Origin of the sequence: Tardiphaga sp. 20_F10_N6_6 (assembly GCF_052076045.1) — a bacterium.
In the GTDB taxonomy this organism is placed as follows: domain Bacteria; phylum Pseudomonadota; class Alphaproteobacteria; order Rhizobiales; family Xanthobacteraceae; genus Tardiphaga; species Tardiphaga robiniae.
In genome coordinates this window covers 4152212-4264945 of the sequence record NZ_CP197239.1, presented here as the reverse complement: position 1 = coordinate 4264945, position 112734 = coordinate 4152212, and the positions used below count along the sequence as shown (strand labels likewise).

Below are 112734 nucleotides of genomic sequence, written 5' to 3'. Positions count from 1 at the left end.
ATCGACGGCGACTTGCGCAGTCTCTGGATGTTGAACTCTTCGAGCAGCCCGTCGAGCTCGCGCTCGCGCTTCTTGCGGCTGGGCTCGACGACCTCCAGCACCGCACGGATGTTCTGCTCGACCGTGAGGCCGCGAAAAATCGAGGCTTCCTGCGGCAGATAGCCGATGCCGAGGCGCGCACGTTGATACATCGGCAGCTGGGTGACGTCGTGGCCGTCAAGCTCAATGGCGCCGCTGTCGGGCTTGATCAGGCCGGTGATCATGTAGAACACCGTGGTCTTGCCGGCACCGTTCGGTCCGAGCAGGCCGACGGCCTCACCACGACGGACATAAATGCTGACGCCGCGGGTGACCTGGCGTGAGCCGAAGCTCTTTTTCACATTATGGACGGCCAGATAGCCCGCACGCGGGGCAGCTTTTGGTGCGGCGGCGCCGTTGGTCCGGGGCCGCGGCGGCGCCTTGTCCGGACGGCGGGCCGGTGCAGGCTGTGGGGCACGCGGCGCCTCACCCCGGGCCTGCGGAACCTGGGGCGTATCGGCCGGGGCGGTGCGCGCCAGTGGCGGCGCCTCACGGCTGGGATTGCCCAGCATGTCGCCCATGCTGTCGCCGAGCGCCGTGATGTCGACCGGCGACCGCGCAAAACCCTGCGGACCGCGTTTTGGAGCGCGCCGACGGAACATGCCGAGGAAATCAACCATTCGCGCTTCGATCAGCCTCTAAACGTCATCCGCGCCAAGTCGCGGCATGTTCGATCACTGGGAACAGCATGGCGAACTAGATGTCCCTTGCCCAGCCGAACGCCAAGCCTTCCATGTCGATTAAAACAATGGCGATAACGGGTTACGCAGCCAGATTCAACCGGATCCGGCTCGCCCCTATCGATAAACCCTTCGAGTTACTTGGGTTTTCCGCCTCCAGGCCCGGGTATGATCGAGGTCGGGCCACCGCCACCCTTCTGGCCGGACGACTCGAACATGCCCTGGACCCTGCCGCTGTTGGATTCGACGCGTGAGGTGCCCGTGGTCATATCCACGGTCAGACGATCGCCGCGCAGCACATTCTTGCCCTGGGTGAGCACAACATTGCCCTGCATAGTGACGAGATTGGTTCGGGTGTCGAACACCGCCGTCTCGCCGGTGACAACCTGGTCTTTCTGGGTGACGATGACCCCGCCGCGCGCTTCAAGTCGCTTGATCGCCGACGAGCCACCCGGGCCCGGCTGCGCAGCCTTGATCGGTGCCTTGGGCGCAGCCTTGGCCGCCGGCTCGTTCGCGGAGCCACCGCCGTCATAGAAGACCACGAGAGTCTTCGATTTCATCGTGGTGTCGCCCTGCACGACCTTTACATCGCCTGCGAAGGTCGCTTCCTTTTTCTTGTCACGCATTTCCAGCGATGCGGCCTCGATCTGAATGGGCTGATCGCGATTCTGCGAGAAGCCCTGCATGGCATTCGGCACACCCTGCACCGCGCTCTGCGCATGTGCATCGGCTGTCAAAGCCAGCAGGAGCACGGCGATCGCAGCGCCGGTCACCCCGCAGAATCGGACATTACTGACGGGAAAAATCATCACATTCATTTCGCGTTGGCGCGCTTGCCGTTGGCGGCCCGCGGTTTCGCGGGCTCCGGCGCGACTTCGGGCTCTGCCGCGGTCTCAGGCTGAGCCGAAGCATCCGGCGAAGGCGGGTCCATCTTCAGGTTCATCGACACACCGCCCTCGAACCGAACCAGCTCACCGTGTTCCGTGATGCGCATCCGTTGCCCGAGCAAAGTGCCGTTAAGAAGTTTGACATCGACCGGTTCGTCCGACGTGACCGTGCCATTGGCAATATCAATGTTCGCCTGTGTCAGCTTGGCTTCGTAGCCGGTCGTCGTTTGCAGGAAAATATCCTGATACAGATAGAGCATCTGCGATTTCGAATTGAACTTCCCGGTGCGGGCATCCATCGTCATCGTCGACTTGTCTTCCATCATCACCTTGGCGCGCAAGGTCGTTAGTTCGACATTGTCGGGATCTGTCAGATCCTGCGTCGCGGCCTTGGCCCATAACTCATAGGGCCGTCCGTCCGGCGAGAAACCGGCCAGATGCGGCGTCTCCATGGTGATCTTGGTCCCCGAAACGACCAGATTGCCCATATCGAGCGGCAATTTGGCGAGGATCCGGAACGGATTGAAGATCGACACGCCGACAATCGCCGCCATCGACAGGATCACAACGGCAGGGACAGCAATCCGCAGCAGACGCACCAGACGGCTGTGGCGTGCTGCGGCCCTGAACCGCGCATCCATGCCCGCCTGATAGCTGGGAATCTGAACTGAACTCACCGTCGCTCCAACGGGCCATGCCGAAAAGGGCCACACCGAAAGGCCTGCCAAACCGGCGCCAGTCTACGCTGAAATGCACCGGTTTGCAGCCCCGCCCCACCAGAACGAGGAGTATGACCGAAACGCGGCGGGAGGGACCCTGAACTGTTTCAGAAAGTCACTTCGCCGCAGGCTAGTCACGAATGAGCGAAAATGTCCTCGTTTTCCCAGCCCGAGAGGTCGAGTTTGGCCTGGGTCGGAAGGAAGTCGAAACAAGCCTGCGCCAACTCGGTGCGTCCTTCGCGCGCCAGCATGACGTTGAGGCGCTCGCGCAGCCCATGCAGATGCAGCACGTCCGACGCGGCGTAGGACAGCTGCGCCTCGCTGAGTGTCTGGCTGCCCCAGTCGCTCGACTGCTGCTGCTTCGACAGATCGACGCCGAGGACTTCGCGGACCAGATCCTTGAGACCATGCCTGTCGGTATAGGTGCGGCACAGGCGGGAAGCGATCTTGGTGCAATAGACCGGCTCAGGCATGACGCCGAGCGCATTGTAGAGAGCGGCGAGATCGAACCGCGCAAAGTGAAAGATCTTCGTCACCTTGGGATCGCCGAGCAGCTTCTTCAGGTTCGGCGCGTCCGTGTGGCCCATCGGGATCTGCACGACATCGGCACTTCCATCGCCGGGCGAGAGCTGCACCACGCATAGCCGGTCGCGATGCGGATTGAGACCCATGGTCTCGGTGTCGATCGCAACCGAATCGGTGTAGCGGCTCAAATCCGGCAGATCGCCGCGATGCAGGCGGATGGTCATGGTCTCAATTGCCTCTTTCAGCGCCCGCGATTCGCGGGATTTGGGTGACTTTACCGCGCAATGGCCGGGCTGACGAGAGATACGCTCCCCCAGGGATGTTTCGCCTGCAGCAAAAAACTGACAGACTGAGAGAGCCATTCATCCAGCGGGCAGAGGTTGCAGATGAACGTCGCACAGCAGCGTTTGCCCCGTTTCGCGGTCCTGATCGATGCCGACAACACGTCCCCGCAGATTGCTGGCGGCTTGTTCGAGGAAATCTCCAAATTCGGCGAAGCCAGCGTTCGCCGGATCTACGGCGACTTCTCAAGTCCGCAGCTCAGATCCTGGGCCGACATCCTGCAAAAGCACGCCATCGATCCTTATCAGCAGTTCGCCTACACTAAGGGCAAGAACTCGTCCGACATCGCGCTGGTGATCGACGCGATGGACCTGCTGCATAGCGGGCGGTTCGACGGCTTTTGCCTGGTGTCCTCCGATAGCGACTTCACACGTCTCGCCTCACGGCTGCGCGAGCAGGGCGCTGACGTCTATGGCTTCGGCACGCGGAAAACACCCGAGAGTTTTCGGCAGGCGTGCCGACGTTTCATCTATACGGAGAACCTGAGATCCGAGCGCGCGACGGCAAGCACGGAGCAACCGTCAAAGCCGGCAGCCTTGCAAAGCCCCGCTGCCGCAGTTCCCATTCTGGAAAAAGTGGTATCCCAACTGAGCAACGAAGACGGCTGGGTCAATCTGGACCGAGTCGGAGAACAACTTCCGAACACCGTGTCTGACTTCGACGTTCGCACCTACGGCTTCAAGAAGCTGAGCGACCTGGTGCGCAAAATGGAGACATTCGAGGTCGGAGAGGGCTCGACCGGACGTTTGCGACTTCGGGTCAAACCGAAGACGGCCACGCCGGCCGAGGAAAAACCTTCCGAAGAAGCAGCAGTCGCGCCACGAAGAAAGCGCGCCGCCATCAGGAGGAGACGCGAAACGGCTCAGGCCGGGTCGAAATAGTGGATTTCCATCAACACGCAGCCGCCGACCGACTTGAACGGACCGTGATAGGCGCCGGGCGGACGGCAGGCGTAGGTATTCGGCTTGAAGGACTCGCCGCCATTGCCCTGCTTGTCATTGCCGACGATCAGGTCGCCGGTGAACAGGAACACTTCTTCCCAATATTCGTGCACGAACGGCTCGGTGGTGTAGACTCCCGGCTCGAAGCGCAGCAGGCGGGTGCGGCTGCCACGCTTGTTCACTTCGTCGAGCGCCCCCGACAGGATCTTCTGCTGGATGCCTGCCGGATAGCCCGCGGGCGTCTCCCATCCCGAAGACATATCGACGGTGCGGAATTCATCGTGAAGTTTATTGATGGCCATGGTCAGTGTTCCTGAGGGGACAGATCAAGCGACAGCGCGCGGCGAGGCAGCCGGCGCCGTTGAGGTGGAGACTTCATCGGCAAGGTCATAGCTGGACAGCATCTTGTCGAGCAACGCCGCCGACCTCATCCAATCATAGGTGCGGAAGGCATGGCCCTTGGTGACGAAGGTCGCGCCGGCGAAAAACATCTCGTATTGCGAGTGACGCGAGGCGAATTCGGAGCCGACCGCGTCCCAGGCCAGCTTGTAAAACTTGACCTTCTCGGTCGCGCTGGCCGCGGGGGACTGCTGGGTCTTGCCGATCAGACGCGCCAATTCCGGATTGGCAAAATCCTTCACCGAGGACGGCAGCATGATCATGCCGCCGCCGGCGAGCTCGCGCAGCGTGTTGATGACCTTGGAATAGAGCTGCTGGGTGAGGACCTGTGCCGAATACAGCATCGCCCGGTCCGGCACGTAATAGGCGCCGCGCTGCGTGCCCTTGGTCTCCATCGCGACGACGAAGGCTTCGACCATCGACACTTCGGCTGCGAGCTGGCCTAGCATTTCCCTGACCTGCGGGAAGCCGGCGATACCATTGGTCTCGGCGGTCCGGTGCGCAATCCCGATCAGGAAACGCAGCTTCACCGAGAGCCGGATCATGGCCTGATAGTTCTGATACACATGCGCCGGGGTCGCGTGGAACTGCTTCTGGCACATCGCGATGTCATCGACGATGAACACGCGATCCCAAGGCACCTTCACGTCGTCGAAATACAGCACGGCATCGTTTTCATCGAAGCGGCTCGACAGCGGATTGTCGAACACGGATGGCGACGCGGCTTCATAAGACTTGCGCGACAGGACCTTCAGACCCTTGGTGTTCATCGGAACCGCGAAAGACACCGCATATTTCTCGTCGCCGGGCTGCAGCGGCTGGATACAGGTGACGAACACCTCGTTCGCCATGATGCCGCCGGTGGCCAACATCTTGGCGCCACGGATCGTCAGGCCCTCGGCATCGCGCGACACTACGCCCGCCGACAGGAACGGATCGGCCTGCTCGGCCGCGCTCTTGGAGCGGTCGGCCTGCGGGTTGATGATCACATAAGTGAGGTAAAGATCGTTGTCGCGGGCGTAGCGATAGTAATCCGCCAGCGCCTTCGCGCGATCCTTGTCGTAGGCCTCGAATACCTCGACGCCCATATACATGCCGGCGATGCAGGAAGCGACGTGATCCGGCGCGCGGCCCATAAAGCCGGCATGCAGCTCGGTCCAGGCCTCCAGGCCACGGCGGCGATTGACCAGCGCATCATAGCTGCCGGGCAATTCCCAGATCCGGTTGGCTCGGGTGCCAGTCTCGGTCTCGAAAGTCATCAGCTCGCGATTTTCCGGCGCGCTCTGGAAATCGAACATCCGCCCAATCGAGGCCACCGCACCCCGGAACGCCGGATGGGTGGTCACGTCATCCACCAGCTCGCCATCGAGATAGATTTCACGGCCATCGCGCAGGCTCGCGATATGCTGTTCGCCGGTCTTGATCATGGGTTGCCTCGATCACTTTCAGTCATGGATAGCATTTTCAGGTGCGTTATTTCAGTAGTGCATCGGCAGCGGCCATTCCGGGCTGCGCTCGGTGCTTGCAAGGCTGCGATAGGCCCCACGGAAGAAGACCAACGGCTCGTTGGCCGGATAGGCGCTGAACTTCACCACCCGGCCGACGAAGATCACATGGTCCCCGCCGTCATATTGCGCGTATGGCGCACATTCGAAGTGTGCGAGCGCGCCGGCGATCAGGGGCGCCGCCTCATGGCCCAGCGTATGCTCGACCGCCGCCCACTTGTCGCCGAGCGCCCTGGCGAACTTGTTCGACAGATGCTCTTGGTCGCGGCCGAGGATGTTCACGGCATAACCCTTGGCCTCGGTCATCGCCTTGAGGCTGAAGGCCTTGCGGTCGATCGAGAACAGGATCAGCGGTGGGTCCACCGAGACCGAGTTGAACGAACTCATGGTCAAGCCGATCGCCTGGCCATCGGCCGCTTCGGCCGTGATCACGGCGACGCCGGTGGCAAACTGTCCGAGCGCCTGTCGGAAGGCGCGAGGATCCACGTCCGCAGTGGCGCCCATGGTCATCTCCTGATCGCGAAACCTGAACGACGCGCATTAGCTTTATAACAAAGCTATATTATCGAACGAAAGTGCGCGCTGTCAAGCATGGCTGGCCTGCTATCAAAACGCACTGGTTCCAACTTGTTTGTGCGTAACGCCGCCGCTATACGACTCATAGGTGTGCGGGGACCTGATGGCGATTAAGAGCAAATCACGTAAAATGAAGGTAGAACCGACGATTTCGCGGCCACAATTGATGGTCGACGGATCGGATCGGGCTTTCCGTCAATTTGTCCATGACACATTGGCGTTTTCGGCGCGGCTTCAGGCTGTGCGCGGGCAACTCGGCGCAGTGATCGGCCTGTCCGGCACGCAATACACTGTGCTGATCGCCATTGCTCATTTGAGCGGCACGGATGAGAAGATCGGCGTCAATCAGGTCGCCGAGCATCTGCACTTCAGCGGCGCGTTCATTACAATCGAGATCAACAAGCTGGTATCAAACGGCCTTGTTGAAAAAGAGACCGATGAGGAAGATCGCCGCCGTGTCATTCTGACCATCACGCCGAAAGCGCGCGCGCTGCTCAATGAATTGGCACCCGTTCAGCGTCCGGTGAACGATATGCTGTTTCGCAGCATGTCGGCTGCGGATTTCGAGCGAACGCGCAAGCTGATGTCGGAGATGGTGGACGCCGCCGACGAGGCGATCCGGCTGCTGGACTACAACGCACCGGCATCGGTCGCCCGGCAGACCAAATAACCTGCTGTTTGACGGCTTTGTCGTTAGCTATTCTCCGGCGCGCAGCCGGTAGCCGATACCCGTTTCGGTCAGGACGAATTGCGGGCGCTCCGGATCGAGCTCGATCTTTTGACGCAGCTGGCGGACATAAACGCGCAGATATTGCGCGTCGGTGAGCTCGTCCCACAATTCCTTCAGCAGAAACCGATGGGTCAGCACCTTGCCGGCATGCTGCACCAGGACCCGCAGCAACTCATATTCCTTTGGTGACAGTTTCACCTCACGGTCACCCACCTTGACGATGCGGCGCACCAGATCGACCGACAATTCCCCGGAGCGGAATACCGGCCGCTCGCCATGAACCTGTAGCTGATGCCTGAGCGCAGCCCGCATGCGCGCAAGTAACTCATCCATGCCGAACGGCTTGGTGAGATAGTCGTCGGCACCGAGATCGAGCGCCTGTACCTTGCCAGCCTCGTCCCCGCGGCTCGACAGCACCACGATCGGCACGCTGTCATCGCGGGCACGAATCATCTGCAGCAGATCGTGGCCCTGGATGTCCGGCAGGCCGAGATCAAGGATGATCACGGCCGGTTTCTCCGCCAGTTTCTCCAGCGCGATCTTGCCGTTGCTGGCCTCAAGGATGTCATAGCCCTGGGTGCTGAGGCCCATGCGCAGCAATTTGCGGATCGGCGGCTCATCATCGATAACCAGGACCTTGATGGCGGCGGTGTTCATGCGGCGGTGTCCAGAGCTTCAGAGGCCGGCGGGATGGGAAGGCGGATGGTCAGCACGGCGCCTGATCGGTCGGCGCGATTGGTGGCCGAAATGGTGCCATGCATTGCCTCAACAAAGCCCCGGGAGATCGCAAGGCCGAGGCCGGTGCCCGCCCGAACGTGATCGCCCTTGTTGGCGCGATAGAATTTATCGAACACCTGCTCGAGATCGGCGGGTGGAATGCCTGCCCCCTCGTCCGTCACCTGCAGCGAGACTGAGTCCGCATCGCGTATGGCCCTGATCGTGATGGTGGTGTCATCCGGGGCATATTTCGCGGCATTATCAAGCAAATTGAACAGCACCTGCTCGAACAGGACCGCATCGAGCTCCAGCATGGGCAGGTTTGGCGCCAGATCGAGCGCGACGCGATGCCTGCTGAGGATCTTGCCGGCCCGGCGCAGCGCGCTGCCGACGATCTCCGCGAGATCCTGCAGCGTTGCATTCGGCACCACGGCACCGGACTCCAGTTTGGTCATATCCAGCAGATTAGCGATGAAACGGTTCAGCCGCTCGGATTCGTCGATCACCGTGCCGAGCAGATCGGCCTTCTCGGCCTCGCTGAGCTTCGACGATAGATCGCGCAGCGTGGAAGCCGCACCGAGCACGGAGGCCAGCGGCGTCTTCAGATCATGCGAGATCGAGGTCAGCAGAGCCTGACGCAGCCGGTCAGATTCGACGTTGCGCTCGGCGCGGTCCATGTCTTCGACGAGCTGTACGCGCTCGATGGCGAGTGCGCTCTGATCCACAAGCGCATCCAGCAACCGGCGCTGGTCGGGTGTCAGCAATGGCCCCGTGCGATCATCGTCGATGCCGATCACACCGATCGGTCCACGACCGGTCCGCATCGGCAGAAACAGCCGCTTCGCACCGGGCAATGTTTCAGAGCCACGACCGGCGGGGCGATCATTGCTCCAGGCCCAGTTGGCAGCGGCCAGATCCGCCTTGTCCAATTCGTCCTCAGGCGGATATCCGGCCTTGACGGTGATCACACCCTGCTCCGGCAACAGCAACACAACCCGCACCTTCAGCATCAATGCGATCTGATACGCGCTCGCCCACAGCACGTCGTCAAGCGCCGCCGTACCCGCGAGTTTGCGGCTGAACGCATAGAGCGACTCGGTTGTGCGCACACGGCCAAAGGCCGAGACGGCCTGGGTGCGCACCCGCGCCGCGACATTGGACACGAGAATGGCGATCAGCATGAAGAAGAAGAAGGCCGCCACATTGGTCGGATCGGTGATGGTAAGCGTATAGACCGGTGGCAGGAAGAAAAAATTATAGCTCAGCGATGCCACGACGCTCGCCAGCAGCGATGGCCAGAGACCAAAGCGCACGGCGACGCCGACCACGGCGGTGAGAAACATCAGATCGACATTCTCGATCCCGAAGATCGGACGCAGCAGCGTTGCGGCCCCAAGAGCCAGCGCCACGACTGCCAGCGCCGCAATATAGGGCTTTGCATCGAACGGCTCGACGCGATCGGTCATCTGCGCACGTTTCGCAGCCGGCTCCGTTGGCAACGCATCGCCGGCGATCACATGCACACTGATATTGCCGGCGCGCCGCACGAGATCATGCACCACCGAACCGCGCACCAGCTCGAACCACCACGACCGTGATGCCTTGCCAATCACAATCTGGGTAACGTTGTTGGCATGGGCATAACCGAGCAGATCGTCGGCGATGCGCCGGCCTGCGCCCGGAATCGTCAGCGCGTCGGCGCCAAGTGCCTCGGCAAGCCGCAGCGTATCGGCCAGCCGGTCGCGCTGTTCTTCGGTGAGTTGAAGGCTGCGTCGCGTCTCGATGCTGACCGCCGTCCACGGCGCGTGAAGCCGATCCGCGAGACGCTTGGTGTAGCGCACCAGCCCGGCTGAGCGCGGGTCCTCACTGATACAGACCAGAATGCGTTCGCCGGCAGCCCACGGGCCGGCAATGGCATTGGCCTGCATATGCGTGAGCAATTGCTCATCGACCCGGTCGGCCGTGCGGCGCAACGCCAGCTCGCGCAACGCCGTGAGATTGCCGGGCGAGAAATAATGTTCCAGCGCACGCTCGGCCTGTTTGGGAACGTAGACCTTGCCTTCCTTCAGGCGCTGGATCAGATCGTCCGGGGTGAGGTCGATCAGCTCGATGGCGTCGGCACGATCGAACACCGAATCCGGCACGGTCTCGCGCACCCGCACATGGGTGATCTGGGCGACCACATCATTCAGGCTTTCGATGTGCTGGATATTGACTGCCGTGTAGACGTCGATCCCTGCGGCCAATAATTCCGCGACGTCGAGATAACGTTTTGGATGCCGGCTGCCGGGCGCATTGGTATGGGCGAGTTCATCGACCAATGCGATCTGCGGGCGCCGCGCGATCAGCGCATCGAGGTCCATCTCCTCGAGGACCTGACCCTTGTGATCGATCCGGCGCCGGGGAATGACTTCAAGACCCGTGAGCAGCGCCTCGGTCTCCGCGCGGCCGTGAGTCTCGACGACACCGACCACCACATCGACACCCGCCTTGCGCCTGGCATGGGCGCTTTGCAGCATCTCGTAAGTCTTGCCGACGCCGGGAGCGGCGCCGACAAAAATCTTCAACCGCCCGGCCGCACCTTCCTCGCGCCTCGCTGTTTCCAGCAAGGCTTCAGGCGAAGGTCGTTGATCGGGATCGCGGCGCTGATTTGCCATAAGGCAATATAGTCTCCGCTACGGCTGCGGCCTAGACGGCCTACTTCAGTGCGGCGTCCAGCGCGAGATTCAAGGCAAGAACGTTAACGCGTGGTTCGCCTAGCAGACCGCCGAGGCGGCCTTCGACCTTATCTGTCACCAGCTGGCGAACGCGGTCCTCCGGCAGCTTGCGCGCCTTGGCGACGCGAGGCACCTGAAACAGCGCACCCTCCGGCGAAATGTTCGGGTCGAGACCGCTGCCCGAGGTGGTCACGAGATCGATCGGCACCGGCATCGACGGGTTCTCTGCCTTCAGTTTCTCGACGTCCTCCTTCACGCGGTCGATCAGCGCCTTGCTGGTCGGGCCGAGATTGGAGCCCATCGAGTTGATGGCATTGTAAGGCTGCGGCACCGTCTTTGTGGAATCCTGCGGGTCGGGACCCAGGGTCGCCGACGGGCGGCCGTGGAAGTATTCCTCACCCTTGAATTCCTGACCGATCAGGGACGAGCCGACAACCTTGCCGTCCCGTTCGATGAGGCTGCCTTGCGCCTGGTTCGGCATGATCGCTTCAGCGACGCCCGTCATCGCGAGCGGGTAGCCGAGACCGGTGATGGCCGTGAGGCCGAGCAGCAGAACGATGGCTGGGCGAATTTCTCTCAACATAATGTAGCTCCTCAAACCAGGTGCAGGGCGGTGACGACGAGGTCAATCGCCTTGATGCCGATGAACGGAACGATGATGCCGCCGAGGCCGTAGATCAGTAGGTTGCGGCCGAGCAGTGCGCCGGCGCCGATCGGGCGATAGGCGACGCCTTTCAGGGCGAGCGGGATCAGCGCAATGATGATGATCGCGTTGAAGATGATGGCCGACAGGATGGCGCTCTGCGGGCTCGCCAGCTTCATGATGTTAAGCGCTTCAAGCTGCGGATAGAAGGCGAGGAAGATCGCCGGGATAATGGCGAAGTATTTCGCCACGTCATTGGCGATCGAGAACGTGGTCAGCGCACCTCGCGTCATCAGGAGCTGCTTGCCGATTTCGACGACCTCGATGAGCTTGGTCGGATTGGAGTCCAGATCGACCATGTTGCCCGCCTCGCGCGCCGCCTGCGTGCCGGTGTTCATCGCGACGCCCACATCGGCCTGCGCCAGTGCCGGCGCGTCGTTGGTGCCGTCGCCGCACATCGCCACCAACTTGCCCTTGGCCTGCTCGTCGCGGATAAGCTGCAGCTTGTCCTCGGGTGTCGCCTGCGCCAGGAAATCATCGACGCCGGCTTCGGCTGCGATGGCTGCAGCGGTCATCGGATTGTCGCCGGTGATCATGATGGTGCGGATGCCCATGCGGCGCAGTTCGGCGAAACGCTCACGGATGCCGCCCTTGACGATATCCTTCAGATGGATGACGCCGAGCAGCTTGCCATCGCGCGCAACCGCCAACGGGGTGCCGCCGCCCTTTGCAATCTCGTCGGAGATCGCCTGGATTTCACGTGCCGTGTCCGACGACATCGCGGCCGGCTGCATCGCACGCACGGTGTTGCCGGACGCCACGGCGAACGACGCGCCACCGTTGACGTAAGCGAGTATCGAATCCACCGCTCCCTTGCGGACCGACGAGCCACCGGCATCGACACCGCTCATTCGGGTCTGTGCGGTGAACGGCACGAAAGTCGCTGACAGTTCGGCCATGTCGCGGCCGCGGATGCCGTATTTCTCCTTGACCAGCACGACGATGGAGCGGCCTTCCGGGGTTTCGTCCGCGAGCGATGCAAGCTGCGCCGCATCGGCGAGTTCCTGTTCGGTCACGCCGCGCACCGGACGGAAGGCTGTCGCCTGACGATTGCCGAGCGTGATGGTGCCGGTCTTGTCGAGCAGCAGCGTATCGACGTCGCCGGCAGCTTCCACCGCACGACCGGACATCGCCAGCACGTTGAAGCGCACCAGACGATCCATGCCGGCAATGCCGATCGCCGACAACAGCGCGCCGATGGTGGTCGGGATCAGGGTCACGAACAAAGCCACCAACACCACCACCGAGATCGAACCACCAGCATAAGCCGCATAGCTCGGGATCGTCACCGTGGCGAAGACGAAAATGATGGTGAGGCCGACCAGCAGGATGTTCAGTGCGATCTCGTTCGGTGTCTTCTGCCGCTCGGCGCCTTCGACCAGCTTGATCATGCGGTCGATAAAAGTCGAGCCTTGCGCCGCGGTGATGCGGACGCGAATCCAGTCGGACAGCACCTGCGTGCCGCCGGTCACCGCCGAGCGATCGCCGCCGGATTCACGAATGACAGGTGCAGACTCGCCGGTGATCGCCGCCTCATTAACTGAAGCCACGCCTTCGATCACTTCACCGTCGGACGGGATGTTGTCGCCGGCTTCCACCAGCACGACATCGCCGACCTTCAGGCTGGTGCCCGAGACCATGCGGTAGCTCTTGTCGCCGCTGTCGCTGCCGGTGAGCAGCTTGGCCTGGCTTTCGGTGCGGGTCTTCTTCAGCGATTCCGCCTGCGCCTTGCCGCGCCCTTCGGCGACGGCTTCGGCAAAGTTGGCGAACAGCACCGTGAACCAGAGCCAGAGGATGATCTGGAACGCAAATCCCAGATCGCTTCCGCCGGTGATGACGTTCTTGATGAAGATCACCGTGGTGAGTGCGGCGACGACCTCGACCACGAACATCACGGGATTCTTGATCATCAGCCGCGGATCAAGCTTTTTGAAAGCCGAGCCGATGGCTGGGATGACAATTTCCGAATCGAGCATGGCCGAGACCGGCACCCGCTTCTGCAGTTTCAACGTTTCCATGGACATAACTCCAAATCCGATCAGAACAGGGTGCTGGCGGTCATCGCGAGGTGCTCGACGATCGGCCCGAGCGCGAGTGCCGGGAAGAAGGTGAGACCGCCGATGATCAGGATCACGCCGATGACGAGGCCGACGAACAATCCGCCGGTGGTCGGCAAGGTACCGGCCGAAGCCGGAATCGACTTCTTCGCGGCCAATGATCCGGCCAGCGCCATGGCGGGCACGATCATGAAGAAGCGACCGACGAACATCGAACTCGCCAGTGTGAGGTTGTAAAAGAAGGTGTTGCCGGTGAGCCCGCCGAAGGCCGAGCCGTTATTGCCGGTGGCTGAGGTGAAGGCGTAGAGCACTTCGGTGAAGCCATGCGGCCCAGCATTGGCCATGGAGGCCACGGCCGAGGGCAGCACCACCGCCACCGCGGTCCAACCGAGATACATCAGCGGCAGGACGAGAATGGCAAGCATCGCCATCTTTACTTCGCGCGCCTCGATCTTCTTGCCGACATATTCCGGTGTGCGACCGACCATCAGACCAGCGACGAAGATCGCCAGTACGACGAACAGCAGCATGCCATAGAGACCGGCACCGACGCCGCCAACGATGATCTCGCCGAGCTGCATATTGATCAGCGGAATCATGCCGCCAATCGCTGTAAACGAGTCATGCATCGCATTGACCGCACCGCAGGACGCCGCCGTGGTGATGACCGCGAACAGGCTGGAGGCGACGATGCCGAAGCGCAGCTCCTTGCCTTCCATATTGCCGCCGGTGAGGCCGAGTGCATTCAGGCCTGTGGTGCCCGAGGCTTCGGCGCCATAGGTGACGGCAACGCCGGTAATGAACAGCACACCCATCACGGCCAGAATCGCCCAGCCTTGCCTGGGGTTGCCGACCATGCGGCCGAACACATTGGTCATCGCCGCACCCAGCGCGAAGATCGAGATCATCTGGATGAAGTTCGACAGCGCCGTCGGGTTCTCGAACGGATGCGCCGCATTGGCGTTGAAGAAGCCGCCGCCATTGGTGCCGAGCATCTTGATGGCAACCTGCGACGCAACGGGGCCAACCGCGATGGTCTGCTTCGCACCTTCAAGCGTCGTCGCATCGACATAGGCGCCGAGCGTCTGCGGCATGCCCTGCCAGACCAGGAACAGCGTGTAGACGATGCAGATCGGCAGCAGCACATAGAGCGTGCAACGGGTAATATCGACCCAGAAATTACCGATGGTGCGCATCGACGACCGTGCGAAGCCGCGGATCAGTGCCACGGCCAATGCGATGCCGGCCGCCGCCGACAGGAAGTTATGTACCGTCAGACCCAGCATCTGGGTCAGATACGACATGGTGCTTTCGCCGCCGTAGTTCTGCCAGTTGGTGTTGGTGATGAAGGAGATCGCGGTGTTGAAGGAGAGATCTTCGGCGACCGCGGACTGCCCGGCAGGATTGAACGGCAGCACGGCCTGCAGCCGCATGATCGCGTAGAGACCGAGGAAGCCAACCACATGAAACAGCAGCATGGCAACCGTATAGGTCAGCCATTGCTGCTCACGTTTCTCGTCGACGCCACCGATCCAGTACAGACCGGCTTCGACCGGCCGCAGAATCGGAGAGAGGAACGTACGCTCGCCGTTGAAGACTGATGTCATGTAGCCGCCGAGCGGCTTCACCAGCGCGAGAACCACCGCGCAGTACAGAGCAATTTGAATCCAGCCAATCATTGTCATGTCAGTTGACCTTTTGAGGTGCGCGCGCTCAGAACCGCTCGGGTCGCAGCAGCGCGTAAGTGAGGTAGATCAGCAATGCCGCGGACACGAAGCCGGCGAGCGTGTAATCGAAAATCATGATGCGCTCCTCACAGCCGCTCGCAGGCATAGGCGTAGCCCAGGGTGAGAATGAAAAAGCCGAGCCCGAGGGCCAGCATGACGACGTCCAGCATGGAATGCTCCTGATGCAATGACTGCGGCGACACGGAGCAAACGGCTCGCGCGCCCGATGCACGATCAGGTGCCATTCAGGACGTAGGTTTTCGAGATGAGGCCAGCAGCGAACTTATAGGAATCTCATAAAGACGCAGGGGAGCGCATGCGCGTGCGCCGTTAGTCCTCGGGTGCTTATGCAGCCTTTATATCTTCGTGCCCGAAGCTGCCTCGTATTCAAATGACGGACTACGGATATTGCATGATGCGGTCTTCCGAAGATCGCGCTGTTCATGGAGACCCGTCATGTCGTTCATCTCGATTCAGCGAACGCCCCTTTCCGATGCGCCCTCCGAAACGGCTCCGCTTGACGCTACGAGTTTCACCGCGATCTGCCTCGCCGCCTGCAAGCGCCTGCCGGCAATGCGCCGCACAGCGGAGGCCCAGCGCCTCGATCGCCTGGTCGCTGCCGGCGCCTGGACCGATGCCGCGCTTGCCCTGATCGCGATCGAACTGCCGCGGTGGCAACTGCGTCGGCTCGCTTATGACGAAGGTGAATGGCATTGCGCTCTCTCGAACCAGCGTGACCTTCCTGACTGGTTGGACAGCACCGTCGAGACGCATCACCCAGACATGGCGATGGCGATCCTGGATGCATTTCGCGCTGTTGCTAGCCGCGGAGGCACGCCGCATCTGACGCAAGCGCCCGTGCGCGCGATCCAACCCACCGATTCCGAGCCGATGCTGTGTGAGAATTACTCTTGAGCGAAGAGGGGCGGTGCTAAATGCTGTAGCCCGACCGCCGCGAACAGCCTTCCAAGAGTGAAGCTTTCGGCTATGCTCGGCACAAATTCGTGCCATGACAAGCCAGAGCAAAACGTGACAGCAGACAAACCGGCTTTCGTCGCGGTCGATTGGGGCACCAGCAGCTTTCGAGGCTGGTTGATGACCGCCGATGGCAGCGTGCTTGCGGAGACGCGCGGGCCTGAAGGCATGCTGCATTGCGCGGCCGCAGGCTTCGCTCCGGTGCTCGCTGATCATCTTGCCAAACTTGGCGGAATGCAGAACCTGCCCGTGTTGATCTGCGGTATGGCCGGCGCACGACAGGGCTGGATCGAGGCGCCCTATCTGCACACACCGACACGCCTCGACGCCTTGCACGACGGTGCGCAGCGTGTCGACACGCAAGGCGACGTGCGTATCCTGCCCGGTATTGCCCAGGCCGACGCCGCGGTGCCCGATGTCATGCGGGGTGAGGAGACGCAACTGCTCGGCGTGACCGAGCCCGGCTTCACCGGTCTGGTCTGCATTCCCGGCACCCACAGCAAATGGGTATGGATCGAGTCCGGCAGCGTGGTGTCATTCACGACCTATATGACCGGCGAGCTCTTTTCGGTCATCACTCAACACAGCATCCTGAAACACGCGGTGGATCACGACGCACCGTCGCCCGCCGCGAATGACGCGTTCCGCGATGGCCTGCAATGCGCGCTCGATGCGCCGACGGGCCTCACCGCCTCGCTCTTCAGCCTGCGCGCGGCGCAACTGCTCGGCTTCCAGCAACAGACCGACGGCGCGGCGCGCCTGTCGGGCCTCCTGATCGGCACGGAAATCGCCGATGCCGGATCGCGCTATGGCACGCGGCATCCGGTACGCCTGATCGGCGCCGGCGCGCTCAAGGATCTCTATGCGTCGGCGCTTGCAGCTGCCGGCTTCGAGGTCGCCATCGTTGATGCCGAACGCGCGTCGCAACACGGCCTGACCAAGGCCGCAATCCATCTGTGGGGAGCTCAGTTCACATGAACCAGCCAATCCGTTGGCCCTCCGTGAAGCGTCCGCTCGTCGCCATCCTGCGCGGCGTGCAGCCCGACGAGGTGGAGAGCATCGTCGAGACGTTGATCGATACCGGCTTCGAGCTGATCGAAGTGCCGCTGAACTCGCCCGATCCGTTCGAATCCATCGCACGGATCTGCAAACGATTTGGCAACGACACCCTGATCGGCGCCGGCACCGTCCTCACCGCGAATGACTGCGCCCGCGTCGCCGATGTCGGCGGGCGTCTGATGGTGAGCCCGAATGTCGATGTCGATGTGCTGGCGATGGCGGTGAGCCGCGGCATGGTCACGATGCCCGGCGTGTTCTCGCCGACCGAAGCTTTCCTCGCGCTCCGCGCCGGCGCATCCGCCCTGAAATTCTTTCCGGCATCGATCCTCGGCCCGTCCGGCATCGCCGCCATTCGCGCGGTTCTGCCCAGGGATGTCGTGATCGGGGCTGTTGGTGGTGTTTCCGATCGGAATTTCGCGGACTATGTCGCCGCCGGCATACAGGCCTTCGGTCTTGGCAGCAGCCTGTATCGGCCCGGAATGAGCGCTATCGAAGTGAAGGCGACCGCACAGGCTTCTGTCGCGGCCTATGATCAGGCGATGGCCCGTTAGAAACAGGGTGCAATGTCTGCTCGCGGTTGGCGCGCGCTTCGCGGCGGCGGCAAGGCAGAAACACCTCCGCGCCCGCACGCATTGACCGCGCAGCCTCAAACTGTCAAATTCATTGAATTGCTCTGAATATCAGAGACTTAGGAGCACCGTGGTGCCCAGGAAAGGACTCGAACCTTCACGGCCGTTAAGCCACTGGCACCTGAAGCCAGCGCGTCTACCAATTCCGCCACCTGGGCACGTGCGAGGCACGTGGCGCGGTTAGTAGGGGGCCGTTACGCGCTTGTCAAATTGCTTCGTTCAATTCCAAATCCGCTGTACAGGCCTCGCGCGTTGGCGTATCGCGAATTGGTCTAAATTCCCCCGTTTTGCCCTTGCATGACTGACTCAAGGAACTGATCCATGGCTGCCCCCATCGACACCCTCGTTACGGTTTTCGGCGGATCCGGCTTCGTGGGACGCCATGTGGTCCGCGCGCTGGCCAAGCGCGAATACCGGATCAGGGTCGCCGTGCGTCGGCCGGAACTGGCCGGCCATCTGCAACCGCTTGGCCGTGTCGGACAGATCAATATCGTTCAGGCCAATTTGCGCCACCCCGCCTCGATCAAGGCCGCGATGCGCGACGCCAGCATCGTCGTCAATCTGGTGGGTATCCTGACCGAAAGCGGCGCGCAGACCTTTGATGCCGTGCAGGCGCGGGGCGCCGGCGCGGTGGCGCAGGCCGCCGCCGAGATCGGCGCGCGGATGGTGCAATTTTCAGCCATCGGCGCCGATGCCGATTCCGAATCGGCCTATGCCCGTGCCAAGGCAGCCGGCGAGCAGGCCGTGCTGGCGGCTGTGCCTTCCGCGACCATCCTGCGCCCATCGATCGTGTTCGGCCCCGAGGATCAGTTCACCAATCGATTTGCCAATCTCGCCCGGATGGCCCCAGTGATGCCGGTGTTCGGCGCCACGACCAAGATGCAGCCGGTCTATGTGGGCGATGTCGCCCAGGCTGCGGCCGATGCCGTCGACGGCAAGACCAAGCCGGGCGCCACCTATGAACTCGGCGGTCCGGAAGTGCTGACGATGAGTGAAATCATCGACATCATCCTCGCGACCATCGAGCGCAAGCGCATGACGCTGCCGGTGCCGACGGCCATCGCCAAGCTACAGTCCTATTTCCTGCAATTCGCCCCGGGCGACTTCAAACTGACGCCGGATCAGGTCGCCATGCTTGGTGTCGACAATGTGGTGTCGGAAGCCGCCAAGATCGCTGGTCTGACGCTGGATGGCCTGGGTATTGCCGCTGATTCGCTAGAAGCGATTGCGCCACAATATCTCTGGCGCTTCCGAGCCACCGGTCAGTTCGCACATAACGGCATAAACTGACGATATCGTCCCCGCCTGGCACGCCGAGGGCGTGCGCGGCGGGGATGACAGCAGGATGTTTGGCAAAATTCAGTAGCCCAGCGCCAGCGCGATCAGGCCGAGCGTACCGACGATCACGCGCCACCATGCGAACAACGCGAAGCCGTGGCGGGTCACGTAGCCGAGAAAGCTTTTCACCACGATGATCGCGGTGATGAACGACACCACGAAACCGATAACGATGATCACGCCGTGATCTACCGAGAGATCGGCCCGGCTCTTGTAGAGATCGTAGACGAAGGCACCGACCATGGTCGGGATCGCCAGGAAGAACGAGAACTCCGCCGCTGCGCGCTTTTCAGCACCGAGCAGCATAGCGCCGACGATGGTCGCGCCGGAGCGCGACACGCCGGGAATCATCGCCACGCACTGCGCCAGACCGATCTTGAGATACATCGGCAACGGGAACGTCGTGGCATCGTGATGCACAGGCTCAAGATCGAGCTGATCGACCCAGAGCAGGATCGCGCCGCCAACGATCAGCGAGAAACACACGACCCACGGATTGAACAAATAGCTTTTGACATAGCCGCCGGCAGCGGCGCCGATGATGGCAGCAGGCAGGAACGCGATCAGTACGCCGATCACGAAACGGCGCGCCGCAGCGTCGCCTTTGAACAGGTTCAGCGCGATATGCCACAACTTGCCGAAGTAAAGTGCAAGGATCGCCAGAATGGCGCCGAGCTGGATCAGCACGGCGAAGCTCTTCCAGAAATTGTCCTCGCCCAGATCGAAGAAGCGTTCCGCGAGCAGCAGATGCCCCGTTGAGGAAACTGGCAGGAACTCGGTGACACCCTCGACAATGCCGAGAATCACCGCCCTTATCGCATCAGACATCATCTGCTTATCTGTCCTTCGTCAGTGTGGGCCTGAAAAAGCCGGGTTCTTCTCGCCTATTCCCTTCATTGCTGCAATCGCAAATACCATCACATTCGCGGGTTGCCTCAGAGCCAAGCTTCGCTAGTTTGGCGCGCGCTGCGTGACACTTTTACCACCGACGCAACCGAGACGCTTTCTTAACGACCGCATAACTATCAAGGCCCGCATGTACACGCTTTACCATCACTCGTTCTGTCCGCATTCCCGCTTCATTCGTCTCGTACTCGGCGAATACGGACTCGACCTCACACTGGTGGACGAGCGGCCGTGGGATCGGCGCGAGGCATTTCTGGCGCTCAATCCTGCGGGAACTACGCCTGTGCTGCTCACCGATGGTTTCCCGCCCATTCCTGGCGCCGGGATCATCGCCGAATATATCGACGAGACCCATGGACCGGAGATGGGCGATCGCCGCCTGCTACCTGTCGCGATGGCGGAACGCATCGAAGTGCGCCGGCTGATGGCGTGGTTCAACGAGAAATTCTTCGAGGAAGCGTCCGGCCCACTGGTCACCGAACGCATCTACAAGCGCTTCATGAGCGAAGAGGTCGGCGGCGGCGCCCCGGCGATGGATGTGATTCGCGCAGCCACCGCAAATGTGCGCTATCATCTGGCCTATATCGGCTGGCTGGCGCGGACACGCAATTTTCTGGCCGGTGACCGACTGACTTATGCGGATCTGGTCGCGGCAGCTCATCTGTCGGCGATCGACTATCTGGGCGATGTTCCATGGAGCGAGGACGACGCGGCGAAGGCGTGGTACGCGCGGGTGAAATCCCGTCCGTCGTTCCGACCGCTGCTGAGCGAGTGGCTGGCGGGCGTGCCAGCATCGCGGACCTATGTGGATCTCGATTTCTGAGCCCACCCGCTGACGATGTGATCGCCACGCTTCCCGCCGATCTCAAGGATAGGCTGACGCGCGAGGCGAAGGCGCTGGGCTTCGATTCAATCGGGATCACCGATCCGGACGCCATCGCCAGCGTACGCGAACGGCTACAGGAATTTCTCAACGCCGGCGCCCATGGTGACATGGAGTGGCTTGCCGACAATCCCGACCGCCGCGCCGACCCCAAGGTGATGTGGCAGGACGTTCGCTCCGTCATCATGCTCGGCGTCAATTACGGACCCGACGAGAATCCGCTCGAGATCCTCAAGCAACGCTCGCACGCCGCGATCTCGGTCTATGCCCGCGGCGACGATTATCATGACCTCATCAAGAAGCGCCTGAAGCTGCTGGCGCGATGGCTGATCGCGCAAGCCGGCGGCGATGTGAAAGTGTTTGTCGATACGGCTGCCGTGATGGAAAAGCCGCTCGCCGGCGCCGCAGGATTGGGCTGGCAGGGCAAGCATACCAATCTCGTGTCGCGCGAATTCGGCTCATGGCTGTTTCTCGGCGCGATCTTCACCACGCTCGAACTGCCGCGCGATGCGCGCACCATCGATCACTGCGGCTCGTGCCAGGCCTGCCTCGACAGCTGCCCGACATCGGCCTTTCCGGCGCCTTACAAACTCGATGCGCGGCGCTGCATTTCCTATCTCACGATCGAGAACAAGGGCCCGATCCCGCGCGAATTCCGCAAGCCCATGGGCAATCGCATCTATGGCTGCGACGATTGCCTCGCCGCCTGCCCATGGAACAAATTCGCTCAGGAGGGCCGCGAGATCAAACTCGCCGCACGCGATGAGTTGCGTGCCCCGTCGCTGGCCGAACTCGCGAAGCTCGACGATGCGGCTTTCCGCGCGTTCTTTACGAAGTCACCCGTGAAGCGCATTGGCCGTAACCGCTTCATTCGCAATGTGCTGATCGCCATCGGCAATTCGAACGACCTATCACTGGTAAGCGATGCGCAGCGGCTGCTGGGCGATGAAAGTCCTGTGGTGCGCGGGGCAGCGATATGGGCGCTGTCGCAACTAATGCCCGCAGACGAATTTGCTGCGCTCGCCACGCAACTCGGCGACGCTGAAAAGGATGGGAGCGTGAACGACGAATGGCAGCTTGCGCTCAGTTCGTCAGGTGTCGCGCCATCTCCGGTCGCGCTTTGAGCGCTTCACCCTGCTTGGCGACGATCTTGGCGATGCGCTCCGGCGCGAAATGCAAATCGACGAAGGCCGGCGCCGTATTGGCCACTTCATGATAGCTCACGATCTTGCCGTCACGCAGCGTCATGATCGCAACGCCTTCGAACATCGCGCGGCCGCCATTGGCCTCCGGGAGTTTCGAGCGATAACTGAATGTATAGCGCGCATAGAGCGTGGTGCCGTCGCTGACGGGCGTGTGCATGTCCCAACGAAAATCTTCCGCGGTCCGATAGAACCAGTCGTCGACCATGTCGGCGATTTTCACGCGGCCTTCGAATGCGCCATAGAAGACGTCGTGATAGACGCCGTCCTCGGTGAACAGCGTAGCGAAGCTCTGGCCGTCACGCTGTTCAACGGCATCGCAAAATGCGCGCAAGAGTGCCGTAGCGTCCATCCGAATCCTCCCGCTGATTGATCGCTCTTTTCAGGCGAGCCTATTCAACGGTGCGGGTGATGCAATCAAAACTCCGCCACAGCCGACAATAGTCGTGCAATATCCTGCGGGCGTGACAGCCGATGGTCGCCGTCCTGGATCATGGTCAGCACCACATCCTCGCTCGGCAGCCGTTCGGCCAGGCGGAAAGCGTGCTGCCAAGGCACGTCGGGGTCCTGCCTGCCTTGCAAAATCCGCACGGGGCAACCGACATCAATCGCGCTGCCGAGCAGCAGGTGATTGCGCCCCTCTTCGATCAACCGCCGCGTGATCGGATAGGGCTCGCCATATTCCGACGGGCGCAGCCATTGACCGGTGGTCTCGATCTCCGCGCGGATTTCCGGCGAGAAGCCTTTCCACATCAGCTCTTCGGTGAAATCCGGCGCCGGCGCGATCAGCACCAGACCCTTCAGCGTCGCGCGCCCCACTTTGCCGCGTCGGGCCAGCGCGCGCGCCAGCAGGAGTGCCATCCAGCCGCCCATCGACGAGCCGATCACCACCTGCGGACCCTGGCAGGCCGCATCAAACGCCGCGAGGCTATCCTCCAGCCATTGGCCGATGGTGCCATCGACGAAATCGCCGCCGGATTCGCCGTGGCCGGAATAATCGAAACGTACACAGGCCCGGCCATGGTCGGCGGCCCAGGCATCGAGCGCCACCGCCTTGCCGCCCTGCATGTCGGATTTGAAGCCACTCATCCAGAACAGGCCCGGAGCAGCGCCGTCGCGGACCCGCATCGCGATCTGGCGGCGGCTACTGCCTGTACCTGCCGTGATGAAAGCGGGGTCGGTCGATACCGTTGTGCTCATCAAACCATCCTTGTTCGACCCTGAAATGCCGATTGCTGTTTGATTGAGCAGGTCGGGATCGTCAACGTCGATCCCTCAGCGTCCATATCATCCCAGGGAACGTCCACCTCGATGCCGCGTTGCGCTCCTATCAACCACGGCTTGCAGAACGGGCCGGGGAACTCTATTTGAGCAAGGTAAGCGGTGTACGACGCCTATGGCCTTTCGCGTGACGAAATTGCCTCGTATTTGAGTGATTGACGCTGCGTTGCGTGAGTTTGCTTGCTCCAAACGCCTTATTCCTTCACACTGCGGCCTTCCTAAACAACATTGGAGAGTTACCCATTCGCCGTCCCAACAGAGCCCCGCCCGCCGCAACCAAAGACGGGCCGCGCACCAACGATGAAATTCGCAATCTGCAGATCCAGCTGATTGATCAGACCGGCCTCAACCACGGCACCGTGGAAACCATTGCTGCGATCAAGATGGCGATGGAAGCCGGTATGGATCTGGTCGAGATTTCGCCGAATGTGAGCCCCCCCGTCTGCAAGATCATGGACTACGGGAAGTTCAAGTATTCGGCGCAGAAGAAGGCCGCCGAGGCCCGTAAGAAGCAGAAGATCGTCGAAATCAAGGAGATCAAGCTCCGCCCGATGATCGATGATCATGACTACGACGTGAAAATGCGCGCGATGCAGCGCTTCTTCGAAGAAGGCGACAAGGTCAAAATCACCTTGCGCTATCGTGGCCGCGAAATGGCGCACCAGGAAATCGGTACCAAGCTGCTCGACAAGGTCAAAGCAGACGTCGCCGAATACGCCAAGGTGGAGCAGGACGCGCGCTTCGAAGGTCGTCAGGTGGTGATGGTGCTCGCACCGCGCTGATCACAGCGCCGACTGACCTTAACGAGGTTGGTAATCAGGAATTTCGGCCCGTCAGATTTCTGGCGGGCCTTTTTCTTTGGGCGTATTCTGAGATCGTTCGGAGCTGGGCGGCTCAGCCCGAAATGAGGGCGAGTGCACCGGCCAGCGCGAGAGCCGCGGCGAGGCCAGCGGCTGCGAACATCCAGCGGGTGGCGGTCTGAGCAGCAGCATCTTGCTGGATGGCAACCGCCCTTGCGGCGGCACGTGCATTCCGGGCCATTGTCGTCGTCCCTCTGTTTCTCTGGTCCGGATCACATAGGCATCCGGGGCGCGTCGGACCAGTCTGAAGCCATGCGCTAAACAGAGTGTTGAGCCGCGTTAATCGTTGCCATCGGAGCATTCCTCTGCCATAAGCGCAACCTTCGTCGCCCGGCTGATTAAGGGCTGCCGTGTCGACGACTGTGCTGACTTCCCGCAAACGGCGGTTAGTTGAGCATTTTCAACGCTCTAACGAGCATTTTAGCCGACGCAACGCCTTTCGGGGCGCTTTCTGCGTGGCCATAGGAGAGCCAAATGCCCAAGCTGAAGACCAAGTCGGGCGCTAAAAAGCGCTTTAAAGTCACCGGAACGGGTAAGGTTATGGCCGCCCATGCCGGTAAGCGCCACGGTATGATCAAGCGGACGAAGAAGCAGATTCGTCAGCTCCGCGGCACCCGCGTGCTGTTCAAGACCGACGGCGACAACATCAAGCAGTACTTTCTGCCAAACGCCTGATCGCCCTTACGCCGCTTCATTGCGGCGGATATCACCCCTTTTGTTATTTCAGATGAAGGAGATCAGTCATGGCTCGCGTAAAACGCGGTGTGACGGCTCACGCCAAGCATAAGAAAGTCTACAAGGCCGCCAAGGGTTTCCGCGGTCGCCGCAAGAACACCATTCGCGCCGCAAAGGCCGCCGTCGACAAGGCCGGCCAATATGCGTTCCGCGATCGCAAGCGCAAGAAGCGTACGTTCCGCGCGCTCTGGATCCAGCGTCTCAACGCTGCCGTCCGTCCGCTCGGCATGACCTACAGCGTGTTTATCAACGGTCTCGCCAAGTCCGGCGTGACGGTCGACCGCAAGGTGCTCTCGGATCTCGCGATCAACGAGCCGGCGGCGTTCAACGCGATTGCTGAGAAGGCCAAAGCTGCACTCGCAGCCTAAGCCAGCAAAGGCCGCACTGGCGGCCTGAGCTCTCCACTCCGCGTATTCATCGACATTGTCATGGCCGGGCAGAAGCGTTCACGCGCTCCTGTCCCGGCCATTGACGTCTTAATCCCTGTGATACCCGTGCTGTAGAAGCTGGTGCCCGGCCTTCCGTCGGACGCGCAGACAGCAAGAGGCGCCCGCCTCTCTCATCGAGGTTGCTGATGTCCGATCTGACGACGCTCCAACAGACTATTCTGGCCGATATTGCCAATGCCTCCGACGAAGCCGCCCTGGAAGCCGTGCGCGTCGGCGCGCTCGGCAAGAAGGGTTCGATCTCCGCGCTGTTGTCGACTCTCGGCAAGATGACGCCAGAAGAACGCAAGACCGAAGGCGCGGCCATCAACCTGGCCAAGGACACCGTCACGCAAGCGCTGACCGCGCGCCGCGATGTGTTGAAATCCGCAGCCCTCGATGCACGTCTCGCTTCCGAGACCATCGACGTGACGCTGCCGCTGCGCGATGGCCCCACTGAACTCGGCCGCATTCATCCGCTCAGCCAGACCTGGGACGAATTGACGACGATCTTCGCCGACATGGGCTTCGCCGTCGCCGAAGGTCCGGATATCGAGACGGACGACTACAATTTCACCAAGCTGAATTTCCCCGAGGGCCATCCCGCCCGCGAGATGCACGACACCTTCTACTTCAATCCGAAGGAAGACGGCTCGCGCCTGCTGCTGCGCACGCATACATCACCGGTTCAGGTGCGCACCATGCTGAGCCAGCAGCCGCCGATCCGCGTGATCTGTCCGGGCCGCACCTATCGCAGCGACTCTGACCAGACTCACACGCCGATGTTCCATCAGGTCGAAGGTCTCGTCATCGACAAGGGTTCGCATCTCGGCCACCTCAAATGGATCCTGCACGAATTCTGCAAGGCTTTCTTCGAAGTCGATAACGTCAATATGCGCTTCCGTCCGTCGTTCTTCCCGTTCACGGAGCCGTCGCTGGAAGTCGATATCCAGTGCCGCCGCGACAAGAACGAGATCCGCTTCGGCGAAGGCGAAGACTGGCTCGAGATTCTCGGCTGCGGCATGGTGCATCCGAATGTGCTACGCGCCTGCGGCATCGATCCCGATGTGTATCAGGGCTTCGCCTGGGGCATGGGCATCGATCGTATCGCGATGCTGAAATACGGCATGGCCGACCTGCGTCAGCTGTTCGAAGGCGACGTGCGTTGGCTCAATCACTACGGCTTCAAGCCGCTTGAAGTACCGACGCTGGCCGGAGGACTGAGCACGTGAAATTCTCCCTCTCCTGGCTGAAGGATCATCTCGAGACCGACGAGTCGCTCGAGACGCTGACCGACAAGCTCACCATGATCGGGCTCGAGGTCGAACATATCGACGATAAGGCGAAGCTGCTGAAGCCGTTCACGATCGCCGAGATCGTCACAGCCGTGCAGCATCCCAATGCCGACCGCCTGCGCGTCTGTACCGTCAATGCCGGCGATGACAAGCTGCTGCAGATCGTCTGCGGCGCGCCGAACGCGCGCGCAGGGCTGAAGACGGTTCTCGCCAGGCCCGGCACGTTCATCCCGGGCAAGGATTTCACAATCGGTCTCGGCAATATCCGCGGCGTCGAAAGCCAGGGCATGTTGTGCTCGGCGGGTGAACTCGGACTCCCTGACGCGATCGACGGCATCATCGAACTGCCCGCCGATGCGCCCGTCGGCGCGATCTATCCCGATTGGGCCAAGCTCGGTGATCCCGTCATCGAGATCAATCTGACGCCCAATCGTCAGGACTGCACCGGCGTGTCCGGCATCGCCAGGGATCTCGCCGCCGCCGACATGGGCGTGTTCAAGAATCCCGGCATCAAGCCGATCAAGGGCGAATTCCCCTGCCCGGTGAAAGTCACCGTCGAAGATGCAAAGCTGTGCCCGGGCTTCGCTCTGCGTCTCGTGCGCGGTGTCAAGAACGGCCCGTCGCCGGAATGGCTGCAGAAGAAGCTGACCTCCATCGGCCTGCGCCCAATCAATGCACTGGTCGACATCACCAACTTCCTGACCTTCGACCGCGCCCGTCCGCTGCATGTGTTCGATGCGTCCAAGGTAAAGGGTGACATCGTTGTCCGCCGCGCACGTGACGGCGAGACGCTGCTCGCGCTCGACGGCAAGACCTACACACTCGACAGCAAGGCCTGCGTTATCGCCGATGACAACGGCGTGGAATCGCTCGCCGGCATCATGGGCGGCGAAGCCTCCGGCTGTTCGGAAGACACCACCGATGTACTGATCGAATCCGCGCTGTGGAACGAGATCAATATCGCGCAGACCGGCCGCAGGCTCGGGATCAATTCCGACGCGCGTTATCGGTTCGAGCGCGGTGTCGATCCGGTCTTCATGGTGCCCGGTCTCGAACTGGCAACCAAGCTGGTGATGGAACTGTGCGGCGGCGCACCGTCGGAGAGCATCGTCGTTGGCAAGCCCTACGGCGACGACCGTATCATCGACTTCCCGATTGCCGAAGTGAAGCGCCTCGCCGCCATCGACGTGCCATTCCCGGAGATGCGACGCATCCTGACGCATCTCGGCTTCATGGTGGCCGGCAGCGGCCCCGTGGTGAAGGTCGCAGTGCCGTCATGGCGTAGCGACGTGACCGGCAAGGCTGACATCGTCGAAGAAGTCATGCGCATCTTCGGCGTCGACAAGGTGCCGATGACGCCGTTCCCGCGCGGCGATGCCCCGCGCAAGCCGGTACTGACGCAGATCCAGCAGCGCACCCGCCGCGCCAAGCGTGGACTGGCCGCGCGCGGCCTCGTCGAGGCCGTGACATGGTCGTTCATCTCGAAGCCGCATGCCGAGGTGTTCGGCGGCGGCGCGCCGGAACTGGCGCTGGCCAACCCGATCGCCTCCGACCTCTCCGACATGCGGCCGAGCCTGTTGCCCGGACTGATCGCAGCCGCTCAGGCCAATGCGCATCGCGGTTCGTCCGACCTAGCGCTGTTCGAAGTCGGCCAGATCTTCCGCGGCGATCGCCCGCAGGATCAGTTCATGGCTGCATCCGGCGTGCGGCGTGGTCTCGCCTCGTCGGCTGGCAACGGCCGTCACTGGTCAGGCGCCAGCGCTGCGAACGCGCTCGACGCCAAGGCCGATGCCTTTGCAGTTCTCGCAGCTGCCGGCGCGCCGATGCAGGCGCTGCAGATCGTGGCCGGTGGCGCGAACTGGCTGCATCCCGGCCGTTCGGGTACGATCCAGATCGGACCGCAGAACGTCCTCGGCCATTTCGGCGAGCTGCACCCGCGCACGCTTGAGGCACTCGGTGCCGACGGCCCGTTGATGGCTTTCGAAGTGATCCTCGATCGCATTCCCGACGCCAAGCAGAAGGCGACCCGCGCCAAACCGACTTTGGAGCTCTCGGCGTTCCAGCCTGTGTCACGCGACTTCGCTTTCATCGTCGATCGCAAGGTCAGGTCCGGTGACATCCTCCGCGCGGCAGCCGGCGTGGACAAGAAGCTGGTCACCGATGTGACGGTGTTCGACGTCTATGAAGGCAAGGGCATCGACGACGACAAGAAGTCCGTGGCCATCGCTGTCACGATCCAGCCGCGCGAGAAGACCCTGACCGATCAGGAAATCGATGCGGTGGCAGCGAAGATCGTGGCGGAAGTAACGAAGAAGACGGGCGGCACGTTACGCGCATGATGGAATCACTCGGCCTGGTCCAGTATTCGACCACGTCGCTCGTTTTTATCACCGTCACCGCCTTCATCGCCGGACTGGCCCGCGGGTTTTCAGGCTTCGGTTCGGCGCTGATCTTCATGCCGCTCGCCTCAAGCGTGGCGGGCGCGCAGGTCGCGTCGCCCTTGCTGCTGCTGATCGACTTCTCGACCACGTTGACGCTGATCCCGAACGCCGCAAGACGAGCCGACAGGCGCGACGTCAGCATCATTTCGCTGGGCGCACTTATTGGCGTGCCGCTTGGCACGATGGCCTTGGCCTGGGCCGATCCGCTGACTGTTCGCTGGGGCATCGTCGCACTGATCGTTACGATGCTGACGCTACTGATCTCCGGCTGGCGCTATCCTGGTAAGCCGACCGTACCGGTGACGGTCGGCGTCGGCGGCGTCGCCGGCTTTTTCGGTGGCTTGGCGCAACTCGGCGGCCCGCCCATAGTGATGTATTGGCTGCGAGACGCGGCAGTCGCTGCCGTCACCCGCGCAAATATCATCCTGTATTTCGCGGTCGCAGACGTCTTGATCATCATCAGCTATACGATTGGCGGATTGTGGAACACGGCCATCCTTGGGCTCGCGGTAGTCACCGGTCCCCTGTTCGGCCTCGGCTTGTGGATCGGCTCGAAACTGTTCGGCAAGGCCAGCGATGAGCTCTTCCGCAAAATCTGCTACGCGCTGATCGCCGTCTCGGCGCTGATCAGCCTGCCGCTGTTCGACGGGATATTTCACTGACGCTTGCGTGACTTGCGGCGCCAGCCGCCGCGGCGCTAGGGTCTCTCCAATTCAAGAACAACGGGAGAAGACCATGATCGATCGCCGCGACATGCTGAAGTTTGCCGCTGCCGGCGCCATGGTCCTCGCGGCGCGCCCCGCGCTGGCGCAGACGCCGGCAAAACTGCGCACTAGGATCATATTTCTCGGCACCAAGGGCGGCCCACGCGTCGGCGTCGGTGCATCCAATCCCGCCAACCTCGTTGTGGTCAACGAAACGCCATTCGTGATCGATTGCGGCATGGGCGTCAGCCGGCAACTGGTCAATGCCGGCGTGCCGCTTCCCTCGGTGAAGTATATCTTCATCAGCCACCACCATTCCGATCACAATCTGGAATACGGCAACTTGTTCTACAATGCTTGGGCCGCAGGCCTCTCGACGCCGATCCACTCGTTTGGTCCCAAGGGCATCGAGGCAATGACCCGGACTTACTGGGAGTTGAACAAATTCGACGTTGATACCCGCATCGAAGATGAAGGCCGCCCCGATCCGCGGCCGTTGCTCGTTGCCAAGGATATCACCGAGGATGGCGTGGTGCTGCAGACCGCCGACGTCAAGGTGACAGCGTTTCGCACTCCGCATCCGCCGATCGTCGACAGCTTCGCCTACAAATTCGAGACGCCCGACGGCGTCATCGTGTTCTCCAGCGACACCGCTTACAACCCGAGGCTAGCAGAGTTCGCCAAGGGAGCGGACGTGCTGGTGCATGAGGCACTTTACATGCCCGCTGTTGACCGGCTGGTGATCAAGACGAAGAACGGCGCAACGCTGAAAAAGCATTTGATGGAAAGCCACACCACCACCGAGGATGTCGGCCGCATCGCCGCCGCGGCTGGCGTGAAGGTGCTGGTGCTCAGCCACTTCGTGCCGGGCGACGATCCCGAAGTCACCGACGAGGACTGGATCTCGGGCGTGCGAAAGAATTTTTCCGGCAAGATCATCGTGGCCAAAGATCTGATGCAGCTGGCGCTACCGGTGTAGCGCCAATAGCAGCCTCACGTCGCGGCTACTCCAACCCCGCTCCGCTCGACCGCTGCCGCCGCTGCTTCGTCCGCACCGGCTTGTCTGGTCCCGGCTCTTTCATTGCGCCGATCTTCTTGAGCGCCGCCTCTGCTGCGCGCTCGCCGCTTTCCCATGCGCCATCGACCGTGCCCCACAATGTTTCGTGCGTGGCTTCGCCGGCAAGGAACAGATTGCCCATAGGCTCAGCCAACACGCGGCGCGAGGCCTGACCACCCGGTGCGGCCCCCGACATGGCTCCGAGCACGAATGGCATCGTATCCCAGCGCGTCGTTGCAGAACGCTTGATCGCCGGTTTGATATCGGAGCCGAACAGCTTCGTCAGCCATTCAACGGCGAAAGCCACCATCGCGGCCTCGCCCTGAGTTGCAAGGTCGCGGCCGAATGCGCCCGCGACATCGACGGTACACAGCGATGACCCGCCAATATTCGCAAACAGCGCACCCGTACGTGTGCTCGTGCTTTGCTCGACCATCAGCTCATCGCGACCAAGCCCGAGCGGATTGCCACTAAACTGTAACGCGATACGGTCATAGCTGCCGAGGCTGAGTTTTGCCGCCGCGTCGAGCTGCCGTTTTGGCAGTTCCGGCGTGAACTTGATCGCCCCCGACGACAACACATTGCTTGATGCGGTGATGATCACCGCCCGCGCCGCAATGCGCCCTGACGCCGTCTCAACGCCGATGTCGCGTCCGCTCCAGGTCACGCGCGTCGCAGGGGTCGACAGCGCCACCGGAACGGCCTCGCCGAGCTTGCCCATCAACGCCCCGAGCCCCTGGCGCGTGGCAACATCGATGGCGCGATCCTGCGCGCGCGAGAGATCCAGCGTCGAGAGATCCTTGAGGTCCTTGCCGGTCGCATAGGCCCCGAGCACGAAATCGATCGTGCCCGCCCAGTCCCCGAGGTCCTTCGGCAGCGCCGCGGCGCAGGAGATGTCGGCACGGCGCGCTGCTTCGTCGATGGCGCGATTGGCCCGCACGACCGCAGCGAGCAATTCCTCGGTCTCGCCGGCGCGGGCATTGCGACGGCCGATACGCAGCTTCTGGCTCGGCGGCGATGGCGCGACATCAATTCCCACCGGCCAGGCAAGCTTCACCACTGCGTTGGTTTCCGGCGTGTGCAGCCAGCGCGCGCCGCGATCGAACGGGGCGTCGAAACTTGTCGCGTCTGTCATGCACCGTCCGCCAATCCGGCTGGAGGCCTCGACCACGATCACCTTGCGATTGGCCGCCTGGATACGACGCGCCGCAGCGATGCCCGCAGCGCCCGCGCCAATCACGACAATGTCAGCATCCCGCGGCAGCGACGCGGCCAATGTCCTTGCGCCGAACAGCGGCACAAGTGTCAATGCTGCGGACGCCGACAGGAAATCTCGGCGTGAAATCGTCATGACATGGTTTCCGAAATTTTATGATGCATGAGAACGTCTCGCGAACCTTGCCGTATTCGAGGGTGTGCGGCAACCGTCGTGGTGAATGAATCGTCACCAGCGCCGCGCGGGCATGAACCAAATTGCAATGGCTCTCGACCATGATGGAGCCAGGGAAAGCGGTCGACATGAACCGCGCTGGGGGAGTCACGATCATGGGCCTCATGCTCGATACGGTCGGGAAACTGATCGCGAAATATCTGCAGAAGGAGCTGCCCGGCTACGAGCCATTCACGCCGAGCGACCCCGAACGCCTGCGCGGTATCATCGAGGAAGGTGACGTGCTGCTGGTCGAAGGCAACAACCGCGTCTCCGGCATCATCAAATATCTCACGCAATCGACCTGGTCGCATGCCGCGCTCTATGTCGGCCCAATCGATGGTGCTGCAGAGCCGAACGGCGAGCCGCATGTGCTGATCGAGGCCAATATCGGCGAAGGTGTCACCTCGGCACCGCTGTCGAAATATTATCCGTTCCACACCCGCCTGTGCCGCCCGGTCGGTCTGTCCTACGAGGACCGCACCACTGTGTGTCGCTACGCCATCAACCGGATTGGCTTTGGTTACGACACCAAGAACATTCTCGACCTGATGCGCTTCCTGATCCCGCTGCCAATACCCCAGCGCTGGCGGCGGCGCATGATCGCTTTCGGCTCCGGCGATCCCACCAAGATCATCTGCTCGGCATTGATCGCGCAGGCTTTCGATGCCGTGCGCTATCCGATTCTGCCGAAAATCACCCGCGCCGGTAGCCGCCAGGCCCGTCGCGAGATTCTGCACATCCGCGATTCATCGCTGTATATGCCCAGGGATTTCGATATCTCGCCCTATTTCGAAGTAGTGAAGCCGACCATTGAACTCGGATTCGACTACACGGCATTGCATTGGGCCGACAAACAAAAGCCGCTCCGGGAGGTGGCGGGCACTTTCGATCCATTTCCGGACGTCTTCGGCACGCCGACGCTCATTCCTGAGACGACTGACACGGAAGCGGAAGTGGCTGACGAAGACGTGAGCAGGCCTCGGATCAGGCTTATCGCCTGATCCGCCACTTCAAGACTTGACCGCGCCCGCTGTGAGTCCGCCGACCATGTAGCGCCGAAAGGCGTAATACACTGCGGCTGGTGGTAGCGCGTAAATAAAGCCCGTGGTCATCAGCAATTCCCAGGGCGAGTCATCAGCGGCCAGAAAGTTGCCGAGCGCGACGGGTAGCGTGATCTCGGTATCCTTGGACAGCAGGAGGAAGGCGTAGAGATATTCGTTCCAGGCGAGCAGCAGCGCATAGGTCCCGATCGCGACCAGCGATGGCAACATCAGCGGCACATAGACCATGCGAAACAGTTGCAGCGGCGTTGCGCCGTCCATGATGGCGGCTTCGTCGAGCTCGAGCGGCAGCTTGTCTGACGCCTGCTTGAGCACCCAGATCGCATAGGGCGAAGCAATGGTCACCATCGCCAGGATCAGCGACCAGTGATTGTTGAGCAGACCGTAATTGCCCATGGTGCGATACATCGGTACCGCGAGGAATGCCGCGGGAATGAAATAGGTGAACAGCGCCATGTTCATCACCGTTCGACCGCCGCGGACGCGCAGACGACTGATCGCAAAGGCCGCCGATGTCGCAATCACCAGCGTCAGCGCACCGACCGCCACCGCAATGACGACCGAGTTCAGGAACTGCGCCCAAAAATCGCGCAGGAAATAGTGCTGCTGATTGAACACGATTCTGAAATTGTTCAGCGTCGGATGATCGGGCCACAGCTTGCCCGCGAACGCATCCTGCTTCGGCGAGATCGCGAACAGGAACATGTGATAGATCGGAATCAGCGTCCAGATCAGCACGGGAATGCCAATCAACAACAGCCGCGCTTCGGTGCCGACCTCTCGTAGCGTTGGCACTCTCATCGGGTGAACCTCTTCATCGAGAGAGCCGTTTCATCATGAAATAGACCAGCGGCAGCACAAGCGGCATCGCGCAAACGATCGATGCCATCGACATGTCGAGCTGATCGAGGCGGAGATAGCGAATCCCCAATGTAGACAGAACATGAGTGAGATCGGCTGGCCCGCCTCCGGTCAACAGATAGACGCTGTTGAAGTCGCCGAGCGTCCAGATCATCGAAAGCAGCGTGCAGGTGAGATACAGCGTCTGCATCGATGGCCAAGTGATGAAGCGGAATTTCTGCCACCAGCTGGCGCCGTCGACATCGGCGGCCTCGAACATGTCCGTCGAGATCGCCAGACGCCCTGTCATCAGGATCAGCGTCCAGAACGGCAGCGACTTCCAGATGTGCACCAGAATCGCCAGCGTCAGGCCCATGGCAGGGTCATTCAGCCAGTTGGGCCCATCCTCGCCGGTGAACTTGAAGATCAGGTTATTGATCACGCCCCATTCGGGATTGAACATGAAGCGGACCGACAGGATGGTCGGGATCGACGGCACGGCCCAAGGCAGGATGAACAGCACCGACAGCCAACGTATCCAGGTGCGCGACTGCACGAAGAATCCGGACAGGAACAGCGCCACCAGCATTTTGAGATTGATGCCGATAATCAGGAAGATCAGCGTGTTGACGACGGCGCGCGCGAATACCGGATCGTTATAGAGCGCGACGTAACTCGCCGGGTGCCGCGCCAACCACAAGCCATAACCGATCGGATAGACCACGAAGGCGGCGAACACGAGCAGATAGGGCGCGATCATCACGACGCCCCAGACCTGCGGCGTCGTGAGGCGGGCCGACCATGGCCGGCGTGGCAGCGTATCGGCGGGAGCGGGATAGGTGATCGTGGCCATGCTGTACACCATTGCAAAAGCCGGCCGCGAGGGGCGGCCGGCTTTGTCTCGGACTAACCCGCGATTTCCTTGATGCGGGCGATCAACTCATCGACGGCCTTCTCGACCGGCACCTTCTCGCTGACCACGCGGTTCATCGCCTTGGCCCAGACGTTCTCGTTATTGAGGATCGTGAACTTGTAATTCTTCACGAAATCGAACGACGAGGTGCCACCCGTGAACTGGGTATAGACTGCCTTGCGATGCTTGTCGGCCTGCCAGAACGGGCTTGCCTGTCCGGCCTTGGTCACCGGGAACCAGCGACCCAGCGCACCTTCGACATAGGGGCCAAGGTTTTCTTCTTCCATCAGGAACTTGACGAATTCCTTGGCGCCCGCCTTGTTCTTCGACTGCGAGAAGATCATCCCCGTCTTCACATCGGAGCGATACTTGATCGGCGTGCCGTCCGGCTTCAGCGGGAACGATGCAGTGACTATGGTTTCCTCATAGGCCTTCTTGCCGGCCGCGCGCTGCTCCGGCGTCAGCGTCTGGTTCTGCGAATCCTCGAACCACTTCGCCGCGATCGAAATCGTGAAGTTGTGGGTCATGATGATGCTCTTGTTGTGGAAGGCGACATTGTTGTCGGGGTCCTTCCACGTCGTAGAGGATGGCGGCGTACAGCCCTTGATATAGGTGTCGGTATAGTCCCTGAGTGCGCCGATCAGGCCTTCCTTGACCTTGGCGTCGTCCACCAGAAGCTTGCCATCGTCGTCCACCAGCTTGACGTTATAGGCATCCATGAAGGTGTAGAATGACTGCAGCGAGTCCGTGGACTCCACGCCCATCGGCTGGCCGACACCATAGGCACGGCTGCCTGACGCCTTGCGATAGGCCGGCTGGACCTTGTCGCACCAGAACGACCAATAACCCTTCCAGTCCTTGGGAATATCGCTGACCTTGAAGCCGGCCTGCTCGAGCAGATCGCTCCAGATCTCCACATGCATCGACTGCTGCTTCAGCGGAAAGCCGTAATACGCCTTCTTCTTGGTCTGGCCGTTCATCAGATAGGCCGTCTCGACCGTGTTCGGCGCGAATTTATCCATCATCGGCTTTAGGATGTCGGTGATATCTTCCAGCTTGCCTTCGAAGGCCCATTTGCCGGATGCCTGCACATCGTAGGTGTCGGCATAGGCGACATCTGGCGGCGTGCCGGAATCCAGCGCGGCCACGGTCTTCGGGATCATGTCCTGAATGGCATATTGCGAGAGTTCGACTTTGATCTTGGTTTTATCTTCGAACTTCTTGATCGCCGCCAGCAGCGATTCATCTTCGGATTTATAAAACCCCTTGCTGAACCAGACGGTGATGCTTTGCTGCGCGAAGGCGGGCGCTGCGGTCAGAAATAAGCCGGAAGCGGCAGTGGCGAAAGCAAGCGCACGGGTACCCTTGGTGATCAAGACGTCGTCCTCCCTGATGATTGTTTTTCTTGAGACTACCTCTTTCTATTTATCCGTCCAGTGAAGAAGTCGATGCTGCGCTGCACTTGTCTGACAACTTCGCAAGGGTTACGTCTTCGTGATTGCAAGGAGAAAATCGGATGCTTGTCGCTGCCGCCAAGGCGCTATCGCAAATTCTTTCACCACCGATGCGCAGCATCCTGTGGAAGTCGATCGGACTTGCCCTGGTTTTAATCACCGTATTGGCGGTCGCCATGCAGCGGCTGTTGAACTGGGCTGCCACCTCGGGCGGCGTCTGGGCCGAAAGTACGATCGGGTCGGACTACCACATGATGATCAATGTGCTGTCCTGGATCTTGTCGATTGCCGCAGGTCTCGGCGTCGTCGCCGGCGCAATCTTTCTGATGCCGGCGATTACGTCACTGGTCGCCAGCGTGTTCGTCGATGATGTCGCCGATATTGTCGAGCGCGAGCACTATCCCGCCGAGCGGGTCGGCGTCGCATTGCCGTTCGGGCTCGCCATCACCGAGGGCGGCAAGACCGCGCTGCTGACCATCGCGGTCTATCTGGTCGCGCTGCCCTTCGTGTTCTTCGCCGGCATTGGTTTCGTTGTCTTCTTCATCGCCACAGCCTGGCTGCTCGGTCGCGAATATTTCGAACTGGCCGCCATGCGGTTCCGCTCGCCGGCGGACGCCAAGGCGATGCGCAAGCAGCATGCGGCGACGGTGTTCACCGCCGGGCTATTCATCGCAGCCTTCGTCTCGATCCCGATCGTCAACCTGGCCACACCGCTGTTCGGCATGACCTTTATGGTCCATATGCACAAGCGATTGAGCGGGCCGCGACCGGAGCTGATCGAGCCGGGTTGCGTAACGAAGATGCCGGTCGCCTAGACCACCGTCTTCTCCGGCCACTGGCACAGATCGTTGATCAGACACACCTCGCAGCGCGGCTTGCGCGCGAGACACGTATAGCGGCCGTGCAGGATCAGCCAATGATGGGCATGCAGCATGAACTCGTGCGGGATCACGCGCTCTAATTCGAGTTCGACGTCCAGTACGTTGTTGCCCGGCGCCATATTGGTGCGATTGCCGACGCGGAAGACATGGGTGTCCACAGCCATCGTGTGCTCGCCAAACGCCATGTTGAGCACAACATTGGCTGTCTTGCGCCCCGCCCCCGGTAACGACTCGATTTCGGTGCGGGTGCGCGGCACGACGCCGCCGAATTCGCGGATCAGTTTTTCCGACAGCGCGATAACATTCTTCGCCTTGGTGCGATAGAGGCCGATGGTCTTGATATACTCCCGCACCGCCTCTTCGCCGAGATCAATCATTTTCTGCGGCGTATCGGCGATGGGAAACAGCGCGCGCGTCGCCTTGTTGACGCCGGCGTCAGTCGCCTGCGCGGACAACACCACTGCGACCAGCAATGTGTAGGGATTGAGATGTTCGAGCTCTCCCTTGGGCTCGGGATTGGCCTTGCGGAAGCGCGAGAAGGCTTCATGGACCTGGGCTTTGGTCCAAGGTTTCAACTTGGGCTTCGGCTTGGCGATCTTCTTCGCAGGCGCCTTCACCGCTTTCGCTACAACCTTCTTTGCAGGACTGGATTTCGTGCTGGCGGGGAGCTTGCGGGTGATTTTCGGCATCAAAGGGATATACTGAGGGACCATGACATCAGGCAACGACTTTGACGTCCCGCCGGAACCGATGCTGTTCAGCGCGCTGCTGCGTCCGCATCACGCGCTGGGTCGCAAGGGCTTCCTCGTGCTCATGGGTTTCATCAGCATGGTCTCGTTCGGCGCGGGGATGGCCTTCCTGCTGATGGGCGCCTGGCCGGTGCTCGGCTTTTTCGGCCTCGACCTGCTGGCGATCTATATCGCCTTCAAGGTCTACGACAGACGCGCCAGGGCCACCGAAGAGATCACGGTCACGCCGTCGGAAATCCGTGTGCGCCGGGTCAGCCCATCAGGCGACGTCGTGGAATGGGCATTCAATCCACTCTGGGTGCAGATCGATCAGGTGTGCCACGCCGAATTCGGCATCGAGCAGCTTTTTCTGGTGTCGCGCGGCCGTCGGGTGTCGATCGCACGGTTCCTCGGCGCGGAGGAAAAGGCAAGCTTCATCAAAGCCTTGATGGAAGCGCTCCAGGCCGCCAAACGCGGCCAGACCTATAATCCGGTGAGCTGATGACCAATCGGGAATCGGGTGGTTTGCGCGCCGGGGCAGGCCTACATCGATATCATGATGAATCTTGCCAGAGACCTAGCGATGACTGAGCATCGCCCGATCAAGCCGGGCCAGCGCGACGCGGCCCTGCGCGATTACGATTCCGTACGCCGCGCCATCGGCTTCATGCACTCGCAGTGGCGGGACCAGCCGAACATCGAGGCCGTGGCGGATGCCGCGAGCGTGACGCCGGACGAGTTGCATCACCTGTTCCGCCGCTGGGCGGGACTGACACCGAAAGCGTTCATGCAGGCGCTGACGCTCGACCACGCCAAGCACCTGCTGCGCGATTCCGCCAGCGTCCTCGACGCCGCGCTCGACTCAGGCCTTTCCGGCCCGGGCCGGCTGCACGATCTCTTCGTAACCCATGAAGCGATGTCACCCGGAGAATGGAAAACCGGCGGCGCCGGCATGGAGTTGCGCTACGGCTTCCATCCCTCACCGTTCGGCACCGCGATCGTGATCGCCAGCGACCGCGGCCTTGCGGGTCTCGCTTTCTCCGATCCGGGCGACGAACAGCGCGCTTTCGCCGACATGAGCCGGCGCTGGCCGGCGGCCACATTGATTGAGGACACTCCCGGCACGGCCGGACTGGCGCAGCGCATCTTCGACAGCAAGCTGTGGCGCCCGGACCAGCCGCTGCGGGTGGTGTTGATCGGGACGGATTTCGAAGTCCGCGTCTGGGAAACGCTGCTGAAGATCCCGATGGGTCGTGCGGTCAGCTATTCGGATATCGCCTGCAAGATCGACAACCCGAAGGCCTCACGCGCCGTCGGCGCGGCCGTGGGCAAGAACCCGATTTCCTTCGTGGTGCCGTGCCATCGCGCGCTCGGTAAATCCGGCGCGCTGACGGGTTATCATTGGGGCATTACACGGAAGCAGGCCATGATCGGCTGGGAAGCCGGACAGGTGGGAGCGAATTAGCAGCAATGGGCCGCAGTTTCCTGCGGCCCATTGGACTGAACGACTAAGACGCTTCCTTCAGCACGGGCGCTGAGGATTCGTCGGTCTTCATTTCTTCAAGGCTGCGGTTCCGTGGCTCAATGCCGAACGCCCACACCGTGATGATCTGCAGCACCAGCAATCCGATCATCAGCGCCATTACGCCCGCAACGCCGCGCGCCTCGAACAGGGTCACCACCAAGAACGGCGTCACGATGGTTGCGCCGCGCCCCAGCGTGTTGACGATCCCCGACGCCCGCAAGCGCACTTCGGTGGGGAACAGTTCGGGGATATAGATGCCGAACAGCAACGCAACCAGCACATAGATCGGGATCGTGAGCGCGAAACCGACCGCTGGCAGCAGAAGCGGATCGGAAATCATCGGATAGATGATGCCCAACACCACCGCGATCAGCGACGAACCGATGATGGTCGGCTTGCGGCCCCAACGGTCGGCCGTCAGCGCGCCGATGGCCGAGCCGACCGGAGCACCCAGCGCCATCAGTAGCGAGTAACTGAACGACGTGGCGACACTCAATCCCTGTTTGATGAAGAACACCGGCAGCCAGGTCACGAAGCCATACAGCAATGTGTTGATGGTGATCAGGCAGATCGAACCGACGATCATACGCGACAGCAGTGGGGGCGCGAATAGCGACGACAGCTGGCCGGACGCCTGCACGGTCGGGACCGTGGTCACCGGCGGCAGCGGCTTGCCTTGGGCGGCCTCGCTCTCGATCTTCTGCATGAGCGCCTCTGCCTCCTCGCGGCGGCCGACGGCCTCGAGCCAGCGCGGCGACTCCGGCAGGTTCTTGCGCATGTACCAGACCACTAGCGCACCGATGCCGCCAAGCACGAACATGGCGCGCCATCCGAACATCGGCACCACGAACGAGGCCACCAGTAGCGCCACCGGCAGGCCACTGACGACGCAGACGGCCATCAGCCCCAGATACTTGCCGCGCGAACGCGCGGGAACGAACTCGGTCATCGTCGAGTAGCCGACCACGTTTTCGGCACCGAGTCCGAGGCCCATCACGAAGCGGCACAGGATCAGGATGGTCATGTTTGGTGCGAATGCCGCCGCAAGCGATGCCACGCCGAACAACAGCAGATTGAACTGGTAGGAGAACCGACGGCCGTAGCGATCGCCGAGAAAGCCGGTGCCGAACGAGCCGAGCATCATTCCGAAGAACGTCGCCGAAATGAACAGCGCATTCTCGGCGAGTGTTGAGAAGCCGCTCTTGAGCGTCACGCCGAGCACTGTTCCTGCGATATAGATGTCAAAGCCATCGAAGAACATTCCAATCCCGATCAACGTCATGATGCGGTAGTGGAACGGTCCGATCGGCAGCCGGTCCAACCGGCCGCCCGCATTTACTGATGTCGGCATCGTCGTCTCTCCCTGTTTGTTTCCATATCGATTAGCGCCGTCCCTCTGTGGGGGATCTGTTGGCGATCGCTTTGCTCTAGTTCAGTCGCTTCTGCCCCGCCGTGTCGCGATACCAGTCGAACGGGTCATCGCCCGTCGCCACCATCACGCTCTTGGTGTTGAAGTGATCATCGAAGCTTTCGGTGCCGCATTCACGGCCGATGCCACTGTCGTCCACGCCGCCCCAGGGCGATGCTGGATCGAGGCGATGATGATCATTGATCCAGACGATGCCCGCCTTGACGCGGCCGGCCACGCGATGCGCGCGAGCGACGTCACGGGTGCGGATCGCCGCGGCCAAGCCGAACGGAGAATCATTGGCCAGACGCAACGCATCGGCCTCGTCCTTGAACGGCGTGACAGATGTGAACGGACCGAACACCTCTTCCTGAAAGATGCGCATGTCCGACCGAACATCGGCGAATACCGTGGGCTCCACAAAGAACCCGTTTTCGTGACCGGCTATCTTTGCCGCAACGCCACCAGCAACCAGCCGGGCGCCATCCTCGTGGCCAAAACGCGCATAGGACAGCACGCGGTCACGCTGGCGCGCCGAGATGACCGGGCCGAGCTGCGTGTTGGGATCGAACGGATCGCCGATACGGATAGACTTCGTCTTGGCCTGTAGCTTCGCGACGAACTCGTCGTAGATCGAGGCCTGCACGATATGCCTGGAAGCGCAGACGCAAGTCTGGCCAGCACCGATGAAGGCACCGAAGGCAGCGTAGTTCACTGCCTGATCGACTTCGAAATCGTCGAACACCATGACAGGCGTCTTGCCGCCGAGCTCCATGGTCTGATGCGCGAACACTTTCGCCGCGGATGATCCGGCGATGCGCCCCGCTTCAGTGCCACCGGTCAGCACCAGCTTGTTGATGTCAGGGTGTTCGGACAGCATCTTGCCGGCGCTCGGGCCGTAGCCGAGCACGATATTAAATACGCCCGGCGGCAGGCCGGCTTCGGTGAAGATCTGCGCGAGCTTCAACGTGGTCAGGGGCGTATATTCCGACGGCTTGACGACGGTGACGCAACCGGTGGCCAGAACGGCAGCCAGCGACTTGCACAGGATCATCAGCGGATGATTGAACGGCGTACAGTTCGCCACGATCCCGATCGGCGTGCGCAGCGTATAGTTGAGATACGCGCCTTCAACCGGAATGACGGAATCGCGCCGCGCCAGGGCGACGCCCGCGAAGTAGCGGAAGAAGTCCGGGAGGCGCGCGAGCTGCGCACGTGTCTCGTTGACTGGACGGCCGTTGTTCAACGTTTCCAGCCGATACAGCGTGTCTAGGTTGGCCTCGAACGCATCGGCGAGCTTATTGATCAGGCGCGCACGGGCACGTGTATCCATGCCACCCCAGGCGCGTCCTTCGAACGCCGCACGCGCGCTCTTCATCGCATGATCGATATCGGCCGTGGTCGAATTGGGGATTCGCGCGATGACGTCGCCCGTAGCCGGGTTCCGCACATCGATCATCTCGCCGTTGCCGGCTTCGATTTCGCGGCCATCGACGAAATTGCCGTGGATCTCGACATCGATGGAGCCTGTTTTTGTTGGAATGTTCATAGATCTCTCCCTTCGACGATGATCGCGTTACGCGCCAAGGCAGGCAGCACGCGCTTTTCTGTTTTCTCGATGTGAGCCTTGATGATGCGCGCAGCGCCGCGCTGGTCGCGGCGCTGCATGGCGTCGATCAGGCTGACGTGCTCGCCCACGAGCTGCATGTGATCGCGGCCCTTGACGTTGGCGATGCTGACGCGCACTAGCCGGTCGGCCTGTTCGATCAGATCGCGCGCGGCCGACGCCATGCGCCGGTTGCCGGACGCCTGTGCCAGCGCGATGTGGAAGGCGCGGTTATAATCGATGAAATCTTCCGCCGAGCCGTCGAACGACCTGTACTGGTCCAATCCGCGCAGGATGTTGTCCGAGGCGTGCTCGATCGCTTCCGACACACAGGCCGGCTCGACCGCATAGCGAAACCGCAACAGGTCCCGGGCGTCCGAGATCGAGATCGGATTGACCCGATAACCCTGGCGCGGCTGCACCGTCACGAGATGCTCGCGCTCCAACCGCAGCAAAGCCTCACGTACGGGCTGGCGGCTGACCGCATAGCGCTCCGCAAGCTCCTGCTCCCGCATATCATCGCCTGGCAGAAAGCGACACATCAGGATATCAGACCTGAGGCTATTGTAGACATTATCTCGAAGAAGCACGGATATTTCCTCTGATTCTCCGACAAAGATGCATCTCGTGAAATATCACGTCAAGTCAGATTTGCGCGATCGAGGCCTTGCTTTTAGGGTCCGGTCCGGGACACAACAGGACAGGCGGATGCGACAGCCGATCAGGCTGCGGGCTGCAAGCTTTTGACGGGAGAGGCAAAAATGGCAGATCGGCGCTTGGCAAACGGCACCGTCAATGCAGCGCAATTCGGCGAAGGACCGGCCATCGTGCTGCTTCACTCGCTGCTGTCTGACCGGGCAAGCTTCGACAGCATCGTGCCGTCGCTGGCCAAGACCCACCGTGTCATCGTTCCCGAATTGCCGGGTTTTGGGGGATCAGACGCCGTAAGCGGCGGACTGGCGGCCGTAGCGGACCGCGTGGCGGAGGCCGTCAGGGACTGCGGCGACGGCGCGGACACGATCGTGCTCGGTAACGGCTATGGCGGTTTCGTTGCCTTGCAGATGGCGATCCGCCATCCCGGCATTGCAGGCCGTCTGGTTCTCGCCGATTGCGGCGCAGCGTTTTCCGAATCCGGCCGCGAGGCGTTCCGCAACATGGCGACGGCAGCATCGACCAAGGGATTGCCGGCGGTTACCGATGTCGCGATGCGACGCTTGTTCGCCGCTGAATTTCAGGAACAGAACCCGGAGCTGATGCGCGATCGCCGCGAGGCCTTTTTGCGCACGGATCCCGGCGTGTTTCAGAGTGCCTGCGAGTCCCTGGCGACGCTGGACCTCCGGCCTGAGATCGGGACCGTCAAAGTGCCGGTGCTGGTACTGGTCGGCGAGCACGATGAAGCGACGCCACCACCGATGTCCAGAGAGCTTGCTGCCGGACTACCTGATGCACGGCTGATCCTGCTTCCGGGCTGCGCGCATGTCCCGCAATTGCAGAAGCCGGACGTCTTTCTCGATGCGATCTCGGATTTCGTGTCGGCTGCGATGGCGCGCTAGCCGCGCCACGCAACCGAGCGCGTCGATCAACCCGCCAGATCGAGTTTCGACGCCACCGTCGCATCGGCATTGAGCCGATAGATCACCGGCACGCCGGTCGCGAGCTCCCGCGCCAGAATGCCTTCCGGCGTCAGCTTCTCCAGCACCATGATCAGGGCACGCAGCGAATTGCCGTGGGCCGCTACCAGCGTGCGTTCGCCGCGCAGCACGCAGGGCAGGATTTCCTGCACGAAATACGGCAGCGTGCGCGCCAGCGTATCCTTCAGGCTCTCGCCACCGGGCGGCGGCACGTCATAGGAACGACGCCAGACATGGACCTGCTCCTCGCCCCATTTGGCGCGGGCGTCGTCCTTATTGAGGCCGGAGAGATCACCGTAATCGCGCTCGTTCAGCGCCAGATGTTTCGTGATCGGCAGGCCGGTCTGGCCCATCTCTTCCAGTGCGAGATTGAGCGTGTGCTGCGCGCGGGTCAGCGCCGAGGTGAACGCGACATCGAAGGTCAGACCCTGCGCCTTCAGCTTGCGGCCGGCTTCCTTGGCCTCTGCGACGCCCTTCTCGGTGAGATCAGGATCTTTCCAGCCGGTGAAAAGGTTCTTCAGATTCCATTCGCTCTGTCCATGACGGACGAGGACGAGAAGACGTTCGTTCATCGAGAATTCCGTTTCGTTCTTCTTACATTTCACCAAGGCCGAGCACGTCAGCCATCGAGTACAAACCTGGCTTTTTTCCATGCGCCCACATCGCCGCCTTCAGCGCACCATGGGCGAAGATCATGCGATCCTCGGCCTTGTGCGACAGCTCGATGCGTTCATGGGGACCGGCGAAGATCACCGTATGATCGCCAGCGACAGTACCGCCGCGCAACGAGGCAAAGCCGATATCGCCGGTTTTGCGCGCGCCGGTGAGCCCGTCGCGGCCACGCGCCGAATGTTGCTCGAGCGGAATCTTGCGACCCTCGGCAGCAGCCTGACCCAGCATGAAAGCCGTGCCCGAGGGCGCGTCGATCTTGGCCTTGTGATGCATCTCCAGCACTTCGATGTCGAAGCCGTCATCGAGCGACTGCGCAACGCGCTTCACCAGCGCGGCGAGCAGATTGACGCCGAGGCTCATATTACCCGACTGCACGACGATGGCCTGACCGGTCACGCTCTTGATCACCGCGTTGTCCGACGACGACAGGCCGGTGGTGCCGATCACGTGAACGAGGCCGCGCTGGGCTGCGATCGCAACATTGGCGATGGTCGCCGCAGGCACCGTGAAATCAAGGATACCATCGGCATCCTTCGACAGCGTCCAGAGGTCGGCCGAGAGTTTGACGCCGTTCTCGGGCAGGCCGGCGAGCACGCCGGCATCCTGTCCGAGCAGCTCCGAGCCGGGCGCCTCGAGCGCACCGGAAACGACAGCGCCGGGGGTTTCGGAGATGGTGCGGATCAGCGCGCGGCCCATTCGGCCGCCGGCGCCAGCAACGATCAGTCTCATATCGGACATTGAACGATCCTCAGTATCTCAAGGCGGTATAGCGGCGCGTTGCCACGGCGGCAACACGCCCACGGTACCTAAAGTCCTTAGATACCAATCAGATCAAACACATGCTTAAGGCCCTGCCGCTCAAGGCTGCGGACCGTCATACCCCTCGATGATCACGAGATCGCTCTCGCCGTGCGGGCTGCGCATCGCGACCAACCGCTGGTATTCCGGCGAATTGTAACAGGCTAGCGCGGTCGCGTAGTCCTTGAATTCGAGCACAACATTGCGCGAGCGCGACGTGCCTTCCTTGGCCTCGAACTGACCACCGCGCACCAGGAATTTGGCCCCGAATTTATTGAAGACCGGGCCGTTCTCGGCCACGTATTGCTTGTAGCCGTCCATATTGTGCACGTCGACGCGTGCAATCCAGTAAGCCTTGGCCATCTGTCTCTCTCCCTGTCCCGTTCTTACTTGTTCGCCAGTGCCTGCGTAATTTCGGCGACGATCGCCTCGGCCGCAGCCTTCGGATCAGCAGCTTCCATTACCGGACGGCCGACCACCAGATAGTCCGAACCTTCGGCAATCGCGCGTGCCGGGGTCATGATCCGCTTCTGATCGCCCACGTCACTGCCCGCAGGGCGCACACCGGGCGTGACCAGACACATCTCAGGCTTGATATGCTTGCGCAGGTTCGCCGCCTCTTCCGGCGAGCAGACGAGGCCATCGATACCGAGCGCCTGCGCCTGCTGCGCGCGCGCGGCGACGAGATCGCTGACACCGAGTTGATAGCCCGCGGCCTTCAGATCCTCGTTGTCGTACGAGGTCAGTACTGTCACCGCGAGGATCTTCAGGCCGGAGCCCTTGCTGGCATTGGCCGCCGCCTGCATGGTCTGCGGATAGCCATGCACGGTGAGAAAGGTCGCGCCGAGCTTCGCCACGCTTTCCACGCCGCGCGCGACGGTGTTGCCGATGTCGTGCATCTTCAGATCGGCGAACACCTTCTTTCCGGTATCGGCGAGCTTGCGCACCAGCGGCAGACCACCAGCATAGCCGAGCTGATAGCCGATCTTGTAGAAAGTCACGCTGTCGCCGAGCCGCGCGATCATCGCTTCGGCAGCGTCAACATCCGGCAAATCGAGCGCGACGATCAGGCGGTCGCGGGGATCAATGGTCTGCAACGTCATCTCGTCTCACTTCATCTGCTGCGCGACATCGATAAGCTGGCGCACCATCGCCGTCATCGCATCCTTGTCGGCGGCGTGTTTCAGCCGGTCCATATCGTCATAGGCCTCACCGGCGAACGCCAGCGTGAGCTGGTTCGGGATCACCATCGCGCGACACGCCGACAGCACCAGCCGCAAGGCCTGCAAACAGCGCGCACCGCCAAGCCGCCCATTCGAAGCCGCCGCAATCGCAAACGGCCGCTCGCGAAACACCTGGCCCTTGCTCTCATGCGTATCTTCCACGCGCGAGATCCAGTCGATCGTATTCTTCACCAGCGGCGGCAGCGACGCGTTGTATTCAGGCGTCACGATCAGCACACCATGATGCGCCGATATCATACGCTTCAGATCGAGCGCATGTTTCGGTACGCCGGAATTGCTCTCGAGGTCGCCGTCATAGATCGGCAGCGGAAAGTCGCCGAGCGAAATCCTGGTGGCATCGACATCGGCGCGAACCAGCGCGTCAATGGCGACAGCCGCGAGTTTCGCATTCAGCGACCCTGTGCGCAGCGAGCCTGGAATAACGAGGATCTTGATCGCAGCCATGATTCCGATCGTCGGGGCGAAGCCACCGCGCGATCGCGGCCGGCACTAGCGTTTGCGATACACCCAGACGCGCGCCGGCGGAAGGTTCATCCAGATCCGCTCGGAGGCCTCTGTGGACACGCCGGGCAGCGATTTGGGGATCGGCGGCGCCACCGAATAGGTGAACTGCACGAAGGGCGCGTTCGGCGACATCGCCGCGAAGGCATCGCGGATCAGCTTGAGGCGCGTCAGCATCGGCTTGGTGACCAGCGGCAGGCCGGAGACGACGGCGGAGGCGGGCTCTTTCAGCACATCCCACAGGGTATCGCGCAATGTGTAGGCGTCGCCCTGAACGATCGTCGCCTGTGGGTAGCGCTCACGCAGCAGTGCGCAAAAGGTGGGATTGAATTCGACGAGCACCAGACGCTTCTGGTCCACCCCATGCGCGACGAGCGCAGAGGTGATCGCGCCGGTGCCGGGTCCAAGTTCGATGACCGGACCGGTCGCGTCATTATCGACATATTGCGCCATCGTGCGGGCAAGAGCTTTGCCCGACGGCATCACGGCACCCATATGCAGCGGCTTATCGATCCATGAACGGAGGAAGCGAACCTCGTCGTCGAGACGGAGCGGCTTCTTCAACGTACGCGCGGACGAGTGCAGAGGCATGTCGCTTCCAGGCAGACCGCGGAACGTGCGGAACGTCAGAATTTCGTCATAAAGAGGTATAGGCAACAATAGAAACGGTCAAGCTTCCAACGTCAGGAGCTTGTCCGCGTTCCGAAGAAGTCCTTGACCTTAGTGAAGAAACCCGCGGCTTCAGGTTGCGTTGCACCCGAAGATAGTTTCTCGAATTCGGCCAGCAGCTCCTGCTGCTTTTTCGTCAGGTTCTGCGGCGTTTCCACGACGACCTGGACATACATGTCGCCGGTCTGGCGCGAGCGCAGCACCGGCATGCCCTTCGACGAAACGCGAAAGCGGCGCCCGGACTGGGTGCCCGAGGGAACCTTGACCTTGTTGCGTCCGCCTTCGATGGTCGGCACTTCGAATTCACCGCCCAGCGCCGCGGTCACCATCGAGATCGGCACGCGGCAATGCAGGTCCGCGCCATCGCGCTGGAAGAAGTCGTGCGAGGCCAGCGACAGGAAAATATAGAGATCGCCCGACGGACCACCGCGCGCGCCGGCTTCGCCTTCATTGGCAAGACGAATGCGGGTGCCGTCCTCGACGCCCGCCGGAATGTTGACCGAGAGCGTGCGCTCGCGCTCGACGCGGCCGGCGCCGGAGCAGCTCGGGCACGGATCCTCGATCATCTGACCCCGGCCCTGACAGCTCGGGCAGGTCCTTTCCAGCGTGAAGAAGCCCTGGGCCTGACGGACGCGGCCGGCACCGCCGCAGGTCGAACAGGCCTTCGGCTTGGTTCCTGCCTTGGCGCCGGTGCCGGAGCAGGCTTCGCAGGTCACCGCGACCGGAATCTCGATCTGTGCGGTCTTGCCGGAGTAAGCCTCCTCCAGCGTGATTTCCATGTTGTAGCGAAGATCTGCCCCGCGCTCGCGGCCGCCGCTGCGGCCACCGCCGCGCTGTCCGGCCATGCCGAACAGGTCTTCGAAAATGTCGGAGAAGGAGGAGGCGAAGCCGGATCCAAAGCCCGGACCACCGCCGCCACCATTGCCCTGTTCGAAGGCCGCATGGCCATAACGGTCATAGGCCGCGCGCTTGTCGCCGTCCTTGAGAACGTCGTAGGCCTCGGCAATTTCTTTGAACTTCACTTCAGCGGCGGCATCGCCTGGATTCTTGTCCGGATGCCATTTCATCGCAAGCTTGCGAAACGACGTCTTCAGGGTCGCATCATTCGCGCCGCGCTCGACTTCCAACGTCTCGTAATAACATTGCTTGGTGGACATCAGTCAGATCCGCCCGAAATTGGTCCTCATCCCGAGGAGCATCCCAGAAGAACGCATCGATCAAGATGCTACTCCCGCACTAACAAAACTTGCCTAACAAGGCCGGCCTAACAAAAAAACAACCCTCATCCTTCGAGACGCGCACCGCGCTACTCAGGATGAGGGTCATCGTTCCGCTCGCCTATCAGGCCGACTTCTTCGGCTTGTCGTCGTCGACTTCCGTGAACTCGGCGTCGACCACGTCATCCTTCTCGGCGTCGCGCTTGGCGTCAGCCTCGGCCTGCTGGGTGTACATCGCTTCGCCGAGCTTCATCGAAGCTTGCGCCAGCGTGTTGGTCTTGGCCTTGATCGCCTCGGCATCATCACCCTTCAGAGCTTCCTTCAGGTCGCTCATGGCATCCTCGATGGCGCGGCGCTCGGTCTCACCGACCTTATCGCCATGCTCGCCGAGAGCCTTCTCGGTCGAATGCACGAGGGCATCGCCGTGGTTCTTGGCATCGACAGCCTCACGACGCTTCTTGTCCTCGGCAGCGTTGGCTTCGGCGTCCTTGACCATCTTCTGGATGTCGGACTCGGACAGACCGCCGGATGCCTGAATCCGGATCTGCTGTTCCTTGTTGGTCGCCTTGTCCTTCGCCGACACGTTGACGATGCCGTTGGCGTCGATGTCGAAGGTCACCTCGACCTGCGGCATGCCGCGCGGAGCGGGCGGAATGCCCATCAGGTCGAACTGGCCGAGCGGCTTGTTGTCGGCCGCCATTTCGCGCTCACCCTGGAAGACCCGGATGGTGACGGCGTTCTGGTTGTCCTCGGCCGTCGAGAATACCTGGCTCTTCTTGGTCGGGATCGTTGTGTTGCGCTCGATGATCCGGGTGAACACGCCACCCAGCGTCTCGATGCCCAGCGACAGCGGGGTCACGTCGAGCAGCAGCACGTCCTTCACGTCGCCCTGCAGCACGCCGGCCTGAATGGCGGCGCCGATGGCCACGACTTCGTCCGGGTTGACGCCCTTGTGGGGCTCCTTGCCGAAGAACTGCTTCACGACTTCCTGGATCTTCGGCATGCGGATCATGCCGCCGACCAGAACCACTTCGCCGATTTCACCGGCGGTGAGGCCGGCATCCTTGAGCGCCTTGCGGCAAGGCTCGATGGTCTTCTGCACGAGATCGTCGACCAGCGCTTCGAACTTGGCGCGGGTCAGCTTCAACGTCAGATGCTTCGGACCGGAGGCATCCGCCGTGATGAACGGCAGGTTGATTTCGGTCTGGGTCGTCGACGACAGCTCGATCTTCGCTTTTTCAGCAGCTTCCTTCAGGCGCTGCAGAGCCAGCTTGTCGTTGCGCAGGTCGATGCCCTGCTCTTTCTTGAACTCGTCGGCGAGGTAGCCGACCAGACGCATGTCGAAGTCTTCACCGCCGAGGAACGTGTCGCCGTTGGTGGACTTCACTTCGAACACGCCGTCGCCGATCTCAAGGATCGAGACGTCGAAGGTGCCGCCGCCGAGGTCATACACCGCGATGGTGCCGGACTTCGACTTGTCGAGGCCGTAAGCGAGCGCAGCCGCAGTCGGCTCGTTGATGATGCGCAGCACTTCGAGGCCAGCGATCTTGCCGGCATCCTTGGTGGCCTGACGCTGGGCGTCGTTGAAGTAAGCGGGCACGGTGATGACGGCCTGCTCGACCTTCTGGCCGAGATGAGCCTCCGCGGTCTCCTTCATCTTCTGCAGCGTGAAGGCGGAGATCTGCGAGGGCGAATAGGTTTTACCGTCGACTTCGACCCAGGCGTCGCCATTGCCACCTTTGGCAATCTTGTAGGGGACGAGCTTCTTGTCCTTCTCGACGGTCGGATCGTCATAGCGGCGGCCGATCAGGCGCTTCACCGCGAAAATGGTGCGCTCGGGATTGGTAACTGCCTGGCGCTTGGCCGGCTGGCCGACGAGGCGCTCGCCATCATCGGTAAAAGCCACGATGGACGGCGTGGTCCGCATGCCTTCCGCGTTCTCGATGACCTTCGGCGTTTTGCCATCCATGACGGCGACGCAGGAATTCGTCGTACCGAGGTCGATACCGATGACCTTTCCCATGCTCTCATATCCTTTTTCTGCGGCAGGTTGGCTGGGCCCTGACGGCACCCCGCTCCCAACCCCCAAACATCAACTATTCGCGATATTGCGACGGTAGGCCTCATATAGGAGGGGGGGTGGTGGCCGCAAGGCATCTGGCACACTCCAGACCCATGAAAACACGACCGATGCGCGAAATTAATATTTGGTGAAACAGACCCTTGGCGGTTGTTTCGCCAATACGCGACGGATGGGCGCGGACGGCGCCGGGAACGGATTTATGGCTTGATCTGTTGGCGGAACAGGGCAACCGTGAAAGCCCTTTCCGACCGGGCGCGCGGCGACCAAGGCCGGAGCCCCGCACCATCGAACAGCCTCAATGCAAACCCAGTAGATTTTTCATGAAACATGCTGCGCCCCTGTTCGCCTTGACCATGCTGACGGCCATTTCGGTCGCCCACCGTCCCGCTTTGGCGGCCGATCCGATTTTCCCGCCGGGGGTCCGCGTGGGTCTGGCCCCGCTGGTCGGCCTCGCCCCGGCAAAGACCTTTGTCGGCTTCGAGACCTCCGATCAGGGCGTTAAGGTGCTCATGACCGAGCTACCAGCCGCCGCCTTCAACGAGGTTGAGATCGCGTTCAAGGCCAATCCGGCTGGTATGGCCGCGAAGCCCGAGAGCATCGAGACCACGGCCGGAAAGGCCTTCTACACGATCGAGAACGCCAAGGACGCGACCGGCAATGTCAGGCGCTATTCGATGATCGTCGGCGGCGGGACCTTCTCCGGCTATGTCGCCGTGCAGGTCCCGGAAAACGCCCAGAAAATCTACACCGACGACGCGGTGCGCCAGATGCTCTCATCCGCCGTGGTCCGCAAGGAAGTCCCGCTGGCAGAGCAACTCGGTCTGATGCCGTTCAAGGTCTCGGAAATGAGCGACTTCAAGACCGTCCGCACGCTGGCGCCGGGTGCCGCGCTATTGCTGGCCGACTCGAGCGACGAGAACAGCATCGAAACGAGTCCTTTTGTGGTGATCGGCAGCCTGGCCTCCGCGCCGGAAAAGGCTGAAGATCGCGGCCGCTTTGCCCAGCAGGCCGCGGGCACGATTCCCGGCCTGCGCGAAGGCCGCATCACCATGTCGGAGCCGCAACGGATCGACGGCATGGCAGGCTGGGAGACCCGTATCGACGCCGTCAGCGGCAAGAACAACACGCCGGTCAGCGTTGTGCAGTGGCTGCGCTTCGGCGGCGGCAAGGTCACCATGCGCATTATCGCAAGCGCCCCACGTGACGATTGGGCCAAGGCGTTTCCGCGCTTCCGCGCCGTGCGCGACGGTATCGAGCCGCGCTAAAGAACGCACGGCCGTCCTCACGGCCCGCTTTACGATCTCCACGTGACCTGATTTGCTGGGCCAATTCGGTACGGGGAATTTCGCGATGCTCAACAGACGTCAAATTCTCGGAGGGCTTGGAACCATGGCCATGACCAGCCTAGCTCCCAAAACACTGTCCGCCGCCGGCAAGGTTAGCCTCGACCGCACATCCGTCCTGCTGGTGATTGACGTGCAGAACTGCTTCCTGCCCGGTGGCAGCCTTGCGGTGAAGGACGGCGATAAGGTCGTGCCGGTCATCAACGCCATCGCGAAGAAATTCGCCGACGTGGTGATGACGCAGGACTGGCACACGCCCGGCCATATCTCCTTCGCGTCCAGCCACAGCGGCAAGAAGCCGTTTGAGACCACCGATGTGAAATACGGCAAGCAGGTGCTGTGGCCGGATCACTGCGTGCAGGGCACTGAAGGGGCTGCGCTCTCGAAGGATCTCGCCATCCCGCATACCGAGCTGATCCTGCGCAAGGGCTTCAACAAGGACGTCGACAGCTATTCGGCCTTCACCGAGGCCGACGGGAAGACCACCACCGGTCTCGCCGCCTATCTGAAAGCCCGCAAATTGCAGCGCGTGTTCATCGCCGGTCTCGCCACAGATTTCTGTGTCGCGTGGTCCGCCCTTGATGCGCGAAAAGCAGGTTTCGATGTCTATGTGATCGAAGATGCCTGCCGCGGCATCGACACGCAGGGCTCGCTGGCCAAGGCTTGGGCCGACATGAACAAGGCCGGCGTGAAGCGGATCCAGTCGGGCGAGCTGGCGGCTTAACTCTCGCTGTCATCGCCCGGCTTGACCGGACGATCCAGCTCCTACTACACAGCTTTATTCCGACGCTACAGGTGCAGCCTTGGCGCCGCCCTTCGACACGCCGACCAGCGCCGGGCGCAGCACGCGCTCGCCGATGGTATAACCGGCCTGCACGACCTGAACGACGGTGCCCGCAGGCACGGAAGCATCGGGCACTTCGTACATCGCCTGCTGGAAATTCGGATCGAACTTCTCGCCCGACGGATCGAACTTCTTCACGCCGTTCTTTTCCAGCGTGTTGAGCAGCGAACGCTCGGTAAGCTCGACACCTTCGAGGAGCGCCTTCAGGCCCGGATCGGCCGCGGCCTTGGTGTCGGCAGGCACGGCGTCCAGCGCACGCTGCAGGCTGTCGGCGATATCGAGCACTTCGCGCGCGAAATTGGCGATCGCATAGGTGCGGCCGTCCGCGACTTCCTTCTGGGTCCGCTTCCGCAGGTTTTCCATCTCCGCCAGCGTGCGCAGCATCTTGTCGCGCGATTCCGCTGCTTCCTTGGTCAGGGCCTCGACCGAATTCGGTTCCGGATCGTCCGGCATGATGTAGGGCTTGGAGACCACCGGATCGGCGGCCGCTGCCGTCTTGTCCTGATTGTCGTTCTGCCCATTGGAATCAGTCATCACGCTGCCTTCTCAAAAACACGCCAAAATGGTGGGATTGCTGAGCGGGATATCGGGGTTTGAGCGCCGAAAATCAAGCACAACCGGCCGGATTCGGCCGATCTGTCAGCCCCCGAGCATGCGGCTGACGATGCGCGCCGCGTAATCTACCATCGGGATCACCCGCGCATAGTTCAGCCGGGTCGGCCCGATGACACCGAGAACGCCGACAATATGGCCGGCGCCATCGCTGTAGGGCGCAATGATCGTGGACGAGCCGGACAGCGAGAACAGCTTGTTTTCCGAGCCGATGAAGATGCGGACACCTTCGGCCGTCTCCGCCCTGCCGAGAAGGTCGATCACCTCGCGCTTGGCTTCGAGATCGTCGAACAGGAGGCGAACGCGTTCAAGATCCTCCAGCGCATGGAGATCCTCGAGCAGATTGGCCTGGCCACGCACGATCAGCTGCCGATCGTCCTTCTCGCCACCCGACCAGCTGGCAATGCCGGCGGCAATGACCTTCTGGGTCAACTGATCGAGCTCGATCTGGTTCTGGGTCAGCGCCGTCTCCAGCTCCAGCCGGGCCTCAGCCAGCGTGCGGCCGCGAATCCGGGCATTGAGGAAGTTCGACGCCTCGTTCAGCGCCGACGACGGCACGCCCGGCGGCAGGGTCAGCACGCGGTTTTCGACCTGGCCATCCTCGGCAACCAGCACGACCAGCGCCTTTTCGGGCTCTAAACGGACGAATTCGATGTGTTTCAGCCGCACATTGGACTTGGCGGTCAGAACCACCGCCGCCGCGCGGGTAAGTCCGGACAGCTGCGTCAGCGCCTCGCCGAGCGCCGCCTCCACCGTCTGCGAGCGCCCCACAGAAGACAGTTGCTGCTGGATCGATTGCCGCTCCGGCTCGGTGAGGTCACCGACCTGCATCAAGGCATCGACAAAAAACCGCAGTCCGAGTTCGGTCGGCAGCCGTCCTGCAGAGGTATGCGGCGCATAGATGAGGCCGAGCTGCTCTAGGTCCGACATGACGTTGCGGACCGAGGCCGGCGACAGCGGAACCGTGATCAGGCGCGAAATGTTGCGCGAACCGACAGGTTCGCCGGTGGCGAGATAGCTCTCGACGATCTGCCGGAAGATCTCACGCGATCGCTCATTGAGCTGGGCGAGCCCGGCATGCGGCGAAATCAGGCCGATCGGATCGTGGTGGGCCACAGGGTACTCCTTGAGAACCTAATCTGTCGCCCCGAGCCCCCGGATACAAGCACCATTGCGGTTGTGGAACCTGCCCTGCCCTTGCCGCTACGCTCCGTGCCCCCTAAAAGCACCGCGAACAGGCTTTCTCTGGACATTTGGAAGGATTTTCTCATGCGGCCAAGCCGTCGTGCGCCCGATGAACTGCGTGCCGTGTCGCTGGAACGCGGCGTGGTCAAATATGCCGAAGGTTCCTGCATGGTGAAATTCGGCGACACTCATGTGCTGGTGACCGCCACGCTGGAAGAGCGCCTGCCGCCATGGCTCAAGGGCCAGGGCCGCGGCTGGGTCACCGCCGAATACGGCATGCTGCCCCGCGCCACGCTGGAACGCACCCGCCGCGAAGCCGCATCCGGCAAGCAGGGCGGCCGCACCGTCGAGATCCAGCGCCTGATCGGCCGCTCGCTGCGCGCTGCCGTCGACCTCGAAGCGCTCGGCGAACGCCAGATCACCATCGACTGCGACGTGATCCAGGCCGATGGCGGCACCCGCACGGCGTCGATCACCGGCGCATGGGTTGCGCTGGCCGATTGCATCTCGTGGATGAAGAACCGCAACATGTTCAAGAACGGCGGCGGCAACGTGCTGCGCGACAATATCGCGGCGATTTCCTGCGGCATCTATCAGGGCACCCCGGTGCTCGATCTCGATTATGCCGAAGATTCCGAAGCCGACACCGACGCCAATTTCGTGATGACCGGCGACGGCCGCATCATCGAGGTGCAGGGCACCGCCGAAAAAACGCCGTTCACGCAGGACGAGTTCCTGAAGTTGATGGCACTGGCGCAAAAGGGCGTCGGACGTCTGGTTGAACTCCAGAAAATGGCCATCGCGTGATTCCGCAAGTCATCAAGCAGGCGTAGACTCGCATCATGCATCGTCGAATCACTGGGAAGCTCGTCATCGCCACCCACAATCCCGGCAAGCTTGCCGAGATGCGCGATCTCCTGGCGCCCTATGGCATCGAAGCAGTATCGGCCGGCGAACTCGACCTCGCCGAGCCCGACGAGACCGGCGACACCTTCAAGGCCAATGCCGCCATCAAGGCGATTGCCGCGGCCAATGTCGCGCAATTGCCGGCCTTCGCGGATGATTCAGGCCTCGTCGTCGATGCCCTCGACGGCGCACCCGGCATCTTCTCGGCGCGCTGGGCCGGCGAGTCCAAGGACTTCACCGGCGCGATGACGCGGATCGAACGCCTGTTGCAGGAGCGCGGCGCGACCTCGCCTGACAAGCGCACCGCGCATTTCGTCTCGGCACTCTGCGTGGCGTGGCCCGACGGTCATCTCGAGGAAGTCGAAGCGCACGCCCATGGCACGCTGGTCTGGCCACCACGCGGCACTGCCGGCTTCGGCTACGATCCGACATTCCTGCCCGATGGTCACACCCGCACCTATGGCGAAATGACCGCGGTCGAGAAGCACGGGTTGCCGCCACTCGGCGAAGGCCTGTCGCATCGCGCCAGGGCATTCGTGAAACTCGCGGAGATCTGCCTTGAATCCCGCTGACGCACAGCAGGACGCTTTCGGCGTCTATGTGCACTGGCCGTTCTGCCTGTCGAAGTGCCCGTATTGCGACTTCAACAGCCACGTCCGTCATCACGCCGTCGACGAAGTACGTTTCGCGCGGGCCTTCGCACGGGAGATCGAAACCACGGCTGCCCGCACGCCCGGCCGTACGGTGACGTCGATCTTTCTCGGCGGCGGTACGCCGTCGCTGATGCAGCCACAAACCGTCGGCGCTATTCTCGATTCGATCGGTAAATACTGGAACGTCGCCTCCGACGTCGAAGTATCACTCGAAGCCAACCCGACCTCCGTCGAAGCGACGCGCTTTCGCGGCTATCGCGAGGCCGGCGTCAACCGCGTGTCACTTGGCGTACAGGCACTCGACGATGCGTCGCTGAAGTCGCTCGGACGTTTGCATACGGCGCGCGAGGCACTCGATGCCGTGGCCATCGCGCGCAGCGCGTTCGATCGATATTCGTTCGATCTGATCTATGCGCGCCCCGACCAGACCCCGCAGATGTGGACCGACGAACTCAAGCTCGCGATCTCGGAAGCCGCCGAACATCTGTCACTGTATCAGCTGACCATCGAGGAAGGCACGCCGTTCTTCGGATTGCACGCCGCCGGCAAACTCAAGACACCCGACGAGGGCCTCGCGCGTACGCTTTATGACGTGACGCAGGAGGTCTGCGCGCAGCAGGGCCTGCCGTTCTACGAGATTTCAAATCATGCCCGCCCCGGCGCGGAGTGCAAACACAATCTCGTCTATTGGCGCGGCCAGGAATATGCCGGCATCGGGCCTGGCGCCCATGGCCGCCTTGACATCGACGGTGTCAGACATGCCATCGCCACCGAAAAGCGGCCGGAAGCCTGGGTAATGCGCGTGGAAGACAACGGCCACGGTGTCACATCGGATGAGTTGCTCAATAGCGAAGAACGCGCCGACGAATATCTGCTGATGGGCCTGCGCCTTGCCGAAGGCATCGATCCCGCACGCTATCAGATGCTATCCGGCCGCGCGCTGGACGAGAAACGTATCCAGATCCTGCGCGAGGAAGGCGCCATCGTCGTGGAACAGAACGGTCGCCTGCGCGTGACGCAGGAGGGCTTCCCTGTGCTCGATGCTGTTGTGGCAGATCTGGCGGCGTAGGCGCTAAGCCCCGAAGCTCTTTGGCGAGCCCGCCACGGCCTGACCACCACCCGACGCGACCTTCATCACGGCGAGGCCGCGATCGTTACCGCCATCGCTGCGGAACCGGAACAGGCCATCGATGCCGGCAAAGCCTGATGGATTGGTGAGCGTTTCAGGTGCGAAGCGCTGTCCGCCCTGGGTGCGCGCCAAAGCGGCGACCAGCGCCACCGCATCGTAAGCAAGCGTCGCTGTACGCACGGGATCGCCGCCATATTTCGCGCGATAACGGCCGGCAAATGCACGAAACCCTGCGGGATCCGGCGCGGCATAGAGCCCGCCCTGCAGCGCGGCGCTGTTGAAGACGCGCGGATTGTCCCACAGGCCCGTGCCGAGCAATTGCACATTGCGCAGATTGGCACCGGCCGCGGTCAATGCATCGGCCGTTGCCACAACCGCGTCGCCATCGTCAGCAATGAACAACGCGTCGGCGCCGGTGAGCGATGCGGCGATGTTGCGTGCTGCGCTGGAGCGGTCAGCACCATAGCGCTCAAAAGCGACGACGCGGCCACCCTTGCGCGCGACGGCCTGCTTGAACGCAACTTCGACCACATTGCCATAGGCGTTCTCGGGCAGCATCGCCGCAAAGGAGCGTTTGCCCGTGCCCGCGGCGTAATCGACGATGCGATTGACGTCGGACTCGGGCAGGAAGCTGAGCAAATAGACACCACGGCCGGCGACGCTGGAATCGGTCGAGAACGCGATCACCGGCACGTTGCGCGCGCGCGTGAGCTGCGCGGTGGCCGGCACTGACAGCGCAAACAACGGTCCGAGAATGATTTCGGATCCTTCGTCGAGCGCCTGCTGGGCGGCCTGCTGCGCGCCCTGCGCGCTGCCATTGTCGTCCTTGATCAGGAGTTGAATGCTGGGATTCTGGAATTCGGTGAGCGCCATTTCGGCGGCGTTCTTCATCGACTGCGCGGCGACGCCAGCATTGCCGGAAGCCGACAGCGGCAGGATCAGTCCGACTTTCGTGCCCCCGGTGCCGATGGCTTGCGACTGCTGCGCCGGTCCGGCAGGCGGTCCCGACGGCGCCGTCGGTCCGGTGCCAAACGCATTGGTCAGCGTCGATTGCACACCCGCGCAGGCCCCGAGCAGCGGCGCGCCCAGCAGCAGGCCGACAGCCGTCCGCCGTGTTGCGCCCGACGTCGCGCCCTTGGTCCCGGATTTGGGGTCGAACGGATCCGCCATCACTTCTCTTCTTTCGGCCGTATCAGATCGGCCCGCCTCGTCACCCACTATATAGTGTGAGGCGCGGATTCAGACATATTGTCGGCAATAAGTTAACCAAAACAAAAGCTTTATGTCTGGCATACCCCGTCACCGCGGCCGGATTAGCACGACGGGAATGAACCATGGCCAAACGCCGAAAAAACGGCTGTCCCCCTTTGGCGCAATTCGCTCTACATTGTCGCCATGCGCGCAACACCCCTCTCCTCATCGACTGCTGACGCCGCGGCACCATCGGCCCGGACCTTCACGGTCTCCGGCCATCTGCTCATGGCACCGAAAGCTGTTCCGGGGCTGCATCTCGTAGCCACGCCGATCGGCAATCTTGGCGACATCACACTGCGCGCGCTGGAGACCCTGGCGGGGGTCGACATCATCGCCTGCGAAGACACCCGCATCACCCGCCGCCTGACCGAGCGCTACGGGATCACCGGCACACTCAAGCAATATCATGAGCACAATGCCGAACAGGCACGGCCAAAAATTCTTGAAAAGCTGTCGCAGGGCGCGTCCATCGCGCTGGTGTCGGATGCCGGCACGCCACTGATTTCCGACCCCGGCTTCAAGCTGGTGCGGGAAGTGACCGCAGCAGGCTTCAATGTGATTTCACTGCCGGGGCCATCCTCGGTGCTGGCCGCGCTGGCCGTCTCTGCCCTGCCGACCGATCGCTTTTTCTTCGAGGGCTTTTTACCGTCGCGGCAGATGGCGCGGCGATCCCGCCTGACCGAGCTGGCTGCCATCGATGCCACGCTGGTGATGTTCGACTCCGGCAACCGCGTGCAGGATACGCTGGCCGATCTCGCGGACATCATGGGCAACCGCGATGCGGCGATCTGCCGCGAACTCACCAAGATGCATGAAGAGATCAATCGTGGACCCATTGTCGATCTGGCCAAGGGGGCCGATGGGCTGGAGACCCGCGGTGAATTCGTGCTCGTCATCGGGCCACCGGCTGCGGATGCGCAGGCCATGACCGAGGACGATCTCGATGCCCTGCTGCGCAGCTCGTTGCAGCGCGACAGCGTCAAGGATGCGGTGGCGCATGCGGTCGAACTGTCCGGCCGGCCGCGCCGCGCCGTCTATGCCCGCGCGCTGGAACTGGCCAAGGAGATTCACAGGGACTCAGGCGATGGCGAAGACTGACAAAGTCTCCGCCCCGAAGCCCGCAGCCAAGCCGGCTGCGCCGGAGCGCGTCGCCGCGTTCAATACCGGCCTCTCCGCCGAAAGCTGCGCTGCCGCTTTGCTGCTGGCCAAGGGCTACCGCATCCTCGCACGCCGCTTTCGCACGCCCCATGGCGAGATCGACATCGTTGCCAGGAAGCGCAGCCTGATCGCCTTTATCGAAGTGAAGGCCCGCGCCAGCCTGGACGAGGCCGCCTATGCGGTGACGCCCCGCCAGCAGGCCCGGATCATGGATGCCGCCCAAGGCTGGCTGATGACGCATCCCGAACATGCGGAATTCGACCTGCGTTTCGACGTCGTGCTGATTGCGCCAAGACATTTGCCACGCCATCTGTTAGCGGCATTCGACGCCAGTACCTGAGTTTTCGCTTTCCCGACCACAATTCCGGACCCCAGCATGACCTTGAACGTCGCCGTCCAGATGGACCCCATCGCGCGCATCAATCACAAGGGCGATTCGACCTTCGCGATGCTGCTGGAAGCCCAGAAGCGTGGCCACAGACTGTCCTATTATACGCCGGACAAGCTCTCGCTGCGCGGCAATGACGTGGTGGCGCCGGTGCAATCGCTGTCGGTGCGCGACGTCGAAGGCGATTACTTCACCCTCGGTGAGCCCACCCGCACCACCATGGAATCCTTCGACGTGGTGCTGCTGCGCCAGGACCCGCCATTTGATCTCGCTTACATCACCTCGACGCATCTTCTGGAGCGCATCCATCCGAAGACGCTGGTTGTCAATGATCCAGCCTCGGTGCGCAACGCGCCGGAGAAGATCTTTGTGATGGGCTTCTCGGATCTGATGCCGCCGACGCTGATCTCGCGCGACAAGGACGAGATCAATGCATTTCGTGCCGAGCATGGCGCCGTGGTGATGAAGCCGCTGCACGGCCATGGCGGCGCAGCGGTGTTTCGCGTGCTGCCGCAGGACATGAATTTCGGTTCGCTCTACGATCTGTTCTCCGTGACCTTCAAGGAGCAGTGGGTCATCCAGCGCTTCCTCCCCGAAGTGAAGCATGGTGACAAGCGCATCATCCTGATCGACGGCGAATTCGCGGGTGCCGTGAACCGCGTGCCGGCTGAAGACGATTTGCGCTCCAACATGGTGCGTGGCGGCGCCGCCAAGGCCACCGAACTCTCGCCGCGTGAGCGCGAAATCTGCGAACGTGTCGGACCGGCACTGCGTGATCTCGGTCTGCTGTTCGTCGGCATCGACGTGATCGATGGCAATCTCACCGAGATCAACGTGACGTCGCCCACGGGCATTCGCGCCATCGCCAAGCTTGGCGGACCGGATGTCGCGGCGCGGGTCTGGGACGTGATCGAAGCGAAGCGGAAGTAAACTCCGCTCGCGTCACTCGCTGCGCTGCGTCAATACTTGACGCAGCAGTTTGAATTCCATTTGTCGCAATTCTCCGCCTGCTGCTTTTGCTTGCCAGTCATGGACGGCAAGCGCAGCATGCCGATGCACGCTCGACCAATCGAGCGGCCCGCTACATGTGGCGGCAAGCAAAAGCATATCAGTGGAGAAACGCATGACTTCAGAAGTTTCGCGAAGGTCCCTGCTCTCGCTCGGCGCTGGTTTGGGCGCAAATCTTCTCGCTCCCGGCCTCATCGGCAGCGCATCGGCCAAGGCACCAAAGCTCGGCACACAGGCGCCCTACTTCCACCGTTTCATGTTAGGCAGCGCGGAAGTCACCGTTGTCTCCGACGGACCTTTGCCGCTCGGCGATCCCTCCGGCACATTCGTCGGCGTACCCAAGGAAGACGTGCAGAAGATGCTGACGGATAATTTCCTCAGCAGCAGCAATGTCGTGCTCGAACAGAACGCGCCGATCATCAACATGGGCGACAGACTGATCCTGTTCGACACCGGCATGGGCACGTCGCAACTGTTCGGCAACACCACGGGTCGCCTGCAGAAAAGTATGGCCGAAGCCGGTATCAAGCCCGGCGATATCGATGCCGTGGTGTGCTCGCACGCCCATATCGATCATATCGGCGGCATCGTCGATGCCAATGACAAGGCGCTATTTCCCAACGCGCAGATCTATCTCAGCGAGGAAGACTTCAAGTTCTGGACCGACGAAGGCAAGCTCGGTTCGCCGCTCAAGGACTTCATCGTCCATGCGCGCAAGAACCTGCTGCCGGTGAAGGATCGCCTGGTGTTCTTCAAGGACGGCCAGGAGTTCCTGCCCGGCGTTACCGCCATGCATGCGCCGGGCCATACGTTCGGCCACCACATGTTCATGATCCAATCGGACGGAAAGTCCTTCGCGTTCCTCGGCGACCTCACCCATCATCAGGTGCTGTTGCTGGAGAAGCCGCGCATGGAGTTCGCCTATGACTCCGATCCGAAGATGGCGGCAGCGACGCGGGTGAAGATGCTCGACATGCTCGCAGCCAACAAGACCGCCGTGATGTCCTATCACTTTGCCTGGCCGGGTTATGGCCATGTGGTCAAATCGGGCGACGGCTTCCGCTATATCGCCGAGCCGATGGTGATGAATCTCTAGCGGAAATCCTGCGACTTTCCTGCGGCGATCTTGAGACAGTGACCGCCGCAGGAATTCCGCATCAATTTATCCTCACGCCGCGGATGAGGCGTCCCTCGGACGTCTCTCCGCGCCGCGTTTGTAGATCCGGAACGTGCCACGTCCGGCATCCTTCGCCGCATAGAGCGCCGAATCGGCCATGGCTGCCAATTGCGATGACGTGCAGTTATCGGCCAGCGCGATGCCGACCGATGCGCCAACCCGTAACTGTTGTCCGCGATGATCAATCGGCAGTCCCAACTGCGTGACGATCGCACGCGCCGTCTCCGAGGCTTCCTCGAATTCCGCGTGAGGCCCCAGCAGAACCGCGAATTCGTCACCGCCGAGTCGTGCGACCAGTTCCGCACCGGCACAGATGTTGCGAATTCGATTTGCAACGACGGTCAGGCAGGCATCGCCCGCTGCGTGGCCGAAACAGTCATTGACCGGCTTGAATTCATCGAGATCGATCAACAGCAGCGCGCCGAACGGCTTCACCTTGATGGCCGACGCCGCATCGAACAGCGACAGCTTGGTTTGAAACTGGCTGCGATTGGCGAGGCCGGTCAGCGTATCGAATTCGGCAAGATAGCGATTGCGATCCGCCAGAATTTTCTCTTCGGTGATGTCTTGCTTCATGCCGAAGATGCGGACGGCAACGCCGTCGACCGACTCGACAGTGGCCGTGATCCTGATCCAGCGCCGGTTGCCCTTGAAGGTGATGATCTCCGCATCGAGACTGAAGCCCGTGCGATCCTCGATGGCCTTGCTGCGCCGCTTCGTCAGTTCCCTGACGGATTCTTCGGGATAACAGGCGAGCGCCTCCTCGCGAATCGGCGTCGAGCCACGCGGTAGATCGAAGATGTCATAGACAACATCGGTCCAGACCAGCGATTCATCGGAGAGGTCGCATTCCCAGACGCCGATTCGCGCTGCCGCCGAGGAGCGATCGAATATCTTCCGGCTATGCGCCAGCGAAGCAGCCTGTTGATCGATGATGGCCTGCTGGACTTCGATCTGCGCCTTCAGCGCAGCGATCAGGTCGGCGTCATCCGGAGCGTCTGGCGGCATCGACAAGCGATCTGACATCTGCGGGCACCCAGTCTTCGTCTCGAAGCTCATAGGATGCTTTGCATGACGTGTTTAAGATTTTCTACGCCAATGGCCTACTTCAGCCAAAACCGGCATACTTTACCGCTACATTTCGTTCACTGATTGTTCTTGAAGTAGAAGCAACCTTAGGTTACGCTCTCATCTCGAATGAGGGCGGCATGGTTCAACGGGTTTCCACCGTAGCCTTTGAGGGGATCGAGGCCCGCGCGGTCGACGTGCAGGTTCAGGTCGTGCCCGGCCTGCCGAATTTCCTGATCGTCGGCCTGCCCGACAAGGCGGTGTCCGAAGCGCGCGAACGGGTCCGTGCCGCGCTGGTCGCCTCGGGTCTGGCGCTGCCGGCACGGCGGATCATCGTCAATCTCGCGCCCGCTGACTTACCCAAGGAAGGCAGCCATTACGATCTGCCGATCGCGCTGGGATTGATGGCCGCGATCGGCGCGATTCCGCCGGATGCATTGACGGGCTTCACCGTGCTCGGCGAACTCGGTCTCGATGGCTCGCTCGCTCCGGTCGCCGGCGTGCTGCCGGCTGCCATCGGCGCCAATGCGCGCGACGAGGGATTGATCTGTCCGGCGGCTTGCGGGGCAGAGGCGGCCTGGGCCAGTCCCGATATTCAGATCATTGCCGCGACGTCGCTGATCCAGATCGCCAATCACTTCAAGGGCACGCAGGTTCTGTCGCGGCCGCAGCCGAAGATACATGCGCGTGAGGAAACACTGGTGGATCTGCGCGACATCAAGGGACAGGAAAGCGCCAAACGCGCGCTGGAGATCGCTGCCGCCGGCGGCCACCATCTATTGATGGCGGGATCGCCAGGTTCCGGCAAATCCATGCTGGCGGCACGGCTGCCATCGATCCTGCCGCCGCTATCGCCGGCGGAACTCCTCGAAGTCTCAATGATCGCGTCGGTGGCCGGCGAGATCAAGGACGGTGCGCTCACCTCACGCCGGCCGTTCCGCGCACCGCATCATTCCGCCAGCATGGCCGCACTCACCGGCGGCGGGTTGCGCGCGCGGCCGGGCGAGATTTCGCTGGCGCATCAAGGCGTGCTGTTTCTCGACGAACTGCCGGAGTTCGATCCGCGCGTGCTGGATTCGCTGCGCGCGCCGCTTGAGAATGGCGAGGTGGCGGTCTCGCGCGCCAATCACCGCGTCACCTATCCCGCGCGATTCATGCTTGTTGCTGCGATGAATCCATGCCGCTGCGGTCACGCTTTCGAGCCGGGCTTCTCCTGCAAGCGTGGCCGCATCGATCGCTGCACCTCGGATTATCAGGCGCGCATCTCGGGCCCCTTGATGGATCGCATCGATCTGCGCATCGAAGTCCCGGCGGTGACCGCGGCGGATCTCATTCTGCCGCCACCGTCGGAAGGTTCCGCCGAAGTCGCGGCGCGTGTCGCCGCCGCGCGCGATCTGCAGACCATGCGCTATGCGGCGGCGGGATTGCCGGGCACACATACCAATGCCTCCGCGCCCGCCTCTGTGTTGGAAACGGTTGCGCAGCCGGATGCGCAGGGGCTGATATTGTTGCGCGATGCCGCCGAAACGATGCGACTGACCGCGCGCGGTTATCACCGCGTACTGCGCGTGGCGCGGACGCTGGCGGATCTCGACGGCGCCGAGAAAATCGGGCGGCTGCATCTGGCCGAGGCGTTGTCTTATCGCGCGCTGGCGGAGGACGTTCGCCGCGCGGCGTGAATTTCCGGCAACGCCCCTGATGTGGACGTCAACGCGATAGTAACGAGTTTTGTTTACGCTCTGCTCACCATAACCCCGCGTTACGGGGCCAGGGCGAGTACCGTGTCATGCTGCGTTTCAAGATTTTAGCCTCGACGATTCCCCTGGCGCTGGCAGCCTTTCTCGCCCGCGGCGATCTCGTAGCCGGCACGCATCCCTGCATCTCCACCGGTGAGACCAGCGTCCAGATCGCCACCATGCCCTGGCAGGCGCAATCGCATGTCAGCTTCACCAGCGATCCCTTTCAGGCGACCGTCCGTGTGCAAATCGTCGATAGTGCTGACACCGCCGACTTCGTCGTACTTGATGATGTCGATGCCGCGGAACCGGATGCTTGTCCCGTCACTGCTGCGACGCGCTTCATCCGCATTGCCGACACATCCGCGAGTTCGGAACCCGTCATCTATCTGTCGGAGGAAGGTGACGCCGACCACCGGATCTTCGTGAAGTCTCGCAGCTTCACGGCGCGTGATGCCGCTGCGCTGATCGTCAGTGCCCACAGCCGCAGCCCGGCGCGGATGGCAGCGGCCAGCCTCTAGGCCGCGCATTAACGCTTCATCAACCATGTCTGCGCGGGCAAATTCAAAACTGCCACCGCGCAAGCACTTGGCAACAACATACCCGCATTGTTTCTGATATCTGCGATCGCCTGATCGCGGCCTGTATTCGCGTGCAATCGCGAGCCATGATGTGACAAGCCGGAGTGCTGATCTGTGGCGAAAGGTGTCTTCCGGATCAAGGTCTACTTCCGCCGCTTCGCGCGCCGTTTTCCGTGGCTTGCTTTTGTCATCCGCTCCTTCGTGATGTTCTCGGCTGCCTTCGGTGGCGCCTATGGTTTCATCTCAGGTTCGACCTCGAAAGACTCAGGTTACGACCCGCACGCTTTTGCGATCGGCGCCAGCTTCCTGTTCGCGCTGGCCTGCGTCGCCCTGGCCACCATGAGCATCCGCATGCGCTTCATGGGCAAACGGATGCGCAAACTGGCTGCGCATAATGAAGCCTTGGTCGACCGGAACTGGGAATTGAAGGAAGCCGAAGAGCGCGCGCGCAGCCTGTTCGAAGCGCAAGGCGACCTGATCGTAATCCGCAACAGCGAAGGCTGCATCACCTTCGTCAACGATGCCTATTGTGCGCTGGCGGAACAATCACGCGAAGCATTGATCGGCAGCCGTTTCGAACTCACGCTGCTGGAGCAGGGCGATATCGCCAACGAGCCCAACGGCACCAGCATGCACGATCAGAAGATCGCCACGGCGACCGGTCCGCGCTGGATCGCCTGGCGCGAAGGTCTGGTGCGGATCGATGCGGGCCAGCCCGCCGAGTTGCAATGCGTCGGCCGCGATGTCACCGACCGCACCCAGACCGAGCGCGCCCTCGGTGAAGCGCGCGACCATGCCAATGCCGCCAACCGCGCCAAATCGCGGTTCCTCGCGATGGCGTCGCATGAAATCCGCACGCCGCTGAACGGCATTCTCGGCATGAGCGGCTTGCTGCTCGATACGCCGCTGACACCCGAACAGACCACTTACGCCAAGGCCGTGAAGACCTCCGGCGAGGCGCTCCTGTCGCTGATCGAGGAGCTGCTGGATTACTCCAAGATTGAGGCCGGCAAGATCGATCTGGAACATCGCCCCTTTGCACTAGCCGGATTGATCGAGGACATCACCGAATTGCTGGCGCCGCGTGCGCAGGCCCGCAATCTCGAAATCGCGGCCTATGTCGACGAGCGACTGCCGCTAACAGTGATGGGCGATGCGGCGCGCCTGCGCCAGGTGCTGCTCAATCTCGCCGGCAATGCCATCAAGTTCACGGCGACCGGCGGCGTGGCGCTGATCGTTGAGCCCGGCATCTGGCCGAACGAAATCTCTTTCCTGGTGCGCGACACCGGCATCGGCATCGCGCCGGATGCGCAGCAGCGCATCTTCCGCGAATTCGAACAGGCAGACGAGGGTACCGCGCGCCACTATGGCGGAACGGGTCTTGGCCTCAGCATCAGCGAGCGTATCGTCAAGCGCATGAACGGCCGCATCACGCTACAGAGCACGCTCGGTGCCGGCTCGACATTCGAAGTATCGATCCCGCTCGCCGTATCTGACAGCGGCACCGCGACTTTCATGGCACCCGATCTTACCGGCCTTTCGGTGATGCTGGTGGCGCCGCAGACCATCGAAGCCTCACTGACGGCCCTGCGGCTCGGGCGCTGGGGGGCACAGACTTGCACCGTGTCCGATATTGCCGTCGCGCAAGCCCTGCTACCCGAACGGTCGTGGCATGCCGTCATGATCGATCGCGCTCTTGGTGCTGACGCTGCCGAGCAGCTTGCGAACGCTGCAATTCCGCACGCGCTGCGACGGATCGTACTGTTCACGCCGGCGATGCGTCATGAGCTGCAGCCTACAACACCGAGTGCGTTCACCGGCTATCTGGTGAAGCCACTGCGTGCGACCTCGCTCGCCGCGCGTCTGACATTGCAGACGGACTCACCGACAATCGCCGCCGATGATCCGTTGGATCGTGATCCGGCCACATCGGAACCGACGGCGGCGATGGCACCCAGCCTCTCGATCCTAGTCGCCGAAGACAACGAGATCAACGCGCTACTGATGCGCTCGTTGCTGACGCGGCTGGGCCACAAGCCCGTCGTGACCACCAATGGCGAAGAGGCACTGGAATCCTGGCTCGCCTCCGACTCCGCAGGCACGCCCTATGATCTCGTCCTGATGGATATCCAGATGCCGAAGCTCGACGGCATCGAGACCACCAAACGCATTCGCGCGCGCGAGGCCGGTCAACGCGTCAGGCGGACGCCGATCCTGGCCCTCACAGCGAACGCACTGGTCGAAGATCGCTATGCCTGTTTCGAGGCCGGCATGGACGGCTTCCTAATGAAGCCGCTGGACCGCGACAAGCTCGCCGAAGCCCTCAAGGGACTCGCCAAGACTCGGCACGTCGCCGCCTAGCAGCTCCACCTTCGCTGTCACACCCCCGCAACACGCCCGTCACACGGCTGTTGAGCGCCCGTGATGTCTGGTGCGGATAAGCCGCATCGATGATTCGCGTGATGCCTGCGGCACAAGGCGATTGAGTTGGGGATGGCCATGCACGGCAACGAACTGGTGCGACCGAAGCAGGGTTTCATGCAGATGTTGCGGCCCCAGAACATGAGCGCCGCCGCGCAGACGGCGATCACCTGGTTCAAGCCGCCGCTGCATCTCGATCCGGCCAACGGTATTCCCGTCGCCACGAGTTCGCTGGGCCGGATGGGTCCGCTCGAAGTTCGCCTCGCGCAGGACAAGCGCGACGTGAAGCGCGCGCAGCGTCTGCGCTACAAGGTATTCTACAAGAACGGCACCGCGATCGCCGACGCCGCCACTATGCTGGCACGCCGCGACAAGGATGCATTCGACAAGATCTGCGATCACCTTCTCGTCGTCGATCACGATGCCAAGCCCACACTGTCCGGCAAGCAGCCGGTGGTCGGCACCTATCGCCTGCTACGCCATGAGGCTGCCATGCAGAATGGCGGCTTCTATACCGATAGCGAATTCGATCTGTCGGGGATGATCGAGCGCCATGCCGGTCTGCGGTTTCTCGAACTCGGTCGCTCCTGCGTGCTGCCGCGCTACCGCAACAAGCGCACCGTCGAATTGCTGTGGCAGGGCATCTGGAGCTACGTGCGGCAGAACAAGTTCGACGTCATGATCGGCTGCGCCAGCTTTGAAGGCACCGATCCGGATCGCCTCGCGCTGCCGCTGTCGTTCCTGCACCACAATGCGCGTGCCCCCGAGGCCTGGCGCGCCCGCGCGCATCCGTCGCGCTATGTCGAGATGAACCGGATGGCCGCGGATGCCATCGACACCAAGGCGGCGCTTCGTGCGCTACCGCCACTGATCAAAGGCTATCTACGGATCGGCGCCATGATCGGCGACGGCGCCGTGATCGATCATCAGTTCGGCACCACCGACGTCCTGATCGTGATGCCGGTGACGTCGATCGGCGCACGCTATATCGAGCATTTCAGCACGGACGCCTCACGCCACGCGGCGTAATCGCTTAGAGGCGGCGCAGCGCGACGTTTTCCACCACGTGATCCGCGCCCTTTTTGAGGATAAGCGTCGCACGCGGTCGCGTTGGCAGGATGTTGTCTTCGAGATTGGCGAGGTTGGTGCGCTCCCAGATCGCCAGCGCCGTCGCCGTCGCTTCTTCATCCGACAGCAATGCGTAGCGATTGAAGTAGGATCGCGGATCGTGGAATGCGGTGTCGCGCAGCGCCAGGAAGCGGCGCACGTACCAGTCGCGCAGCACCGGTTCGTCGGCATCGATATAGACGGAGAAGTCGAAGAAGTCGGAGACTACAGGCACGGCCTTGCCGTCGCGCGGCAGACGCCCGGTCTGTAGCACGTTGACGCCTTCGACGATCAGGATGTCGGGCTGATCGACCTCGACCCACTTGTTTGGGACCACGTCGTAAGTGAGATGCGAATACACAGGCGCGCGGACGGCATTGCGGCCGGCTTTGATGTCACTGAGAAACTGTAGCAGCGTCGGCAGATCGTAGCTTTCGGGGAAGCCCTTCTTCTGCATGATGCCTTCGCGCTCGAGCACCGCGTTCGGATAGAGAAAGCCGTCGGTGGTGACGAGATCGACCTTGGGCCGCGGCGACCATCTTGCGAGCAGTGCCTGCAGCACGCGGGCGGTAGTCGACTTGCCGACCGCCACCGACCCGGCGACGCCGATGATATAGGGCATCTTGCGATCCTCGATGCCGAGGAACCTGCGCTGCGCGTAATACAGACGTTGCGTCGCCGTGACATAGATCGAGAGCAGGCGGGACAGCGGCAGGTAAATCTCTTCGACCTCGCGCAGGTCGAGGCGATCATACATCGAACGCAGGGCGGCGATCTCGCCGGCCTCCAGCGTCATCGGCGTATCGTCGCGCAGCTTGGCCCACTGCTCGCGCGAGAAATTCCGATAGGGATTGTATTGTTGGTCTGCCCGCATATCCATGAAGCGGTCCCCGTTGTGATCGACGCTGTTACTCGCTCTTGCGCGACGCTTTCTCTTGCAGTCCGGATTGGGACGTGCGCTGACCGAGCGCCGCCTCGACCTCCTGAATCGTTACGCCGCGCGCTTTCAGCAGCACCAGCAGATGAAACAGCAGGTCGGCACTTTCATTGATCAGATTGGTGCGATCGTTCTCGACCGCCGCGATCACGGTTTCGACCGCTTCCTCGCCGAATTTCTTGGCGCAATGCTCCGCGCCCTTGTCGAGCAGCTTGCGGGTATAAGACGCGTCGCCACCCGCCGCCGCGCGGGCGTCGATGGTGTCGGCGAGATCGTGAAGCGTAAAAGCCATTTCGGCGCCTTGTTGGCTGGGCAGCGCAGACTCCTGCCAGAGATTGACCTAGGGGTCGAGCCGCATCGGCAGTCCGGCCCGGACCATATGCTCCTTGGCCTCGCGAATGGTAAATTCCCCGAAGTGAAAAATCGAGGCCGCCAGCACCGCGGTGGCGTGGCCGCTCCTGATACCTTCGACCAGATGATCGAGATTGCCGACGCCGCCCGAAGCGATCACCGGTACGCCGACGCTGTCGGCGATGGCCCGGGTCAGTTCGATATCGAAGCCGGAGCGGGTGCCGTCGCGATCCATCGAGGTGAGCAGGATTTCACCCGCGCCCAATGACACGACTTCCTGGGCAAACTCGATCGCATCGATGCCAGTCGACTTGCGGCCGCCATGGGTAAAGATCTCCCAGCGCGAGCCGGACCGTTTGGCGTCGATCGCCACCACGATGCACTGATCGCCGAACTTCTCGGCGGCTTCCTTGACGAACTGGCGATTGGCCACCGCGGCCGAATTGATCGAGACCTTGTCGGCACCGGCGCGCAGCAGCGTCTTGATATCGTCCACCGTACGCACCCCACCGCCGACCGTGAGCGGCATGAAGCAGGCTTCAGCGGTGCGACGCACCACATCCATCATGGTACCGCGGTTTTCGTGGGTGGCGTTAATGTCGAGGAAAGTGAGTTCATCGGCGCCAGCCGCATCATAAGCGATCGCAGCCTCGACGGGATCGCCGGCATCGCGCAGGTCGACGAAGTTGATGCCCTTCACCACGCGTCCATCCTTGACGTCGAGGCAGGGGATGACGCGGACTTTGAACATGGCTCGGTCCTTATGCCGCCTGCTTGATGAGTTTCAGCGCCTCGGCCGGATCAATCCGCCCGTCATACAGCGCACGGCCGGAGATCGCGCCTTCGAGCTTCGCAGCACGTGGCTCAAGCATGGCCTTGATATCATCGATGGAGGCGAGACCGCCCGAGGCGATCACCGGAATTGAAATCGAATCTGCCAGCGCAATCGTCGCATCCCAATTGATACCCTTGAGCAGACCGTCGCGCGCGATATCGGTGAAGATGATGGCGGCGACGCCAGCATCTTCAAAACGCAGCGCGATTTCCAGCGCAGTGACGGTCGAGGTCTCAGCCCAGCCTTCGACGGCAACCTTGCCGTCGCGGGCATCGAGGCCGACGGCCACCTTGCCAGGGAATTTCTTCGCGGCTTCCTTCACGAGCGCGGGATCGCGCACCGCAGCCGTGCCGATGATGACGCGGGTGATACCTTTGGAAAGCCAGGCTTCCACCGTCTTGAGATCGCGAATGCCGCCGCCGAGCTGCACCGGCATCTTGATGACCTTCAGCATCGACTCCACAGCCTGCGCATTCACCGGCTTGCCGGCAAAGGCGCCATCGAGATCGACGACATGAAGATATTCGAAGCCTTGGGTCTCGAAGTCGCGCGCCTGTGCTGCGGGATCGAGGTTGAACACAGTGGCGCGCGCCATGTCGCCCTGCTCAAGGCGAACGCACTGGCCGTTTTTCAGATCGATGGCGGGAAAGAGAATCACGGCTTCCACTTCAGAAAGTTCGAAATCAGAGCCAGCCCGAAACGCTGGCTCTTTTCGGGATGAAATTGCGTACCGATCGCGGTGTCCTTGCCGACGATGGCAGTGATAGGACCGCCGTAGTCGGCGCGTGCCAGCACATCGGCCTCGTTGACCGCGTTCAGGTGATAGGAGTGCACGAAATAGGCGTGTCGACCCTTCGGGCCGAGCGGCAGGCGCTCCAGCACGGCGTGCTCACGCACCATATCGAGCGTATTCCAGCCCATATGCGGGATCTTCAGATTCTCTTCGCGCGGCTGGATCTTCTCGACATCGCCGGCGATCCAACCCAGCCCGTCGGTCGTGACGTGCTCCTTGCCCTTGGTCGCCATCAGCTGCATGCCGACGCAGATGCCGAAAAAAGGTCGAGCCTTGTCGCGCACCGCTTCGGTCATCGCCTCGACCATGCCGTCCAGCGAATCCAGTCCCTTGCGGCAATCCGCAAAGGCGCCGACGCCGGGCAGCACGATGCGATCGGCGCGGAACACCGCTTCGGGATCGCGCGTGACGATGATTTTCTCCGGCACATCCATGCTGCGCGCGGCGCGCTCGAACGCTTTCGCTGCGGAGTGCAGGTTGCCGGAGCCGTAATCGATAATGGCAACGCTCACCGTGTCACTCCCGGTTGCGGGAATAACCCGATGATGTCGTTTTGCGCCGGAGACGGCGGACGTGAGAAAGACTGGCTGGGAACGTGACGGGTCGGCGGCGGACCGCCGCGATCGCTCGCCCACTGATCGTTGACTGCGTTGTGCTGCGCGGTCCAGCGATCGAAGAAGCGACGCTCGGCGGCATCCTTGTTATCGGCGACGACCACATCAAGCTGACGCCACTTGCCGCGCGACAGCGTCCAGCGGCGCAGGCTGGCGGCCTCGAAGCCCATCAGCAGCGCGAACAGCAGCATCACGACGAAACGGGCGCCGAGATCGACCTTCAACATCGACAGCGCGACTTCGCCGGCGATCGACAGCACGACATAGCCGAGCAGTGCCCACCACAGCCGATGATAGATCAGCCAGATGAGGCCGGCGACGAACGCCCAGAAATGGAATCCATCGCGCACGAACTCGAACTTGTCCGTTGCCGCAAACGGCTCAGGGCCGGCACCGCGAGGCGCATGAACTGTGTAGACCGGCATGGCAAACTCCGCCCGAAACCATAGAGGCCGATCAGCCGCCGAGCTGACCCTTGGTGGATGGCACTTCGCCGGCATTGCGCGGATCGATCGCAACACCCGTCCGCAGTGCCCGCGCCAGACCCTTGAAGCAGGATTCGGCAATGTGATGGCTGTTCTCGCCATATAGGGTTTCGACGTGCAAAGTCACGCCCGCATTGCCGGCAAAGGCGTTGAACCACTCGCGCACCAGTTCGGTGTCGAATTCGCCGATCTTGTGGGTCGGGAAAGTCGATTTGAACACCAGCACCGGCCGGCCGGAAATATCCAGCGCCACCCGGGTCAGGGTCTCGTCCATCGGCATATAGACCGAGGCATAGCGCGTGATCCCGGCCATGTCGCCAAGTGCCTGCTTGACCGCCTGGCCAAGCGCGATGCCGACATCCTCCACCGTATGATGGAAATCGACATGGAGGTCGCCGACCGCCTTCACAGTGACGTCGATGCGGGAATGGCGGGCGAGCAGATCGAGCATATGGTCGAAGAAGCCGATTCCGGTGGTCGATTTGGATACGCCGGTACCGTCGAGGTTCACGGAGACCTCGATATCGGTTTCCTTGGTCTTGCGCCTGATCGTCGCCGTGCGCATGAAAACGCCTCTCCGCCTGCTGAAAACGCGCCCTTTTAACAGGGAGATGACACCTTCGCTACCGCGGGAGAGCCGATTCCGGACCGATCTTTGCCCCTATGGTGACCGGAATCCGCGCGCATCGGCCGCTGGCCTATGCTTCGTCGCCGGATTTGCAACGGCCGGTATCCGTGCCTAGATCAGGCGCTCAAGAGGGTTTCCATGAACGCATCCTATTCGGCCTCCCATGACGGATCGTCTCCGGTCTGGCACGGCACCACCATCCTGACCGTCCGCAAGGGCGGTAAAGTCGTGATCGGCGGCGACGGCCAGGTCTCGATCGGCCAGACGGTCATCAAATCCAACGCCAAAAAGGTCCGTAAACTGGGCAAGGGCGACGTGATCGGCGGCTTTGCCGGCGCCACGGCGGACGCCTTCACGCTGTTCGAGCGTCTCGAAGCCAAACTGGAGCAGTATCCCGGCCAATTGACCCGGGCGGCCGTCGAACTCGCCAAGGACTGGCGCACCGACCGGTATCTGCGCCGGCTGGAAGCCATGATGATCGTCGCGGACAAGGACGTCTCGCTGGTGCTGACCGGCACCGGCGACGTGCTGGAGCCGGAAGCCGGCGTGATGGCCATCGGCTCTGGCGGCAATTACGCGCTGGCGGCAGCGCGGGCGCTGGTCGACACCGACCAGGATGCCGAGACCATCGTGCGCAAATCACTGGATATCGCCGCCGATATCTGCGTCTACACCAACCGGAACGTGACGCTGGAAATGCTGGAGGCATGACCGTCGCGGGTCACAATACCCGCGCGTCGTCCGGCAGCGACCTCTCGGTCAAGCAGGGCGTCGTCATCGCACTCGGCCTGCTCGCCCTGCAGGCGACACTTCTCTATGCGATGGGCCGGTTGCCGATCTGCGCGTGCGGCTATGTGAAGCTCTGGCATGGCGTGGTGCTGAGTTCGGAGAATTCACAGCACCTCACCGACTGGTACACCTTCTCCCACATCATCCATGGCTTCCTGTTTTACGCCGCCACCTGGCTGCTGTTTCCACGACTGTCCTGGATCGCGCGGCTGATCGTCGCCATGCTCATTGAAGGCGGCTGGGAGCTGCTGGAAAATTCGAGCTGGATCATCGAGCGCTATCGCGCCGGAACGATGTCGCTGGATTATTTCGGCGACAGCATCGTCAATTCGCTGGCTGACACACTGTCGATGATCACGGGCTTCATCTTGGCGCGGAAGCTGCCGGTCGCCGCGACCGTCGCGATCGCGCTTCTGTTCGAGATTCTGGTCGGCCTGCACATTCGCGACAATCTCACTTTGAACGTGATCATGCTGATTCATCCATTCGAAGCGATCCGAACCTGGCAGGCCGGGCCACCCATTATCTGATCCGCTTGTCCCCACGCCCTTCTCAACTTACGTAGAGTGACATGACCGACTTTTCTCCCCGCGAAATCGTAAGCGAACTCGACCGGTTCATCGTCGGCCAGCACGACGCCAAGCGCGCGGTATCGATCGCGCTACGCAATCGTTGGCGGCGCCTGCAACTGACCGGATCGCTCCGCGAGGAAGTGCTGCCAAAGAACATCCTGATGATCGGCCCCACCGGCGTCGGCAAGACCGAGATCGCACGGCGGCTGGCGAAGCTCGCCGGCGCGCCTTTCATCAAGGTCGAAGCCACCAAGTTCACCGAGGTCGGCTATGTCGGCCGTGATGTCGAGCAGATCATCAGGGACCTCGTCGAGGTCGCGATCTCGCTAACCCGCGAGCGCAAGCGCAAGGACGTCCAGGCGCGAGCTCAGCTCGCCGCCGAGGATCGCGTGGTCGATGCGCTGGTCGGCGCCACCGCAAGCGCAGCAACGAAAGAGTCGTTCCGCAAGAAGCTCCGCACCGGCGAGCTCAACGATAAGGAGATCGAGATCGAGGTTCAGTCCTCCGGCGGCCCCTCGATGTTCGAAATCCCGGGCATGCCCGGCGCGCAGATGGGCGCGATCTCGATTGGCGATATCTTCGGCAAGATGGGCAAGGGCACCAAGACACGCCGCCTTCGCGTGGAAGACGCACATGAGCCGCTGGTGAATGAGGAAGCCGATAAGCTGCTCGACAGCGACGCACTCGTGCAGGAAGCGATTTCAGTGGTCGAGAACAACGGCATCGTGTTTCTCGACGAGATCGACAAGATCTGCGTGCGCGACGGCCGCAGCGGCGGCGAAGTCTCCCGCGAAGGCGTTCAGCGCGACCTGCTGCCGCTGATCGAAGGCACCACCGTCTCCACCAAGCATGGCGCGGTGAAGACCGACCACATCCTGTTCATCGCATCCGGTGCATTCCATATCGCCAAGCCGAGCGATCTCTTGCCGGAATTGCAGGGCCGCCTGCCGATCCGCGTCGAGCTCAATGCGCTGACCCGTGATGACATGCGCCGTATCCTCACCGAGCCGGAAGCGTCACTGATCAAGCAGTATGTGGCACTATTGCAGACCGAAGGCGTGACGCTCGAATTCGCCGACGATGCCATCGATGCACTGGCCGATGTCGCCGTTGCCGTGAATTCAACCGTCGAGAATATCGGCGCACGACGTTTGCAGACGGTGATGGAGAGGGTGCTCGACGAGATTTCCTTCGCTGCGCCCGATCGCAACGGCGAGACCATCAGAATAGATGCCGCCTATGTGCAGAAGCATGTGGGGGATCTGGCGAAGAATTCGGATCTGAGCCGGTTTATTTTGTGAGACGAAGCACCGACCTCTCGCTCCCTCGCCCCGCTCTTGCGGGGAGAGGTTAAGAACGCGCCCGCCTGATCCGCACATACAGCGCACCGGCGCCGCCGTGCCCGATATGCGCTTCCTCGAATCCCACCACCAGCGACCGAAACTCCGGCAGTCCCAGCCAGAGCGGCACTTGGCGGCGCAGGACGCCGCGCTCGGATTCCGGGCCGGTCGTGCGGCCCTTGCCGGTGATAACCAGCACGAAAGTCATGCCGTCATGGCTGGCGCGATGCAGGAATGCCGACAGCGCGTGATGCGCGCGCGTCTGTGTCATTCCGTGCAGATCGATCCGCGCGTCGATGTCCTTGCGACCGCGCGAGAGCTGCGAACGCTCGCGACGGCCGAGCGGCGCCAGAGGCGGCACCGGCGGCGGCGCAGGCTTTGCGGTTTTGAGGACTGCCGGCGGTGCCGAGGTCATCGTCCTGGGCGCCGCGACTTTCACAAGCGTTGGCCCGTCTTCCTCAGGCTTCGGCTTCACCACACGCTTTTTGCGCAGCGGCTTGACCTGTTTGGCGACCAGTTCCCACAGCGCGCGCTCCTCTTCGCTCAGCACGCGGCGACGGCGCGGCGCCACGGGATCGATGAGTTGCGGTGGACGTGAACGCTTCATTGCCAGGGGAAACGGAAGAGGGACTGCGGCTGCTTCGCTACGCGACGATACACGCGGTGCCTGGCTTTGGCACGTTTCGGTTTAACTTCCCGCTTCACTTCAGGTTTTACTTCGGGTTTTTTCTGCGACTTCGCCTCGGCTGCGACTTGAGGCGCGACCGCAGGCCGTGCCTCCGGCAATGGCACTGTCGTAGCCGCGGCTGGCGGGGATGCCGGAGCGGGTGCGACTGCAGCCGCAGCTGGTTTTGCAACTGGCAATGGCGTCGTCATTGTCACGGCTGGCGCCGCGGGCTTCGACGCGACCGATGTATCAGATCTGGACGTATCGGGCCTTGCTGCAGCCTTGTTATCGATCGCGAAATTTTCGACCTTCGATGCTTCGACCGGCTTCGGCTCGGTCTGCGGGAACATCTTTGCGATTGTCTCAGACGGCCGCGCATCGGGCAGCGGCATGTGATGGCCGCGCACAGAGGGATCGAGACTCTTCGGCACCAGCATAACAAAGCGCGCAGGATGGCGCATCCGGCCGGCGACTCGGCCAGCTTCTGCGCCGGCCCCAAAATACAGATCGGCACGGGCCGGGCCGACAATGGCCGAGCCGGTGTCCTGCGCTACCATCAGGCGACGGAACGGCGTCTTTGCCGTATCCGAGTCGACCGGCAGATCGCCTTCGATGAAGAACGGTGTGCCATAGACATGCAGCGACTTGTCGACGGCGATGGATCGGCCCGGCGTCAGCGGCACGCCTTGCGCACCGACGGCTTCGTCCTTGTCGGAGAGCTGCACTTCGCGAAAGAAGACATAAGAGCGATTCTGCCGACGCAGTTCGCTCGCGGCATCCGGGTTCTCTTCCATATATTGCCGGATACGCTGCATCGACATCTGCTCGCGCGGAATGATGCCACGATCAATCAGCACGCGACCGACCGGCGTATAGCGATAGCCATTATGCGCATCGTAATTGATCCGCACCGTGCCGCCGTCTTCGAGGCGGACGCGCGCCGAGCCCTGGATCTGCGTGAACAGCAAATCGGTCTGGCTCTTCAGCCAGACGATTTCAAGCCCGCGCCCGGCGATGGCGCCGTCTTCGATCTCACCACGATCATAATAAGGCACGAGTTTGCGACGGCCAATCTTGCGGAACACATCGCCGCCATTTGGCATGCTTGCGGATGACTGGCGATAGCCGCGCACAAACAGATTCGACGGGCGGCGATAGACCGGCACGGTGTAAACGTCAGTCTTCGTGCGCGAACCGTCGATCACCGGCTCATAGTAGCCGGTGACGAAACCTTCAGGCTCGCCGAGCCGTGAGATACGCAGCGGCAGAAAATGGTCTTCGAAGAAGGCGCGCGCCTTGGCACCATCGGAAATCTCGGCAGTTCTCGCAGCCCGGCAGGGATCGCGGAGCGTGGTGCCAAGCGCCTTCGAATCAGTTGGTGGGTTGCGTTGAGCAACAATCGGCTTGCAGCTGGTGCGAAACGCCTGGAAGGCGAGGAGGTGATCGTCCTCGCTCCAGCCGCCAATATCGGTCCAATTCACCGGCGCATATTGGCTGCCTGTGAATTCGAACGGCCATTCCCGCGGCGGATTGTGCCGCGGCACATACACAAATTGTGCAGGATCATTCTTGACGTGCTTGGCGTGACGCCGGACCCGTGCGTCTGCAGAGACAGGGACCAACGCAGCAGCAATCACGCACAGCGCGGCAAGCCGGCCGAGCCTGGCAGCGTTATTGCACGCTGCCGGTGCCAACCAGCTTCCAATTCGGATCGCGCGAAGTGATGTCGCGGGCAAAGGTCCAGACGTCGGTGATGTCGCTGACCTTGTCGGCATTGCCGTCGACCACAGCGCCGGTCTTGTCGCGCGTCACCGAAATCATCTGCGACACGAAACGTACGGTGAGCTGTGCCGCGCGATCGCGCACTTCGGCGCCGACGAGTTCGGCCTTGTCGATGGAGACGAAACGGGTCTCGGTCTTCTGCTCGTTCTTCTCGCGGTCCTTGATGACGGCGTCGAACGAGTCGAACACTTCCGATGACAGCAGATCCTTCAGCGACCGACGATCGCCATTGGCAAAGGCCAACACGATCATCTCATAGGCGCCCTTGGCGCCGGTGATGAAATGGCGCGGATCGAACGACGAATCCTGGTCGACGATGGCATCGAGACCGGCGGCGAGCGGCGTGCCCGGTTCGGTGATGCCCTTCCAGCGCTCGGCGGGAGAGACGTCGGCGGCCGGTGCCGGCGCAGCCTGATCGATCGGACCGCCGGGCATCGGCACGACATTGCCTTCGGGCGGCAGAGCATCACGCGCGGCGCGGTCGAAGGGCGGACGCTCCTCGCCGGTGCGCTGTCCGAGCACGTTGCGCAGGCGGATGAAAATGAAGACCGCCAGTGCCAGGAAGATGATGGTGTAAATGTCCACGTCTTATTGCTTTCTGATCGGTGCCGGGCATGCCCGGCGGAAGACTATGCCGCCCATCGCGGTGCTGAAATCGGCTCCCGCAGGTCGGGAGATCGCGTCATGGGCGAACCTGCTCCATGTAGACATGAAACTAAGCCCAGCCAATGGCGCGCCATCGTGTCCGGCTGCGGCAAAGCGGCCTTCGCACCGGCAGCTTCGACCGCAACCGTTTCGATAAATTCTAGCGCGTTTGTCTGTCAGAGGAAATCGGATCGAACGAGGAAAACCCGCACTTTCAGTCATTTAACGTGAATTCGGGGCGAATATGACCGGTTTTGCACCTGGATGCCCAAGCGGTGGGTCAAACCGGCGATTTTCTAGCGTCCAGGTTGCGGCGGGGCATCCTTGTCGAGTGCCTTAGGCCTATGATAGCCACTCGCCGCGATCACCTCATTCGACCGTTCGTGCGGACGCCCGCGACGAACCGGTTCCACCCGCCCGGCAGCGCTTCAGGAGAATTTTCGATGGCAAACGGCAACGGCACCCCTCCGGAGCAGTCCCCCCCTCAGCTTAATGTACTGGCGCAGTACACCAAGGACCTGTCGTTCGAAAACCCGAACGCCCCAGCCTCGCTGGCACCGCAGGCCCAGCAGCCGAACATCAATATCCAGATCAATGTCGGCGCCAACAATCTCTCCGAGAGCGAATATGAAGTGACGCTGTCGGTCGAGGGCAAGGCCGAGAACGCCGGCTCGGTGCTGTTCTCGTTCGAACTGGCCTATGCCGGCGTATTCCGCATCGTCAACGTGCCGCAGGAAAACCTGCACCCGCTGGTTATGATCGAATGCCCGCGCCTGCTGTTCCCGTTCGCGCGCGAAATCATCGCCACCGCTGTGCGCGATGGCGGCTTCCCGCCGCTGATGCTCGATCCCGTGGATTTCGTCGGTCTGTACCGGCAGAACCTGGAACGTCAGGCTCAAGCCGACGCTGGTCCAGCAAACTAAGTTCGGGTGCTCCAAACAATAAGCTTACCTCATGGCCGGGCTTGTCCCGGCCATTGTCGTTTTACGACGGCGTTCCCAGAAATTCGTTCCAGATTGCCTTCTCGCCCATCGTTGCGACAAAGGCGCGGTGCTCGGCGCGATCGGCTTCGGTCACGCGCGGCGCAAGTGCGATCTCGCGCTGGCGGCGCGGTGCGTCATTGATGCTGCCGGTGCGCTGCGCGGGCGCTTCGTCCGCCAGGATAAGTTGCGACTGCCGGGCGCCAATGAGGTCGATATAGACTTCCGCCAGCAATTCGGAGTCGAGCAGCGCGCCGTGCTTGGTGCGGCGGGAATTGTCGATCGCATAGCGGGCGCAGAGATCGTCGAGCTTGTTCGACACACCGGGATGCTTGCGACGCGCCAGCAGCAGCGTGTCAACGAGACGCTCGCGCGGCACCGGCGGGCGCTTGATGCGATCGAGTTCGGCATTGATGAAGCCGAGGTCGAACATGCCGTTATGAATCACCAGCGGCGAATCGCCGATGAAGGCCATGAAGTCGTCGACCACTTCGTGAAACAGCGGCTTGGTTGACAGGAACTCGGCCGACAGCCCGTGCACGTTGAATGCTTCCTGAGGCATGTCACGCTCGGGATTGACGTAGACATGGAAGGTCTGGCCGGTCGGCATCCGGTTGAAAATTTCGAGGCAACCGATTTCCACCAGCCGATCGCCCCGGAGGGGATCGAGGCCGGTTGTTTCGGTATCCATGACGATTTCGCGCATCGCAATAAGCCGGTTGTCGAATCAGGGGGCGGTTACGGTCGCCGTTGCGGCATCTTAACAGCCTCGGCGAGAATTTCACGGATCTGCTCCCGCACGGGATCCAATCCGTTCGATGTATCCACCACGAAGTCGGCGCGCTTGCGCTTTTCGGCGTCAGGCAGCTGCCGCGCCAGAATGGCGTCGAGTTTCTCGGCCGTCATACCCTCGCGCGCCAGGATGCGCTCGCGCTGCTGCTCGGGATTGGTGGACACGACGACTACCGCATCGACCCGCTTTTCTCCGCCGGTTTCATAGAGCAGGGGCACATCGACCACTACCACCGGCACACCCGACTTCTCTGCATCGTCCAGGAATTTTCTGTGATAGGCGCCGAGCAGCGGATGCACGATCTGCTCGAGCCTCTTCATCGCGGCGGCATCGTGCACCACCAGCGGCGATAGCTTCGCGCGATCGACCTTGCCATTCACGGTGGTTCCGGGAAACGCCGCCTCGATCAGCGGTGCAGCTTCGCCCTCATAGATCATGTGCACGGTGGCGTCGGCGTCATAGACCGGCACGCCGGCTTCCATGAACAACTTCGCCGTGGTGGATTTCCCCATTCCGATCGAACCGGTCAGCCCCAATACGCGCATCAATTCCTCATAAAAATCAGATCGCGATCATCTCTTCGCCCCGCAGGAAACTCAACAGCGGCAACAGCGGCAGGCCGAGAATGGTAAAGTGATCGCCTTCAATCAGCTCGAACAGATGCACACCCAGACCTTCGAGCTGATAGGCGCCGACACTCGTCGTCACCTTGTCGCCCGCAGCGTCCAGATAGGCATTGATCGCCGCATCATCCAGCTTGCGCATGGTCATATGCGCCACGGAGACATTGGAGAACAACGTCGCACCATCGCAAACGACGGCAAGCGCTGAATGCAATTCGTGGGTCCGACCGGCGAGGATCGCAAGTTGTTCGGCCGCCTGTTCGCGTCCGGCGGGTTTGCTGAACATCCGATCCCCGAGCGCCAGGATTTGATCGGCGCCAAGAACATAGCGGCCGGGATGACGCAGCGAGATAAAGGCCGCCTTCCGCTCGGCGAGCAAGGCTGCGATCTCGCCCGGCGCCTTCAACCCGGATTTCTGCTGGATGCCGCGCTCGTCGATATCCGCCGGCATCGCATCAAACGTAATGCCAGCATTCGCCAGCAACTCACGACGCGCCAAACTCTGCGACGCCAGGATCAGTGGTTGCACGCCACGCCAAATGGTCATTCGGACATCCTCTGACGCTGGCGATCGGCCAGCAGTTTCATGATGGCTGCCGCGGTTTCCTCGATGGAGCGACGTGTCACTTCCAACAAAGCCCAGCCGTATTTGGCGCTAAGCTTGCGCGCATAGGTGACTTCGTCCGTGACCGACTGGCGATCGATATAATCGTCATTGGCCGTATCGCTACCAATGCTGAGAAGCCGGTTCTGGCGAATCTGAATCAAGCGCTCCGGCGTCGCATGCAGGCTGACCACCAGCGGATTTTTCAACGTCTCAAGCTGATGGGGAATGGGGATGCCGGGGACGAGCGGCACATTGGCCGTGCGCACACCACGATTGGCAAGATAGATCGATGTTGGTGTCTTCGATGTGCGCGAAACGCCGACCAGAACCACGTCCGCTTCTTCGAGGCCTTCCACATGCTGGCCGTCGTCATGCATCATCGAATAATTCAGCGCGTCGATACGCTTGAAATATTCGGCGTTGAGCGTGTGCTGCGCACCGACGCGGCCGGTGGTCGATGCACCAAGATAAGCCTGAAAGAGCTGCATCACTGGCCCGATGATCGACAGGCTCGGGCTGTTGATCTCCTGGCACTTGGCTTCCAACCGGCCGACGAGATCTTTTTCCAGCAGCGTGAAGAGAACAATGCCCGGCGCTTCCTCGATTTCGGAAAGCACACGATCGAGTTGCTTTTGGCTGCGGACAAGTGGGTAGACATGTTCGACCGGGGTGACGTTGGCATATTGCGCCGCGACGGCGCGGGCCACCGTGATCAACGTCTCACCGGTCGAATCGGAGACCAGATGAAGATGAAAATAGCTGCCGGTGGTTGGCACCATGATCGTGTATGTCCTGTGAATCTCTGTGGAGCTTTTCCGGGAAATCGACCATCACCTCAGCGGGCCCGGGATAACTCGGTTTTTTCTTCACAGGGCTCATGAAGAGGAAAAGCTCTGAGGCTGCTCTGAATGATAATGGGGTTATCCGGGTTTGTCTTGGGATAATCCAGTGCACGGCGACGGTAAGCCTTTGCGCTGCATATCGAACTTGCATGCAGGCCGCTTTGGAGAAATCACGTGGCCATGTGCATAAGCGTGGGACAGTTCCGGGATTGTTTTGGGCGGCTGAAATCCACTGTCACTTAGACTCAAACCTAAGATTCTATAAATATTATTTAAGAGAAGGATGGCTTGCGGATAGTGCGGTGATCCGCTCTGTATCGGCGCGTCCTGCAACGCGGCTTTCCGGTGAAATGTTCCGGTGTCTGCACGTGCGGTGTGACGCAGTGATGCTGGAAAGAACTTTCGAATGTATGAATGGGCCAAGGCGTTGCATGTGATCGCCGTCATCTCCTGGATGGCGGGCATGCTCTATCTGCCGCGACTGTTCGTCTATCACTGCGATGCGGAGATCGGCTCGAAGCAATCCGAAACCTTTAAGGTGATGGAGCGTCGCCTGCTCAAGGCGATCATCAATCCGGCGATGATTGTCACCTGGATCCTCGGCCTGTATCTCGCCTGGGCCGGTCACTGGTTCAGCTCGGGCTGGTTTCACGCCAAACTGACGCTGGTGCTGCTGATGTCTGGCGTTCATGGCTTCCTGAGTGCCCGGGTGCGTGATTTTGCTCAGAACAAAAATACGCGGACTTCGAAATTTTATCGAATTATCAACGAGGTACCGACAATTTTGATGATCCTGATCGTCATTTTGGTGATCGTGAAGCCGTTCTAGGCCAAATTTGTCATCACAACCGCCGTTTCGGCTCCTTGCGCGACACCCTGCGATTTTCTATATTCGCGTTATCCCACCCCACGCAGGCGGATGTGGTTTGTACCGGTTTCGCCTTTTGAACCGGCCACCGCATCAGGTTTGAAGCTCCTTCAGCACCTTCCTCGCTCAAGACTTCCTGGCCAGAGACCTGCGGACTTTCCTGATCTTTTCCAGCGTCCGCATCCGTCTTGGCTACCTCGCGCTCCCTCCCCGACTTTCCACAGGATCCCTCCCAATGCGGGAAATGAAACTCCAGGACCTCAAGGCCAAGACGCCAGCCGAGCTTGTCTCGTTTGCGGAAGAGCTCGGGGTCGAAAATGCCAGCACCATGCGCAAGCAGGAGCTGATGTTCGCGAGCTTGAAGCAGCTGGCGATCAAGGAAACCGACATCATCGGCGAAGGTGTCGTCGAGGTTCTCTCCGACGGCTTCGGCTTCTTGCGGTCGCCTGATGCGAATTACCTGCCTGGCCCGGACGATATCTACGTCTCGCCCTCGCAGATCCGCCGCTTCGGCTTGCGCACTGGCGATACGGTCGAAGGCCATATCCGCAGCCCGAAGGAAGGCGAACGTTATTTCGCTTTGCTCAAGGTCAATACGCTCAACTTCGAAGATCCCGAGAAGTCGAAGCACAAGGTCAATTTCGACAACCTCACCCCGCTGTTTCCGGACCAGCGCTTCCGCCTCGAGCTGGAAGATTCGACCCGCCGCGATCTCTCGGCGCGTGTCATCGACATCGTCGCGCCGATCGGTAAGGGTCAACGCGCACTGATCGTCGCGCCGCCGCGTACGGGTAAGACCGTGCTGATGCAGAACATCGCGCATTCGATCACCGCCAACCACCCGGAATGCTATCTGATCGTTCTTCTGATCGACGAACGTCCGGAAGAAGTCACCGACATGCAGCGTTCGGTGAAGGGTGAGGTCGTCTCCTCGACCTTCGACGAACCGGCGGTGCGTCACGTTCAGGTCGCCGAAATGGTGATCGAGAAGGCCAAGCGCCTGGTCGAACATGGCCGCGACGTGGTCATCCTGCTGGATTCGATCACCCGTCTTGGCCGTGCTTACAACACCGTGGTGCCGTCATCCGGCAAGGTGCTGACCGGCGGTGTCGACGCCAATGCTCTGCAGCGTCCGAAGCGCTTCTTCGGTGCGGCCCGTAATGTGGAAGAAGGTGGTTCGCTGACCATCATCGCCACCGCGCTGGTCGATACCGGCAGCCGCATGGACGAAGTCATCTTTGAAGAATTCAAGGGCACCGGTAACTCGGAACTCATCCTGGACCGCAAGGTCTCGGACAAGCGGACCTTCCCGGCGATCGATATCTCGCGCTCGGGTACCCGCAAGGAAGAGCTCATCACGGATCCACAGCTGCTCAAGAAGATGTATGTGCTCCGCCGGATCCTCAATCCGATGGGTACGATGGACGCTATCGACTTCCTGCTCGACAAGCTCCGCAACACGAAGAACAACTCGGAATTCTTCGATTCGATGAATACGTAAGTTTCGGGGCTGTTCGAGCGAACAGCTGCAGGACTGCAAAACGCGCCGTTGCGAAAGCAGCGGCGCTTTTTTGTGTCGGTTCTTTGTACTGGCCGTTGACCGTCATTCCGGGATGTACGGAGGTCGGCGAAGACGCCTGATGCACAGACCCGGAATCACGGATTGTCTTAAACATCTCGGGATTCTGGGTTCAGAATCCCCATTGCATCGCATCGCCCCCATCGGCAAATAGGCGATGCATCCACGCGACCAGACGATCTACGCTTTGTCCTCCGGCCGCCCGCCGACAGCGATTGCGATTGTCCGCGTGTCAGGTCCTCAGGCAGGTGAGGCGCTGACGCGTCTGGCAAGGAAGCTGCCGGCGCCGCGGATGGCCACCCATGTTCTCCTCTCGGATGACCGGCTCGGCCCGATCGACGATGCGGTGGCGCTGTGGTTTCCGGGGCCAGCGAGCGCGACCGGCGAGGACGTTGCCGAATTTCATATTCATGGCGGGCGCGCGGTATTGGCTTCTTTGTTTGAGGCCCTGGGCGCCATCGACGACTTACGGCCGGCGGAGCCCGGCGAATTCACGCGCCGCGCGTTCGAGAACGGCAAGCTCGACCTGACCGAGGCGGAAGGCCTCGACGATCTGATTCACGCGGACACTGACCGGCAGCGGCGTCAGGCGCTGCGGCAACTCAAGGGACTGCTCGGCGACAAGGCGCGCAACTGGCGACAGCAGATCATCGAGGCGCTGGCCCTGGTCGAAGTCGGCATCGATTTTTCCGACGAGGGCGATGTATCCGCCGAATTGCTGGCGCCGGCTCTGGCGAAAGCATCGGCGCTGCATCGGGAGATCGAGGAGGTGCTGGCGGCGCAGAGTCGAAGCGAGCGGTTGCGTGACGGTCTGGTGGTGGCGATCGCCGGCCAGCCCAATGTCGGTAAATCGACGCTGATGAATCAGCTCGCCCGGCGCGATGTCGCAATCGTATCACCGCATGCCGGCACCACCCGGGACGTTATCGAGGTGCAGCTCGACCTCGACGGTTATCCGGTAACGATCATCGACACCGCCGGCATTCGCGAGACGGCCGATCCGGTAGAGGAGGAGGGTGTGCGCCGGGCGCGGGCTCGGGCGGCCGAGGCGGATCTGGTGCTATGGCTGGTTGACTCCAGCGCGGAGGTATCCAATCCAGAACAATGGCTGGCGGAATCTGAAACGCCGGTCTGGGTGGTCCAGAACAAGGTCGATCTGGTCCAGACTGCGTCGGCCGGGCCTGACCTGTTGATCGCAATTTCTGCGGAACGCGGTGATGGCCTCGCACAACTGTTGGCCCTGCTTGTCGATTTTGCCGGTCGGTACTTCGGGAGCGGCGAGGCCGGGCTGATTACCCGGGAGCGGCAGCGTCTTTTGCTGCGCAGCACATCGGATTTGTTGCAGCACGCTGCAGCATCGGCTGAGCAAGGCGAAGAATTCGTTGCCGAAGATATGCGTGCTGCAGCGCAGCAATTGGGACGATTGCTGGGACGTGTCGATGTAGAGGATATCCTCGATAGCATCTTCCGGGACTTTTGTATAGGTAAGTAATATTTCTTTGTTCATTATTTAATGAAATGAATGTGAGATCATCTAAGAAGCGAGCCTCTCGGTTAAAGAGATTTTACCCGTCTCAAAAGGACAAGACTGCTTCGTTGCGGGCGTGCGCCACGCAATGACGGCTAAAGCAGATGGTGTTTCACGTGAAACAGTCCTGCCTCTCAGATCCTCTTCAGAGGACATCCGTTGTTTCACGTGAAACACTGCCTGTGGATTTCTCTTCAATCCCGGCGGCGCCCGCGCTAGAAGCTGCGGCCATGCAGGACAAGTTTGACGTCATCGTAATCGGGGGAGGCCATGCCGGCTGCGAGGCCGCGGCTGGTGCTGCGCGCATGGGCGCGCAGACGGCACTGGTCACGCACCAGTTCGCGACTATTGGCGCGATGTCCTGCAACCCCGCCATCGGTGGTCTGGGCAAGGGTCATCTGGTTCGCGAAGTCGATGCGCTGGACGGATTGATGGGACGCGTGGCCGATGCCGGCGGCATCCAGTTCCGCATGCTCAATCGCAAGAAGGGCCCGGCCGTCCGCGGCCCGCGCACCCAGGCGGACCGCAAGCTTTACGCTGCAGCGATGCAGGCGGCGATCGTGGCGACCGAGAATCTGAGCGTGATCGAGGGCGAAGCCGACGATCTGCTCACGGCCAATGGTCGAGTCACCGGCATCCGTCTGGCCGACGGCCGCGAACTCTCCGCCGGATCGGTGGTCATCACCACTGGGACCTTTCTGCGCGGCCTGATCCATCTCGGCGAGAAGAACTGGCCCGCTGGCCGGATCGATGAAGCTCCCGCACTCGGCCTGTCCAAGGCGTTCGAGCGCGTCGGTTTTACCCTCGGACGGCTCAAGACCGGTACGCCACCGCGGCTCGATGGGACCACCATCGACTGGGCGGGGGTAGAGATGCAGTTCGCCGACGATCCGCCGGAGCCGTTCTCGGTCATGACCGAGCGGATCACCAATCCGCAGATTCAGTGCGGCATCACGCGCACCACACCGGCCACCCATGAGGTGATCCGGGCCAATGTGCATCGCTCGCCGATGTATTCCGGCCAGATCAAGAGCTCAGGGCCGCGCTATTGCCCGTCCATCGAGGACAAGATCGTCCGTTTTGGCGATCGTGATGGCCACCAGATCTTCCTGGAGCCGGAAGGCCTTGATGACTCCACGGTCTATCCCAACGGCATCTCTACCTCACTGCCCGAGGAGGTTCAGGTTGCGATCCTGGCCTCGATCCCCGGTCTCGAGCGGGTCCGAATGGTCCGCCCCGGTTATGCGATCGAATATGACCACGTCGATCCCCGCGAACTCGATCCGACGCTGCAGACCAAGCGCGTCTCCGGCCTGTTTCTGGCCGGGCAGATCAATGGCACCACAGGATACGAAGAGGCCGCCGCCCAGGGTCTGGTCGCCGGTCTGAATGCGGCCCTGGCTGCGAGTGGGAGCCAGTTGACCGTGTTCGACCGGGCTGACGGTTATCTCGGCGTGATGATTGACGATCTGGTCACCCGCGGAATTACCGAGCCCTATCGGATGTTCACTTCGCGGGCCGAATATCGTCTCACGCTGCGTGCCGACAACGCCGATCAGCGTCTGACTGACAAGGGTATCAGCCTGGGATGTGTCGGCAGCGCTCGTTCGGCCCGGCATGGCGCCAAGATGGAAGCCCTCGCCGCTGGTAAGGCCCTGACCCAGGCGCTGTCGATCACTCCTAACGGGGCCGCTAAGCACGGTCTGGCGCTTAATCATGACGGTCAGCGCCGCTCTGCCTTCGATCTCCTCTCCTACCCAGAGACCGAATGGGCCACCGTGACCCGGATCTGGCCAGAATTATCGGCCATTGACCCAGCGATCGGCACCCATATCGAGATCGATGCCAAATATGATGTCTATCTGAAGCGTCAGACCGCGGATGTGGAGGCTTTTCGCCGTGACGAGGGTCTCTCGCTGGTGGATGTCGACTATGATGCGGTCCCCGGACTGTCCAATGAGGCCCGGGCCAAGCTCAAGGCCGCGCTTCCACACACGGTGGGGCAGGCGGGACGTCTGGATGGTATGACTCCGGCCGCATTGGCCATTCTCGCGGCCTATCTCCGCCGCGAAGCACGCAAGCCGAAGGCTGCTTTGGCCTAGTTGGTTGTTTCACGTGAAACAGGAAGCCGAAATCAACGCGGCTCCGTTGAAGGTGGCTTCGCTGGCCGACGGGGCCAGAAGGCAATAGCTGCGACGGCCACTGTAAAGAGAACCACGGCGACGATCGTCTGGACCACGTCGAAATTGAGTGCGTCACGCGAGACGAACAGCGCGGTGATGGGTGCTGCCAGCATCAGGAAAAGCCGTACGATCACACTCATGGTCATCTGCCTCCAACGATGATTCATTGGAGGCCGGACTCGTCCTGCTCGCATTGATCCTGGTCAACTCACTGTCCTGAATCCTCTATACTGCAAACCCTTGCGCCCTCAGGACGGCATTCAGCTGGTTATCAGAGGTGCTGAACAGGTCGTACAGGACGGCGTAAGGATCGCCTTCAAGCTTGAGCGCACGCGCAAAGGCAGGCTCTGTCTTGCTCCTCCGGCCCGTAACGCGCAGATGTCGGTGTGGAAGGCGGGTCCGCCCAGGGTCAGCAGTCGCTTCTCGACTTCGAAGTGCCACCAGCCAGCTTGATCCTGTACGGGAGTCGAGCTGACAAAGATCTCGAACGGCCATCCATACGCTTCGAATGTCGCGATCACCGGTCGGCCTTTGGCCGACCATTGATAGATGGCAAAGCTTTCGGACTCTCCGAAGTGCTTCCAGACAAGTTCAACAGCCGCGGACAGGTCGGCGGTGCAACAGACGATATCGATGTCACTGTCGGGCCGGGCGACGCCGAGCGGCAGCGTGCCGATCACATGCGGGTCGAATGGCTCGAGGATGCGGAGCAGGCCGGTGCGTCGAAGGGCATCCTGATAAGTCGGTCGCTCATTCATCGACAATTCCCGCCCGGATTCGTCACCTCAATCCGGCAATTTGATAGCGGCTGTAATGGACTCAGAGTATGGATGGGTCCCAACAGCTTTTCAGACAATCCAATGGCGCAACGATCCCAGCAAGCGGCTCCCGCTCCCCGGCTCGATGCCGATAAGGCTGCGGCCTTGCGGCTGACACCTGTTTCACGTGAAACGGAAGACAGGCTCGATCGCTATGTCGACCTGTTGCTGCAGTGGCAGGCCAAGACAAATCTGATTTCGCCGGCCACGCTTCCAAATCTCTGGACGCGCCATATCTCGGATTCGCTGCAGCTTCTGAACCTCGCGCCGGATGCAAAGATCTGGCTGGACTTCGGCAGCGGCGGAGGTTTTCCAGGCGTGGTTCTGGCCTGTGCCATGGGTGACGTCTCAGGTGGGCATGTCCATCTCGTCGAGCGAAACGCCAAGAAGGCGGCGTTCCTGCGCGAAGCGTTACGTGTGACGCAAGCCCCAGGCACAATTCATCTGGCTGACATCGGGGATAATGTGGATAGATTTCCCGAGCATGTCGATTGCATCACCGCGCGTGCCGTTGCCTCGTTACATATCGTCATCGGTTTCGCCGAGCCTCTGATGAAGCCGGGTACAAAAGCCTTATTTCTCAAGGGTCAAGATGTAGAATCGGAATTGACCGAAGCTACTAGATATTGGAATATAAGCCCGCGCCTGCATGCCAGCCTGACCGGCGGACAAGGCTGGATCGTCGAACTCGACCGGATCGAGCGACTGACCCCGTCCGCAAACCAAGATGGCCACACCAATGACCGTAATTGATCAGCAATATCAAGAGCATACGTCAAATGCGGTGCCTGGCCATCCGCGCATCCTGGCGCTGGCCAACCAGAAGGGCGGCGTCGGCAAGACGACGACTGCGATTAATCTCGGCACCGCACTCGCCGCGATCGGCGAGCGCGTGTTGATCGTCGATCTCGATCCGCAGGGCAATGCATCTACCGGTCTCGGCATCGATCGTCGCAATCGCAACTGCTCGACCTATGACGTTCTGATCGGCGAAGCACCACTGCGCGATGCGGTCGTCGTCACCGCCGTGCCGCGTCTGCACATAGCCGCCTCGACCATGGATCTGTCGGGCCTTGAGCTTGAACTCGGTTCGGCCCGCGACCGCGCCTTCCGGCTGCGCGATGCGATCGGCGAATTGAACAACAATGTCTCGCCAGGCTCCGACTATACTTACGTGCTGATCGATTGCCCGCCATCGCTCAACCTTCTCACCGTCAATGCCATGGCCGCGTCGGATGCGATTCTCGTTCCGCTGCAGTGTGAGTTCTTCGCGCTCGAAGGTTTGTCTCAATTGTTGCAGACCGTGGAGCAGGTACGCTCGACGCTGAATCCGAACCTGTCGATCCATGGCATCGTGCTGACCATGTTCGACTCGCGCAACAACCTGTCAAACCAGGTCGTTGCCGACGTACGCGAATTCATGGGCAGCAAGGTCTACGAGACCATGATTCCGCGCAACGTCCGCATTTCGGAAGCGCCGTCCTACGGCAAGCCGGTGCTGGTCTATGACCTGAAGTGCTCGGGCTCTGAAGCCTATCTGCGGCTCGCGACCGAAGTGATCCAGCGCGAGCGCGACCTGCGCACCGCTCACTGAGCAAGTAGGGTGGGCAAAGCACAGCGTGCCCACCACAGCGGATCGCAAACGATAATGGCAGGCGCGGCGCAAGTGCGCCTTTGCCCAGCCTGTAACCGAATTTCAAGTTTGAGTACGGAGTGGCGCGATGAGTTCGAAGGGATTGGCGATGGCTGATGAAGCGCGTTCGCGGCTGGGCCGCGGTCTTGCGAGTCTGATCGGCGATGTCGGCGGTGAGGCCGCGCATGTCGAGCGTCCTTCGCGCAACCAGCGCAAGGTGCCTATTGAATTTCTCAAGGCCAATCCGCGCAACCCGCGTCGGGCTTTTGCCGATGCTGAGCTCGCCGAACTCGCCGCTTCGATCAAGCAGCATGGCGTGATCCAGCCGATCGTGGTGCGGCCGGTGAAGGGTAGCAACGATCGCTTCGAGATCATCGCCGGCGAGCGCCGTTGGCGTGCGTCGCAGATCGCCGGTCTGCATGAAGTGCCGATCGTGCCGCTCGATGTGACGGATTCGGCCGCGATGGAAATCGCGATCATCGAGAACGTCCAGCGCGAAGATCTCAATGCGATGGAAGAGGCGCAGGGCTATCACGCGCTCGCCGAGACCTACAAACACAGCCAGGACGAGATCGCGAAAATCGTCGGCAAGAGCCGCAGCCATGTCGCCAACATGATGCGCCTCACCAAGCTGCCGGAAGACGTGCAGGGCCTGATCGCATCGGGGCAGCTCTCCAACGGTCACGCCCGCGCATTGATCAACCTGCCGGACGCATCGGGCGCTGCGAAGCGGATCATCGCCGAGGGACTGAACGTTCGTCAGACCGAAGCACTCGCGCACGAAGAGGGCGTGCCGGAACGCGCGCCGCAGAAGCCGCGCACGTCGTCTCCCAAGGCGGCGAAGGATGCCGACACGATCGCGCTGGAAAAGCGGGTCAGCGACGTGCTCGGGCTGAAAGTGTCGGTGGATCACCGTGATCCCGGCGGGACCGTGATCATCAAGTACCGTGATCTCGATCAGCTCGACGAAATTCTGAAGCGGCTGGATTCGGAGAGCTAACCACGCCGTCTTGCATTCACGGCAATCGACATCAACGCCCTCTGTGCGATCACCGCGCCGAGGGCGTTTTGCTTGCGCACGTCGAGAGCAGCGATGGCAAGCTGCTCGATGATGTTGACCAGCCGCTGCGCCGAGAAATTTCGCAGCGCTGCTTCCACCGTTCCCTTGCGGGAAAAATGCAGCCGCGGAAATCCGCTTTCCACGGCAGCTGATGCCGAACTACCAGCCTCCACCAGCAGGCTGGCTTTGTGCAGCAATGCGGCCTGGCGCTGCGCGGCCATCATGATCATGCCCGGATAAGTTCCGGCGATCATCGCCTTGTTGAACTCGACTTCCACCGCGGCGGGATTCCCGGCAAAGGCGCCGTCGACAATTGGATCGATCTTCAGCTCGGACGCGTCGGCGACGACGGCCATCACGTCGTCGAGCGTGACTTCGCCGGTACCATGCGCATAGAGCGTGAGCTTGCGGAGCTCGTTACGCGATGCCTGCCGATCGCCGCCGAGCAGCGACATCAGTGTGGCGCGTGCATCCGGCGCCATGCGGAGATTGGAGACGCGGAGCTCTTCATCGATAAGCTTTGCGAGATCGCGCTCGGTGTCGGGGTAACAGGCGATGGCCACCGCGGTCCTGGCCTTCTCGCAGACTTTCCGCAATGGCGATTCCGGCCGAAGCTCACCAGCCTCGATGACGATGCGGCAATCCTTGATATCGGAGTCAGCGAGCGTGTCGACGCCGCTGGAAAAATTCTTCGAGCCTGCGCGCACACGGATCGCGCGACGACCGCCGAACAGCGGCACCGTCATGGCTTCTTCTACGAGACGCGATGGCTCGGCGGCCAAATCATCGCCGTCCATGCGAACCAGCGAAAATGGATCATTGGGATCGTCGACCGCGGATTTCATCAGCGCGTCGGCGCGTTCGCGAACGAGTCCAGCGTCAGCTCCGTAGAGCAGGATAATGGGCCGGCCGGCATCCGGCCTGGCCAGGAACGTGTCGATATCTTTTCCGCGAAGCGCGACCACGCGACAGGCTTAGGTGCCGGCGTAGAAGAACGACGCCAGACGGGTATTGATGTTGTCAGCGATCTCACCCGCCGCGCGGTCCTCGGCGTCGCGATAGGCGCGGGCACGGGCGAAGCGCTGCAGCTGACCGGGGATGTCATAGGTGACGCGGGAGAAGGTGCTGCCGGTCAGGACCTGCTTTCCGGTGGCGATCTCGATCAGGCCATAGGTCGCGTCGATACCGTAATTTTCGCTGGTCGGCAGCGCGGTATTCGGGTCGACGATCAGCGAGGTCCGGCTTGGGTTGAAACGGATCTTCAGCTGATAGGTCGGCGGCAGGCCGGTAGCGCTGCCGTACATCTTGAACATCAGTGCATTGCGGATATTCACGCCGACACGGGCTTGCGGCGACGCGTTGGGATAGTCTAGCGGCGGAACCTCGACGCCCTGCAGCTTCTCGCGCAGGCCGGGTTTACCGTCGCCACGCTCGGCATACATCGGCTGGAAGCAGCCGGCCGTCAGCGCCGCCAGGGTGGCGACGACCATGAGCCGGGCGGCAATACGGGATTTAGCCGACAACATTCACGATCCTCTGGGCGACGACGATGACCTTCTTGACGGGTTTGCCGTCGAGAGCTTGTTTTACAGCATCGAGCGCCAGAGCGGCAGCCTCAATTTCCGGGTTCGTCGCTTCCCGGGCCACTGTGACTTCTCCGCGCTTCTTGCCGTTGACCTGTACCGGCAGGGTCATGGTGTCTTCAACCAGCAGATTGGGCTCGATTTGCGGCCAACGGGCTTCCGAGATCATGCCCGGTTGCCCCAGTACGCCCCAGCATTCCTCGGCCAGATGCGGCATCATCGGCGCAAACAGTTGAACAAGAATGACCGAGGCCTCGTGCAGCGCCCAGCAGACGTCCGGGGCCAGAGTTCCCGGCTTCGCTAAAGCTTCGCCCAGCACATTGGAAAATTCGCGGATATGGGCGAGGCAGACATTGAAATGCAGCTTTTCGATCTCGGTCGAGACCTTGCTGAGCGCGCCATGGGCCGCCTTGCGGATCGCCAAGGCATCGGGGCCGAATTCAGCCGGCCGGGCTGCCGGCGCCGATTTGCCGTGCGCGGCTGATTCGTTGATCTGCCGCCACAGACGCTGCACGAAGCGCGAAGCGCCTTTGACGCCTTCTTCGCTCCAGATGACGTCGCGGTCGGGCGGCGAATCCGACAGCATGAACCAACGGGCGGTATCGGCGCCGTAGGTGCCCATGATGTCGTCGGGGTCGACTGTGTTGCGCTTCGACTTCGACATCTTTTCGATCGGGCCGATGGTGATGTCTTCGCCAGTGGCGATCAGCGTAGCGCGTTGGCCGTTACCGCCGATCTCGATGTTGATCTCGGCCGGTGAGGCGAAGGTGCCGTCCTGTTTCTTGTAGGTCTCGTGCACCACCATGCCTTGCGTGAACATGCCGGCAAACGGCTCGTCGAAATTGACGTGGCCGGTGGCCTTCATGGCGCGGGTGAAGAAGCGGCTGTACAGCAGATGCAGGATCGCGTGCTCGACGCCGCCGATATACTGATCGACAGGCATCATTCGATTGGCAACGGCGGTCGTCGTGGGTGCCGACGTGTTCCATGGATCCGTGAAGCGCGTGAAGTACCAGGACGAATCCACGAAGGTGTCCATGGTATCGGTTTCGCGCCGCGCATCCGCGCCGCAGTTCGGGCACTTCACATGCTTCCACGTCGGATGATGATCGAGCGCATTGCCCGGCTTGTCGAAGGAAACGTCCTCCGGCAGCACGACCGGCAGATCCTTGTCCGGCACCGGCACGATATCGCAGCTCGGGCAGTGGATGATCGGGATCGGGCAACCCCAATAGCGCTGACGTGAGATGCCCCAGTCGCGCAGGCGGAAATTGATCTCGCGCTTGCCCCAGCCGTCCTTCTCGAAAATCTCGAGCGACTTCTTCATCGCTTCTTCGCAGGTCATCACACCGGGTGCACCCACCCAACGGACATACTGCACAGTCTCACTTTTCGCCGGAGCGAAAGCGATGTTACCAACGCGCTCATCGCTACCGACGGGCACGAACACGTCGAGCACCGGCAGGTCGTACTTGCGCGCAAAATCCAGGTCGCGCTGATCGTGTGCGGGGCAGCCGATGATGGCGCCGGTGCCGTAATCCATCAGCACGAAGTTTGCGATATAGAGTGGCAGTGTCCATGACGCGTCGGCGGGATGCGTGACCTTGATGCCGGTGTCAAAGCCGAGCTTCTCGGCTGTGTCGATCTCGGCCTGCGAGGTGCCCATGCGATGGCATTCCTCGATGAAGGCGACAACGTTGGGGTCTTTTTCTGCCAGCGCTTTCGCCAGCGGATGATCCGGCGAGATCGCAGCGAAAGTCGGGCCATACATCGTGTCCGGGCGTGTCGTGAACACCGGCAGTTTGTCGAATCCCGCGGGTGCGCCGATCAGTCCGAACTGGAAATGCAGACCTTCCGACTTGCCGATCCAGTTGCGCTGCATTAGGCGCACCTTGTCGGGCCAGCGATCCAGCGTATCCAGGGCAGACAGCAGCTCGTCGGAATATTTACTGATCTTGAAGAACCACTGGGTCAGCTCGCGCTGCTCCACCAGCGCCCCTGAGCGCCAGCCGCGGCCGTCGATCACCTGCTCATTGGCCAGCACGGTATGGTCGACCGGATCCCAGTTCACCTTGGACTTCTTGCGCTCGGCCAAACCTGCCCGCATGAAATCGAGAAACATCTTCTGCTGATGCTTGTAGTAGGTAGGGTCGCAGGTTGCGAATTCGCGCGACCAGTCCAGCGACAAACCCATGGTCTGCAGCTGCTTTTTCATCGACGCGATGTTCTCATAGGTCCACGCCTTCGGAGCGACTTTGCGCTCGATCGCGGCGTTCTCGGCGGGCAGGCCGAACGCATCCCAGCCCATCGGATGCAGCACGTTCTTGCCCTGCGCGCGCTGGAAGCGCGCAACCACGTCGCCCATCGTATAGTTGCGGACATGGCCCATATGGATGCGCCCCGACGGATAGGGGAACATCTCGAGTACGTAATACTTCTCGCGCGGATCGTCGTTCTTGGTGGCGAAGATCGCCTTGTCGTCCCAGACGCGCTGCCAGCGCGGTTCGGTCTCGCGGGCGTTGTAACGTTCGTTGCTCATGGTGTTTTTGAAATCCGCCGGCCGGTTCGAGCGCTTCTCAGATCATGGACGCGCGAACGAGGTCGCAAACCGGTGCTTGCTCGGGCTGAATTCGCGCTTGAGGCCGGGGACTAGGCCATAAAAGGCTGCGTTAGGTCAATGGTTTAAGACAAGAAACGGGACCAGGGGCGGGCCCGTAGTCTCACCCCGCCAGCGACACGGCCGTGCCATATGCCCGCACAAAGCCGTGCTCCACCACGGTGTTGCGGCCACGCCGTTTGGCGGCGTAGAGCGAGGCATCGGCTGCCTCGATCAAATCGTTCGCCGTCTCCAGCGTAGCTGGCATCGTCGAGGCCACGCCGACACTGACCGTGACCCGCTGATGTGCGCTGGTGGCATGGGAGACCGCCAGGTTCCAGATTGCCGCGCGTACTATTTCGCCGATCTGGATGCCGCGGGCGACCTCGGTGCCCGGCAGCAGCAGGCAGAATTCCTCGCCGCCATAGCGTCCGGCAAAGCCCGAGCAGCGATCGGCCAGGCTGGAGAGAGCTTCGCCGACGCGCGCCAGGCAAGCATCGCCTTCGGGATGGCCATAGGTGTCGTTGAAGAGTTTGAAGTGATCGACGTCGATCATCAGCAGCGTCAGATGGTCGCCGGATTGCTGGGCCTTCAGCCATTCGAAATCGAGGCGGCTCTGGAAGCCGCGCCGATTGGCAAGGCCAGACAGCATGTCGATGGAGGCAAGCACCGTGAGCTGCTCGTTGCTGGCGCGCAATTCGCGTTCGCGACCACGCAACTGCGCCGCCATGCCGTAAAATGCGCGTGCCAGCGGTACGAACTCGGCCGGCAGCTTGTTCCGCGCTACGCGGGCCGACCAGTCGCCGCGACCGAAGCGCTGCGCCATGGTCTCCATCATCTGGATCGGCTTGATGATCAGTCGCTCCGCAACCACCAGCGCGCCAAGCAGAACGAACAGGCAAACGAAGGCGAGCTGCAAATAGGCGGTGCGGATCTCGCGATCGGCAACCGCCGAGACTCGGGCCTCGTCGATGCTGACGATCAATTGCGCGCCGGTACCGGGGATTGTCGCGAATGATACGGTGCGCTGTGAACCGTCACTGGCGCTGAATGACAGCGAACCGGTCTGCTTATCCGTATTGCGCAGATGCGCTTCGATCATCGGCAATAGAGCAAGGTCTTCCATCGGCCGACCAATCGCGCTGGCGTTTGTCGGCGGCGCTGCAAGCACGGTGCCGGCATGATCGACCAGCAGTGTCGTGACACCGGGCCGGTCGCCGAGATTGCCCATGATCTTCGACATCCAGTCGAGATTCACCGCCGCCAGTACCACGGCATCGTCGTCCTTAGTCAGGCCCGGTGCGAGATAGGCCGCCATCACGGTCGGCTGGTTCGTCAAGCGGCTGAACAGATAATCGCTGACGACAAACTCACCGGTCGCAATCGCTTTCTTGAAATAGGGGCGATCGCTGAAATCGAATCTCTGCTCGATGACTTCCGGCCAGGTCGAGCACATGGCGATGCCATCCGCACCGGCCACTGTCAGGCTGCGCAGCCACGGCATATCGCCGCGGAGGCTCGCCCGCATGATGGCGCAGCTCCGATTCACCTGAGCGGCCGACGTATAGATGTAGGCGGATGATTTCAGCACGGCCTCGATCGAGGCGAAGACTTCGCGCTGTGCATCGGCGCTGTGCTGGGCGACGCCAGCGAAATCACGCGCGGCCGTCGCGATCTGGTGGGTACGCGTCGCATCGAGTGAGCGAATTCGCTCCGCCATTAATGGCCCGACCAGAATGAGGGCCAACAGGACCAGTCGAGCGCGAATGCCGAGAGCTCCCCTGAGCCTCGCTTTATTGCGGTTAATACCGATGCGTGACATCTTCGATCCCTAAGCCCCGCGGACATAGGTACTCCAAAGCCTTCAAAAAGCCTTTCCCGGATTCGTTAAACTGCAATGGATCTCAAGAAAGTTCGCGCCTTGGTTGAAAATAAATCCGTGCAAGAGTCGTCGGGCGTAACGTCTTCTTTACCAACCGACGGACTCGCTTCGGTCGAGTACGATATCTTCCGCGCATGTAACGAAGCGCGGCGGGACCGCAGTTCTGTGACGTTGATCGCGGTGTCGAAGACGTTCGAGGCTGACGCAATTGCGCCCGTGATCCAGTCCGGTCAGCGTGTGTTCGGCGAAAATCGCGTCCAGGAGGCAAAATCCAAATGGCCGGCGTTAATCGCCACTCAACCCGCGATTGCGTTGCATTTGATAGGGCCTTTGCAGTCCAACAAGGCCAAGGAAGCGGTCGCCTTGTTCGATGCGATTCACTCGGTCGATCGACCGAGCATTTGCGAAGCGTTAAGCAAGGAGATGAAGGCGCAGCAGCGGACGCCGCAGCTCTTCGTACAGCTCAACACCGGTGAGGAGCCGCAAAAGGCCGGTATCGCGCCGAGCGAGGCTGATGATTTCCTGGCCCGCTGTCGCGATACCTACGGGCTGACGATTTCCGGACTGATGTGTATTCCGCCGGTTGACGATGCGCCAGCACCGCATTTCGCGCTGACAGCGAAGATCGCTGCACGTAACGGATTGACCGGGTTGTCGATGGGCATGAGTGCCGACTTCGCCATCGCCATCCAGTTTGGCGCGACTCATGTGCGCGTCGGCTCGGCGATCTTCGGGAAACGGTAGTTCTTCTCTTCACTTCCGTTAATGGGCCGTTGGCGCTTTGCCTGAACTGAAAAGTTCCCGACCGCACGCCGGAAGGTGCGCCATAATGTCGCACTATTCCGTCTCGACTGTGTCCGGACGCAGGATCCCCGCCCCGCGAGAGGGACAGACATGCGACACTTTCGCTCCGTTACCTGGCTTCTGGCCGCGCTGGTCGTGTTCACCATGCCGGTCGTTGCCATGGCGCAGATCATCAGCATCACGATTGCTCCACCGGAACTGCCGGTCTACGAGCAGCCCGCCATTCCCGCGCCCGGCTATATCTGGACGCCCGGCTTCTGGGCCTATGGTCCGGACGGTTACTACTGGGTGCCCGGCACCTGGGTCGAGCCGCCTCAGGTCGGCCTGTTGTGGACGCCGGGCTTTTGGGGCTGGCACGATGGCTATTACGGTTGGAACGCCGGCTATTGGGGAACCCATGTCGGCTTCTATGGCGGCGTCGATTACGGCTACGGCTATAGCGGCGTCGGTTATGGTGGCGGTCGCTGGAATAACGGCGTGTTCGCCTACAATCGGACCGTCAACAATTTCGGCGGTGTCGCGGTGACGAATGTCTACAACCAGACCATCGTCAACAATACGACCAACATCACAAGGGTCAGTTTTAATGGCGGCACGGGCGGCACAACCGCGCAGCCGACGCCGCAGGAGCAGGCCGTCGCGCACCAACCGCACATCGCGGCGACGGCCGTACAAACCCAGCACGAACATATCGCGAGCACCAACAGAGCGCTGCGCGCGTCCGAAAATCATGGGCATCCGGCGATCGCGGCAACGTCCAAGCCCGGTGAGTTCACCGGCAAGGGCGTCGTGGCAGCGCGGGAAGTCGGGCCGGCCGCCGCACGGCCGGCGGCGACGCTCGTGCCCGCGGCACTTCCTGCGACCGGTGCCAAACCGCCAGCAAACAGGCCGGTTGCGAACGCAACGCCTGAGAACAAGGGGCCACCGACGGCCGTCGCACATGCGACGACCAATGGTGCAGTCGCGCCGAAACCGCTGAACGCGGTCGCCAAGCCACCTGCTATCAGGCCGCCTGTCGCCCCGCACCCGGCGGCGCCCAGGATGGCTGCTATCGCGAAACCGCCGGCCCCGCCGCATGTTGCCGCCGTGCGGCCAGCATCGCATCCGGTTGCAACTCATCCGGCGCCCCGTCCGGCTCCTCATCCGCCGGCGAGACCGAAGGCCCCGCCGCATAACGATTCGCATAAGAAGCCGGAGTAACCGATCGGTCTGGCCGGGGCGTTCTCATCCCCGGTCAGATCTTCACGCCTCGCCTGAAAAATTTGAAGACGGAGTCTGCACCAGATCTACCCAATGACGATGCGCGTCTTCGGTCCGATCCGGGCTAGCAGCCGCAGCATGGCCGGCTTGGTCATCGCCACACAGCCCGCGGTCGGCGCGAATTTCGGGCGGGCCAGATGCAGGAACACTGCACTGCCTCGCCCTGCGATCCGTGGTCGGGTGTTCTGGTCGATCTCGATGATGAAATCGTAGAGATGATCCTCGCGGGCCAGTCGGTCGCCGTCACTTCCACGATCGAGCCGGACCGGTCGATTGTAGTGCCGATCAGACGGATCCTCGCACCAGCCATCCATCAGTGTGATAGGGCGGATCGGCAGAAAACTACGCGGACGTGGATTGCGGTCGGCCCGCCACCACAGCCGGATGGGGCGAAACGTCCCACGCGGCGTTCCGCCGTCGCCTTCGCGTTTGTTCGCCTTGATTCCGCCGCGGCCGAGCGCGACGGGTATGGTTGTGTGGTCGGTCGTCAGCCATCCACGGAGTCTGTCTCCGGCTGACGCGCGAATGTGAACCATAGTTAGCGGTCGATCACGCAAGCTTGTTCGATAAGTGTCTGAAATAACGAGACTTCCCATCCGAATCGCGAACTCCGCCTTGCTATTTACCGCAAATGTTCTATTTCGCGCTGCAGCAGTACATTCGCCGGGAATGTCGCTGATTTTGCGCTAGAATATGCGTTAACGGCGAAGCCTGTCACGATTTCTGGCCCACTGTTTCAGCGCGGCGAACAACGCTTCGCCGCAGCCGTTCAAAGGATTGTCGCAATGCCCAATGCCCGCAAGATCTTGATCGTGGATGACGATACTGATTTGCGCGAGGCGCTGGTCGAGCAGCTGTCGCTGCACGAAGAGTTCGAGGCCTCCGCTGTCGACACCGGCGCCAAGGGCGCTACTGCCGCCAAGGCCAATTCCCCCGATCTGGTGCTGATGGATGTTGGCCTGCCCGACACGGATGGACGCGAAGTCGTGCGCAGCCTGCGCAAGGGTGGCTTCAAGGCGCCGATCATCATGCTGACCGGTCATGACACCGATTCCGACACCATTCTCGGTCTTGAATCCGGCGCCAATGATTACGTCGCCAAGCCGTTCCGCTTCGCCGTACTGCTGGCGCGTATTCGCGCGCAGCTCCGTCAGCACGAAGCCAGCGAAGATGCCGTCTTCACCGTCGGTCCCTATAGTTTCCGGCCCGGCTCCAAGATGCTCACCGGCGCCAATGCCAAGAAGGTTCGCCTGACCGAGAAGGAAACCGCGATCCTGCGCTTCCTGTATCGCGCCGGCCAGTTGCCGGTGTCTCGCGAGACGTTGCTGCAGGAAGTCTGGGGCTACAATTCCGGCGTCACCACGCACACGCTGGAAACGCACATCTATCGGTTGCGTCAGAAGATCGAGAAGGACGCCGCCAATCCTGAAATCCTGGTGACGGAAGCCGGTGGCTACAAGTTGGTGCCGTGATACGATTGGGGAGCCGATTCGCCATTAGCTGTTCGGTATCCTCCTTCGCGCGTCCCGATCACACGGTTCTGCATGTCGATCGATGATGATGTAGCCCTGCTTGAGCGCGTCCCGACATTGCGCCTGTTGGGTATCGCCGCTTTGCGCGTGATCGCGATCGGCTCCGAGCAGCAGGAATTTGCGCGGGGCTCGGTGTTGTTTCGGCAGGGTGACGATGCCGATTGCGGCTATGTCGTTCAGACCGGCGCATTCCGCATCAGCCTCGACGACGGCAGCGATCATGAAGTGATCGCGGGGCCCGGCACATTGATGGGCGAACTTGCACTGCTGGTAGCGATGCAGCGGCCATCGACGGCGGTCGCCACGGAATATTCCAGCACGATCCGGATCACGCGCAGCCTGTTTCAGCGCGTGCTCGACAGCGATCCCGCAGCCGCTCGCCGTCTGCGTGACGACATGGCGACTCGCGTCAGCCAACTCGCCAGCGATGTGACGCTGATCGGCGCCAAGCTCAGCCAGTAACTGGTATCAAAGCTCCAGCACCGTCGTGACCGGTACGTGGTCCGATGGCCGCTCCCAGCCGCGTGCATCTGACGTGACGGTGAAGTCGCGGATCGAATCCTTCAGTGCGGACGACACCCAGATGTGATCGAGGCGGCGGCCGCGATTCGACACCGCCCAGTCGGCGGCGCGGTAGCTCCACCACGTGTAGATCTTTTCCGACAGCGGAATGCGTTCGCGCGCGACGTCGATCCAGTTGCCCTCGCTCTGCACGGCGAGCAGCTTTTCGCACTCGATCGGCGTATGCGACACGATTTTCAGCATCTGCTTGTGCGACCACACGTCATTCTCATGCGGTGCCACATTGAGATCGCCGACCAGGATATGACGCGCATCGCCGCGCGGATGCAGCGGCTCGCAGGTCTTCATCTCGTCGAGGAACGAGAGCTTGTGCGCGAACTTCGCATTCACGTCCGGATCCGGAACGTCGCCGCCGGCAGGCACATAGAAATCATGCACGATCAGCGGCACGGCCATGCCGGCCTTTTCGCCGAACGATACCGAGATGTGGCGTGAGTCCAGATTGTTGCAGAACACGCGGATGTCGCTGCTCTCGAATGGAAGTTTCGAGACGATGGCGACGCCGTGATAGCCCTTCTGCCCGTTCAGCACGACATGGTCATAGCCGAGCTGTTTGAAGCGCTTGAGCGGAAAGGCATCGTCCGGGCACTTGGTTTCCTGCAGACACAGCACATCCGGCTGCATCTCTTCGAGAAACTTGGCGACAAGGTCGATGCGCAATCGCACCGAATTGATATTCCAGGTGGTCAGGGAAAAACGCATGGAAATCCGATGGTGAGACGGCGCAAGCGCGCCTGCTCATCATGAGGGCATCACCTGCAGCGAAAACTAATTCGCGCCGCTGGTGGGATACTTGGTGAAGTCGATCTTGAACAGCCCCGGATCGGGCTTTTTCGCGGTATCGAGATTGTAGATCGCGACCGTGGTGTCATAGCCCTGCGGGTCGGTGACGGTCCACTGCTTGAGCTGTCCATCCTTAGTGCCGACCATCAGCATCAGGCGCGAGGTGCCGACCAGCGCGTTCTTTTCCTCAATGGTCACCGACGTATAGAGGTCGTCAGCACTGACGGCGACCACATTGGTGTCCTTCATCAGATCGATGCGATCGGACAGCAGATAGCGCAACGGTGTCTGCGACAGCGGGTAGATGTCCTGGGTTGCCAGCTTGGAATCGCGGACGGCGAGCGACTGGCCGTCGGACACCATGGCGATGGTCGTCGGCGCATCATATTCGAAACGAACCTTGCCGGGCTTCTGGATGAAGAAGTCACCGGTGGTGCGGCTGCCGTCTGGCCCCACCTGAACAAAGTTACCGCTCAGATTGCTGAGCGATGACAGATAGCTGCTGACCTTGCTTGCCTGCGCCTTCTGATTGGCGTCGAAGCTCATGAAAATGCTGGCGGGAACGTTGCGGCGCGGATCCGGAATGATTGGATTCGGTGGCGTGGATGTCGTCGCCGATGTCTTGGGTGCGATTGCAACTGGCGGCCGAACAGCCTGGGGCTCGGAGGCCGACATCTGGAAACTGCTATTGCTGCGCGCTTGCGGTGCAGGTCGCGGCAATGGGATTGACTGGGCATAGGCCGAGGGCGCCACAATGGCGGCGACAAACGCCGCGACGAGGCCGGCTGCGCCGATGCGCAGGAAAGACCGGTCTGCGGCGTGATGGGTCGGGCGTCTCATCAAGGCGTCGTCCTGCTCGGCGGGTTCGGCGCATTTTACCGCGCTTTGCGTCAGAATGGGTACCGGTTTTGCGGTCCGGCCGGTGGTCTCTTGCGCCCCCGCCGCGGCTGACGCCGCCAGCGCAGGCGCTAACCCGGAGCTGTGGCGATTTCGCGACTCGAAAGCGGGATTGTCCATTGGCAGGGTCAAACTCTCAGAACCCGCTTTCTTCTTCTTCGATCAGAATCTCGCGTTTACCGGCATGGTTGGGCTGACCGACGATGCCTTCGTTTTCCATGCGCTCGATCAGCGACGCTGCGCGATTGTAACCGATCTGCAGCCGGCGCTGGATGTAGCTGGTCGATGCCTTCCGGTCGCGCTTCACGATGGCAACGGCTTGCTGGAACAGATCGCCACCACCGCCATCGGCGCCCATGCCCGTCGAATCGAATACCGCGCCGTCCTCGCCCTCTTCCGGTTCTTCGGCGGTGACCGCCTCGAGATATTCGGGCTCGCCCTGCGTCTTCAGGTGGCGCACCACCTTCTCGACTTCCTCGTCCGACACGAAAGGACCGTGTACGCGCGAGATGCGACCGCCGCCAGCCATATAGAGCATGTCGCCGCGGCCGAGCAGTTGCTCGGCGCCCATCTCGCCCAGGATGGTGCGGCTGTCGATCTTCGATGTGACCTGGAAGGAAATGCGCGTCGGGAAGTTGGCCTTGATCGTGCCGGTGATGACGTCCACCGACGGACGCTGCGTCGCGAGGACGACGTGGAGACCGGCGGCGCGTGCCATCTGCGCGAGACGCTGCACCAGGCCTTCGATGTCCTTGCCGGCGACCATCATCAGGTCGGCCATTTCGTCGACAATGATGACGATATAGGGCAGCGGCGCGAGATCGAGTTTCTCTTCCTCGTAGATCGCCTTGCCGGTTTCCTTGTCGAAGCCGGTGTGAACGGTGCGCGAGAGCTCCTCGCCCTTGGCCTTGGCTTCGACGAGACGCGCATTGTAGCCGTCGATATTGCGCACGCCCAGCTTGGCCATGCGCTTGTAGCGCTCTTCCATCTCGCGCACGGCCCATTTCAGCGCGACCACGGCCTTCTTCGGATCGGTCACGACGGGCGTCAGCAGATGCGGGATGCCGTCATAGACGGAGAGTTCGAGCATCTTCGGATCGACCATGATCAGGCGACACTGATCCGGCCGCAGCCGGTAGACCAGGCTGAGGATCATGGTGTTGATCGCGACTGATTTGCCCGAACCGGTGGTACCGGCGATCAGCATATGCGGGGTGCGCGCAAGATCGATGATGATGGACTCGCCGCCGATATTCTTGCCGAGGCAGAGCGGGAGCTTGATGCTGCCGTCATTGGTGTCCTGCACGGTCAGCAGTTCGCGCAAGTAGACGTTTTCGCGATGGGCGTTCGGCAGCTCGATGCCGATGGCATTGCGACCGGGGACGACGGCGACGCGGGCGGACAGCGCGCTCATGGAGCGCGCGATATCGTCGGCAAGGCCGATCACGCGCGACGACTTGATGCCCGGTGCAGGTTCGAGTTCGTACAGCGTGACGACGGGGCCGGGATTGGCTTTGACGATTTCACCGCGCACGCCGAAGTCCTGCAGCACGCCTTCCAGCGCCCGCGAATTGGCTTCAAGTTCGGCCTTGCTGAGCGGCTTGCGATCCGCGGCCTTCGGCGCGGTGAGCATGCCGACGGAGGGCAGTTCGAACTTGCCGTTGGATTTGCGCACCGGCTCCTTGGCCGAGGATTTCTTGCGCGCCTTCGGGGCGGGCTCCTCTTCCTCTTCTTCTTCCTCGTAGTCGTGCTCTTCGTCCTCGTCGTGATCGCTCTCGTCTTCGTCGCGCGGCGCAATTGACGGGCTGTTACGACGACCGCCGAGATTGGGTTCCTGACGCTCGAAGGATGCCGCGCGCGCCTTGGGCTCGCTTGCAACCATCTTGCCATAGACCAACGAGAGGAAACGGCCGAGACGCGCCTTCGCGCTCATCACGGCATGCGCCGCCCAGCCAAGCGAGACCGAGATCGAGCCGCGATCGCGCGTTTCATCTTCCTCGAACGGCTCGTCATCTTCCTCGATATCGATCTCGGCGAATTCTTCCTTCGCTTGCGCGCCATAGCCACAGGCGATCAAGAAAGTCACGATCATCGCCGCGCAGAGAATAAAGCCGAGGACGAATCGATAGATGAAACCGACAGGGCCGAATACGACCGCGGGCGCGCGAAACAGCGCGTCGCCGACCACGCCGCCGACGCCGGTCGGCAGGGGCCACGATCCGCCATGCTGCCAGCAGCTGGCAAAGCCTGATGCGATGATGGTGCAAAGGACCCAGCAACCGATACGCAGCGCTTCGCGGTCGAAATGCCGATGCGTCATCATCCGCCAGCCCCAGACAGCGATGGTGAGAATCATCATGATCGCGCCGAGGCCGAGGATCTGCATCAGCAGATCGGCACCGATCGCGCCGGGATAACCGGCGACATTGCGGATCGCACGCGAGGTGGCATGGCTCAGGCTCGGGTCCTGTACGGACCACGTCATCATCGCTGCCGCCGCGACAGCTGCGGCGCAGACCAGGCCAAAGCCCGCCAGTTCACGCAGCCGTCGTCCCAGCATCTCGCGAATCGACGCGGGCAGATGGCCGACGAGAGGAATGACGCGTTCGATCGTGGTGCTCATACCGGAGTGCTCATGCGCCCTGCATCAATCCAGGATCTTCAATTCAAAATCTTCACCAGCCGATGCAAAGCCTCGGCTGTCGTTTCACTGTCCTGCACCATGGCCAAACGAATATAGCCGGCGCCGGGATTGCTGCCGTCGGCCTGCGGGCGCGCCAGATAACTTCCGGGCACCACGCGCACGCCGCCATCGCGATACAGTCTCACGGCTGCCTCTTCGTCGCCGCCATATGCGGAGACATCGAGCCACAGACAGAAGCCGCCAGCCGGGCGCTTGTAGCCGTAGCGATTGCCGAGAATCTGATCCGCAAGATCGAACTTCAGGCGGTAGAGCCTGCGATTCTCTTCCACATGTGCTTCGTCGCTATAAGCGGCAACCGCGACCTGCTGCAGCGGCACCGGGACCTGCGGCGCGGCCACATTGCGCAATTCGTGAAACGCGCTCAGGAATTTCTTGTCGCCGGCGACGAAGCCGACGCGCATGCCAGGCAGATTCGAGCGCTTTGACAGCGACTGAAACGCAACGACATTGGTGTAGTCAGGTCCGGCTGACGCCAGCATGCTGCCGGGCGCGGCCTGCGTGTAGATTTCCGAATAGCATTCGTCTGATAGCACGATGAAACCGTAGCGCAGCGCGAGGTCGTGCAGCTTCTTGAAGTAAGCGGGTGTCGCGACGGCGCCTTGCGGGTTAGCCGGCGATGCGACGTACATCGCCACCGTGCGTGCCAGCGTCGCCTTATCGAGTGCGTCGAGATCGGGAAGGAAGCCGTTGGCCACTGTGGTTGGCATGAAGATCGGCTCGCAACCCGCGGCGCGCGCACCGGCGCCGTAGGCTGGATAGAACGGATTTGGTAGCAGGATCGCCGGCGTACCTTTGCGCGGGCCGACAAAGCGCGCGGCCGTGATCGCGGCGAAGAACAGGCCTTCACGGCTGCCGTTCAGCACCAGCACTTCGGTTTCCGGATCGAGGGCGCGCGGGAGATTGAAGCGCGTACCCATCCACGTAGCGGCGGCGCGGCGGAACGGCTCAATGCCCTTGGCGATCGGATAGCGGCCGAAATCGGCGGTGTGTTTGGCGAGGACCGGTCCGACGAAATCCGGCACCGGGTGCTGCGGTTCGCCCAATGACAGTGTGATCAGCGGTTGGCCGGGCTGATATGGCGCCAGCAATTCCGTCAGTCGCGCAAACGGCGAGCGCTCGCCATCGGGCCCAGCCGAGGTCCGGCTGCCAGCGCCTTGCGCCGCGGAAGGAGGAGCGGTGAGTGCCATCAGGAAAACGCCAGTACTTTCAAGGCAGCCGATCGCCCCATGAGATCGGCCGAAATGGGATCAAACCACCATAGATACGGCGAGGTTAAGACGCGATTAACCATCGAGGGGCCGGCCTTGCTATCACGCGTTTAGCGGCCGTCCAGGCCTACGCGGGGATCAGAATGGCACCCCAAAAAGTGAAAGGCCCCAGCTTGCGCTGGAGCCCTTCGACGGTTGGGACATTGCCGGGTAGTGCCCCAACCGATCCCTTTGTGAGCATCCCGGACCGATGATCCGGGATGGCTCGTAACGCTTACATGTTGTAGGCGCGTTCGGTGTGCTCGGTGACGTCGAGGCCTTCGCGCTCGACTTCAACATTGACGCGGAGACCGACGATCACGTCGACGACCTTGAACAGGATCGCCGAACCGACGCCCGACCACACCAGCGTGGTCGCGACAGCCTTACACTGCGCGATCATCTGGGTGACCATGTCGTAGTCGCCGATCTTGCCGGCGACGTAGTCCATGACGCCCGTGCCGCCGAGGGCCGGGTTGACCAGGATGCCGGTGCCGAGCGCGCCGATGATGCCGCCGACGCAATGGACGCCGAACACATCGAGCGAGTCGTCATAGCCAAGCGAGTTCTTCACGACGGTGCAGAAGAACAGGCAGACGACGCCTGCGACCAGACCGAGAACCATCGCGCCCATCGGGCCCGAGAAGCCGCAAGCCGGGGTGACGGCGACGAGGCCGGCAACCGCGCCCGATGCTGCGCCGAGCAGCGACGGGTGACCCTTGGTCATCCACTCCGCGAACATCCAGGCCATCGCCGCAACCGCAGTTGCGAGGAAGGTGTTGGTCATTGCGAGAGCGGCAGTGCCCGAGGCTTCGAGGTTCGAACCGACGTTGAAGCCGAACCAGCCAACCCACAGCAGGGACGCGCCGATCATGGTCATGGTCAGCGAGTGCGGAGCCATCAGCTCCTTGCCGTAGCCGGTGCGCTTGCCGATGATCAGGCAGCCCACGAGGCCAGCAATGCCGGCGTTGATGTGAACGACGGTGCCGCCAGCGAAGTCGAGAGCGCCCCACAGGAACACCTGGCCGGCATCGGCCATGACTTCGTCAAGCTTGGCCTGAGCCGCAGCCTTCGCATCGGGAGCCGCAGCTGCAACAGCCTTGGCGGCTGCAACGATGGCGTCCGGACCAGCCCAGTACCAGACCATGTGCGCGATCGGGAAGTAGATCAACGTCACCCAGAGCGGGATGAACAGTGCAATCGCGGCGAACTTGGTGCGTTCTGCGAAGGCGCCGACGATCAGGCCGGGGGTAATGGCGGCAAAGGTCATCTGGAAGCAGAAGTAGACGAGTTCCGAGATGTTGGCGTCTGCGGTGAACGAAGCAGCCATCGAGTCAGGCGTCACGCCGGCGAGGAACGCCTTCGAGAAACCACCGATATAGGCCGAACCGCCAGTGAACGTGATGCTGTAGCCGTAGAGAGCCCAGATCACCATCACGATGCAAGCGGTGTAGAGGACCTGCATCAACACAGAGAGCATGTTCTTGGAGCGAACGAGGCCGCCGTAGAACAGGGCGAGGCCCGGGACGGTCATCAACAGAACCAGCACCGTCGAGGTCATCATCCAGGCGTTATCGCCCTTGTTGACCGTCGGATCGGCGTAAGCCGCAGTTGCGGCGAACAGGCCAACGGCGAGTGCCGCCAATCCCGCGCCAGAGGGACGCTTAAACGTCATTGTGTTTGACTCCTGATTGAAGAATGGGTGAGCGCGAAATCCGAGGAATTCGACTTAGAGGGCTGCAGCATCGGCCTCGCCGGTGCGGATGCGAACCGCGTGGTCGAGGTTGATGACGAAGATCTTGCCGTCGCCAATCTGGCCGGTCTTGGCGGCGGTGGTGATGGCTTCGATGGTCTTGTCGACCTGATCGGAAGCGACAGCCACCTCGATCTTGATCTTGGGCAGGAAGCTCACCGCATATTCAGCGCCGCGATAAATTTCCGTATGGCCCTTCTGTCGGCCATATCCTTTGACTTCCGTCACCGTCAAACCATGAACGCCAATGGCGGTCAGGGCATCACGGACTTCCTCAAGCTTGAATGGCTTGATGATCGCCATAACAATTTTCATGGGTCCTATCCCCGCTTGGGCCCGACCGAAAACCGACCGGGCGATCTCGACTGAGGTTCACCACGCGGAGAAGTTCACTACGCGGGCACAGCCAGACCAGATAGAATCAAATGCCGTGCCAGATCGGCGGAATTCTCTAACGGTTTATGAATCCCCAGCTTTTCGCGTTTCTCACGTGATGAGACAGAGTGCGCTATTCGGTCGCGCCCAAACTCTAGCCAATCCTGCCCAAAATGGAAGCATGACAGGCTCTCGACATATTCCTGCTTAGACGGCGGGCAGCCCAGAGGTGCCCAAATACGTCAATCCGAGGCAAAAAACTCGAAATTGTCTAATCTGCAGGCCTTCCAACTGGCGCGCGTGGAATTGACATGGTTCAACCGGGCAAGACCGTAGAGCCCTTCAGGCGTATTCGAGCGGACTGTGAGAGCAGTTCTGGCTGAAAGCCCAGTGGGCGCTGGCTTATTGCCTAAAGCGCGTCGCTGTCGGTCTCGCCGGTGCGGATACGCAGGGCGTGG

114 protein-coding genes and 1 tRNA gene (2 of these 115 only partly in view) are annotated in these 112734 nt (G+C 61.7%); 48 read left to right on the top strand and 67 right to left on the bottom strand.

Features of this window, described 5'->3' with window-relative positions:
* The 4 genes from lptB to AB7813_RS20535 form a co-directional block, all read right to left on the bottom strand.
* Positions 1-698, bottom strand: the 5' portion of a protein-coding gene (gene lptB, locus AB7813_RS20550; protein WP_120287721.1) for an LPS export ABC transporter ATP-binding protein. The gene continues 319 nt to the left of window position 1, outside the view; only the first 698 of its 1017 coding nucleotides appear in the window; it begins with the start codon at positions 696-698; its stop codon lies beyond the left edge, outside the window.
* Between the two features lie 197 nt (positions 699-895).
* On the bottom strand, positions 896-1567 hold the full coding sequence (locus AB7813_RS20545) for an LptA/OstA family protein (RefSeq protein WP_439065940.1): 672 nt from the start codon (positions 1565-1567) through the stop codon (positions 896-898).
* A gap of 5 nt (positions 1568-1572) precedes the next feature.
* Positions 1573-2322: an LPS export ABC transporter periplasmic protein LptC gene (gene lptC / locus AB7813_RS20540; RefSeq protein WP_439065465.1), complete on the bottom strand. Its 750-nt coding sequence runs from the start codon at positions 2320-2322 to the stop codon at positions 1573-1575.
* Positions 2323-2498: 176 nt separating this feature from the next.
* Complete coding sequence (locus tag AB7813_RS20535) at positions 2499-3113, bottom strand: ribonuclease D (protein WP_439065464.1); 615 nt, start codon at positions 3111-3113, stop codon at positions 2499-2501.
* A 162-nt stretch (positions 3114-3275) separates the two neighbouring features.
* On the opposite strand from AB7813_RS20535, the gene AB7813_RS20530 reads away from it, so the two are divergent.
* Entirely contained in the window at positions 3276-4112 is an 837-nt protein-coding gene (locus AB7813_RS20530; protein ID WP_439065463.1) for an NYN domain-containing protein, read from the top strand.
* Here the strand turns inward: AB7813_RS20530 and AB7813_RS20525 are convergent.
* From AB7813_RS20525 to AB7813_RS20515, 3 genes are read right to left on the bottom strand one after another with little or no spacing between them, the layout of a single operon-like run.
* Complete coding sequence (locus tag AB7813_RS20525; protein ID WP_089266367.1) at positions 4094-4474, bottom strand: cupin; 381 nt, start codon at positions 4472-4474, stop codon at positions 4094-4096. The two genes, AB7813_RS20530 and AB7813_RS20525, sit on opposite strands and share 19 nt — an antisense overlap.
* A gap of 24 nt (positions 4475-4498) precedes the next feature.
* Positions 4499-5998 (bottom strand): 4-hydroxyphenylacetate 3-hydroxylase family protein, encoded by a 1500-nt coding sequence (locus AB7813_RS20520; RefSeq protein ID WP_439065462.1) that lies wholly within the window; start codon positions 5996-5998, stop codon positions 4499-4501.
* Between the two features lie 51 nt (positions 5999-6049).
* Entirely contained in the window at positions 6050-6580 is a 531-nt protein-coding gene (locus AB7813_RS20515; RefSeq protein WP_210269356.1) for a flavin reductase family protein, read from the bottom strand.
* Positions 6581-6782: 202 nt separating this feature from the next.
* On the opposite strand from AB7813_RS20515, the gene AB7813_RS20510 reads away from it, so the two are divergent.
* The gene (locus AB7813_RS20510; RefSeq protein ID WP_158596735.1) at positions 6783-7322 is read left to right on the top strand and encodes a MarR family winged helix-turn-helix transcriptional regulator; all 540 of its coding nucleotides are present in this window, start codon (positions 6783-6785) and stop codon (positions 7320-7322) included.
* Positions 7323-7349: 27 nt separating this feature from the next.
* Here AB7813_RS20510 and AB7813_RS20505 read toward each other — a convergent pair whose 3' ends face one another.
* The 6 genes from AB7813_RS20505 to AB7813_RS20480 are packed head-to-tail and all read right to left on the bottom strand — an operon-like array spanning position 7350 to position 15379.
* On the bottom strand, positions 7350-8039 hold the full coding sequence (locus AB7813_RS20505) for a response regulator (RefSeq protein WP_439060283.1): 690 nt from the start codon (positions 8037-8039) through the stop codon (positions 7350-7352).
* The gene (locus AB7813_RS20500) at positions 8036-10756 is read right to left on the bottom strand and encodes a DUF4118 domain-containing protein (RefSeq protein ID WP_439065461.1); all 2721 of its coding nucleotides are present in this window, start codon (positions 10754-10756) and stop codon (positions 8036-8038) included. Before AB7813_RS20500 ends, AB7813_RS20505 begins: the two co-directional genes overlap by 4 nt.
* A gap of 40 nt (positions 10757-10796) precedes the next feature.
* Entirely contained in the window at positions 10797-11399 is a 603-nt protein-coding gene (locus AB7813_RS20495; RefSeq protein WP_439065460.1) for a K(+)-transporting ATPase subunit C, read from the bottom strand.
* 11 nt (positions 11400-11410) lie between these two features.
* On the bottom strand, positions 11411-13537 hold the full coding sequence (kdpB, locus tag AB7813_RS20490) for a potassium-transporting ATPase subunit KdpB (RefSeq protein WP_441228313.1): 2127 nt from the start codon (positions 13535-13537) through the stop codon (positions 11411-11413).
* A gap of 20 nt (positions 13538-13557) precedes the next feature.
* Positions 13558-15261 (bottom strand): potassium-transporting ATPase subunit KdpA, encoded by a 1704-nt coding sequence (gene kdpA, locus AB7813_RS20485; RefSeq protein WP_441228312.1) that lies wholly within the window; start codon positions 15259-15261, stop codon positions 13558-13560.
* 28 nt (positions 15262-15289) lie between these two features.
* On the bottom strand, positions 15290-15379 hold the full coding sequence (locus AB7813_RS20480; RefSeq protein WP_081421711.1) for a K(+)-transporting ATPase subunit F: 90 nt from the start codon (positions 15377-15379) through the stop codon (positions 15290-15292).
* 380 nt (positions 15380-15759) lie between these two features.
* Between AB7813_RS20480 and AB7813_RS20475 the strand changes: the two genes are divergently transcribed.
* The 3 genes from AB7813_RS20475 (at position 15760) to AB7813_RS20465 (ending at position 17888) form a co-directional block, all read left to right on the top strand.
* A complete protein-coding gene (locus tag AB7813_RS20475; protein WP_439065457.1) occupies positions 15760-16218 on the top strand; it encodes a hypothetical protein in 459 nt (152 codons plus the stop codon).
* A gap of 114 nt (positions 16219-16332) precedes the next feature.
* Positions 16333-17256, top strand: a complete 924-nt coding sequence (locus AB7813_RS20470; protein WP_439065456.1) for a 2-dehydro-3-deoxygalactonokinase — start codon at positions 16333-16335, stop codon at positions 17254-17256.
* Entirely contained in the window at positions 17253-17888 is a 636-nt protein-coding gene (locus tag AB7813_RS20465) for a 2-dehydro-3-deoxy-6-phosphogalactonate aldolase (RefSeq protein WP_439065455.1), read from the top strand. The genes AB7813_RS20470 and AB7813_RS20465 overlap by 4 nt, the downstream gene beginning before the upstream one ends.
* Before the next feature lie 149 nt (positions 17889-18037).
* Here the strand turns inward: AB7813_RS20465 and AB7813_RS20460 are convergent.
* Positions 18038-18124: transfer RNA gene (locus AB7813_RS20460), tRNA-Leu, on the bottom strand.
* Between the two features lie 163 nt (positions 18125-18287).
* Between AB7813_RS20460 and AB7813_RS20455 the strand changes: the two genes are divergently transcribed.
* Entirely contained in the window at positions 18288-19256 is a 969-nt protein-coding gene (locus AB7813_RS20455; RefSeq protein ID WP_231078606.1) for a complex I NDUFA9 subunit family protein, read from the top strand.
* A 69-nt stretch (positions 19257-19325) separates the two neighbouring features.
* On the opposite strand, the gene AB7813_RS20450 is transcribed toward AB7813_RS20455, so the two are convergent.
* The gene (locus tag AB7813_RS20450; RefSeq protein WP_231078607.1) at positions 19326-20135 is read right to left on the bottom strand and encodes an undecaprenyl-diphosphate phosphatase; all 810 of its coding nucleotides are present in this window, start codon (positions 20133-20135) and stop codon (positions 19326-19328) included.
* Between the two features lie 205 nt (positions 20136-20340).
* Between AB7813_RS20450 and AB7813_RS20445 the strand changes: the two genes are divergently transcribed.
* Both AB7813_RS20445 and queG read left to right on the top strand, forming a co-directional pair.
* Positions 20341-21033 (top strand): glutathione S-transferase family protein, encoded by a 693-nt coding sequence (locus AB7813_RS20445; RefSeq protein ID WP_068730287.1) that lies wholly within the window; start codon positions 20341-20343, stop codon positions 21031-21033.
* On the top strand, positions 20982-22217 hold the full coding sequence (queG, locus tag AB7813_RS20440; protein ID WP_439065939.1) for a tRNA epoxyqueuosine(34) reductase QueG: 1236 nt from the start codon (positions 20982-20984) through the stop codon (positions 22215-22217). The genes AB7813_RS20445 and queG overlap by 52 nt, the downstream gene beginning before the upstream one ends.
* Here the strand turns inward: queG and AB7813_RS20435 are convergent.
* Together AB7813_RS20435 and AB7813_RS20430 are read right to left on the bottom strand one after the other, a co-directional pair.
* Complete coding sequence (locus AB7813_RS20435; RefSeq protein ID WP_439065454.1) at positions 22177-22647, bottom strand: nuclear transport factor 2 family protein; 471 nt, start codon at positions 22645-22647, stop codon at positions 22177-22179. The two genes, queG and AB7813_RS20435, sit on opposite strands and share 41 nt — an antisense overlap.
* 65 nt (positions 22648-22712) lie before the next feature.
* Positions 22713-23495, bottom strand: a complete 783-nt coding sequence (locus AB7813_RS20430; protein ID WP_439065453.1) for an alpha/beta hydrolase — start codon at positions 23493-23495, stop codon at positions 22713-22715.
* Between the two features lie 323 nt (positions 23496-23818).
* Here AB7813_RS20430 and infC point away from each other — a divergent pair, with 323 nt between their 5' ends.
* Positions 23819-24358: a translation initiation factor IF-3 gene (gene infC, locus AB7813_RS20425; protein WP_086936983.1), complete on the top strand. Its 540-nt coding sequence runs from the start codon at positions 23819-23821 to the stop codon at positions 24356-24358.
* A 112-nt stretch (positions 24359-24470) separates the two neighbouring features.
* Here the strand turns inward: infC and AB7813_RS20420 are convergent, their stop codons facing one another.
* Complete coding sequence (locus AB7813_RS20420; protein ID WP_176454502.1) at positions 24471-24617, bottom strand: hypothetical protein; 147 nt, start codon at positions 24615-24617, stop codon at positions 24471-24473.
* A gap of 293 nt (positions 24618-24910) precedes the next feature.
* Between AB7813_RS20420 and rpmI the strand changes: the two genes are divergently transcribed.
* From rpmI to AB7813_RS20390, 6 genes are all read left to right on the top strand, one after another.
* On the top strand, positions 24911-25111 hold the full coding sequence (gene rpmI, locus AB7813_RS20415) for a 50S ribosomal protein L35 (RefSeq protein ID WP_068730283.1): 201 nt from the start codon (positions 24911-24913) through the stop codon (positions 25109-25111).
* Positions 25112-25179: 68 nt separating this feature from the next.
* On the top strand, positions 25180-25539 hold the full coding sequence (rplT, locus tag AB7813_RS20410) for a 50S ribosomal protein L20 (protein ID WP_068730282.1): 360 nt from the start codon (positions 25180-25182) through the stop codon (positions 25537-25539).
* Positions 25540-25745: 206 nt separating this feature from the next.
* On the top strand, positions 25746-26828 hold the full coding sequence (gene pheS, locus AB7813_RS20405; RefSeq protein WP_439065452.1) for a phenylalanine--tRNA ligase subunit alpha: 1083 nt from the start codon (positions 25746-25748) through the stop codon (positions 26826-26828).
* Positions 26825-29230, top strand: coding sequence for a phenylalanine--tRNA ligase subunit beta (pheT, locus tag AB7813_RS20400; protein WP_439065451.1), 2406 nt, complete (start codon positions 26825-26827; stop codon positions 29228-29230). Before pheS ends, pheT begins: the two co-directional genes overlap by 4 nt.
* A complete protein-coding gene (locus AB7813_RS20395; protein ID WP_439065450.1) occupies positions 29227-29994 on the top strand; it encodes a TSUP family transporter in 768 nt (255 codons plus the stop codon). The genes pheT and AB7813_RS20395 overlap by 4 nt, the downstream gene beginning before the upstream one ends.
* 73 nt (positions 29995-30067) lie before the next feature.
* The gene (locus AB7813_RS20390; RefSeq protein ID WP_439065449.1) at positions 30068-31015 is read left to right on the top strand and encodes an MBL fold metallo-hydrolase; all 948 of its coding nucleotides are present in this window, start codon (positions 30068-30070) and stop codon (positions 31013-31015) included.
* Between the two features lie 25 nt (positions 31016-31040).
* Here the strand turns inward: AB7813_RS20390 and AB7813_RS20385 are convergent, their stop codons facing one another.
* A complete protein-coding gene (locus AB7813_RS20385) occupies positions 31041-32444 on the bottom strand; it encodes a flavin monoamine oxidase family protein (RefSeq protein WP_439065448.1) in 1404 nt (467 codons plus the stop codon).
* A 194-nt stretch (positions 32445-32638) separates the two neighbouring features.
* Between AB7813_RS20385 and AB7813_RS20380 the strand changes: the two genes are divergently transcribed.
* Positions 32639-33526, top strand: a complete 888-nt coding sequence (locus AB7813_RS20380; protein ID WP_120287707.1) for a YiiX/YebB-like N1pC/P60 family cysteine hydrolase — start codon at positions 32639-32641, stop codon at positions 33524-33526.
* A gap of 9 nt (positions 33527-33535) precedes the next feature.
* Here AB7813_RS20380 and AB7813_RS20375 read toward each other — a convergent pair whose 3' ends face one another.
* From AB7813_RS20375 to AB7813_RS20365, 3 genes are read right to left on the bottom strand one after another with little or no spacing between them, the layout of a single operon-like run.
* Positions 33536-34387, bottom strand: a complete 852-nt coding sequence (locus AB7813_RS20375; RefSeq protein ID WP_068730277.1) for a carbohydrate ABC transporter permease — start codon at positions 34385-34387, stop codon at positions 33536-33538.
* A gap of 13 nt (positions 34388-34400) precedes the next feature.
* Complete coding sequence (locus AB7813_RS20370; protein ID WP_231078616.1) at positions 34401-35279, bottom strand: carbohydrate ABC transporter permease; 879 nt, start codon at positions 35277-35279, stop codon at positions 34401-34403.
* A 53-nt stretch (positions 35280-35332) separates the two neighbouring features.
* Positions 35333-36715 carry an ABC transporter substrate-binding protein gene (locus AB7813_RS20365; protein WP_439065447.1) on the bottom strand — a complete coding sequence of 461 codons (1383 nt, stop codon included), beginning with the start codon at positions 36713-36715 and terminating at the stop codon, positions 35333-35335.
* A gap of 140 nt (positions 36716-36855) precedes the next feature.
* Between AB7813_RS20365 and AB7813_RS20360 the strand changes: the two genes are divergently transcribed.
* Positions 36856-37608 carry a sulfate transporter family protein gene (locus AB7813_RS20360; protein WP_439065446.1) on the top strand — a complete coding sequence of 251 codons (753 nt, stop codon included), beginning with the start codon at positions 36856-36858 and terminating at the stop codon, positions 37606-37608.
* Here the strand turns inward: AB7813_RS20360 and nth are convergent.
* Complete coding sequence (gene nth / locus AB7813_RS20355) at positions 37605-38363, bottom strand: endonuclease III (protein WP_441228311.1); 759 nt, start codon at positions 38361-38363, stop codon at positions 37605-37607. The two genes, AB7813_RS20360 and nth, sit on opposite strands and share 4 nt — an antisense overlap.
* Before the next feature lie 22 nt (positions 38364-38385).
* On the opposite strand from nth, the gene AB7813_RS20350 reads away from it, so the two are divergent.
* Entirely contained in the window at positions 38386-38904 is a 519-nt protein-coding gene (locus AB7813_RS20350; protein ID WP_439065444.1) for a DUF2244 domain-containing protein, read from the top strand.
* Between the two features lie 81 nt (positions 38905-38985).
* Positions 38986-39867: a methylated-DNA--[protein]-cysteine S-methyltransferase gene (locus tag AB7813_RS20345; RefSeq protein ID WP_414716825.1), complete on the top strand. Its 882-nt coding sequence runs from the start codon at positions 38986-38988 to the stop codon at positions 39865-39867.
* 43 nt (positions 39868-39910) lie between these two features.
* Here AB7813_RS20345 and AB7813_RS20340 read toward each other — a convergent pair whose 3' ends face one another.
* The 3 genes from AB7813_RS20340 to AB7813_RS20330 all read right to left on the bottom strand — a co-directional run bounded on the left by AB7813_RS20340 (position 39911) and on the right by AB7813_RS20330 (position 43531).
* Positions 39911-41278 (bottom strand): MFS transporter, encoded by a 1368-nt coding sequence (locus tag AB7813_RS20340; protein WP_089263047.1) that lies wholly within the window; start codon positions 41276-41278, stop codon positions 39911-39913.
* Positions 41279-41354: 76 nt separating this feature from the next.
* Positions 41355-42884, bottom strand: coding sequence for an aldehyde dehydrogenase (locus tag AB7813_RS20335; protein WP_439065443.1), 1530 nt, complete (start codon positions 42882-42884; stop codon positions 41355-41357).
* The gene (locus AB7813_RS20330) at positions 42881-43531 is read right to left on the bottom strand and encodes a GntR family transcriptional regulator (RefSeq protein ID WP_320446131.1); all 651 of its coding nucleotides are present in this window, start codon (positions 43529-43531) and stop codon (positions 42881-42883) included. Before AB7813_RS20330 ends, AB7813_RS20335 begins: the two co-directional genes overlap by 4 nt.
* Positions 43532-43702: 171 nt before the next feature.
* Here AB7813_RS20330 and AB7813_RS20325 point away from each other — a divergent pair, with 171 nt between their 5' ends.
* Positions 43703-44494 (top strand): alpha/beta fold hydrolase, encoded by a 792-nt coding sequence (locus tag AB7813_RS20325; protein ID WP_120287701.1) that lies wholly within the window; start codon positions 43703-43705, stop codon positions 44492-44494.
* A gap of 26 nt (positions 44495-44520) precedes the next feature.
* Here the strand turns inward: AB7813_RS20325 and AB7813_RS20320 are convergent, their stop codons facing one another.
* From AB7813_RS20320 to dnaK, 8 genes are all read right to left on the bottom strand, one after another.
* Positions 44521-45144, bottom strand: a complete 624-nt coding sequence (locus AB7813_RS20320) for a 2,3-bisphosphoglycerate-dependent phosphoglycerate mutase (RefSeq protein ID WP_089263055.1) — start codon at positions 45142-45144, stop codon at positions 44521-44523.
* Between the two features lie 22 nt (positions 45145-45166).
* Complete coding sequence (dapB, locus tag AB7813_RS20315; protein WP_089263057.1) at positions 45167-45982, bottom strand: 4-hydroxy-tetrahydrodipicolinate reductase; 816 nt, start codon at positions 45980-45982, stop codon at positions 45167-45169.
* Positions 45983-46102: 120 nt separating this feature from the next.
* Complete coding sequence (locus AB7813_RS20310; RefSeq protein ID WP_068730266.1) at positions 46103-46405, bottom strand: DUF1330 domain-containing protein; 303 nt, start codon at positions 46403-46405, stop codon at positions 46103-46105.
* 23 nt (positions 46406-46428) lie between these two features.
* Positions 46429-47145: an orotidine-5'-phosphate decarboxylase gene (pyrF, locus tag AB7813_RS20305; protein ID WP_089263059.1), complete on the bottom strand. Its 717-nt coding sequence runs from the start codon at positions 47143-47145 to the stop codon at positions 46429-46431.
* 6 nt (positions 47146-47151) lie between these two features.
* On the bottom strand, positions 47152-47730 hold the full coding sequence (locus AB7813_RS20300; protein WP_093757831.1) for an NADPH-dependent FMN reductase: 579 nt from the start codon (positions 47728-47730) through the stop codon (positions 47152-47154).
* Between the two features lie 45 nt (positions 47731-47775).
* Entirely contained in the window at positions 47776-48378 is a 603-nt protein-coding gene (locus AB7813_RS20295) for a class I SAM-dependent methyltransferase (protein ID WP_093757830.1), read from the bottom strand.
* Positions 48379-48470: 92 nt separating this feature from the next.
* Positions 48471-49613, bottom strand: coding sequence for a molecular chaperone DnaJ (dnaJ, locus tag AB7813_RS20290; protein ID WP_089263665.1), 1143 nt, complete (start codon positions 49611-49613; stop codon positions 48471-48473).
* A 184-nt stretch (positions 49614-49797) separates the two neighbouring features.
* Entirely contained in the window at positions 49798-51696 is a 1899-nt protein-coding gene (gene dnaK / locus AB7813_RS20285) for a molecular chaperone DnaK (protein WP_068730261.1), read from the bottom strand.
* Between the two features lie 380 nt (positions 51697-52076).
* On the opposite strand from dnaK, the gene AB7813_RS20280 reads away from it, so the two are divergent.
* A complete protein-coding gene (locus tag AB7813_RS20280; protein ID WP_439065442.1) occupies positions 52077-53021 on the top strand; it encodes a hypothetical protein in 945 nt (314 codons plus the stop codon).
* Positions 53022-53106: 85 nt separating this feature from the next.
* Positions 53107-53823, top strand: coding sequence for a bifunctional nicotinamidase/pyrazinamidase (gene pncA / locus AB7813_RS20275; protein ID WP_439065441.1), 717 nt, complete (start codon positions 53107-53109; stop codon positions 53821-53823).
* Between the two features lie 54 nt (positions 53824-53877).
* Here pncA and grpE read toward each other — a convergent pair whose 3' ends face one another.
* Together grpE and hrcA are read right to left on the bottom strand one after the other, a co-directional pair.
* Complete coding sequence (gene grpE, locus AB7813_RS20270) at positions 53878-54477, bottom strand: nucleotide exchange factor GrpE (RefSeq protein WP_175369366.1); 600 nt, start codon at positions 54475-54477, stop codon at positions 53878-53880.
* 105 nt (positions 54478-54582) lie between these two features.
* The gene (gene hrcA / locus AB7813_RS20265; RefSeq protein ID WP_068730256.1) at positions 54583-55671 is read right to left on the bottom strand and encodes a heat-inducible transcriptional repressor HrcA; all 1089 of its coding nucleotides are present in this window, start codon (positions 55669-55671) and stop codon (positions 54583-54585) included.
* A gap of 153 nt (positions 55672-55824) precedes the next feature.
* On the opposite strand from hrcA, the gene rph reads away from it, so the two are divergent.
* Genes rph through hemW form a run of 3 tightly spaced genes read left to right on the top strand, consistent with a single transcriptional unit; the run spans position 55825 to position 58368 of the window.
* Entirely contained in the window at positions 55825-56547 is a 723-nt protein-coding gene (gene rph, locus AB7813_RS20260) for a ribonuclease PH (protein WP_093757824.1), read from the top strand.
* Between the two features lie 35 nt (positions 56548-56582).
* Positions 56583-57218 carry an RdgB/HAM1 family non-canonical purine NTP pyrophosphatase gene (gene rdgB, locus AB7813_RS20255; RefSeq protein WP_439065440.1) on the top strand — a complete coding sequence of 212 codons (636 nt, stop codon included), beginning with the start codon at positions 56583-56585 and terminating at the stop codon, positions 57216-57218.
* The gene (gene hemW / locus AB7813_RS20250; RefSeq protein ID WP_093757822.1) at positions 57205-58368 is read left to right on the top strand and encodes a radical SAM family heme chaperone HemW; all 1164 of its coding nucleotides are present in this window, start codon (positions 57205-57207) and stop codon (positions 58366-58368) included. Before rdgB ends, hemW begins: the two co-directional genes overlap by 14 nt.
* Before the next feature lie 3 nt (positions 58369-58371).
* Here hemW and AB7813_RS20245 read toward each other — a convergent pair whose 3' ends face one another.
* Positions 58372-59598 (bottom strand): penicillin-binding protein activator, encoded by a 1227-nt coding sequence (locus tag AB7813_RS20245; protein ID WP_093757821.1) that lies wholly within the window; start codon positions 59596-59598, stop codon positions 58372-58374.
* Between the two features lie 225 nt (positions 59599-59823).
* On the opposite strand from AB7813_RS20245, the gene rsmI reads away from it, so the two are divergent.
* Genes rsmI through gshB form a run of 3 tightly spaced genes read left to right on the top strand, consistent with a single transcriptional unit; the run spans position 59824 to position 62158 of the window.
* A complete protein-coding gene (rsmI, locus tag AB7813_RS20240) occupies positions 59824-60780 on the top strand; it encodes a 16S rRNA (cytidine(1402)-2'-O)-methyltransferase (RefSeq protein ID WP_439065439.1) in 957 nt (318 codons plus the stop codon).
* Positions 60767-61180, top strand: a complete 414-nt coding sequence (locus AB7813_RS20235; protein ID WP_439065438.1) for a YraN family protein — start codon at positions 60767-60769, stop codon at positions 61178-61180. The genes rsmI and AB7813_RS20235 overlap by 14 nt, the downstream gene beginning before the upstream one ends.
* A gap of 36 nt (positions 61181-61216) precedes the next feature.
* A complete protein-coding gene (gene gshB, locus AB7813_RS20230) occupies positions 61217-62158 on the top strand; it encodes a glutathione synthase (RefSeq protein ID WP_439065437.1) in 942 nt (313 codons plus the stop codon).
* Between the two features lie 12 nt (positions 62159-62170).
* On the opposite strand, the gene AB7813_RS20225 is transcribed toward gshB, so the two are convergent.
* Complete coding sequence (locus AB7813_RS20225) at positions 62171-62353, bottom strand: hypothetical protein (RefSeq protein WP_141137046.1); 183 nt, start codon at positions 62351-62353, stop codon at positions 62171-62173.
* Here AB7813_RS20225 and AB7813_RS20220 point away from each other — a divergent pair.
* A complete protein-coding gene (locus AB7813_RS20220; protein ID WP_439065435.1) occupies positions 62352-63332 on the top strand; it encodes an MBL fold metallo-hydrolase in 981 nt (326 codons plus the stop codon). The two genes, AB7813_RS20225 and AB7813_RS20220, sit on opposite strands and share 2 nt — an antisense overlap.
* A 72-nt stretch (positions 63333-63404) precedes the next feature.
* Here AB7813_RS20220 and AB7813_RS20215 read toward each other — a convergent pair whose 3' ends face one another.
* Complete coding sequence (locus AB7813_RS20215; protein ID WP_439065434.1) at positions 63405-64439, bottom strand: diguanylate cyclase domain-containing protein; 1035 nt, start codon at positions 64437-64439, stop codon at positions 63405-63407.
* 182 nt (positions 64440-64621) lie between these two features.
* Between AB7813_RS20215 and AB7813_RS20210 the strand changes: the two genes are divergently transcribed.
* The 4 genes from AB7813_RS20210 (at position 64622) to AB7813_RS20195 (ending at position 70248) form a co-directional block, all read left to right on the top strand.
* Positions 64622-66160, top strand: a complete 1539-nt coding sequence (locus tag AB7813_RS20210) for a YifB family Mg chelatase-like AAA ATPase (protein ID WP_439065433.1) — start codon at positions 64622-64624, stop codon at positions 66158-66160.
* A gap of 107 nt (positions 66161-66267) precedes the next feature.
* Positions 66268-66738 carry a hypothetical protein gene (locus tag AB7813_RS20205; protein ID WP_439065432.1) on the top strand — a complete coding sequence of 157 codons (471 nt, stop codon included), beginning with the start codon at positions 66268-66270 and terminating at the stop codon, positions 66736-66738.
* Positions 66739-66912: 174 nt separating this feature from the next.
* Positions 66913-69159, top strand: a complete 2247-nt coding sequence (locus AB7813_RS20200; protein WP_439065431.1) for an ATP-binding protein — start codon at positions 66913-66915, stop codon at positions 69157-69159.
* A 138-nt stretch (positions 69160-69297) separates the two neighbouring features.
* Positions 69298-70248 (top strand): GNAT family N-acetyltransferase, encoded by a 951-nt coding sequence (locus tag AB7813_RS20195; protein ID WP_439065938.1) that lies wholly within the window; start codon positions 69298-69300, stop codon positions 70246-70248.
* A gap of 4 nt (positions 70249-70252) precedes the next feature.
* Here the strand turns inward: AB7813_RS20195 and coaA are convergent, their stop codons facing one another.
* From coaA to hisB, 7 genes are read right to left on the bottom strand one after another with little or no spacing between them, the layout of a single operon-like run.
* Positions 70253-71206, bottom strand: a complete 954-nt coding sequence (gene coaA, locus AB7813_RS20190; RefSeq protein WP_309941501.1) for a type I pantothenate kinase — start codon at positions 71204-71206, stop codon at positions 70253-70255.
* A 28-nt stretch (positions 71207-71234) separates the two neighbouring features.
* On the bottom strand, positions 71235-71555 hold the full coding sequence (locus AB7813_RS20185) for a phosphoribosyl-ATP diphosphatase (RefSeq protein ID WP_089263096.1): 321 nt from the start codon (positions 71553-71555) through the stop codon (positions 71235-71237).
* 48 nt (positions 71556-71603) lie between these two features.
* Positions 71604-72365: an imidazole glycerol phosphate synthase subunit HisF gene (gene hisF, locus AB7813_RS20180; RefSeq protein ID WP_439065430.1), complete on the bottom strand. Its 762-nt coding sequence runs from the start codon at positions 72363-72365 to the stop codon at positions 71604-71606.
* Between the two features lie 10 nt (positions 72366-72375).
* Positions 72376-73107, bottom strand: coding sequence for a 1-(5-phosphoribosyl)-5-[(5-phosphoribosylamino)methylideneamino]imidazole-4-carboxamide isomerase (gene hisA, locus AB7813_RS20175; RefSeq protein ID WP_439065429.1), 732 nt, complete (start codon positions 73105-73107; stop codon positions 72376-72378).
* Positions 73104-73754, bottom strand: a complete 651-nt coding sequence (hisH, locus tag AB7813_RS20170) for an imidazole glycerol phosphate synthase subunit HisH (RefSeq protein WP_439065428.1) — start codon at positions 73752-73754, stop codon at positions 73104-73106. Before hisH ends, hisA begins: the two co-directional genes overlap by 4 nt.
* Positions 73751-74281, bottom strand: a complete 531-nt coding sequence (locus AB7813_RS20165; RefSeq protein ID WP_089263100.1) for a DUF2628 domain-containing protein — start codon at positions 74279-74281, stop codon at positions 73751-73753. Before AB7813_RS20165 ends, hisH begins: the two co-directional genes overlap by 4 nt.
* Before the next feature lie 31 nt (positions 74282-74312).
* Positions 74313-74906, bottom strand: coding sequence for an imidazoleglycerol-phosphate dehydratase HisB (gene hisB, locus AB7813_RS20160; RefSeq protein WP_439065427.1), 594 nt, complete (start codon positions 74904-74906; stop codon positions 74313-74315).
* A gap of 201 nt (positions 74907-75107) precedes the next feature.
* On the opposite strand from hisB, the gene hslV reads away from it, so the two are divergent.
* From hslV to hslU, 3 genes are read left to right on the top strand one after another with little or no spacing between them, the layout of a single operon-like run.
* Positions 75108-75680, top strand: coding sequence for an ATP-dependent protease subunit HslV (gene hslV / locus AB7813_RS20155; RefSeq protein ID WP_068730238.1), 573 nt, complete (start codon positions 75108-75110; stop codon positions 75678-75680).
* Complete coding sequence (locus AB7813_RS20150) at positions 75677-76288, top strand: DUF2585 domain-containing protein (RefSeq protein WP_439065426.1); 612 nt, start codon at positions 75677-75679, stop codon at positions 76286-76288. Before hslV ends, AB7813_RS20150 begins: the two co-directional genes overlap by 4 nt.
* Before the next feature lie 41 nt (positions 76289-76329).
* Entirely contained in the window at positions 76330-77631 is a 1302-nt protein-coding gene (gene hslU / locus AB7813_RS20145) for an ATP-dependent protease ATPase subunit HslU (RefSeq protein ID WP_068730236.1), read from the top strand.
* 49 nt (positions 77632-77680) lie between these two features.
* Here hslU and AB7813_RS20140 read toward each other — a convergent pair whose 3' ends face one another.
* From AB7813_RS20140 to AB7813_RS20130, 3 genes are read right to left on the bottom strand one after another with little or no spacing between them, the layout of a single operon-like run.
* The gene (locus AB7813_RS20140) at positions 77681-78277 is read right to left on the bottom strand and encodes a Smr/MutS family protein (RefSeq protein ID WP_439065425.1); all 597 of its coding nucleotides are present in this window, start codon (positions 78275-78277) and stop codon (positions 77681-77683) included.
* Positions 78274-80031 (bottom strand): murein transglycosylase A, encoded by a 1758-nt coding sequence (gene mltA / locus AB7813_RS20135; RefSeq protein ID WP_439065424.1) that lies wholly within the window; start codon positions 80029-80031, stop codon positions 78274-78276. The genes AB7813_RS20140 and mltA overlap by 4 nt, the downstream gene beginning before the upstream one ends.
* A complete protein-coding gene (locus AB7813_RS20130) occupies positions 80009-80704 on the bottom strand; it encodes a Tim44/TimA family putative adaptor protein (protein WP_068730234.1) in 696 nt (231 codons plus the stop codon). Before AB7813_RS20130 ends, mltA begins: the two co-directional genes overlap by 23 nt.
* A 503-nt stretch (positions 80705-81207) precedes the next feature.
* Here AB7813_RS20130 and secB point away from each other — a divergent pair.
* The gene (secB, locus tag AB7813_RS20125) at positions 81208-81687 is read left to right on the top strand and encodes a protein-export chaperone SecB (RefSeq protein WP_068730233.1); all 480 of its coding nucleotides are present in this window, start codon (positions 81208-81210) and stop codon (positions 81685-81687) included.
* 61 nt (positions 81688-81748) lie between these two features.
* Here secB and dnaQ read toward each other — a convergent pair whose 3' ends face one another.
* From dnaQ to AB7813_RS20105, 4 genes are read right to left on the bottom strand one after another with little or no spacing between them, the layout of a single operon-like run.
* Positions 81749-82450, bottom strand: coding sequence for a DNA polymerase III subunit epsilon (dnaQ, locus tag AB7813_RS20120; protein ID WP_089263111.1), 702 nt, complete (start codon positions 82448-82450; stop codon positions 81749-81751).
* 32 nt (positions 82451-82482) lie between these two features.
* Positions 82483-83082: a dephospho-CoA kinase gene (coaE, locus tag AB7813_RS20115; protein ID WP_184512508.1), complete on the bottom strand. Its 600-nt coding sequence runs from the start codon at positions 83080-83082 to the stop codon at positions 82483-82485.
* Between the two features lie 16 nt (positions 83083-83098).
* Positions 83099-83707 (bottom strand): Maf family protein, encoded by a 609-nt coding sequence (locus AB7813_RS20110; RefSeq protein WP_309941539.1) that lies wholly within the window; start codon positions 83705-83707, stop codon positions 83099-83101.
* Positions 83704-84543: a pyruvate, water dikinase regulatory protein gene (locus tag AB7813_RS20105; protein ID WP_089263669.1), complete on the bottom strand. Its 840-nt coding sequence runs from the start codon at positions 84541-84543 to the stop codon at positions 83704-83706. Before AB7813_RS20105 ends, AB7813_RS20110 begins: the two co-directional genes overlap by 4 nt.
* A gap of 472 nt (positions 84544-85015) precedes the next feature.
* On the opposite strand from AB7813_RS20105, the gene hemJ reads away from it, so the two are divergent.
* The 4 genes from hemJ (at position 85016) to mnmG (ending at position 90686) form a co-directional block, all read left to right on the top strand.
* Positions 85016-85438 carry a protoporphyrinogen oxidase HemJ gene (gene hemJ, locus AB7813_RS20100; protein WP_439065423.1) on the top strand — a complete coding sequence of 141 codons (423 nt, stop codon included), beginning with the start codon at positions 85016-85018 and terminating at the stop codon, positions 85436-85438.
* Positions 85439-85712: 274 nt separating this feature from the next.
* The gene (gene rho, locus AB7813_RS20095) at positions 85713-86978 is read left to right on the top strand and encodes a transcription termination factor Rho (protein ID WP_068730228.1); all 1266 of its coding nucleotides are present in this window, start codon (positions 85713-85715) and stop codon (positions 86976-86978) included.
* Positions 86979-87213: 235 nt separating this feature from the next.
* Positions 87214-88548: a tRNA uridine-5-carboxymethylaminomethyl(34) synthesis GTPase MnmE gene (gene mnmE, locus AB7813_RS20090; RefSeq protein WP_439065422.1), complete on the top strand. Its 1335-nt coding sequence runs from the start codon at positions 87214-87216 to the stop codon at positions 88546-88548.
* A 266-nt stretch (positions 88549-88814) separates the two neighbouring features.
* Positions 88815-90686 (top strand): tRNA uridine-5-carboxymethylaminomethyl(34) synthesis enzyme MnmG, encoded by a 1872-nt coding sequence (gene mnmG / locus AB7813_RS20085; RefSeq protein ID WP_439065421.1) that lies wholly within the window; start codon positions 88815-88817, stop codon positions 90684-90686.
* A gap of 32 nt (positions 90687-90718) precedes the next feature.
* Here mnmG and AB7813_RS20080 read toward each other — a convergent pair whose 3' ends face one another.
* Together AB7813_RS20080 and AB7813_RS20075 are read right to left on the bottom strand one after the other, a co-directional pair.
* Positions 90719-90907 carry a hypothetical protein gene (locus tag AB7813_RS20080; protein WP_439074148.1) on the bottom strand — a complete coding sequence of 63 codons (189 nt, stop codon included), beginning with the start codon at positions 90905-90907 and terminating at the stop codon, positions 90719-90721.
* A gap of 120 nt (positions 90908-91027) precedes the next feature.
* Complete coding sequence (locus tag AB7813_RS20075; RefSeq protein WP_441228310.1) at positions 91028-91525, bottom strand: DUF4269 domain-containing protein; 498 nt, start codon at positions 91523-91525, stop codon at positions 91028-91030.
* A gap of 102 nt (positions 91526-91627) precedes the next feature.
* Here AB7813_RS20075 and rsmG point away from each other — a divergent pair, with 102 nt between their 5' ends.
* The 3 genes from rsmG to AB7813_RS20060 all read left to right on the top strand — a co-directional run bounded on the left by rsmG (position 91628) and on the right by AB7813_RS20060 (position 94218).
* Entirely contained in the window at positions 91628-92338 is a 711-nt protein-coding gene (rsmG, locus tag AB7813_RS20070; RefSeq protein ID WP_441228981.1) for a 16S rRNA (guanine(527)-N(7))-methyltransferase RsmG, read from the top strand.
* Positions 92325-93179 carry a ParA family protein gene (locus AB7813_RS20065; RefSeq protein WP_309941557.1) on the top strand — a complete coding sequence of 285 codons (855 nt, stop codon included), beginning with the start codon at positions 92325-92327 and terminating at the stop codon, positions 93177-93179. The genes rsmG and AB7813_RS20065 overlap by 14 nt, the downstream gene beginning before the upstream one ends.
* Before the next feature lie 148 nt (positions 93180-93327).
* Positions 93328-94218: a ParB/RepB/Spo0J family partition protein gene (locus tag AB7813_RS20060; RefSeq protein WP_184520081.1), complete on the top strand. Its 891-nt coding sequence runs from the start codon at positions 93328-93330 to the stop codon at positions 94216-94218.
* Here AB7813_RS20060 and holA read toward each other — a convergent pair.
* From holA to AB7813_RS20040, 4 genes are all read right to left on the bottom strand, one after another.
* Complete coding sequence (gene holA / locus AB7813_RS20055; RefSeq protein ID WP_441228309.1) at positions 94215-95243, bottom strand: DNA polymerase III subunit delta; 1029 nt, start codon at positions 95241-95243, stop codon at positions 94215-94217. The genes AB7813_RS20060 and holA overlap by 4 nt on opposite strands.
* Positions 95244-95252: 9 nt before the next feature.
* Positions 95253-95804, bottom strand: coding sequence for an LPS assembly lipoprotein LptE (locus AB7813_RS20050; RefSeq protein WP_089263131.1), 552 nt, complete (start codon positions 95802-95804; stop codon positions 95253-95255).
* Complete coding sequence (leuS, locus tag AB7813_RS20045; RefSeq protein ID WP_120287671.1) at positions 95791-98400, bottom strand: leucine--tRNA ligase; 2610 nt, start codon at positions 98398-98400, stop codon at positions 95791-95793. The genes AB7813_RS20050 and leuS overlap by 14 nt, the downstream gene beginning before the upstream one ends.
* 181 nt (positions 98401-98581) lie before the next feature.
* Entirely contained in the window at positions 98582-100279 is a 1698-nt protein-coding gene (locus AB7813_RS20040; protein ID WP_175369338.1) for a diguanylate cyclase domain-containing protein, read from the bottom strand.
* Between the two features lie 75 nt (positions 100280-100354).
* On the opposite strand from AB7813_RS20040, the gene AB7813_RS20035 reads away from it, so the two are divergent.
* Complete coding sequence (locus AB7813_RS20035; protein WP_441228308.1) at positions 100355-101083, top strand: YggS family pyridoxal phosphate-dependent enzyme; 729 nt, start codon at positions 100355-100357, stop codon at positions 101081-101083.
* Positions 101084-101233: 150 nt separating this feature from the next.
* Positions 101234-102343 carry a hypothetical protein gene (locus AB7813_RS20030; protein WP_441228307.1) on the top strand — a complete coding sequence of 370 codons (1110 nt, stop codon included), beginning with the start codon at positions 101234-101236 and terminating at the stop codon, positions 102341-102343.
* 86 nt (positions 102344-102429) lie between these two features.
* Here AB7813_RS20030 and AB7813_RS20025 read toward each other — a convergent pair whose 3' ends face one another.
* On the bottom strand, positions 102430-102939 hold the full coding sequence (locus tag AB7813_RS20025; RefSeq protein WP_439065417.1) for a L,D-transpeptidase family protein: 510 nt from the start codon (positions 102937-102939) through the stop codon (positions 102430-102432).
* Positions 102940-103188: 249 nt separating this feature from the next.
* Between AB7813_RS20025 and AB7813_RS20020 the strand changes: the two genes are divergently transcribed.
* Complete coding sequence (locus tag AB7813_RS20020) at positions 103189-103875, top strand: response regulator transcription factor (protein WP_068730214.1); 687 nt, start codon at positions 103189-103191, stop codon at positions 103873-103875.
* A 72-nt stretch (positions 103876-103947) separates the two neighbouring features.
* The gene (locus AB7813_RS20015) at positions 103948-104397 is read left to right on the top strand and encodes a cyclic nucleotide-binding domain-containing protein (protein WP_184512497.1); all 450 of its coding nucleotides are present in this window, start codon (positions 103948-103950) and stop codon (positions 104395-104397) included.
* A 6-nt stretch (positions 104398-104403) separates the two neighbouring features.
* Here AB7813_RS20015 and AB7813_RS20010 read toward each other — a convergent pair whose 3' ends face one another.
* The 7 genes from AB7813_RS20010 to AB7813_RS19980 form a co-directional block, all read right to left on the bottom strand.
* Positions 104404-105219 carry an exodeoxyribonuclease III gene (locus AB7813_RS20010; protein WP_120287667.1) on the bottom strand — a complete coding sequence of 272 codons (816 nt, stop codon included), beginning with the start codon at positions 105217-105219 and terminating at the stop codon, positions 104404-104406.
* Between the two features lie 66 nt (positions 105220-105285).
* Positions 105286-106140: an outer-membrane lipoprotein carrier protein LolA gene (locus AB7813_RS20005; RefSeq protein WP_441228306.1), complete on the bottom strand. Its 855-nt coding sequence runs from the start codon at positions 106138-106140 to the stop codon at positions 105286-105288.
* 193 nt (positions 106141-106333) lie between these two features.
* Positions 106334-108820, bottom strand: a complete 2487-nt coding sequence (locus AB7813_RS20000; RefSeq protein WP_184512495.1) for a DNA translocase FtsK — start codon at positions 108818-108820, stop codon at positions 106334-106336.
* A gap of 38 nt (positions 108821-108858) precedes the next feature.
* Positions 108859-110088, bottom strand: a complete 1230-nt coding sequence (locus tag AB7813_RS19995; protein WP_439065415.1) for an aminotransferase class I/II-fold pyridoxal phosphate-dependent enzyme — start codon at positions 110086-110088, stop codon at positions 108859-108861.
* 295 nt (positions 110089-110383) lie between these two features.
* Positions 110384-111823 (bottom strand): ammonium transporter, encoded by a 1440-nt coding sequence (locus AB7813_RS19990; protein ID WP_089263149.1) that lies wholly within the window; start codon positions 111821-111823, stop codon positions 110384-110386.
* A 54-nt stretch (positions 111824-111877) separates the two neighbouring features.
* The gene (locus tag AB7813_RS19985) at positions 111878-112216 is read right to left on the bottom strand and encodes a P-II family nitrogen regulator (protein ID WP_068730208.1); all 339 of its coding nucleotides are present in this window, start codon (positions 112214-112216) and stop codon (positions 111878-111880) included.
* Between the two features lie 469 nt (positions 112217-112685).
* On the bottom strand, positions 112686-112734 hold the 3' portion of the coding sequence (locus AB7813_RS19980) for a P-II family nitrogen regulator (protein WP_089263151.1). The gene runs 290 nt beyond the window's last position; only the last 49 of its 339 coding nucleotides appear in the window; the start codon falls outside the window, past its right edge; it ends in the stop codon at positions 112686-112688.

What these genes read in the sequence shown, in the direction of transcription:
- AB7813_RS20545 (WP_439065940.1), bottom strand. Translation starts at nt 1,567, where the DNA reads ATGATTTTTCCCGTCAGTAATGTCCGATTCTGCGGGGTGACCGGCGCT.
- AB7813_RS20535 (WP_439065464.1), bottom strand. Translation starts at nt 3,113, where the DNA reads ATGACCATCCGCCTGCATCGCGGCGATCTGCCGGATTTGAGCCGCTAC.
- AB7813_RS20530 (WP_439065463.1), top strand. Translation starts at nt 3,276, where the DNA reads ATGAACGTCGCACAGCAGCGTTTGCCCCGTTTCGCGGTCCTGATCGAT.
- AB7813_RS20525 (WP_089266367.1), bottom strand. Translation starts at nt 4,474, where the DNA reads ATGGCCATCAATAAACTTCACGATGAATTCCGCACCGTCGATATGTCT.
- AB7813_RS20520 (WP_439065462.1), bottom strand. Translation starts at nt 5,998, where the DNA reads ATGATCAAGACCGGCGAACAGCATATCGCGAGCCTGCGCGATGGCCGT.
- AB7813_RS20515 (WP_210269356.1), bottom strand. Translation starts at nt 6,580, where the DNA reads ATGGGCGCCACTGCGGACGTGGATCCTCGCGCCTTCCGACAGGCGCTC.
- AB7813_RS20510 (WP_158596735.1), top strand. Translation starts at nt 6,783, where the DNA reads ATGAAGGTAGAACCGACGATTTCGCGGCCACAATTGATGGTCGACGGA.
- AB7813_RS20505 (WP_439060283.1), bottom strand. Translation starts at nt 8,039, where the DNA reads ATGAACACCGCCGCCATCAAGGTCCTGGTTATCGATGATGAGCCGCCG.
- AB7813_RS20500 (WP_439065461.1), bottom strand. Translation starts at nt 10,756, where the DNA reads ATGGCAAATCAGCGCCGCGATCCCGATCAACGACCTTCGCCTGAAGCC.
- AB7813_RS20495 (WP_439065460.1), bottom strand. Translation starts at nt 11,399, where the DNA reads ATGTTGAGAGAAATTCGCCCAGCCATCGTTCTGCTGCTCGGCCTCACG.
- kdpB (WP_441228313.1), bottom strand. Translation starts at nt 13,537, where the DNA reads ATGGAAACGTTGAAACTGCAGAAGCGGGTGCCGGTCTCGGCCATGCTC.
- kdpA (WP_441228312.1), bottom strand. Translation starts at nt 15,261, where the DNA reads ATGACAATGATTGGCTGGATTCAAATTGCTCTGTACTGCGCGGTGGTT.
- AB7813_RS20480 (WP_081421711.1), bottom strand. Translation starts at nt 15,379, where the DNA reads ATGATTTTCGATTACACGCTCGCCGGCTTCGTGTCCGCGGCATTGCTG.
- AB7813_RS20475 (WP_439065457.1), top strand. Translation starts at nt 15,760, where the DNA reads ATGTCGTTCATCTCGATTCAGCGAACGCCCCTTTCCGATGCGCCCTCC.
- AB7813_RS20465 (WP_439065455.1), top strand. Translation starts at nt 17,253, where the DNA reads ATGAACCAGCCAATCCGTTGGCCCTCCGTGAAGCGTCCGCTCGTCGCC.
- AB7813_RS20455 (WP_231078606.1), top strand. Translation starts at nt 18,288, where the DNA reads ATGGCTGCCCCCATCGACACCCTCGTTACGGTTTTCGGCGGATCCGGC.
- AB7813_RS20450 (WP_231078607.1), bottom strand. Translation starts at nt 20,135, where the DNA reads ATGATGTCTGATGCGATAAGGGCGGTGATTCTCGGCATTGTCGAGGGT.
- AB7813_RS20445 (WP_068730287.1), top strand. Translation starts at nt 20,341, where the DNA reads ATGTACACGCTTTACCATCACTCGTTCTGTCCGCATTCCCGCTTCATT.
- AB7813_RS20435 (WP_439065454.1), bottom strand. Translation starts at nt 22,647, where the DNA reads ATGGACGCTACGGCACTCTTGCGCGCATTTTGCGATGCCGTTGAACAG.
- AB7813_RS20430 (WP_439065453.1), bottom strand. Translation starts at nt 23,495, where the DNA reads ATGAGCACAACGGTATCGACCGACCCCGCTTTCATCACGGCAGGTACA.
- AB7813_RS20420 (WP_176454502.1), bottom strand. Translation starts at nt 24,617, where the DNA reads ATGGCCCGGAATGCACGTGCCGCCGCAAGGGCGGTTGCCATCCAGCAA.
- rpmI (WP_068730283.1), top strand. Translation starts at nt 24,911, where the DNA reads ATGCCCAAGCTGAAGACCAAGTCGGGCGCTAAAAAGCGCTTTAAAGTC.
- rplT (WP_068730282.1), top strand. Translation starts at nt 25,180, where the DNA reads ATGGCTCGCGTAAAACGCGGTGTGACGGCTCACGCCAAGCATAAGAAA.
- pheS (WP_439065452.1), top strand. Translation starts at nt 25,746, where the DNA reads ATGTCCGATCTGACGACGCTCCAACAGACTATTCTGGCCGATATTGCC.
- AB7813_RS20395 (WP_439065450.1), top strand. Translation starts at nt 29,227, where the DNA reads ATGATGGAATCACTCGGCCTGGTCCAGTATTCGACCACGTCGCTCGTT.
- AB7813_RS20390 (WP_439065449.1), top strand. Translation starts at nt 30,068, where the DNA reads ATGATCGATCGCCGCGACATGCTGAAGTTTGCCGCTGCCGGCGCCATG.
- AB7813_RS20385 (WP_439065448.1), bottom strand. Translation starts at nt 32,444, where the DNA reads ATGACGATTTCACGCCGAGATTTCCTGTCGGCGTCCGCAGCATTGACA.
- AB7813_RS20380 (WP_120287707.1), top strand. Translation starts at nt 32,639, where the DNA reads ATGGGCCTCATGCTCGATACGGTCGGGAAACTGATCGCGAAATATCTG.
- AB7813_RS20375 (WP_068730277.1), bottom strand. Translation starts at nt 34,387, where the DNA reads ATGAGAGTGCCAACGCTACGAGAGGTCGGCACCGAAGCGCGGCTGTTG.
- AB7813_RS20370 (WP_231078616.1), bottom strand. Translation starts at nt 35,279, where the DNA reads ATGGCCACGATCACCTATCCCGCTCCCGCCGATACGCTGCCACGCCGG.
- AB7813_RS20360 (WP_439065446.1), top strand. Translation starts at nt 36,856, where the DNA reads ATGCTTGTCGCTGCCGCCAAGGCGCTATCGCAAATTCTTTCACCACCG.
- nth (WP_441228311.1), bottom strand. Translation starts at nt 38,363, where the DNA reads ATGCCGAAAATCACCCGCAAGCTCCCCGCCAGCACGAAATCCAGTCCT.
- AB7813_RS20350 (WP_439065444.1), top strand. Translation starts at nt 38,386, where the DNA reads ATGACATCAGGCAACGACTTTGACGTCCCGCCGGAACCGATGCTGTTC.
- AB7813_RS20345 (WP_414716825.1), top strand. Translation starts at nt 38,986, where the DNA reads ATGACTGAGCATCGCCCGATCAAGCCGGGCCAGCGCGACGCGGCCCTG.
- AB7813_RS20340 (WP_089263047.1), bottom strand. Translation starts at nt 41,278, where the DNA reads ATGCCGACATCAGTAAATGCGGGCGGCCGGTTGGACCGGCTGCCGATC.
- AB7813_RS20335 (WP_439065443.1), bottom strand. Translation starts at nt 42,884, where the DNA reads ATGAACATTCCAACAAAAACAGGCTCCATCGATGTCGAGATCCACGGC.
- AB7813_RS20325 (WP_120287701.1), top strand. Translation starts at nt 43,703, where the DNA reads ATGGCAGATCGGCGCTTGGCAAACGGCACCGTCAATGCAGCGCAATTC.
- AB7813_RS20320 (WP_089263055.1), bottom strand. Translation starts at nt 45,144, where the DNA reads ATGAACGAACGTCTTCTCGTCCTCGTCCGTCATGGACAGAGCGAATGG.
- dapB (WP_089263057.1), bottom strand. Translation starts at nt 45,982, where the DNA reads ATGTCCGATATGAGACTGATCGTTGCTGGCGCCGGCGGCCGAATGGGC.
- AB7813_RS20310 (WP_068730266.1), bottom strand. Translation starts at nt 46,405, where the DNA reads ATGGCCAAGGCTTACTGGATTGCACGCGTCGACGTGCACAATATGGAC.
- pyrF (WP_089263059.1), bottom strand. Translation starts at nt 47,145, where the DNA reads ATGACGTTGCAGACCATTGATCCCCGCGACCGCCTGATCGTCGCGCTC.
- AB7813_RS20300 (WP_093757831.1), bottom strand. Translation starts at nt 47,730, where the DNA reads ATGGCTGCGATCAAGATCCTCGTTATTCCAGGCTCGCTGCGCACAGGG.
- AB7813_RS20295 (WP_093757830.1), bottom strand. Translation starts at nt 48,378, where the DNA reads ATGCCTCTGCACTCGTCCGCGCGTACGTTGAAGAAGCCGCTCCGTCTC.
- dnaJ (WP_089263665.1), bottom strand. Translation starts at nt 49,613, where the DNA reads ATGTCCACCAAGCAATGTTATTACGAGACGTTGGAAGTCGAGCGCGGC.
- dnaK (WP_068730261.1), bottom strand. Translation starts at nt 51,696, where the DNA reads ATGGGAAAGGTCATCGGTATCGACCTCGGTACGACGAATTCCTGCGTC.
- AB7813_RS20280 (WP_439065442.1), top strand. Translation starts at nt 52,077, where the DNA reads ATGAAACATGCTGCGCCCCTGTTCGCCTTGACCATGCTGACGGCCATT.
- pncA (WP_439065441.1), top strand. Translation starts at nt 53,107, where the DNA reads ATGCTCAACAGACGTCAAATTCTCGGAGGGCTTGGAACCATGGCCATG.
- grpE (WP_175369366.1), bottom strand. Translation starts at nt 54,477, where the DNA reads ATGACTGATTCCAATGGGCAGAACGACAATCAGGACAAGACGGCAGCG.
- rph (WP_093757824.1), top strand. Translation starts at nt 55,825, where the DNA reads ATGCGGCCAAGCCGTCGTGCGCCCGATGAACTGCGTGCCGTGTCGCTG.
- rdgB (WP_439065440.1), top strand. Translation starts at nt 56,583, where the DNA reads ATGCATCGTCGAATCACTGGGAAGCTCGTCATCGCCACCCACAATCCC.
- AB7813_RS20245 (WP_093757821.1), bottom strand. Translation starts at nt 59,598, where the DNA reads ATGGCGGATCCGTTCGACCCCAAATCCGGGACCAAGGGCGCGACGTCG.
- rsmI (WP_439065439.1), top strand. Translation starts at nt 59,824, where the DNA reads ATGCGCGCAACACCCCTCTCCTCATCGACTGCTGACGCCGCGGCACCA.
- AB7813_RS20235 (WP_439065438.1), top strand. Translation starts at nt 60,767, where the DNA reads ATGGCGAAGACTGACAAAGTCTCCGCCCCGAAGCCCGCAGCCAAGCCG.
- gshB (WP_439065437.1), top strand. Translation starts at nt 61,217, where the DNA reads ATGACCTTGAACGTCGCCGTCCAGATGGACCCCATCGCGCGCATCAAT.
- AB7813_RS20220 (WP_439065435.1), top strand. Translation starts at nt 62,352, where the DNA reads ATGACTTCAGAAGTTTCGCGAAGGTCCCTGCTCTCGCTCGGCGCTGGT.
- AB7813_RS20225 (WP_141137046.1), bottom strand. Translation starts at nt 62,353, where the DNA reads ATGCGTTTCTCCACTGATATGCTTTTGCTTGCCGCCACATGTAGCGGG.
- AB7813_RS20215 (WP_439065434.1), bottom strand. Translation starts at nt 64,439, where the DNA reads ATGTCAGATCGCTTGTCGATGCCGCCAGACGCTCCGGATGACGCCGAC.
- AB7813_RS20210 (WP_439065433.1), top strand. Translation starts at nt 64,622, where the DNA reads ATGGTTCAACGGGTTTCCACCGTAGCCTTTGAGGGGATCGAGGCCCGC.
- AB7813_RS20205 (WP_439065432.1), top strand. Translation starts at nt 66,268, where the DNA reads ATGCTGCGTTTCAAGATTTTAGCCTCGACGATTCCCCTGGCGCTGGCA.
- AB7813_RS20195 (WP_439065938.1), top strand. Translation starts at nt 69,298, where the DNA reads ATGCACGGCAACGAACTGGTGCGACCGAAGCAGGGTTTCATGCAGATG.
- coaA (WP_309941501.1), bottom strand. Translation starts at nt 71,206, where the DNA reads ATGGATATGCGGGCAGACCAACAATACAATCCCTATCGGAATTTCTCG.
- AB7813_RS20185 (WP_089263096.1), bottom strand. Translation starts at nt 71,555, where the DNA reads ATGGCTTTTACGCTTCACGATCTCGCCGACACCATCGACGCCCGCGCG.
- hisF (WP_439065430.1), bottom strand. Translation starts at nt 72,365, where the DNA reads ATGTTCAAAGTCCGCGTCATCCCCTGCCTCGACGTCAAGGATGGACGC.
- AB7813_RS20165 (WP_089263100.1), bottom strand. Translation starts at nt 74,281, where the DNA reads ATGCCGGTCTACACAGTTCATGCGCCTCGCGGTGCCGGCCCTGAGCCG.
- hisB (WP_439065427.1), bottom strand. Translation starts at nt 74,906, where the DNA reads ATGCGCACGGCGACGATCAGGCGCAAGACCAAGGAAACCGATATCGAG.
- hslV (WP_068730238.1), top strand. Translation starts at nt 75,108, where the DNA reads ATGAACGCATCCTATTCGGCCTCCCATGACGGATCGTCTCCGGTCTGG.
- AB7813_RS20150 (WP_439065426.1), top strand. Translation starts at nt 75,677, where the DNA reads ATGACCGTCGCGGGTCACAATACCCGCGCGTCGTCCGGCAGCGACCTC.
- hslU (WP_068730236.1), top strand. Translation starts at nt 76,330, where the DNA reads ATGACCGACTTTTCTCCCCGCGAAATCGTAAGCGAACTCGACCGGTTC.
- AB7813_RS20140 (WP_439065425.1), bottom strand. Translation starts at nt 78,277, where the DNA reads ATGAAGCGTTCACGTCCACCGCAACTCATCGATCCCGTGGCGCCGCGC.
- secB (WP_068730233.1), top strand. Translation starts at nt 81,208, where the DNA reads ATGGCAAACGGCAACGGCACCCCTCCGGAGCAGTCCCCCCCTCAGCTT.
- dnaQ (WP_089263111.1), bottom strand. Translation starts at nt 82,450, where the DNA reads ATGCGCGAAATCGTCATGGATACCGAAACAACCGGCCTCGATCCCCTC.
- coaE (WP_184512508.1), bottom strand. Translation starts at nt 83,082, where the DNA reads ATGCGCGTATTGGGGCTGACCGGTTCGATCGGAATGGGGAAATCCACC.
- AB7813_RS20110 (WP_309941539.1), bottom strand. Translation starts at nt 83,707, where the DNA reads ATGACCATTTGGCGTGGCGTGCAACCACTGATCCTGGCGTCGCAGAGT.
- hemJ (WP_439065423.1), top strand. Translation starts at nt 85,016, where the DNA reads ATGTATGAATGGGCCAAGGCGTTGCATGTGATCGCCGTCATCTCCTGG.
- rho (WP_068730228.1), top strand. Translation starts at nt 85,713, where the DNA reads ATGCGGGAAATGAAACTCCAGGACCTCAAGGCCAAGACGCCAGCCGAG.
- mnmE (WP_439065422.1), top strand. Translation starts at nt 87,214, where the DNA reads ATGCATCCACGCGACCAGACGATCTACGCTTTGTCCTCCGGCCGCCCG.
- mnmG (WP_439065421.1), top strand. Translation starts at nt 88,815, where the DNA reads ATGCAGGACAAGTTTGACGTCATCGTAATCGGGGGAGGCCATGCCGGC.
- AB7813_RS20080 (WP_439074148.1), bottom strand. Translation starts at nt 90,907, where the DNA reads ATGAGTGTGATCGTACGGCTTTTCCTGATGCTGGCAGCACCCATCACC.
- AB7813_RS20075 (WP_441228310.1), bottom strand. Translation starts at nt 91,525, where the DNA reads ATGAATGAGCGACCGACTTATCAGGATGCCCTTCGACGCACCGGCCTG.
- rsmG (WP_441228981.1), top strand. Translation starts at nt 91,628, where the DNA reads ATGGCGCAACGATCCCAGCAAGCGGCTCCCGCTCCCCGGCTCGATGCC.
- AB7813_RS20065 (WP_309941557.1), top strand. Translation starts at nt 92,325, where the DNA reads ATGACCGTAATTGATCAGCAATATCAAGAGCATACGTCAAATGCGGTG.
- AB7813_RS20060 (WP_184520081.1), top strand. Translation starts at nt 93,328, where the DNA reads ATGGCTGATGAAGCGCGTTCGCGGCTGGGCCGCGGTCTTGCGAGTCTG.
- AB7813_RS20050 (WP_089263131.1), bottom strand. Translation starts at nt 95,804, where the DNA reads ATGTTGTCGGCTAAATCCCGTATTGCCGCCCGGCTCATGGTCGTCGCC.
- leuS (WP_120287671.1), bottom strand. Translation starts at nt 98,400, where the DNA reads ATGAGCAACGAACGTTACAACGCCCGCGAGACCGAACCGCGCTGGCAG.
- AB7813_RS20040 (WP_175369338.1), bottom strand. Translation starts at nt 100,279, where the DNA reads ATGTCACGCATCGGTATTAACCGCAATAAAGCGAGGCTCAGGGGAGCT.
- AB7813_RS20035 (WP_441228308.1), top strand. Translation starts at nt 100,355, where the DNA reads ATGGATCTCAAGAAAGTTCGCGCCTTGGTTGAAAATAAATCCGTGCAA.
- AB7813_RS20030 (WP_441228307.1), top strand. Translation starts at nt 101,234, where the DNA reads ATGCGACACTTTCGCTCCGTTACCTGGCTTCTGGCCGCGCTGGTCGTG.
- AB7813_RS20025 (WP_439065417.1), bottom strand. Translation starts at nt 102,939, where the DNA reads ATGGTTCACATTCGCGCGTCAGCCGGAGACAGACTCCGTGGATGGCTG.
- AB7813_RS20020 (WP_068730214.1), top strand. Translation starts at nt 103,189, where the DNA reads ATGCCCAATGCCCGCAAGATCTTGATCGTGGATGACGATACTGATTTG.
- AB7813_RS20015 (WP_184512497.1), top strand. Translation starts at nt 103,948, where the DNA reads ATGTCGATCGATGATGATGTAGCCCTGCTTGAGCGCGTCCCGACATTG.
- AB7813_RS20010 (WP_120287667.1), bottom strand. Translation starts at nt 105,219, where the DNA reads ATGCGTTTTTCCCTGACCACCTGGAATATCAATTCGGTGCGATTGCGC.
- AB7813_RS20005 (WP_441228306.1), bottom strand. Translation starts at nt 106,140, where the DNA reads ATGAGACGCCCGACCCATCACGCCGCAGACCGGTCTTTCCTGCGCATC.
- AB7813_RS20000 (WP_184512495.1), bottom strand. Translation starts at nt 108,820, where the DNA reads ATGAGCACCACGATCGAACGCGTCATTCCTCTCGTCGGCCATCTGCCC.
- AB7813_RS19995 (WP_439065415.1), bottom strand. Translation starts at nt 110,088, where the DNA reads ATGGCACTCACCGCTCCTCCTTCCGCGGCGCAAGGCGCTGGCAGCCGG.
- AB7813_RS19990 (WP_089263149.1), bottom strand. Translation starts at nt 111,823, where the DNA reads ATGACGTTTAAGCGTCCCTCTGGCGCGGGATTGGCGGCACTCGCCGTT.
- AB7813_RS19985 (WP_068730208.1), bottom strand. Translation starts at nt 112,216, where the DNA reads ATGAAAATTGTTATGGCGATCATCAAGCCATTCAAGCTTGAGGAAGTC.